The 110330-nt window shown below is 62.8% G+C and carries 119 protein-coding genes, 1 tRNA gene and 1 pseudogene (1 of these 121 only partly in view); 81 read left to right on the top strand and 40 right to left on the bottom strand.

Annotation, left to right across the window (positions count from 1 at the left end):
* From IVB18_RS46520 to IVB18_RS46480, 9 genes are all read left to right on the top strand, one after another.
* Nucleotides 1–508 carry the 3' end of a TonB-dependent siderophore receptor gene (locus IVB18_RS46520; protein WP_247986752.1) on the top strand. Its footprint begins 1817 nt before the window's first position, so the window shows 508 of its 2325 coding nt (coding positions 1818–2325); the start codon falls outside the window, past its left edge; it ends in the stop codon at nucleotides 506–508.
* Between the two features lie 63 nt (nucleotides 509–571).
* Nucleotides 572–1768: a PepSY-associated TM helix domain-containing protein gene (locus IVB18_RS46515; RefSeq protein ID WP_247986751.1), complete on the top strand. Its 1197-nt coding sequence runs from the start codon at nucleotides 572–574 to the stop codon at nucleotides 1766–1768.
* Nucleotides 1769–1905: 137 nt separating this feature from the next.
* Nucleotides 1906–3078 (top strand): DUF1963 domain-containing protein, encoded by a 1173-nt coding sequence (locus IVB18_RS46510; protein WP_247991894.1) that lies wholly within the window; start codon nucleotides 1906–1908, stop codon nucleotides 3076–3078.
* Nucleotides 3008–3196, top strand: a complete 189-nt coding sequence (locus IVB18_RS46505) for a DUF1963 domain-containing protein (RefSeq protein WP_346732603.1) — start codon at nucleotides 3008–3010, stop codon at nucleotides 3194–3196. Before IVB18_RS46510 ends, IVB18_RS46505 begins: the two co-directional genes overlap by 71 nt.
* 149 nt (nucleotides 3197–3345) lie before the next feature.
* Nucleotides 3346–4578 carry a rhodanese-like domain-containing protein gene (locus IVB18_RS46500; protein ID WP_247986749.1) on the top strand — a complete coding sequence of 411 codons (1233 nt, stop codon included), beginning with the start codon at nucleotides 3346–3348 and terminating at the stop codon, nucleotides 4576–4578.
* 317 nt (nucleotides 4579–4895) lie between these two features.
* Nucleotides 4896–6140 (top strand): phosphoglycerate dehydrogenase, encoded by a 1245-nt coding sequence (gene serA / locus IVB18_RS46495; RefSeq protein ID WP_247986748.1) that lies wholly within the window; start codon nucleotides 4896–4898, stop codon nucleotides 6138–6140.
* 123 nt (nucleotides 6141–6263) lie between these two features.
* Nucleotides 6264–7283: a patatin-like phospholipase family protein gene (locus IVB18_RS46490; RefSeq protein ID WP_247986747.1), complete on the top strand. Its 1020-nt coding sequence runs from the start codon at nucleotides 6264–6266 to the stop codon at nucleotides 7281–7283.
* 3 nt (nucleotides 7284–7286) lie between these two features.
* Complete coding sequence (locus tag IVB18_RS46485) at nucleotides 7287–8741, top strand: GntP family permease (protein ID WP_247986746.1); 1455 nt, start codon at nucleotides 7287–7289, stop codon at nucleotides 8739–8741.
* 98 nt (nucleotides 8742–8839) lie between these two features.
* Nucleotides 8840–10501: a tannase/feruloyl esterase family alpha/beta hydrolase gene (locus IVB18_RS46480; protein WP_247986745.1), complete on the top strand. Its 1662-nt coding sequence runs from the start codon at nucleotides 8840–8842 to the stop codon at nucleotides 10499–10501.
* Nucleotides 10502–10547: 46 nt separating this feature from the next.
* On the opposite strand, the gene IVB18_RS46475 is transcribed toward IVB18_RS46480, so the two are convergent.
* Complete coding sequence (locus tag IVB18_RS46475; RefSeq protein ID WP_256476666.1) at nucleotides 10548–12161, bottom strand: DHA2 family efflux MFS transporter permease subunit; 1614 nt, start codon at nucleotides 12159–12161, stop codon at nucleotides 10548–10550.
* Nucleotides 12109–13368 carry an HlyD family secretion protein gene (locus IVB18_RS46470; protein WP_247986744.1) on the bottom strand — a complete coding sequence of 420 codons (1260 nt, stop codon included), beginning with the start codon at nucleotides 13366–13368 and terminating at the stop codon, nucleotides 12109–12111. The genes IVB18_RS46475 and IVB18_RS46470 overlap by 53 nt, the downstream gene beginning before the upstream one ends.
* 141 nt (nucleotides 13369–13509) lie before the next feature.
* Between IVB18_RS46470 and IVB18_RS46465 the strand changes: the two genes are divergently transcribed.
* The 7 genes from IVB18_RS46465 to IVB18_RS46435 all read left to right on the top strand — a co-directional run bounded on the left by IVB18_RS46465 (nucleotide 13510) and on the right by IVB18_RS46435 (nucleotide 21027).
* Complete coding sequence (locus IVB18_RS46465; protein WP_346732602.1) at nucleotides 13510–14118, top strand: TetR/AcrR family transcriptional regulator; 609 nt, start codon at nucleotides 13510–13512, stop codon at nucleotides 14116–14118.
* Nucleotides 14119–14161: 43 nt separating this feature from the next.
* A complete protein-coding gene (locus IVB18_RS46460) occupies nucleotides 14162–14611 on the top strand; it encodes a MarR family winged helix-turn-helix transcriptional regulator (RefSeq protein WP_247986742.1) in 450 nt (149 codons plus the stop codon).
* A 13-nt stretch (nucleotides 14612–14624) separates the two neighbouring features.
* Entirely contained in the window at nucleotides 14625–15395 is a 771-nt protein-coding gene (locus tag IVB18_RS46455) for an enoyl-CoA hydratase (protein ID WP_247986741.1), read from the top strand.
* A 120-nt stretch (nucleotides 15396–15515) separates the two neighbouring features.
* Nucleotides 15516–17597: a methyl-accepting chemotaxis protein gene (locus IVB18_RS46450; protein ID WP_247986740.1), complete on the top strand. Its 2082-nt coding sequence runs from the start codon at nucleotides 15516–15518 to the stop codon at nucleotides 17595–17597.
* Nucleotides 17598–17724: 127 nt separating this feature from the next.
* Nucleotides 17725–18666 carry a dihydrodipicolinate synthase family protein gene (locus IVB18_RS46445; protein WP_247986739.1) on the top strand — a complete coding sequence of 314 codons (942 nt, stop codon included), beginning with the start codon at nucleotides 17725–17727 and terminating at the stop codon, nucleotides 18664–18666.
* 283 nt (nucleotides 18667–18949) lie between these two features.
* The gene (locus tag IVB18_RS46440) at nucleotides 18950–20350 is read left to right on the top strand and encodes a selenium-binding family protein (RefSeq protein WP_247986738.1); all 1401 of its coding nucleotides are present in this window, start codon (nucleotides 18950–18952) and stop codon (nucleotides 20348–20350) included.
* An 83-nt stretch (nucleotides 20351–20433) separates the two neighbouring features.
* Nucleotides 20434–21027 carry a hypothetical protein gene (locus IVB18_RS46435; RefSeq protein ID WP_247991892.1) on the top strand — a complete coding sequence of 198 codons (594 nt, stop codon included), beginning with the start codon at nucleotides 20434–20436 and terminating at the stop codon, nucleotides 21025–21027.
* A gap of 3 nt (nucleotides 21028–21030) precedes the next feature.
* Here IVB18_RS46435 and IVB18_RS46430 read toward each other — a convergent pair whose 3' ends face one another.
* From IVB18_RS46430 to IVB18_RS46420, 3 genes are read right to left on the bottom strand one after another with little or no spacing between them, the layout of a single operon-like run.
* Complete coding sequence (locus tag IVB18_RS46430; protein ID WP_247986737.1) at nucleotides 21031–21729, bottom strand: DUF1045 domain-containing protein; 699 nt, start codon at nucleotides 21727–21729, stop codon at nucleotides 21031–21033.
* A gap of 18 nt (nucleotides 21730–21747) precedes the next feature.
* A complete protein-coding gene (locus IVB18_RS46425) occupies nucleotides 21748–22944 on the bottom strand; it encodes an alpha-D-ribose 1-methylphosphonate 5-triphosphate diphosphatase (RefSeq protein WP_247986736.1) in 1197 nt (398 codons plus the stop codon).
* The gene (locus IVB18_RS46420) at nucleotides 22941–23624 is read right to left on the bottom strand and encodes a chloramphenicol acetyltransferase (RefSeq protein WP_247986735.1); all 684 of its coding nucleotides are present in this window, start codon (nucleotides 23622–23624) and stop codon (nucleotides 22941–22943) included. The genes IVB18_RS46425 and IVB18_RS46420 overlap by 4 nt, the downstream gene beginning before the upstream one ends.
* 174 nt (nucleotides 23625–23798) lie before the next feature.
* On the opposite strand from IVB18_RS46420, the gene phnC reads away from it, so the two are divergent.
* From phnC to phnE (IVB18_RS46400), 4 genes are all read left to right on the top strand, one after another.
* Entirely contained in the window at nucleotides 23799–24608 is an 810-nt protein-coding gene (phnC, locus tag IVB18_RS46415; RefSeq protein WP_247986734.1) for a phosphonate ABC transporter ATP-binding protein, read from the top strand.
* 62 nt (nucleotides 24609–24670) lie between these two features.
* Entirely contained in the window at nucleotides 24671–25606 is a 936-nt protein-coding gene (gene phnD / locus IVB18_RS46410; RefSeq protein ID WP_247986733.1) for a phosphonate ABC transporter substrate-binding protein, read from the top strand.
* Nucleotides 25607–25681: 75 nt separating this feature from the next.
* The gene (phnE, locus tag IVB18_RS46405) at nucleotides 25682–26566 is read left to right on the top strand and encodes a phosphonate ABC transporter, permease protein PhnE (protein WP_247986732.1); all 885 of its coding nucleotides are present in this window, start codon (nucleotides 25682–25684) and stop codon (nucleotides 26564–26566) included.
* Nucleotides 26563–27411, top strand: coding sequence for a phosphonate ABC transporter, permease protein PhnE (gene phnE / locus IVB18_RS46400; RefSeq protein ID WP_247986731.1), 849 nt, complete (start codon nucleotides 26563–26565; stop codon nucleotides 27409–27411). The genes phnE (IVB18_RS46405) and phnE (IVB18_RS46400) overlap by 4 nt, the downstream gene beginning before the upstream one ends.
* Before the next feature lie 198 nt (nucleotides 27412–27609).
* Here phnE (IVB18_RS46400) and phnF read toward each other — a convergent pair whose 3' ends face one another.
* Nucleotides 27610–28341, bottom strand: a complete 732-nt coding sequence (phnF, locus tag IVB18_RS46395) for a phosphonate metabolism transcriptional regulator PhnF (RefSeq protein WP_247986730.1) — start codon at nucleotides 28339–28341, stop codon at nucleotides 27610–27612.
* A 107-nt stretch (nucleotides 28342–28448) separates the two neighbouring features.
* Between phnF and phnG the strand changes: the two genes are divergently transcribed.
* From phnG to IVB18_RS46350, 9 genes are read left to right on the top strand one after another with little or no spacing between them, the layout of a single operon-like run.
* Nucleotides 28449–28913, top strand: coding sequence for a phosphonate C-P lyase system protein PhnG (gene phnG / locus IVB18_RS46390; RefSeq protein ID WP_247986729.1), 465 nt, complete (start codon nucleotides 28449–28451; stop codon nucleotides 28911–28913).
* Between the two features lie 4 nt (nucleotides 28914–28917).
* Nucleotides 28918–29526 (top strand): phosphonate C-P lyase system protein PhnH, encoded by a 609-nt coding sequence (phnH, locus tag IVB18_RS46385; RefSeq protein WP_247986728.1) that lies wholly within the window; start codon nucleotides 28918–28920, stop codon nucleotides 29524–29526.
* 4 nt (nucleotides 29527–29530) lie between these two features.
* Nucleotides 29531–30646 (top strand): carbon-phosphorus lyase complex subunit PhnI, encoded by a 1116-nt coding sequence (locus IVB18_RS46380; RefSeq protein ID WP_247986727.1) that lies wholly within the window; start codon nucleotides 29531–29533, stop codon nucleotides 30644–30646.
* A complete protein-coding gene (locus IVB18_RS46375; RefSeq protein ID WP_247986726.1) occupies nucleotides 30643–31539 on the top strand; it encodes an alpha-D-ribose 1-methylphosphonate 5-phosphate C-P-lyase PhnJ in 897 nt (298 codons plus the stop codon). The genes IVB18_RS46380 and IVB18_RS46375 overlap by 4 nt, the downstream gene beginning before the upstream one ends.
* Complete coding sequence (gene phnK / locus IVB18_RS46370) at nucleotides 31532–32344, top strand: phosphonate C-P lyase system protein PhnK (RefSeq protein ID WP_247986725.1); 813 nt, start codon at nucleotides 31532–31534, stop codon at nucleotides 32342–32344. Before IVB18_RS46375 ends, phnK begins: the two co-directional genes overlap by 8 nt.
* An 8-nt stretch (nucleotides 32345–32352) precedes the next feature.
* Nucleotides 32353–33051, top strand: a complete 699-nt coding sequence (gene phnL / locus IVB18_RS46365) for a phosphonate C-P lyase system protein PhnL (RefSeq protein ID WP_247986724.1) — start codon at nucleotides 32353–32355, stop codon at nucleotides 33049–33051.
* A 15-nt stretch (nucleotides 33052–33066) separates the two neighbouring features.
* Nucleotides 33067–34224: an alpha-D-ribose 1-methylphosphonate 5-triphosphate diphosphatase gene (locus tag IVB18_RS46360; RefSeq protein ID WP_247986723.1), complete on the top strand. Its 1158-nt coding sequence runs from the start codon at nucleotides 33067–33069 to the stop codon at nucleotides 34222–34224.
* Nucleotides 34221–34811, top strand: coding sequence for a phosphonate metabolism protein/1,5-bisphosphokinase (PRPP-forming) PhnN (gene phnN / locus IVB18_RS46355; RefSeq protein ID WP_247986722.1), 591 nt, complete (start codon nucleotides 34221–34223; stop codon nucleotides 34809–34811). Before IVB18_RS46360 ends, phnN begins: the two co-directional genes overlap by 4 nt.
* A gap of 28 nt (nucleotides 34812–34839) precedes the next feature.
* Complete coding sequence (locus IVB18_RS46350) at nucleotides 34840–35451, top strand: pyridoxamine 5'-phosphate oxidase family protein (protein WP_247986721.1); 612 nt, start codon at nucleotides 34840–34842, stop codon at nucleotides 35449–35451.
* Between the two features lie 182 nt (nucleotides 35452–35633).
* Here IVB18_RS46350 and IVB18_RS46345 read toward each other — a convergent pair whose 3' ends face one another.
* Nucleotides 35634–36365: a 3-oxoacyl-ACP reductase family protein gene (locus tag IVB18_RS46345; RefSeq protein WP_247986720.1), complete on the bottom strand. Its 732-nt coding sequence runs from the start codon at nucleotides 36363–36365 to the stop codon at nucleotides 35634–35636.
* 390 nt (nucleotides 36366–36755) lie between these two features.
* Between IVB18_RS46345 and IVB18_RS46340 the strand changes: the two genes are divergently transcribed.
* Nucleotides 36756–36959, top strand: coding sequence for a hypothetical protein (locus IVB18_RS46340; RefSeq protein ID WP_247991891.1), 204 nt, complete (start codon nucleotides 36756–36758; stop codon nucleotides 36957–36959).
* Between the two features lie 78 nt (nucleotides 36960–37037).
* Here the strand turns inward: IVB18_RS46340 and IVB18_RS46335 are convergent, their stop codons facing one another.
* The 4 genes from IVB18_RS46335 to IVB18_RS46320 form a co-directional block, all read right to left on the bottom strand.
* Nucleotides 37038–37541: a DUF6496 domain-containing protein gene (locus tag IVB18_RS46335; RefSeq protein WP_247986719.1), complete on the bottom strand. Its 504-nt coding sequence runs from the start codon at nucleotides 37539–37541 to the stop codon at nucleotides 37038–37040.
* A 64-nt stretch (nucleotides 37542–37605) separates the two neighbouring features.
* Nucleotides 37606–38391, bottom strand: coding sequence for an alpha/beta hydrolase (locus IVB18_RS46330; protein WP_247986718.1), 786 nt, complete (start codon nucleotides 38389–38391; stop codon nucleotides 37606–37608).
* Nucleotides 38392–38395: 4 nt separating this feature from the next.
* Nucleotides 38396–39691 carry an O-acetylhomoserine aminocarboxypropyltransferase gene (locus IVB18_RS46325; RefSeq protein WP_247986717.1) on the bottom strand — a complete coding sequence of 432 codons (1296 nt, stop codon included), beginning with the start codon at nucleotides 39689–39691 and terminating at the stop codon, nucleotides 38396–38398.
* A gap of 248 nt (nucleotides 39692–39939) precedes the next feature.
* Nucleotides 39940–40749: an IclR family transcriptional regulator gene (locus tag IVB18_RS46320; protein ID WP_247986716.1), complete on the bottom strand. Its 810-nt coding sequence runs from the start codon at nucleotides 40747–40749 to the stop codon at nucleotides 39940–39942.
* A gap of 129 nt (nucleotides 40750–40878) precedes the next feature.
* On the opposite strand from IVB18_RS46320, the gene IVB18_RS46315 reads away from it, so the two are divergent.
* Genes IVB18_RS46315 through IVB18_RS46290 form a run of 6 tightly spaced genes read left to right on the top strand, consistent with a single transcriptional unit; the run spans nucleotide 40879 to nucleotide 45489 of the window.
* Nucleotides 40879–41844 (top strand): tripartite tricarboxylate transporter substrate binding protein, encoded by a 966-nt coding sequence (locus IVB18_RS46315; RefSeq protein WP_247986715.1) that lies wholly within the window; start codon nucleotides 40879–40881, stop codon nucleotides 41842–41844.
* 3 nt (nucleotides 41845–41847) lie between these two features.
* On the top strand, nucleotides 41848–42465 hold the full coding sequence (locus IVB18_RS46310; RefSeq protein ID WP_247986714.1) for a flavin reductase family protein: 618 nt from the start codon (nucleotides 41848–41850) through the stop codon (nucleotides 42463–42465).
* Nucleotides 42466–42514: 49 nt separating this feature from the next.
* Nucleotides 42515–43375, top strand: coding sequence for a fumarylacetoacetate hydrolase family protein (locus IVB18_RS46305; protein ID WP_247986713.1), 861 nt, complete (start codon nucleotides 42515–42517; stop codon nucleotides 43373–43375).
* A 3-nt stretch (nucleotides 43376–43378) separates the two neighbouring features.
* The gene (gene hpaH, locus IVB18_RS46300; protein ID WP_247986712.1) at nucleotides 43379–44182 is read left to right on the top strand and encodes a 2-oxo-hept-4-ene-1,7-dioate hydratase; all 804 of its coding nucleotides are present in this window, start codon (nucleotides 43379–43381) and stop codon (nucleotides 44180–44182) included.
* 25 nt (nucleotides 44183–44207) lie between these two features.
* Nucleotides 44208–44600 carry a RidA family protein gene (locus tag IVB18_RS46295; RefSeq protein ID WP_247986711.1) on the top strand — a complete coding sequence of 131 codons (393 nt, stop codon included), beginning with the start codon at nucleotides 44208–44210 and terminating at the stop codon, nucleotides 44598–44600.
* Between the two features lie 13 nt (nucleotides 44601–44613).
* Nucleotides 44614–45489 carry an amidohydrolase family protein gene (locus IVB18_RS46290; protein ID WP_247986710.1) on the top strand — a complete coding sequence of 292 codons (876 nt, stop codon included), beginning with the start codon at nucleotides 44614–44616 and terminating at the stop codon, nucleotides 45487–45489.
* A gap of 224 nt (nucleotides 45490–45713) precedes the next feature.
* Here the strand turns inward: IVB18_RS46290 and IVB18_RS46285 are convergent, their stop codons facing one another.
* Entirely contained in the window at nucleotides 45714–46721 is a 1008-nt protein-coding gene (locus IVB18_RS46285; protein WP_247986709.1) for an LLM class flavin-dependent oxidoreductase, read from the bottom strand.
* A gap of 153 nt (nucleotides 46722–46874) precedes the next feature.
* Here IVB18_RS46285 and IVB18_RS46280 point away from each other — a divergent pair, with 153 nt between their 5' ends.
* Nucleotides 46875–47678 (top strand): dienelactone hydrolase family protein, encoded by an 804-nt coding sequence (locus tag IVB18_RS46280; protein WP_247986708.1) that lies wholly within the window; start codon nucleotides 46875–46877, stop codon nucleotides 47676–47678.
* Nucleotides 47679–47764: 86 nt separating this feature from the next.
* Here IVB18_RS46280 and IVB18_RS46275 read toward each other — a convergent pair.
* Nucleotides 47765–48034: pseudogene (locus tag IVB18_RS46275) on the bottom strand (LLM class flavin-dependent oxidoreductase); the annotation flags it as partial.
* 352 nt (nucleotides 48035–48386) lie between these two features.
* Between IVB18_RS46275 and IVB18_RS46270 the strand changes: the two are divergent.
* The 5 genes from IVB18_RS46270 (at nucleotide 48387) to IVB18_RS46250 (ending at nucleotide 53143) form a co-directional block, all read left to right on the top strand.
* On the top strand, nucleotides 48387–49049 hold the full coding sequence (locus IVB18_RS46270) for an HAD family hydrolase (protein ID WP_247986707.1): 663 nt from the start codon (nucleotides 48387–48389) through the stop codon (nucleotides 49047–49049).
* A gap of 166 nt (nucleotides 49050–49215) precedes the next feature.
* A protein-coding gene (locus IVB18_RS46265) for an IS3 family transposase (RefSeq protein ID WP_247986008.1) occupies nucleotides 49216–50348 on the top strand; the annotation gives its coding sequence in 2 pieces (ribosomal slippage) (nucleotides 49216–49471 and nucleotides 49471–50348; 1134 coding nt in all).
* A 1035-nt stretch (nucleotides 50349–51383) separates the two neighbouring features.
* Nucleotides 51384–52154, top strand: a complete 771-nt coding sequence (locus IVB18_RS46260) for an SDR family NAD(P)-dependent oxidoreductase (RefSeq protein ID WP_247986706.1) — start codon at nucleotides 51384–51386, stop codon at nucleotides 52152–52154.
* A 185-nt stretch (nucleotides 52155–52339) separates the two neighbouring features.
* A complete protein-coding gene (locus IVB18_RS46255) occupies nucleotides 52340–52582 on the top strand; it encodes a hypothetical protein (protein ID WP_247986705.1) in 243 nt (80 codons plus the stop codon).
* A 177-nt stretch (nucleotides 52583–52759) separates the two neighbouring features.
* Complete coding sequence (locus IVB18_RS46250) at nucleotides 52760–53143, top strand: hypothetical protein (protein ID WP_247986704.1); 384 nt, start codon at nucleotides 52760–52762, stop codon at nucleotides 53141–53143.
* 26 nt (nucleotides 53144–53169) lie between these two features.
* Here IVB18_RS46250 and IVB18_RS46245 read toward each other — a convergent pair whose 3' ends face one another.
* Nucleotides 53170–53361 carry a hypothetical protein gene (locus IVB18_RS46245; RefSeq protein WP_247986703.1) on the bottom strand — a complete coding sequence of 64 codons (192 nt, stop codon included), beginning with the start codon at nucleotides 53359–53361 and terminating at the stop codon, nucleotides 53170–53172.
* 291 nt (nucleotides 53362–53652) lie between these two features.
* Between IVB18_RS46245 and IVB18_RS46240 the strand changes: the two genes are divergently transcribed.
* Nucleotides 53653–54051: a hypothetical protein gene (locus IVB18_RS46240; RefSeq protein WP_247986702.1), complete on the top strand. Its 399-nt coding sequence runs from the start codon at nucleotides 53653–53655 to the stop codon at nucleotides 54049–54051.
* A gap of 132 nt (nucleotides 54052–54183) precedes the next feature.
* Entirely contained in the window at nucleotides 54184–55506 is a 1323-nt protein-coding gene (locus IVB18_RS46235; protein ID WP_247986701.1) for an adenylate/guanylate cyclase domain-containing protein, read from the top strand.
* A gap of 192 nt (nucleotides 55507–55698) precedes the next feature.
* Here IVB18_RS46235 and IVB18_RS46230 read toward each other — a convergent pair whose 3' ends face one another.
* The 4 genes from IVB18_RS46230 to IVB18_RS46215 all read right to left on the bottom strand — a co-directional run bounded on the left by IVB18_RS46230 (nucleotide 55699) and on the right by IVB18_RS46215 (nucleotide 62485).
* Nucleotides 55699–59052 (bottom strand): AAA family ATPase, encoded by a 3354-nt coding sequence (locus IVB18_RS46230; protein ID WP_247986700.1) that lies wholly within the window; start codon nucleotides 59050–59052, stop codon nucleotides 55699–55701.
* 271 nt (nucleotides 59053–59323) lie between these two features.
* Nucleotides 59324–59779, bottom strand: a complete 456-nt coding sequence (locus tag IVB18_RS46225) for a cupin domain-containing protein (RefSeq protein WP_247986699.1) — start codon at nucleotides 59777–59779, stop codon at nucleotides 59324–59326.
* Nucleotides 59780–60108: 329 nt separating this feature from the next.
* On the bottom strand, nucleotides 60109–61095 hold the full coding sequence (gene dapD / locus IVB18_RS46220) for a 2,3,4,5-tetrahydropyridine-2,6-dicarboxylate N-succinyltransferase (protein WP_247986698.1): 987 nt from the start codon (nucleotides 61093–61095) through the stop codon (nucleotides 60109–60111).
* A gap of 490 nt (nucleotides 61096–61585) precedes the next feature.
* A complete protein-coding gene (locus IVB18_RS46215; RefSeq protein ID WP_247986697.1) occupies nucleotides 61586–62485 on the bottom strand; it encodes a 3'-5' exonuclease in 900 nt (299 codons plus the stop codon).
* A 259-nt stretch (nucleotides 62486–62744) separates the two neighbouring features.
* Here IVB18_RS46215 and IVB18_RS46210 point away from each other — a divergent pair, with 259 nt between their 5' ends.
* The 3 genes from IVB18_RS46210 to IVB18_RS46200 all read left to right on the top strand — a co-directional run bounded on the left by IVB18_RS46210 (nucleotide 62745) and on the right by IVB18_RS46200 (nucleotide 66110).
* Entirely contained in the window at nucleotides 62745–63674 is a 930-nt protein-coding gene (locus IVB18_RS46210) for a Ku protein (RefSeq protein WP_247986696.1), read from the top strand.
* A gap of 251 nt (nucleotides 63675–63925) precedes the next feature.
* Entirely contained in the window at nucleotides 63926–64534 is a 609-nt protein-coding gene (locus IVB18_RS46205) for a cell envelope biogenesis protein TolA (protein WP_247986695.1), read from the top strand.
* Nucleotides 64535–64673: 139 nt separating this feature from the next.
* A complete protein-coding gene (locus tag IVB18_RS46200) occupies nucleotides 64674–66110 on the top strand; it encodes an IS1182 family transposase (protein ID WP_247986694.1) in 1437 nt (478 codons plus the stop codon).
* A 214-nt stretch (nucleotides 66111–66324) separates the two neighbouring features.
* On the opposite strand, the gene IVB18_RS46195 is transcribed toward IVB18_RS46200, so the two are convergent.
* A complete protein-coding gene (locus IVB18_RS46195) occupies nucleotides 66325–66672 on the bottom strand; it encodes a hypothetical protein (RefSeq protein ID WP_346732687.1) in 348 nt (115 codons plus the stop codon).
* A gap of 76 nt (nucleotides 66673–66748) precedes the next feature.
* On the opposite strand from IVB18_RS46195, the gene IVB18_RS46190 reads away from it, so the two are divergent.
* The 6 genes from IVB18_RS46190 to IVB18_RS46165 all read left to right on the top strand — a co-directional run bounded on the left by IVB18_RS46190 (nucleotide 66749) and on the right by IVB18_RS46165 (nucleotide 75106).
* Entirely contained in the window at nucleotides 66749–67300 is a 552-nt protein-coding gene (locus IVB18_RS46190) for a hypothetical protein (protein ID WP_247986692.1), read from the top strand.
* Nucleotides 67300–71121, top strand: a complete 3822-nt coding sequence (locus tag IVB18_RS46185) for a hypothetical protein (protein ID WP_247986691.1) — start codon at nucleotides 67300–67302, stop codon at nucleotides 71119–71121. The genes IVB18_RS46190 and IVB18_RS46185 overlap by 1 nt, the downstream gene beginning before the upstream one ends.
* A 96-nt stretch (nucleotides 71122–71217) precedes the next feature.
* Complete coding sequence (locus IVB18_RS46180; RefSeq protein ID WP_247986690.1) at nucleotides 71218–71526, top strand: hypothetical protein; 309 nt, start codon at nucleotides 71218–71220, stop codon at nucleotides 71524–71526.
* 140 nt (nucleotides 71527–71666) lie between these two features.
* Nucleotides 71667–72671, top strand: coding sequence for a hypothetical protein (locus tag IVB18_RS46175; protein ID WP_247986689.1), 1005 nt, complete (start codon nucleotides 71667–71669; stop codon nucleotides 72669–72671).
* A 1153-nt stretch (nucleotides 72672–73824) separates the two neighbouring features.
* On the top strand, nucleotides 73825–74628 hold the full coding sequence (locus tag IVB18_RS46170; protein WP_247986688.1) for a hypothetical protein: 804 nt from the start codon (nucleotides 73825–73827) through the stop codon (nucleotides 74626–74628).
* 313 nt (nucleotides 74629–74941) lie between these two features.
* Complete coding sequence (locus IVB18_RS46165) at nucleotides 74942–75106, top strand: hypothetical protein (RefSeq protein ID WP_247986687.1); 165 nt, start codon at nucleotides 74942–74944, stop codon at nucleotides 75104–75106.
* Between the two features lie 140 nt (nucleotides 75107–75246).
* Here IVB18_RS46165 and IVB18_RS46160 read toward each other — a convergent pair whose 3' ends face one another.
* Nucleotides 75247–76971 carry an IS1634 family transposase gene (locus IVB18_RS46160; protein ID WP_247983724.1) on the bottom strand — a complete coding sequence of 575 codons (1725 nt, stop codon included), beginning with the start codon at nucleotides 76969–76971 and terminating at the stop codon, nucleotides 75247–75249.
* Nucleotides 76972–77153: 182 nt separating this feature from the next.
* On the opposite strand from IVB18_RS46160, the gene IVB18_RS46155 reads away from it, so the two are divergent.
* Entirely contained in the window at nucleotides 77154–77597 is a 444-nt protein-coding gene (locus IVB18_RS46155; RefSeq protein ID WP_247986686.1) for a hypothetical protein, read from the top strand.
* 671 nt (nucleotides 77598–78268) lie between these two features.
* A complete protein-coding gene (locus IVB18_RS46150) occupies nucleotides 78269–78601 on the top strand; it encodes a hypothetical protein (RefSeq protein WP_247986685.1) in 333 nt (110 codons plus the stop codon).
* A 16-nt stretch (nucleotides 78602–78617) separates the two neighbouring features.
* Here the strand turns inward: IVB18_RS46150 and IVB18_RS46145 are convergent, their stop codons facing one another.
* From IVB18_RS46145 to IVB18_RS46135, 3 genes are read right to left on the bottom strand one after another with little or no spacing between them, the layout of a single operon-like run.
* On the bottom strand, nucleotides 78618–78887 hold the full coding sequence (locus tag IVB18_RS46145; protein WP_247986684.1) for a hypothetical protein: 270 nt from the start codon (nucleotides 78885–78887) through the stop codon (nucleotides 78618–78620).
* Entirely contained in the window at nucleotides 78884–79195 is a 312-nt protein-coding gene (locus IVB18_RS46140) for a hypothetical protein (RefSeq protein ID WP_247986683.1), read from the bottom strand. Before IVB18_RS46140 ends, IVB18_RS46145 begins: the two co-directional genes overlap by 4 nt.
* Before the next feature lie 42 nt (nucleotides 79196–79237).
* Nucleotides 79238–79540 carry a hypothetical protein gene (locus IVB18_RS46135; RefSeq protein WP_247986682.1) on the bottom strand — a complete coding sequence of 101 codons (303 nt, stop codon included), beginning with the start codon at nucleotides 79538–79540 and terminating at the stop codon, nucleotides 79238–79240.
* A 611-nt stretch (nucleotides 79541–80151) separates the two neighbouring features.
* Between IVB18_RS46135 and IVB18_RS46130 the strand changes: the two genes are divergently transcribed.
* From IVB18_RS46130 to IVB18_RS46115, 4 genes are all read left to right on the top strand, one after another.
* Nucleotides 80152–80595, top strand: a complete 444-nt coding sequence (locus tag IVB18_RS46130; protein WP_247986681.1) for an NUDIX domain-containing protein — start codon at nucleotides 80152–80154, stop codon at nucleotides 80593–80595.
* A gap of 131 nt (nucleotides 80596–80726) precedes the next feature.
* Entirely contained in the window at nucleotides 80727–80876 is a 150-nt protein-coding gene (locus tag IVB18_RS46125; RefSeq protein WP_247986680.1) for a hypothetical protein, read from the top strand.
* A 186-nt stretch (nucleotides 80877–81062) separates the two neighbouring features.
* The gene (locus IVB18_RS46120) at nucleotides 81063–81467 is read left to right on the top strand and encodes a hypothetical protein (protein WP_247986679.1); all 405 of its coding nucleotides are present in this window, start codon (nucleotides 81063–81065) and stop codon (nucleotides 81465–81467) included.
* Nucleotides 81468–81895: 428 nt separating this feature from the next.
* The gene (locus IVB18_RS46115; RefSeq protein ID WP_247986678.1) at nucleotides 81896–82648 is read left to right on the top strand and encodes a Rha family transcriptional regulator; all 753 of its coding nucleotides are present in this window, start codon (nucleotides 81896–81898) and stop codon (nucleotides 82646–82648) included.
* Between the two features lie 159 nt (nucleotides 82649–82807).
* On the opposite strand, the gene IVB18_RS46110 is transcribed toward IVB18_RS46115, so the two are convergent.
* Nucleotides 82808–83254 carry a hypothetical protein gene (locus IVB18_RS46110; RefSeq protein WP_247986677.1) on the bottom strand — a complete coding sequence of 149 codons (447 nt, stop codon included), beginning with the start codon at nucleotides 83252–83254 and terminating at the stop codon, nucleotides 82808–82810.
* On the bottom strand, nucleotides 83247–83462 hold the full coding sequence (locus IVB18_RS46105; protein ID WP_247986676.1) for a hypothetical protein: 216 nt from the start codon (nucleotides 83460–83462) through the stop codon (nucleotides 83247–83249). Before IVB18_RS46105 ends, IVB18_RS46110 begins: the two co-directional genes overlap by 8 nt.
* Nucleotides 83463–83519: 57 nt before the next feature.
* On the opposite strand from IVB18_RS46105, the gene IVB18_RS46100 reads away from it, so the two are divergent.
* From IVB18_RS46100 to IVB18_RS46090, 3 genes are read left to right on the top strand one after another with little or no spacing between them, the layout of a single operon-like run.
* Complete coding sequence (locus IVB18_RS46100; RefSeq protein ID WP_247986675.1) at nucleotides 83520–83756, top strand: hypothetical protein; 237 nt, start codon at nucleotides 83520–83522, stop codon at nucleotides 83754–83756.
* Nucleotides 83757–83787: 31 nt separating this feature from the next.
* A complete protein-coding gene (locus IVB18_RS46095) occupies nucleotides 83788–84042 on the top strand; it encodes a hypothetical protein (RefSeq protein WP_247986674.1) in 255 nt (84 codons plus the stop codon).
* A gap of 32 nt (nucleotides 84043–84074) precedes the next feature.
* Nucleotides 84075–84395, top strand: coding sequence for a hypothetical protein (locus tag IVB18_RS46090; RefSeq protein WP_346732601.1), 321 nt, complete (start codon nucleotides 84075–84077; stop codon nucleotides 84393–84395).
* A gap of 1400 nt (nucleotides 84396–85795) precedes the next feature.
* Here IVB18_RS46090 and IVB18_RS46080 read toward each other — a convergent pair.
* Nucleotides 85796–86011 (bottom strand): hypothetical protein, encoded by a 216-nt coding sequence (locus tag IVB18_RS46080; RefSeq protein ID WP_247986672.1) that lies wholly within the window; start codon nucleotides 86009–86011, stop codon nucleotides 85796–85798.
* Between the two features lie 230 nt (nucleotides 86012–86241).
* Here IVB18_RS46080 and IVB18_RS46075 point away from each other — a divergent pair, with 230 nt between their 5' ends.
* Nucleotides 86242–86664 carry a hypothetical protein gene (locus tag IVB18_RS46075; RefSeq protein ID WP_247986671.1) on the top strand — a complete coding sequence of 141 codons (423 nt, stop codon included), beginning with the start codon at nucleotides 86242–86244 and terminating at the stop codon, nucleotides 86662–86664.
* A gap of 33 nt (nucleotides 86665–86697) precedes the next feature.
* On the opposite strand, the gene IVB18_RS46070 is transcribed toward IVB18_RS46075, so the two are convergent.
* A complete protein-coding gene (locus IVB18_RS46070; RefSeq protein WP_247986670.1) occupies nucleotides 86698–86904 on the bottom strand; it encodes a cold-shock protein in 207 nt (68 codons plus the stop codon).
* 417 nt (nucleotides 86905–87321) lie between these two features.
* On the opposite strand from IVB18_RS46070, the gene IVB18_RS46065 reads away from it, so the two are divergent.
* The 10 genes from IVB18_RS46065 (at nucleotide 87322) to IVB18_RS46020 (ending at nucleotide 94028) form a co-directional block, all read left to right on the top strand.
* Complete coding sequence (locus IVB18_RS46065; RefSeq protein WP_247986669.1) at nucleotides 87322–87537, top strand: hypothetical protein; 216 nt, start codon at nucleotides 87322–87324, stop codon at nucleotides 87535–87537.
* A gap of 178 nt (nucleotides 87538–87715) precedes the next feature.
* A complete protein-coding gene (locus tag IVB18_RS46060) occupies nucleotides 87716–87928 on the top strand; it encodes a hypothetical protein (protein ID WP_247986668.1) in 213 nt (70 codons plus the stop codon).
* Nucleotides 87929–88011: 83 nt separating this feature from the next.
* A complete protein-coding gene (locus tag IVB18_RS46055; RefSeq protein WP_247986667.1) occupies nucleotides 88012–88200 on the top strand; it encodes a hypothetical protein in 189 nt (62 codons plus the stop codon).
* 388 nt (nucleotides 88201–88588) lie between these two features.
* The gene (locus IVB18_RS46050) at nucleotides 88589–89326 is read left to right on the top strand and encodes a hypothetical protein (RefSeq protein ID WP_247986666.1); all 738 of its coding nucleotides are present in this window, start codon (nucleotides 88589–88591) and stop codon (nucleotides 89324–89326) included.
* 146 nt (nucleotides 89327–89472) lie between these two features.
* On the top strand, nucleotides 89473–90366 hold the full coding sequence (locus IVB18_RS46045) for a 3'-5' exonuclease (protein WP_247986665.1): 894 nt from the start codon (nucleotides 89473–89475) through the stop codon (nucleotides 90364–90366).
* A gap of 258 nt (nucleotides 90367–90624) precedes the next feature.
* Nucleotides 90625–90825 (top strand): hypothetical protein, encoded by a 201-nt coding sequence (locus IVB18_RS46040; RefSeq protein ID WP_247986664.1) that lies wholly within the window; start codon nucleotides 90625–90627, stop codon nucleotides 90823–90825.
* A 12-nt stretch (nucleotides 90826–90837) separates the two neighbouring features.
* Complete coding sequence (locus IVB18_RS46035; protein WP_247986663.1) at nucleotides 90838–91107, top strand: hypothetical protein; 270 nt, start codon at nucleotides 90838–90840, stop codon at nucleotides 91105–91107.
* Between the two features lie 129 nt (nucleotides 91108–91236).
* Complete coding sequence (locus IVB18_RS46030) at nucleotides 91237–91509, top strand: hypothetical protein (protein ID WP_247986662.1); 273 nt, start codon at nucleotides 91237–91239, stop codon at nucleotides 91507–91509.
* Nucleotides 91466–92647: a DNA polymerase IV gene (dinB, locus tag IVB18_RS46025; protein WP_247986661.1), complete on the top strand. Its 1182-nt coding sequence runs from the start codon at nucleotides 91466–91468 to the stop codon at nucleotides 92645–92647. Before IVB18_RS46030 ends, dinB begins: the two co-directional genes overlap by 44 nt.
* Before the next feature lie 307 nt (nucleotides 92648–92954).
* Nucleotides 92955–94028, top strand: a complete 1074-nt coding sequence (locus IVB18_RS46020) for a DUF2235 domain-containing protein (RefSeq protein WP_247986660.1) — start codon at nucleotides 92955–92957, stop codon at nucleotides 94026–94028.
* Nucleotides 94029–94048: 20 nt separating this feature from the next.
* Here the strand turns inward: IVB18_RS46020 and IVB18_RS46015 are convergent, their stop codons facing one another.
* Nucleotides 94049–94678, bottom strand: a complete 630-nt coding sequence (locus tag IVB18_RS46015) for a TerC family protein (protein ID WP_247986659.1) — start codon at nucleotides 94676–94678, stop codon at nucleotides 94049–94051.
* A 253-nt stretch (nucleotides 94679–94931) separates the two neighbouring features.
* Here IVB18_RS46015 and IVB18_RS46010 point away from each other — a divergent pair.
* Nucleotides 94932–95871, top strand: a protein-coding gene (locus IVB18_RS46010) for an IS630 family transposase (protein ID WP_247991890.1) whose coding sequence is annotated in 2 segments (ribosomal slippage) — nucleotides 94932–95267 and nucleotides 95269–95871 — 939 coding nt in all. Because the reading frame shifts where the segments join, the coding sequence is not laid out codon by codon here.
* On the opposite strand, the gene IVB18_RS46005 is transcribed toward IVB18_RS46010, so the two are convergent.
* From IVB18_RS46005 to IVB18_RS45980, 7 genes are all read right to left on the bottom strand, one after another.
* Nucleotides 95846–96238, bottom strand: a complete 393-nt coding sequence (locus IVB18_RS46005; protein WP_247986658.1) for a hypothetical protein — start codon at nucleotides 96236–96238, stop codon at nucleotides 95846–95848. The two genes, IVB18_RS46010 and IVB18_RS46005, sit on opposite strands and share 26 nt — an antisense overlap.
* Nucleotides 96239–96326: 88 nt before the next feature.
* Nucleotides 96327–96461, bottom strand: coding sequence for a hypothetical protein (locus IVB18_RS51795; protein WP_256476663.1), 135 nt, complete (start codon nucleotides 96459–96461; stop codon nucleotides 96327–96329).
* 514 nt (nucleotides 96462–96975) lie between these two features.
* The gene (locus IVB18_RS46000) at nucleotides 96976–97188 is read right to left on the bottom strand and encodes a hypothetical protein (protein WP_247986657.1); all 213 of its coding nucleotides are present in this window, start codon (nucleotides 97186–97188) and stop codon (nucleotides 96976–96978) included.
* 180 nt (nucleotides 97189–97368) lie between these two features.
* Complete coding sequence (locus IVB18_RS45995; RefSeq protein ID WP_247986656.1) at nucleotides 97369–97581, bottom strand: DUF2934 domain-containing protein; 213 nt, start codon at nucleotides 97579–97581, stop codon at nucleotides 97369–97371.
* Nucleotides 97582–97664: 83 nt separating this feature from the next.
* Nucleotides 97665–98126: a hypothetical protein gene (locus IVB18_RS45990; protein ID WP_247986655.1), complete on the bottom strand. Its 462-nt coding sequence runs from the start codon at nucleotides 98124–98126 to the stop codon at nucleotides 97665–97667.
* An 18-nt stretch (nucleotides 98127–98144) separates the two neighbouring features.
* Nucleotides 98145–98576, bottom strand: coding sequence for a hypothetical protein (locus IVB18_RS45985; RefSeq protein WP_247986654.1), 432 nt, complete (start codon nucleotides 98574–98576; stop codon nucleotides 98145–98147).
* Between the two features lie 30 nt (nucleotides 98577–98606).
* Nucleotides 98607–100403, bottom strand: coding sequence for a hypothetical protein (locus IVB18_RS45980; protein ID WP_247986653.1), 1797 nt, complete (start codon nucleotides 100401–100403; stop codon nucleotides 98607–98609).
* 312 nt (nucleotides 100404–100715) lie between these two features.
* Here IVB18_RS45980 and IVB18_RS45975 point away from each other — a divergent pair, with 312 nt between their 5' ends.
* The gene (locus IVB18_RS45975) at nucleotides 100716–101090 is read left to right on the top strand and encodes a hypothetical protein (protein WP_247986652.1); all 375 of its coding nucleotides are present in this window, start codon (nucleotides 100716–100718) and stop codon (nucleotides 101088–101090) included.
* Nucleotides 101091–101162: 72 nt separating this feature from the next.
* Here IVB18_RS45975 and IVB18_RS45970 read toward each other — a convergent pair whose 3' ends face one another.
* The 3 genes from IVB18_RS45970 to IVB18_RS45960 form a co-directional block, all read right to left on the bottom strand.
* Nucleotides 101163–101942: a hypothetical protein gene (locus IVB18_RS45970; RefSeq protein WP_247986651.1), complete on the bottom strand. Its 780-nt coding sequence runs from the start codon at nucleotides 101940–101942 to the stop codon at nucleotides 101163–101165.
* Complete coding sequence (locus IVB18_RS45965) at nucleotides 101939–103195, bottom strand: hypothetical protein (protein ID WP_247991972.1); 1257 nt, start codon at nucleotides 103193–103195, stop codon at nucleotides 101939–101941. Before IVB18_RS45965 ends, IVB18_RS45970 begins: the two co-directional genes overlap by 4 nt.
* Nucleotides 103196–103821: 626 nt before the next feature.
* Nucleotides 103822–104085, bottom strand: coding sequence for a hypothetical protein (locus IVB18_RS45960; protein WP_247986650.1), 264 nt, complete (start codon nucleotides 104083–104085; stop codon nucleotides 103822–103824).
* Between the two features lie 434 nt (nucleotides 104086–104519).
* Between IVB18_RS45960 and IVB18_RS45955 the strand changes: the two genes are divergently transcribed.
* Complete coding sequence (locus IVB18_RS45955) at nucleotides 104520–104843, top strand: hypothetical protein (RefSeq protein WP_247986649.1); 324 nt, start codon at nucleotides 104520–104522, stop codon at nucleotides 104841–104843.
* A gap of 111 nt (nucleotides 104844–104954) precedes the next feature.
* Here IVB18_RS45955 and IVB18_RS45950 read toward each other — a convergent pair.
* Nucleotides 104955–105029, bottom strand: a tRNA-Thr gene (locus IVB18_RS45950).
* 322 nt (nucleotides 105030–105351) lie between these two features.
* On the opposite strand from IVB18_RS45950, the gene IVB18_RS45945 reads away from it, so the two are divergent.
* The 5 genes from IVB18_RS45945 (at nucleotide 105352) to IVB18_RS45925 (ending at nucleotide 109404) form a co-directional block, all read left to right on the top strand.
* Nucleotides 105352–105534, top strand: coding sequence for a hypothetical protein (locus IVB18_RS45945; RefSeq protein ID WP_247986648.1), 183 nt, complete (start codon nucleotides 105352–105354; stop codon nucleotides 105532–105534).
* Nucleotides 105535–105574: 40 nt separating this feature from the next.
* Nucleotides 105575–107281, top strand: coding sequence for an FAD-dependent oxidoreductase (locus IVB18_RS45940; RefSeq protein ID WP_247986647.1), 1707 nt, complete (start codon nucleotides 105575–105577; stop codon nucleotides 107279–107281).
* Between the two features lie 115 nt (nucleotides 107282–107396).
* Entirely contained in the window at nucleotides 107397–107705 is a 309-nt protein-coding gene (locus tag IVB18_RS45935; RefSeq protein ID WP_247986646.1) for an EthD family reductase, read from the top strand.
* Nucleotides 107706–107940: 235 nt separating this feature from the next.
* The gene (locus tag IVB18_RS45930) at nucleotides 107941–108456 is read left to right on the top strand and encodes a hypothetical protein (RefSeq protein ID WP_247986645.1); all 516 of its coding nucleotides are present in this window, start codon (nucleotides 107941–107943) and stop codon (nucleotides 108454–108456) included.
* Between the two features lie 123 nt (nucleotides 108457–108579).
* Nucleotides 108580–109404, top strand: coding sequence for an alpha/beta hydrolase (locus IVB18_RS45925; protein WP_247986644.1), 825 nt, complete (start codon nucleotides 108580–108582; stop codon nucleotides 109402–109404).
* 204 nt (nucleotides 109405–109608) lie between these two features.
* On the opposite strand, the gene IVB18_RS45920 is transcribed toward IVB18_RS45925, so the two are convergent.
* Nucleotides 109609–110250: a TetR/AcrR family transcriptional regulator gene (locus tag IVB18_RS45920; RefSeq protein ID WP_247986643.1), complete on the bottom strand. Its 642-nt coding sequence runs from the start codon at nucleotides 110248–110250 to the stop codon at nucleotides 109609–109611.
* Between the last annotated feature and the right edge of the window lie 80 nt (nucleotides 110251–110330).

Genomic DNA, 110330 nt, shown 5'->3' with positions numbered 1-110330 from the left:
AACAACGCAGACCAACAGCGCAAACGTCGTCGAGATTCACACCGTCGGCCGCGCCCATTCGCGGGGCGTCGAGGTGGACGTCACCGGAAGACTCACTGATAGCTGGAGCATGATCGGTAGCTATGGCTACACCGACGCGCGCGTGACAGCGTCCGAGGATCCGACCTTGTATGGCAAGAAGCTTCAAAACGTCGCCTTGAACACCGCCTCGCTCTATCTGGTCTACGACTTCGGAACCGCATTGCCGGGCCAGCTCCGCCTCGGCGGCGGCGCGCGCTATGTCGGGGACCGTCCCGGCGATTCCACCAACACCTTCGTGCTGCCGTCCTATGTCGTCGCGGACATTTTCGCGACCTATGAAACGAAGTACGGACAGTTCCCGGTAATCTACCAACTCAACGTCAAGAACCTGTTCGACACCGTCTACTATCCCTCCGCCGTCAACAATTTAAACGTCGCGATCGGTGACGCGCGGCGCGTGTCGCTGTCGGCAACCGTGAAGTTCTAGCGATGGGGATGCGGCGCAAAAATTCCGGTTTGCTGGTCGTGTCGATCGGGAGGGTTCGTGTCGATGCGTGAGCCGGGACGCGCAATCAAAGCCGTTCTGCTCCAGATCCATTCCATCGCGGGCCTGGTGCTCGCGCTGTTGCTTGCGCTGATCGCCCTGACGGGGGCGATCATGAGCTTCGAGGACGAGATCCTCGACCATTTGAATGCCGGGATCATGCAGGTCCCATCGCGCTCGGCGCCCGCGCTGACGCCGGACGAACTGATCGCACACCTGAAAGCGGCACAGGACTTTGGCCAGGTTTCCGCAGTCACGCTCGCGAGCGACCCGTCCGCGGCGGTGCGTCTCCGCTTCGCTCGCGACGAGCAGGGCGCGCGAGCGTCCTCGCTCTATGTCGATCCCTACGACGCCCGCGTGCTGGGCTCGCCGGGCGGCGAAGAGTTCTTCGCGACCGTTCGCAGGCTGCATCGCTGGCTGCTGATCCCTGGCGACGCCAAGGGTTGGGGACGCCAGATCACCGGCATCGCCGCGCTCGGCCTGATCGTCATGCTGATCTCGGGCCTCGTGCTGCGCTGGCCGCGCCGCGCAAGCAGGGTGAAGATGTGGCTGAAGCCGAACCTCGGACTCAGTGGCCGCGGACTGCATCGATCGCTGCACGCAGTCATCGGCACCTGGGTCTTGCCGATCTATCTGGTGATGGCGCTGACCGGACTCTGGTACTCGTTCGACTGGTACAAGGACGGTGTCGTCTGGCTGCTGTCGCGCCCGCAGCTGGCCGCGGCGAAGATGCAGCCGAAGGGGTCGCGCGCAGCCGGCGCCCGCGAGACGGTTCAGCCGATCGGCTTCGATCGGGCGTGGTCGACCTTCCTGCACGGGGAGGGCGACCGCTTCTCCAAGGCGCTGCTGACGCTGCCCGCCGGTCCCGGCACGGTGATACGGATCCGGTCGTTGGGGAAGGACTCCACGCTCGATACCACCCGCGACGAATTCCGCGTCGACGCGGTCACGGGGCAGTTGATTTCCGTGGAGCGCTATGCCGACAAGACGTTCGGCGAGAAGATCATCGCCAACGTGCTCGACATCCACCGCGGCGCAATTTTGGGCTGGCCTGGCAAGCTCGCGTTCTTGATTGCCGCGGCGCTGATGCCGCTGTTCGCAGTCACCGGCGTCCTGCTATATCTGTCGCGCCGCAAACTGCGGCGCCCGGTGCAGCAGCGGCTCGGGCGCTTGGTTCCTGGCGAGCGAGTACGAGGCGCCTAGCCGACCGCTCAGCGGTCCGCCAAATAGCTCTCACGTGGTCACAACGAAGCGCTCGCGCACGAGACAAGAAACACTTGCCCGAAGTTTCGCGAAATGGTTCGATCCCTGCGGTACACGCTAGAGTCGTTGTGGTCTTGATGGCGCTATCAGAACGAGACGAGGTCGAAGAGACGGCACTGCCTGCAGTGCTGGTCAGACGCAGTGATCTGCCCGTACCTCTTACCCACCCGGCGCGAAGCTTCTTCGGCGGTCTCCCCAAGCTGCCCCCGCAGCTCGAGTGGCCAACGGCGGAAGTCAGGGCGAACGAAACGCTAGAGACGGTTGCGCTCACTTTCGTCGCCCAGATCGACTTGGCCGAGGTGCCTGGCTCCGGTTGGTCGCCGCTTCCGAAACAAGGCACGCTCTATTTCTTCTGTAGCTCGGTGTTCGTTGGCGAAGGACATCCACCTTGCCGCGTACTCTATAGCCCTACCGCCGGTGGCGCGTATCCGGACCGCGCGCCACCGCCAGATCTGATGCCGCTGGCGGGCGCTGACGGTGACGCCCAGGTCAAATGGCTCGATCCGACCATCGATTTTCATTCCAAGGTCGAATTCAAATATCCGCTTTCCTTCCGGCTGTTCCGCGACTTCTATTTCCTGGAGGACGCTGTGGGAGGTGAACTCATGATCGAAGAATTATGTAAGGCGTTGGGCCCTGGCGAGCCCAATGAAAGGGATCTGCTGCAATTTAGAAGAGCGTCCGAATATGAGAAAGATGAGCATTGGCCCTTTAACTGGCTCCTGATCACCTATGTGGTTCGGTCGGTATTGTCGCGCGTACTGCGCGATCTGACATCTGGATCCTATTACAAGCCGCTCACCGATGAGGCCGCCGCGGAATTGAAGCGCCTTCGGGCCGGTGCAATCGGGTGGCTTGAGCGTTGTCGAGCGCTGACCCCAATGGATGACGTCGATGCGGACACAAAGGCGGCCTTCAGGTCTTGGTTGGTCGATGTCGTGCAGGCCTATGAGAAGATGGACGGACAGGTATCCACGTACACGACCCAGATCACGGCGGATCTAGGCAATGCCATCAGCCATACGATCCGTTGCATGGTGGCCCAGGATGTCGATGCTCGCGATGACGCCCCTCTCCGTTACGTTGCAAATCTTGCGCGGCAGAATCATTGGAAAACGCCGACTGTGGAAAACGGGAAATATCGCCATTTCAGCACAGCGCTCCATCAGATGCTGGGATATGGCAGCGGCCCCCAAGATGCGACGGAGGGTGCATTTGGAGGACATGTTATTGCTCCAGATACAAGGTGATCTCACGTTCTTCAATTGGCACTCCAACATTGGTTGTGTGCTTCATTTTTGGATCGACCGCGATGCTCTCGCGCAACTCGACTTTTCGCAGGTCGTCGCCACATACGAATGTGACTAGCGTGATGTCGGCGCGGTGAAATTGCGCTTGCGTCAAGCGGGTCCGCGCGTCGCATCTTCCTCCCCGAGTTTGGCCCGGCTCCGAATGGCTAGCCAAGCGCGCGACAATCGTTCAAAAGCTCGTGGCCTGTCCTCGTCAAGGTTCTCGCCATGAAGCTTCCGACCGTCACCCCCGCCGATATCCGCCGCGCGCTGCTGTTGCGCGAGGAGATCGCGTTGCTCGATCTCAGATACGAAGCTGCGTTCGCCACCGGCCATCCCCTGTTCGCTGCCAACATGGCCGCGGACCGGATCGCGATCGAGGCCGAGGTGCGGCTGCCGCGTAAAAACGTGCCGGTCGTGCTCTATGATGACGGGGAGGGGCTGGTCGCGGCCGGCGGCGAGCAGCTCGCGGCCCTCGGATACTCCAATGTCTGCGCGCTCGACGGTGGGCTGAAAGCCTGGCGCACGGCGGGCTACGAGGTGTTCGAGGACGTCAATTCCTATTCCAAGGCCTTTGGCGAGCTGGTCGAGGCGCGCCGCCACACGCCCTCGCTCAGCGCCGGCGAGGTCGCCAAGCTGATCGCGGACAAGGCCAACATCGCCATCCTCGACGTCCGCCGCTTCGATGAATACGCGACCATGAACATCCCGGGCTCGGTCAGCGTGCCCGGCGCCGAGCTGGTGCTGCGGGCGGGAACCGCCGTGCGTGATCGCGACACCACCATCATCGTCAATTGCGCTGGCCGCACGCGTTCGATCATCGGCACCCAGTCGCTGATCAATGCCGGCGTGCCGAACAAGGTGCGGGCGCTGCGCAACGGCACGATCGGCTGGACGCTGGCGCGGCAAGAACTCGATCACGGTGCCGACCGGCGCGGCGCCATCGGGCCGTTCGAAGGCGGCCCAGCCAATGCCCGCGATGTCGCCTACCGCGCCGGCGTCCGCCACATCGGCGCAAATGAGGCGGCGGCGCTTCTCGCGCAAACCGGTCGGACGCTCTATCGTTTCGACGTGCGCGACGCGGAGGAATATGCGGCAGGCCATCTCCCGGGCTTCCGCCACTATCCCGGCGGTCAGCTCGTCCAGGAGACCGACATGGCCGCGCCGGTGCGCGGCGCGCGCATTCTCCTGACCGACGACAAGGGCGTGCGCGCCGACATGACGGCGTCCTGGCTCGCGCAGATGGGCTGGGAGGTCTATGTGCGCGAGGGCGGCTATGACGGCGCGCTCGAGGTCGGCCCGCCGCGCGTCCTGCCGAAGCCCGATCCAGCCCACCGCTACCGCCGTCCCTACGAAGGCACCGATATCGCCGAACGCGCGATGCAGGCCTATCTCAACTGGGAATATGGCCTCGTCGAGCAGCTCCGCCGCGATGCGGCGCACGGGTTCTATGTGATTTGAGGCCGCCGCTGTGCATTCCCTCTGCGACTTGCGGCAACTCCCCTTCGTCGTCCTGGACAAGCGAGCGTAGCGAGCGCTGATCCAGGACCCATTACCACCACCTCGCGTTGTTTGAGGACGTCGTGGCCCCGGTTTGCCGGACAACCCCGCCTGGGGTAATGGGTCCTGGCTTTCGCCAGGACGACATCGAAGCTGGTAGCAGACGCTTCCCCACTTATCTACCGCCGCGCCATCTTCCGCCCATATCCAAACCCTATTGTGTTGCGCGTCGTCCGCGGTCTATGAGCTGCAGGCGAAGCCCACACGATGGAGACACCATGCCAGCCCCAAGCCAAAGCCCCGAGCGGCGCGCGAAGGCGCTGCTGCTTGAAGGCGTCAATGACAGCGCCGTCGACCTGTTCAGGAGCGCGGGCTTCACCAATGTCGAGCGGCTGACCAAGGCGCTGGACGGCGAGGCGCTGCGGCAGGCGCTGAAGGGGGTATCGCTGCTCGGCATCCGCTCCCGCACCCAGATCACCGATGACGTGCTGGAGGCTGCCGACCAGCTGCTCGCGGTCGGCTGCTTCAGCGTCGGCACCAACCAGGTCGATCTCCTGGCGGCGCGCAAGCGCGGCGTTCCCGTGTTCAATGCACCGTTCTCCAACACACGCAGCGTCGCCGAGCTCGTGATCGGCGAAATCGTGATGCTGCTGCGGCGGATTTTTCCGCGCTCGGTATCGGCCCATGACGGCGGTTGGGACAAGTCGGCGACCGGCAGCCGCGAGGTGCGGGGCCGCACCCTCGGCATCATCGGCTACGGCAATATCGGCTCGCAGCTCTCGACGCTGGCGGAGGCCATCGGCATGCGGGTGATCTACTTCGATCGCACCGACAAGCTCCGCCACGGCAACACCGAGCCGGTCGAGAAGCTGGAAGAGCTGTTGGCTCAAAGCGACGTCGTCAGCCTGCACGTGCCGGAGACGCCGGAGACCGCCGGCATGATCGGCGAAAAGGAGCTGCGGACGATGAAGCCCGGCTCGTTCCTGATCAACAACAGCCGCGGCACCGTGGTCGATCTCAACGCGCTCGCGGGCTGCTTGCGCGATGGCCACCTTGCGGGGGCCGCCATTGACGTCTTCCCGGTCGAGCCTTCCTCGAACTCGGATCGCTTCAAGAGCCCGGTGCAGGGTCTCGGCAACGTCATCCTCACCCCGCATATCGGCGGCTCGACCGAGGAGGCGCAGGAGCGGATCGGCGGCGAGGTGGCGCGCAAGCTGGTCGACTTTTTCATCACCGGCTCGACCATGGGCGCGGTGAATTTTCCGGAGGTGCAGCTGCATCTGCGCCCCGCCGGCGCGCGCTTCAGCCACGTCCATCGCAACGTGCCGGGCATGCTGCGTCGGCTGAACGAGGTCTTCCTCCAGCGCGACATCAACATCGCCGCGCAATATCTGGAGACCGCCGGCGACCTCGGCTATGTCGTGCTCGATGCCGACCTCGGCGGTCATGATTCGGGCGCGTTGCTTCAACAGATCCGCGGCCTCGAAGGCACGGTCGGCGCGCGGCTGGTGTTCGAGCACTAGACGGTGAGAGACCCCACGTTCCAGTTGCATCTTGCGGCCGAGTCTCTCTAGACTGCGCCATCGTCTTCGACGCCCGTGCGACAAATTGCGTCGAATTTGAACTTCAGTTGCGTGGGTGCCGCCATGGAACGGGACGCCGTGCTGATCGATCTCGCGCTTCAAGGCGGTGGTTCGCACGGCGCGTTCACCTGGGGTGTGCTCGATCGTCTGCTGGAAGAGAAGTGGCTCACCATCGCCGCGATCTCCGGAACATCTGCAGGCGCGATGAATGCGGCGGTGCTCGCAGACGGGTGGATCTCGGGTGGCGCCGAGGGTGCGCGTGATGCGCTTGAACGATACTGGCGGCGCGTTTCGAAGGCCGCAGCTTTCAGCCCGCTCCAGCGCTCGCCGCTCGACCGGTTGATGGGGCGCTGGACGCTCGACACGTCGCCCGCCTACATCCTCACCGACCTGATGTCGCGCGTGCTCTCGCCCTACGATCTTAATCCGACCGGCTACAACCCACTGCGCGCGGTGTTGGCCGAGAGCATCGATTTCGAACGGCTGGCGCGATCGCCGATAAAACTATTCGTCACCGCGACACGGGTGCGTACAGGGCGCGGGCGGATCTTCCGCAACGCCGAGATCACGGCCGACGTTTTGCTGGCATCGGCCTGCCTGCCGACCATGTTCCGCGCGGTCGAAATCGACGGTGAACCCTATTGGGACGGCGGCTTTGCCGGCAACCCGACGATCACGCCGCTCATTCGCGAAAGCGATGCGCACGACACCATCCTGGTGCAGATCAATCCGACTGAGACGCTCGAAGAGCCGCGGACTGCTGCGGAGATTCTCAATCGGCTGAACGAGATTTCGTTCAATTCGCCGCTGATGAAGGAGTTGCGCATGATCGCGCTACTGCGCCAGGCGGCCGACCCCGGCAGCGGCGAGGGCGCGCGCTGGGCCCAGATGCGGACTCACCGCGTCAAGAGCGACATGCTGGCGAAATTCGGCGCGTCGTCCAAGCTCAACGCGGAATGGGAGTTCGTCTCGATACTGCGCGCCGAAGGACGTCTGGCGGCGGAGACGTTTCTCGACGAACACGGCGCGGATATCGGCCAGCGCTCGACCGCCGATCTCGACGTCCTCCTGTCGGAGTGCTGAGACGTGGGTCTTCTCGGCATTCTCGTCGGGCTCGTACTGCTCATCCTGTTTGCCTTCCGCGGCTGGAGCGTCCTGCTGCTCGCTCCGTTCGCCGCCCTGGTGGCCGCACTGTTCGGCGGCGAGCCGCTGCTTGCGAACCTGACCCAGGTTTTCATGGTGAATGCGGCGGGATTCTTGGCGCAATTCTTTCCGATCTTCCTGCTCGGTGCGGTTTTTGGCAAGCTGATGGACGACAGCGGTGCGGTCACATCGGTTGCCGCCTTTATGGCGAAGGGCCTTGGTGAGCGTCGCGTGATCCTGGCGGTCGTTCTGGCCGGTGCGCTGGTCACATATGGCGGCGTCAGCCTGTTCGTCGCGTTCTTCGTCATCGTTCCGATGGCCCGCTCGCTGTTTCGTGCGGCCGCGATTCCGCGCCGTCTGATTCCGGCCGCGATCGTGCTGGGCACCTCAACCTTCACCATGTCGGCTTTGCCCGGCACGCCGTCGATCCAGAATGCGATTCCGATGCCGTTCTTCGGCACGACGCCCTTTGCCGCGCCGGGCCTTGGCATCATCGCCTCCCTCATCATGCTCGGCGCGGGATTGTGGTGGCTGCATCGCGCCGAAGCCGCGGCCCGCCGTGCCGGAGAAGGCTATGGCGACGACATCGAGGATGCGACTGAGCGCGCCGCCGCCGACGAACTCGTGCGGGAACGCGCGACGACGGCCCGGGAGTTCGATCCGGCGGAGATGCAACATGGCCGTCGTAGCGGCGTGCCTTCGCCGGTGCTGAACGCGGCCCTGCCGCTGATTGTCGTCGTGGCCGTCAATATCGTGATGTCGCTCGTGGTGCTGCCGCGGCTCGACGTCGCCTATCTCGCCGAGCAGCGCTTCGGCGGCACGTCGCTCGCCGCTGTCGCGGGCGTGTGGTCGGTTGCGGTTGCGCTGACCGCGGCCATCATCATGGCCATTGCGCTGAACTGGGCGCGCCTGCCCGCGCTGCGGCAGACCATGGACGCCGGCGCCAATGCCTCGGTCCTCCCGGCATTCAGCGTCGCCAGCCTCGTCGGGTTCGGCGCGGTCGTCGCCTCGCTGCCGGCGTTTGCGACGGTGCGAGACTGGGTGCTCGCGATCGAAGGCGGACCGTTGGTCTCGCTCGCGGTCGCGACCAACATCCTGGCTGCGCTGACCGGGTCAGCCTCCGGTGGCCTGACCATCGCGCTCGACGCCCTCGGCCAGACTTATGTGGAGCTCGCCGCGCGCACCGGCATCGACCCGGCGTTGATGCACCGTGTGGCGGTGATCGGCTCCGGGACGCTCGACATCCTGCCGCACAATGGTGCGGTCGTGAGCCTGCTCGCGATCTGCGGCTTGACGCATCGCGACAGCTATTTCGACATCGTGATGGTGGGTATCGTGACCTCGCTCCTGGCGCTCGCGGCCGTAATCGCCCTGGGTGGTGCGTTGGGATCGTTCTGAACCGAATGCGGGCGTGAGCGATTGACGGAAGGATGAAGGTCGCATTGAATGCGGCCAACTGTCAGATGCGACAAAATAGAGAAAGCCGGGTGGAAACGATGGCGCGAATGAGTGCAAAGCTGTGTGCGCTTCTTATGGGCTCGGCGTTGACACTGGGTGCGGGCGCCGCCTTCGCGGCGACGTTGCCGGAGGACGCAGACACGGTCTGCAAAGGCCTGGTCGGCGGTGTCGATGCCGTAAAGATCGATTCCGCGGCATTGCTGGCGCCGTCGCAACTCGCCGTCGCAGAACGCGGGCCGACGCCGTCAGGGCGCATCGCACCGGCCAATCCCGCCTTCTGCAAGGCGCTCGGCCATATCGACCCGGCAGACCCAAAGGCGCCGCCGATCAAGTTTCAAGTCAACCTTCCCGTCGAATGGAACGGGCGTTCCGTGCAATATGGCGGCGGTGGTTTCAACGGCGTGCTCATCACCGGTCTTGCGCTGCCGCCGGCCTATCCCTTCGACAAGCCGTCGCCGCTCGCACGCGGCTTCGTCACCTATGGCACCGATTCCGGTCACGAGACCAGGCAGGGCGAACCGCCGCAGGTGTTTGCGCTGAACGACGAGGCGTTCGAGAACTTTGCCCACCGCGCCTACAAGAAGGTGCGCGACGCCGCCGTCGCGCTGATGGAGCGTACTTACGGCAAGAAGCCGGAAAAAATGTACTTCATGGGCTCGTCCGAGGGCGGCCGCGAAGGCCTGACCATGGCGCAGCGCTATCCCGACGATTTCGACGGCATCTTTGCCCGTGTGCCCGTCATCAACTGGGTCGGCTTGCAGCATGCCGGCACCCGCTCGGGTCTCGCGACCATGGGCGACGGCTGGATCAATCCCGCGCAGGTGAAGCTCGTCGGCGACGCGGTGCGTCAGACTTGCGACAAGGCCGACGGCTCCGACGATGCGCTGGTACAGGATCCCGTCGCCTGCAAGGCGGCGTTCAAGGTCGAGGCACTGCGCTGTGCGAGCGGCCAGAGCGGCGATCAGTGCCTCACCGACGCGCAGATCAAGGCGGTCGACACGCTGCATGCGACGTACAAATTTCCGTTCGCGCTCGCCAATGGTCTCGACGACTATCCGGGCTGGGGCGTCTCCGGCGAGGACACGCCCGCGGTTGGCCCGACCGGTGGCTGGGTCGCGTGGTGGCTCGGCACGGCGCCGCCCGCGCAGCCGCCTGCGCCCAACAACGGCATCGCCTGGATCTACGGCGCCGGCGGCATTCAATATGTGTTCGCCCGCGATCCCAAGCTCGACGTCACCACCTACAAGGTCGAGGAGCACAAGGCGCGGCTGCTCGAAGTCTCGAAGCTGATGGATTCCACCGATCCTGATCTCAGCCGCTTCCGCGCCCGCGGCGGCCGGCTGATCGTGCTCGAGCACATGGCCGATTATGCGCAGAGCCCCTATGCCGGCATCCGCTATTTCGAGAGCGTCGAGCGCAAGCTCGGCAAGGCCGAGACGGCCGAGTTCGCCCGGCTCTACACCGCGCCCGGCGTCGACCATGTCGGCTCCGGGGCGCCGGCCAATGTCGACATGCTGAGCGCGCTGGTCGACTGGGTCGAGAAGGGCAAGGCGCCCGGCGACCTCGAAGTCACCGAGCAGAAGGTCGAGGCACCGTCGTTTGCCGCGTTGCGCGCGCTGCCGCTGTGCCGCTGGCCGGCCCGGCCGCACTACAAGTCGGGTGCCGTGACGGAGGCGTCGAGCTTTACCTGCGCGCCGTGAGGCGAGGCGTGGCCCTCGCTCCGCTTGCGGGGCGAGGGAGAAGAAGCTAGTGCGCCGGCCCGCCAGCGGCCTTCACGCGCCGCGTCAGCAGTACGGCGATTGCGGCGAGCACCAGCACCACGCCGATGACGGCAAACGTGTCGGAATAGCCCATCACCAGCGCCTGGCGCTTGACGGTCTTGCCGAGCGCGATGATCGCCTGCTCGCGCGCGGCATTGGGGTCAGGTAGGCCGTGCGCCATGAAGTAATCCGTCATCTGCACGATGCGGGTGCGGACTTCCTCGCGGCCGAGCGTCACCGATTGGCCGATGATGTTGGAGTGGAACTGCTCGCGCTTGGTGATGATGGTCGCGAGCGTCGCGGTGCCGATCGCGCCGCCGAGATTGCGGAACATGTTGCTGATGCCGGAGGCCGCCGCCGCGTCCTGCGGCGCAATACCGCCGGTCAAGACCGAGGTCAGCGGCGTCAGCACCATGGCCTGGCCGATGGCGCGCACGATGTTCGGGATCCAGAGCTGGTCGCCGGCATAGTCCGGTGACATCGCCGTGTTCATGAAGCAGCTATAGGCGAAGATCAAAAGGCCGGTGATCGCGATGTAGCGCGTGTCGAAGCGCTGCATCAGTTTCGGGATCAGCGGGATCAGCACCAGCTGCGGCAGGCCGGTCCAGGCCAGCACGTTACCGATCTGCCCGGCATTGTAGCCCTGCGCCTGGCCGAGATAGGCGGGCAGCATGTAAACGGAGCCGAACAGCGCGAAGCCGACCATGGTCATTGCGATGGTGCCAAAGCCGAAATTGCGCTGCGTCAGCAACCGCAGACGGATCAGCGGCTTCTCAATTCGGAGCTCGATCACAACGAACAGCGTGAGGCTGACGGTCGCAATCAGCGCCAGCTTGACGATGAAGGGTGAGGAAAACCAGTCGTCCTTGTTGCCTTCCTCGAGCACGGCCTGTAGGGCCGACAGCCCGATCGCCATCGTGAAGATGCCGGCCCAGTCGCCGTCCTTCAGGAGGCCAAGCTGCATCTTCTGCCGCTCCAGCGTCAGATAAAGCGCAGCCACCATGACGGCGGTCGGGATCACGTTGACGAAGAAGATCGTGCGCCAACCGTAATTCTCGGTGAGATAGCCGCCAATCGTCGGGCCGATTGCGGGTGCAAAGGTGACGGACAGCGCGAAGATCGCGAGCCCAACGGGCTGTTGCGGCTTCGGCAGCTTGGTCAAGACGAGCGTGAACGCCATCGGGATCAGCACGCCGCCGGCAAAGCCCTGCAAGCCACGCATCGCGATCATTGACGGCAGATCGTGCGTAAAGGCGCAGGCGACCGAGAAGGCGGCGAACAGCGCCGCGCTCGCCAGCATATAGCGGCGAAACGAGAACACGCGGCTGAGATAATCGGTCAGCGGGATCACGATGATCTCGCCGATCAGGTACGAGGTCGAGATCCAGGAGCCGTTGTCGGCGCCGGTACCGATGCCGCCCTCGATGTTGAGCAGCGAGGCGTTGGTGATCTGGATGTTCAGGATCGCCATGAACGAGCCGATCATGGCGGCGAGCACGGCAATCCAGGTCGCGGCACTGGCGCGGTTGGGATCGGCGACCGCGCGATCAGGCGTCGCGGCCGGTATTGCGGGCGTCGAAATTGAGAGGCTGTTTGACATGGCACGATCCTCCGGAAACGAGCTTTGCCTTGAGGTTTGTCTTGGGCGCTGCGGCCGCGTTCGCGGTCGGCGCGGTCGAACGCGTTGCGATGGTCGGGATCACGGACATGCCGGGACGGAGCGCGATCGCGGGTCCATGCCCGGCATCGAGCGCGATCTTGACGGGGATGCGCTGCACCACCTTGGTGAAATTGCCGGTGGCGTTGTCGGGCGGCAGCAGCGCGAACTCCTGGCCGCTCGCCGGCGCGATGGAATCGACGTGACCGTGCACCACCTGGCCCGGGAACATGTCGACCTCGATATCGACGGCCTGACCCGACTGGACGTTGGTGAGCTGCGTCTCCTTGAAGTTGGCAACGACATAGGCGCCCTCGGCCGGCACGATCGACATCAGCTGCGTGCCCGCCTGCACGAACTGGCCGACGCGCAAGCTGCGGTTGCCGACGACGCCGTCGATCGGCGAGACCACCGTGGTGTAGCCGAGGTTCAGCTCGGCCTGGTGCTGCACGGCTTCGGCGCGCGCGGCGGCTGCGTTGGCCTGCACGATCTCGGCCTTGAGTAGATCGACCTGCTTTAGCGCCGAGCTGAGATTGGCGGTGTCGCGCTCGAGCGTCGCCTGCGCCGACGCGATGCGTGATTGCGCCTGCTGCGCGTTCTGGAGGCTGCCGGATCCGGTGGCGGCGAGATCGGTGTAGCGCTTGTTGTCTTGCGCGGCGAAGGTGAGGTTGGCCTGGTCGACGTCGAGCGTGGCGCGCGCGGCCTTGATCACTGCCTGCTGTACGTCGAGCTGCGCCTCCTTGCTGGAGATGGTCGCGTTCGCGGCCTGAACATCGGCACGGGCCTGATCGAGCGCGACCCTGAAGTCGCGGTCGTCGATTTTGGCCAGCACCTGGCCGGCCTTCACATGCTCGTTATCGGCGACCAGGACCCGGTTGAGATAGCCGCTGACCCTCGGCGCGATGGTGGTGTTGTCGGCCTTCACATAGGCGTCGTCGGTCGACACGAGGTACTGCCCGACGGTCCAGTAGTCGTAACCGTACCAGCTTGCCCCGGCCAGCGCAGCAATCGCCGCACCGGCCAGCAACAGTTTGCGAAGATTGGGCTTTTGCCGCCGGATTTGGGTCGGCACGGCGGGCAGAACGCTCTCGGGCGCGGTCGCCGGGATGGCAGTCTGGGCGACGGTGGGTGGGCTGGTATGGACGGTCATGGCCGCTCCCCTGAATTAGGAAACTTGACGATTTCCAAAATAGGACTACCTTTGGAACTGTCAATGGAATGACAGGCGTCATTTAAAAGCATGGCTCAGGCAAAATCGTCAGGAGAATGCCGCCCCCGCGGGCGGCCGCAAATGCGCAGCGACGAGGAGACGAAGCAGATCGTCTTCGATGCCGCACGGCATGCCTTTGCCGTTGACGGCTATGCCGCGACCAGCACCGAGGAGCTGGCGCGCCGCGCCGGCATCTCCACCAAAACATTGTATCGGCTGTTTCCCGCCAAGGCCGCGTTGTTTGAAGCCATGTGTGCGGATCGGCTCGACCGGTTGCTATCTGACATCGATCTCAAAGCGAACGATCACGTCGATATAGAAACAGGCCTGCGCGCTGCGCTGCTCGCCTGTGCCGATCTCGCGCTCGATCCGGAGGTCGTGGCGTTGCAGCGCATGGTGCTGCAGGAATCGGCTGCGTTCCCCGAACTCGCCGCGAATTTCTATAGGAACGGCATTTCCCGCACCGCGACGGCGCTCGCGCGCTGGCTCCGGGTCCAGGTGAAGAAGAAGCTCATCGCGATCGATGACGTCGACGAGGCCGCAGGCATGCTGATCGGCATGGTCGCATCGGCGCCGCAGCGCGCGGCGATCTACGGCGGCCTAGCTTTGCCGTCGCGCAAGGATCTCGAGCGTCGCACACGAACCTGCGCGGCCCTGTTCCTGGACGGCTGTCGCACCACGACGACCTGACGGCCTCTTTGACAATCCTCTCCGCTTGAGGTATCTATTTCGCATGCGAAATAAAGCGGCGGCGGCAAGGCACCATCGGCTGATCTATCTCTTGAACGTCGCACAACGGCGGTTGCAGCGCTGGATGGCGGCCCAGCCGGAGAACGATGTGACGCCGGCGCAGGCGGGGCTGTTGTTTATCCTCGGCAAGCAGGACGGCATTCTGATGGGCGAGGCGGGCACTGCGCTCGATCTCGGTCCGGCCGGTATTTCGGGCCTCGTCGACCGCACGGCGGCGGCAAAGCTGGTCGAGCGGTGGGCCGACCGCGAAGACGGGCGCGCCTGGCGCATCTGGCTGACGCCGAAGGGCCGCACCGCGCTGGCGCAGGCGAAGGCTGGCGCGGGTGAGGTCAATGCGATGCTGACAGAAGGATTTACCAGCGCGGAGATCGACATCGTCGCGCGCTGGCTGACGAGCGTTCAGGACAAGTTTCCGAGAGATCCAGAGGAATAAGAGGAGCAGACCAATGACCGAGCATGTCCGGATCGAGAACAACGGTGGAATTCTCACTCTCACGCTGGCGCGCCCCGACAAGAAGAATGCGCTGACGGACGCGATGTACGGCAAGCTCGCCGATACCATCGAGTCCGCCGAATTTGATCCGTCCGCCCGGGTGCTGCTGATCCGCGGCGAAGGTGACATGTTCACCGCCGGCAATGATGTCGGCGAGTTCGCGGCAGTCGCAGCCGGAAAGTCAGAGGGCAGCCGCAATGTCGTGCGCTTTATCCAGGCGCTGGCGCGCTGCACCCGGCCGCTGGTTGCCGCCGTGCAGGGCCGCGCCGTCGGCGTCGGCACCACGATGCTCTTGCACTGCGATCTCGTCGTGCTTGCCGACAATGCGCAATTGTCGACGCCGTTCGTCAGCCTCGCGCTGGTGCCGGAGGCCGCCTCCAGCCTCTTGATGCCGGCGCGCATCGGCCACGCCCGTGCCTACGAGATGTTCGCGCTGGGCGAGACCGTGCCGGCCAAGGCCGCCCTGGAATGGGGGCTTGCCAACCGGGTGGTACCGCTCGACAAGCTCGATGCCGAGGCGCTCGCTCTCGCCCAGCGTCTTGCCCGCCAGCCGGCCGGCGCGCTCACCGCCACCAAGCGGCTGATGCGCAATGGCGAGGCTTTGGTCGCGCAGATGAATGCGGAAGGCGAACAATTCGCGCAGCGCCTGCGCACGGCCGAGGCGCGCGAGGCGTTCACAGCGTTTGCGGAACGCCGTCCGCCCGATTTCACGAAGGTTGCGTAATAAGGTGCGAGCCGTCTAAATGGAAAGGCCGCGGAAGCGGGCCAATTCGACTAAAACTTAACGGAACATTGGCATGTCGCGATGCAAGGTGGCCGCTCGTGAAGAGTAGGCCCCCGACCCATGGCAATGTTTAAGAAATCGGTAAGCACGCTGCTGCTGGCGTTGATGGCCCTGCTGGCCACTGGTGTGCTGGCCAGCACGGCGATCCAGATGGTCGGGGCCTTCGGCCGCCATCGCGACAGCCTCGAGACCGAGCGGCTTGCCGCCGCCGACAAGGCGATCTTCCAGGGCGTGCTGTCACTGCGCAACAATCGCGGCGACGCCCAAAGCGCGCTGCTCGGCGAGGACGATCCGCGCGCAAAGCTGGGTGAGGCCGAAAAGGCCGAGCAGGCCGGCTATGAAGCCGTCGCGGCCGCGCTCACCACCATCGACTTCGCCCGCCGTGACGAGCTCGCGGGCATGCTGAAGCAGCGCTGGAACGAAGCCGCGCCCCAGTTCCAGCTGTTCTACGATGAGGCCAAGCACCCGCGTGCCGAGCGCAAGATGGAGCGCACCGGCGCCTGGTACGACGCCGTCACCAAGGTCATCGACACGGCGAACCTTGCCTCTACGGCGGTGTCGAACCGCGCCTGGATGAACGATCCTTTCATCGCCCGCATGATTCAGGCTCGCCGCCTCGCCTGGCAGGTTCGCGACCGCTACGGCATCCAGTGCTCGACGCTGCGCCCGAACATCAACACCAGCAAGCCGCTCGACGAGACCCAGAAGCAGACTATCGCGAGCTGGAACGGCATCGTCACCGCGGGCTGGACTGGCATGGACGAAGTGCTGGCCGCGCCTGACGTGGCCGCAGAGATGGTCACCGCGGCGAAGGACGCGCGGGCCAAGACCGACGGCGTGCTCAAGCAGATCGGAGAGCTCACGAAGAATTTTGACGGCAGCGGCCGCCCGGCCATGCCAGCGGCAGAGTGGAACATGCTGTGCCAGTCGCCTTTCGCCCTCATCGTCGCGGTCGCGACCAAGGCGCTGGATCAGTCGATCGCGCGTGCCGAGGCCGTGCAGGCCAAGGCGCTCACCAACCTCATCGTGCAGTCGCTTGCGTTTCTGCTGGCGCTGGCCGTGACCCTGGCCGGCGTGTACGTGGTGCGCAATCGCCTCATGCGCCCGGTTCGCGCTATCCTGGATGCCATCGCACGCATCGGCGCGCGCGATTACGCCACGCCGGTGCCGCAGTCGAAATATCCCGACGAGTTCGGCACCATGGCCGCCGCGCTCGAGAGCCTGCGCGAGAGCGCGGCGACCGCCGAACGTCTGGGCCAGGAACGCGAATCGCAGCAGGCCTTGCAGCTCGCCCGCTCCGGCACCGTCGATGCGGCGTGCCGCAGTTTCGACGACACCGTGCAGGCCGTCATCCACAGCGTCGCGGCGTCGGCGAGGGAACTCGATGCGACAGCGACCGATGTGCGCTCGCTGGTTTCGGAATCGAGCAGCCAGACCGCGGCGGTCTCCTCGTCCGCCGAGCAGGCCACCAACAATCTCGAGACCATCGCGGCCGCGACCGAGGAGCTTTCTGCCTCCGTCGGCGAGATCTCCGCGCAGGTGCAGGCCAGCGCGCGCGAGGCGCGCGAAGCCGTGGCGCAGGCCGAGCAGACCAACGCAACGGTCGAGATTCTCGACCAGACGGCGAGCCGAATCGGCGAGGTCGTGAAGATGATCAATGCGATCGCCGGTCAGACCAACCTGCTGGCGCTGAACGCCACCATCGAAGCCGCGCGCGCCGGCGAAGCCGGCCGCGGCTTTGCCGTGGTTGCCGGCGAGGTCAAGAACCTCGCCGCACAGACCGCAAACGCAACCGAAGAGATATCGCGCCAGGTCGGGGAGATCCAGGGGGCGACGGGCCAGGCCGTCGCCGCCATCCGCTTGATCGGCGGCGCCATCGGCGGCATCGACGAGAAGATGACGGCGATTGCGGCGGCCGTCGAGGAGCAGCGCGCGGCCACCACTGAAATCTCGCGCAACTTCCAGCAGGCCGCGCAGGGAACCCGCGAGGTCACCGACACCATCGGCAGCGTCGCCAAGCTCAATCAGGAGACCGGCAACGCCGGCACGGTGCTGTCGGAGTCCGTGAAGAAGATGTCGGCCGACGCCGACCGTCTCCGCGTCGCGGTCGAAGGCTTCCTGGGCGCGGTGAAGACCGCATAACCTTAAAATCTCTCCATCTCAACGTCGCGCAAACAGCATTGCCGCCGGTCCGCGCGACGAGTACATCTGTGACGCCGCGCCGTGCGAGCGCCGCAGACGTAAGAGAGAATCAGGGATGGAGAGTTCGATGCCGGTCACGCCACAAACCAAGGTCCAGCGCCCCTATCGTGGCGTGTTCCCGGTCGTGCCCACCATCTTCGACGAGCGCGGCGAACTCGATCTTGACGGCCAGCGCCGCTGCGTCGATTTCATGATCGATGCCGGCTCGCACGGCCTCTGCATTCTCGCTAATTTCTCCGAGCAGTTCGTGCTCACCGATGCCGAGCGCGACACCGTGATGCATGCCGTGCTGGAGCATGTCGCGGGCCGGCTTCCCGTGATCGTCACCACCACCCATTTCAGCTCGGCGGTCTGCGCCGCGCGCAGCAAGCAGGCGGAAGCGGCGGGTGCAGCGATGGTGATGGTCATGCCGCCCTATCACGGTGCGACTTTCCGGGTGCCCGAGAAAGGCATCGTCGAATTCTTCCGCGTGCTTTCGGACGCGATCGATATTCCCATCATGATCCAGGATGCGCCGGTGGCGGGCACGCCGCTGTCGGTCGAGCTGCTCGCGCGGCTGTCGCGCGACTTCTCCAACATCCGTTATTTCAAGATCGAGGTACCTGGCGCAGCCGCAAAGCTGAGGAGCCTGATTGAGACGGGCGGCAAGGACATCGAGGGCCCCTGGGACGGCGAGGAAGCGATTACGCTCTTGGCCGATCTCGATGCCGGCGCGACCGGTGCGATGACCGGCGGTGGCTATCCCGATGGCATCCGCCAGATCATCGATCCCTATTTCGCCGGCAAGCGCGAGGAGGCGAAAGCCGCCTACGAGCGCTGGTTGCCGCTGATCAACTACGAGAACCGGCAATGCGGCCTGATCGCCTGCAAGGTCATGATGCAGGCCGGCGGCGTGATCAAGTCGGACGCCGTGCGTCATCCGCTTCAGCCGCTGCATCCTGCGACGCGGGCAGGGTTGCTGGAGTTGGCGAAGGAGCGCGATGCGCTGGCGCTGCGGTGGGGGAAGTAGGGCGGCATTCACTCGGTTGTCGCCAGATATCTCGGCGGTCCCCGCCTTCCCGGGGGCGACGCCGAGTGTGAGGTGCGCGCCCTAGCCTGATCCCGCCGTTTTCCATTTGGCTGAAGGCGTCGAATTGGCGCGGTTCGGGCGGTTTCCCGCAGGCCGGCGATGACGTATTGTACGCTCGCCAACCAGGCCCGCGGAGCATCTCAAGACATCGCGTAACAGCTCTTCATTATGCCGCTATCCCGAGCTAGGTTGGAGCGAACCGACGAAACAGGGAGGCAGTGCCATGACGATGAGGCCGGATCCCACCTTTCACGCATCGCCCAAGCTTGCGATGGAAGCACCTGCGGAGAACTTTGCCTACACGTTGCTGCTCAGTCCAGATTTCTCAAAACCGGATGCTCTCGCGGTCATCGACGTCAAGCCGGGATCGCCGACCTACAGCCAAATCGTCCACACCGTGACGATGCCCAACAAGGGCGACGAGTTTCATCACTTCGGCTGGAATGCCTGCTCCTCCGCCTTGTCGCCGCTCGCCGGACATGCCTTCATCGAGCGGCGCTATCTCATCATCCCCGGGCTGCGCTCGTCGCGGATTTACATCATCGATACCAAGCCAGATCCGACCAAAGCCAAAATCCACAAGATCATCGAGCCCGAGGAAGTCTTCAAAAAGACCGGCTACTCGCGGCCGCATACCATCCATTGCGGGCCGGACGGCATCTATGTGAGCACGCTGGGCGGCGGCGGCAAAGACGGCACCAACGGGCCTCCAGGCGTCTTCATCATGGATTGCGAGACGTTCGAGGTCCTTGGACGATGGGAGATCGACCGCGGTCCGCAGACGCTGCACTATGATTTCTGGTGGAACCTGCCGCGCGACTACATGGTGACGAGCGAATGGGCGTTGCCGCCGCAATTCGAGAGCGGGATCGTCCCGGAAGATCTGCTGGCGAACAAATATGGCCATCGTCTCCACTTCTGGGATCTCCGCGCCCGTCGCAACGTGCAGACCATCGACCTCGGTGCCAATCATCAGATGGCGCTGGAGGTGCGGCCCGCGCACGATCCGGTTCGCGAATACGGCTTCGTAGGCGTTGTGGTCGACACCACGAATCTCGAAGCATCGATCTGGACCTGGTGGCGCGAAGGCGGAAAATTCCATGCGGAGAAGACGGCGACGATCCCGCCCGAGCCCGCGCCTAAGGAGAAGCTCCCGCCGCTGCTCCAGGGCTTTGGCGCCGTGCCGCCGCTGGTGACCGACATCGACCTGTCGATCGATGACCGGTTTCTCTATGTCTCGTGCTGGGGCACGGGTGAAATGCGCCAGTACGATGTGAGCGATCCGCGAAAGCCGAAGCTTGCGGGCTCGGTTCACATCGGCGGCATCGCGCGCCGCACCCCCCATCCGAACGGCAAGGCATTTGCGGCCGGTCCCCAGATGGTCGAAGTCAGCCGCGATGGCAGCCGCGTATACTGGACCAATTCGCTCTATTCCACCTGGGATGACCAGTTCTATCCCGACGGGGTTCCGGGTGTGGAAGTTATGGCCAATGTCGGTCGCAACGGCGGCCTCAAGCTCGACAAGGACTACTTCGTGAGCTTCCCCGACGGATATCGTGCGCACCAGATCAGGCTGGAGGGCGGCGATTGTTCGACGGACTCCTTTTGCTACCCGTCGGCCTAGATTGGGGGCATGCGAGCCGGGCGCTTGGCTGGCTGTGGCTCGCTCTTGTTGCGAGCGGTCTCTATCACGGGGTCAATCCCGGAATGGGATGGCCGCTCGCCGTTTCGGCCGGGCTCATGGACAAGAGCCCGCGCGCGCTCTTCCGCGCGTTGGGGGCTCTGGCGGCCGGCCATCTCCTGGCAACACTTCTCGTGCTCCTGCCATTCGCGTTCCTGCTCGTGCTGGCCGAGTGGCAGCGTTCGATCCAGCTCGGCGCGAGCCTTCTCGTCATCGCCTTCGGCGTCTATCGGCTGATCGAGCGGCGGCATCCGCGTACGCTGGCACGAATTCCGCCAACGCAATTGGCGCTCTGGTCATTTGCCGTTGCCATTGCTCACGGCGCCGCCTTGATGCTCGTGCCGATCTATCTTGGGCTCTGCCAGGCCTTCGAACTCGATGCCGGCCATGAGGCTGCCGGCGTGCTGATGAAGGCAAGTCTCGGGATGGCGGTGCTGGTGTCTTTGGTGCACGTTGCCGCCATGATCAGCGCCGGCGGATGTCTGGCGTGGCTGGTCTATCGCTATCTGGGATTGAGGTTCGTCTCGCGAAGCTGGTTCAATCTGGATATAATCTGGGCGATCAGCCTCATTCTGGTTGGCGTCGTAGCGCTCGTCTTCAATCTCGCGAGCTGGCAGTAAAGCCTACCGCGTCAAAGCCCACTCGCCGATGATGTGGAAGCGAGCCTCGGTGTCATCCTGCTTGAACAGCACGATGCGATCGATCGTCAGCGTATCAAGCCCGAGCACCGCAAGCCTTCCCCGCAGCATCTCCAGAATCGGCCCGCGCCGTTCCGAATCCAGCCGGCCGGTGAGTGTCATGTGGAAGCGGAATTCTTCCATCGCATAGGGGTAACCCCAGCGATCGAGATAGTCGCGCTGCCGTTCGCTGAGCTTCCCGGGCTTCCTCCGGGCGCGCTCCTCCGCGGTCAAGGCCTCACGGAAGCCATCGAAATCGCGAACGCAATCAGCGGCGAGTTGCTGGAGCGCGTCGACCGGCTCTGCTGGAACGACGGCAATGAAGCCGCTGATGGAATCGACGATCGGGCGGATGACAGGAATCGGCCGCGTCTTGTCGGCAAATGTCGCGCAGGCCGCCATAAGTTCGGCCTCGGTTCTGCCGGGTGCGAGCGCCATCGGCGCTTTCAGTGTGGCATGGAAACCGTATTTGCGCGGGTCGGCGCTGATGTCGTGCCAGTCCGCCGCTGCGACGAGCGCTTCGTCCGGAAATGGCAACTCGCTCGCGGCGCGGGCATCGTAGCCGAGCAGCTCGGCGCCGAAGCGGGAGAGGGCGCTGTCGGCGCCGGCGGCAAAATAGATCGCGTAGCGGGGAAAACCTGTCATTGCCTGAAGATAACCGGTTTAAGCCGCAATGACAGGCTCGCGCGACATCGCCACCGTGATGCCGAGCAGCCGCGTCGCATCAGTCAGATGCGCGAGCTTTCCGGCGGCGATCACCGCGATGAGTCGCGGCCGCAGCGGCACGCTGTCGTCGACCAGGAGAATGTCGGCGCGGCGTCCTTCCGCGACGACGCCACGATCGGCAAGGCCGGTTGCGAGCGCGGGCCCGGCGGAGACCAGGTTCCAGGCCTCCGTCAGCGGCAGCACGCCGTCGGCGGCGAGGCGGAATGCCGCGAGCAGCGGCGCAGGATAGTAATAGTCCGATGCCAGCACCGAGCAGAGGCCCTTGGCGATCATGTCGGATGCCCTGGTCCAGCCGGTGTGGCTGCCGCCGCGAACGACGTTCGGCGCACCGTAGACGACGGCATCGCCGGCGGCCACGGCATCCCGTGCCGTCTCCTCGTTGACGGGAAACTCGGCAATCCTCGCGCCCATGGCGCGAAACGCCTGGCGCATCGCCGGCGTCGCATCGTCATGCGAGAGCATCTGCACTTCGGCCGCACGGGCCGCAGCGGCCAGTCGCGCTACTGAGGCCGGCACTTCACCGGCGCGCGAAAGCACGCGTTCGACAAGTCTGTCAAACTCCTCGCTGGAAAGTCCGGTGCGCTCCACCATGCGGTTACGCTTGCGCGGCTTCGCCATGTCGGCAACCGTGCCGTCCATGTGGTCGTTGAAGGCGAACACATCGACGCGGCCTTCGGCGAGCCACTGGCCGATCTCCTCTTCGGCGTCGAGATTGTAGGTCTCGTGCCGCAGATGGAAGCGGGTGTCGGCGGCGAATTGCGGACGCTGGCGCTCGATCGCTTCCATCAGGCACCGGGCATTGTCGGCGCTGCGCAGGCCCGGCTCCCACGAACAGGTCGTGGCGTGGAACACCGTCGTGATGCCGTTGCTGATCGCCTGGCGATCGCTGTCGGCAAGCGCGACGTCGATCGGGAAGTCGACGCCGGCGCGTGGCATCATCTGCCGCTCGAAGGAATCGCCGTGCAGATCGACGATGCCGGGAAGGACCAGCAGGTTGCGCGCATCGATCGCGAGCCGTGCGCGGCCGCGCGATGCATCGACCTGCGCAATGTCCGTTCCGGACACGGCAAGTGAAGTTTCAACAAGCTCCGAGCCGATCAGCGCCCGGCCACCCTCAAGAAAAATATCTGTCACGCGACCGCGTTTCGTTTGCTGGCAAGAGAACCAGTAAGAGAACCAGTGAGAGAATTCGCCCGTGCTTCGTATGTCGAGAGAAAATCTTCAATCCCGAGCTTGCGGAAATCGGGCAGTGCCTCACGCAATTTGTCGTGATCCCAATCCCACCAGGCCAGCCTGGCGAGCCGTCCGGCGATTTCTTCCGAGAACCGCCGCCGCACGATGCGCGCGGGATTGCCGGCGACGATGCTGTAGGCCGGCACGTCCTTGGTGACGATGGCACCGGCGGCGATGACCGCGCCGGTGCCGATGTTGCGGCCCGGCAGCACGATCGCGCCGTGGCCGATCCAGACGTCATGGCCGATATGGACGTAATGCTGGCGCCGCCAGTCGAAGAATTCTGTATCGTCGCTCTCGCCGGGAAAGTAGGCGCTCGAGCGATAGGTGAAATGCGCCTGGGTAGCGCGGTCCATCGGATGATTGCCGGGATTGATGCGGGTCATTGCCGCGATCGAGCAGAATTTTCCGATGGTGGTGTAGGTGATCTGCGCGTCGTTCACGACATAGGAGTAATCGCCCATCGTCACTTCATGCAGGATCGTGCGCGCGCCGACCTCGGTATAGGCGCCGAGCCTGGTCTCGAGCAGCTTCGCCGAGGGGTCGATGGTCGGTTGGACCGAGAGCGCCTTGGCGGCCATGTTGCATCCGAAAGATCGAGGGCGGGGCCTCGTCTTCGAGCGGCTTGATGACATTGTCATGACGAAGCAATGACAGGGGATGAGGTGTGTAGGATCGCCGCACCGCAGCGCGCGTGTCACACAAGTGTCAAGCGCCGGCGTTAGCGGTGGGTCCCAGCTACTCTGGAGTCCTGCATGCTGGTGGTGGAAGGTCTGACGTGCCGCTTCGGCGCAAAAGCCGCGGTGGACGATGCCTCATTTAAAGTTGCCCCCGGCGGCTTCGTCGGTGTGATCGGACGCTCCGGCGCCGGCAAGTCGACCCTGCTGCGGACCATCAACCGCCTCGCGACGCCGACACAGGGCCGCATCCTGTTCGATGGCATCGACGTCACCGCGCTGCGCGGCAAGGAGCTGCGGCAGTGGCGCGCGCGATCGGCGATGATTTTTCAGCAATTCAACCTGGTCGGCCGGCTCGACGTGCTCACCAACGTCCTGATGGGGCGTCTCGCGACGATGCCGGCCTGGCGTTCGCTCACACAGACCTGGCCCGAGGCTGACATGGCGCTGGCGATGTCGGCGCTCGAGCAGTTCGATATCGCCTCGCTCGCAGCCCAGCGCGCCGACCAGCTCTCCGGTGGCCAGCAGCAGCGCGTCGCGATCGCCCGCGCCCTGGTGCAGCAGCCCGATATCATCCTTGCCGACGAGCCGATCGCTTCGCTCGACCCGCGCAATACCAAGATCGTGATGGATGCGCTGCTGCGCATCAACAAGCACTTCGGCATCACCGTGCTCTGCAATTTGCATTCGCTCGATCTGGCGCGCAGCTATTGCGACCGCCTGATCGGCATGGCCGCGGGCCGCGTGGTATTCGACGGCGCGCCGTCCGCGCTCACCGATCATGTTGCGCGCGAACTCTACGACCTTGAAGCCGCCGACGTCATGGGCGGCACGCCGGTGCCGGCGCCCGAGGGTATTCCGGCGCTTGGAACGGCGGCCGCCGCCTGAGCGCGCCGCACCTGTAGTTGCCAATTTTTGCGTCAACCGACCCAACCGATGAAGAGGGTATCATGATCACTCGCAGACTCATTCTTGCCGGCGCCGCCGCGCTCGCGTTCACGACTTCAGCCTCCGCCGAGGACTGGAAAGCCAAATATCCCGAACTGACCTTCGCGGTCATTCCGGCGGAAAACGCCTCGGGCGTTACCGAGCGCTGGGCGCCGTTCATGAGCTATCTCTCCAAGGAATTGGGCGTGAAGGTCACGCTGCGCATCGCCAACGACTACGCTGCTGTGATCGAAGGCCAGCGCGCCGGCAACATTCATATCGCGAGCTATGGCTCGGCGTCGTTCGCCCGCGCCCGCCTGACCAGCGTCAAGACCGACGCCTTCGCCAACGACATCAACGCCGACGGCTCGACCGGTTATTACTCGGTGTTCTTCGTCAAGGCGAGCAGCCCCTACAAGAGCGTCGATCAGCTGAAGGGCAAGAACCTCGGCCTCGTCGACCCGAACTCGACCTCGGGCAACAACGTGCCGCGCTTCGAGCTCGACAAGATGGGCATCGCGGACGCCGACACCTATTTCAGCAAGGTCGTCTTCACCGGCAGCCATGAGAACGCGATCCTGGCGCTGGCGCAGGGCACGGTCGACGTCGCCGCCAACCAGTGGACCAGCGATGACGATTCCACGCTGGCGCAGATGCTGACCAAGAACATGTTGAAGAATGCCGACGGCTCGGCGATGAAGAAGGACGATTTCCGCATCATCCACAAGTCGGCGCCGATCATCAACGGCCCCTATGCCTACAATTCCGATCTGCCGGAAGAGGCCAAGGCCGCGATCGCGAAGGCGTTCTTCGACGCGCCGGCCAAGGACAAGGCGGCCTTCGATCGTCTCCAAGACGGCCAGAAGAAGGGTTTTCATCCCGCTACCACCAAGGATTGGGATGGCACGATCGAGCTGATCAAGTTCGTCGATGCACTGCGTAAGAAGAAGGCGTCCTGAATTTCGGGACGACGCACTGGAGCCGGGTCGATGGACCCGGCTCTTTCTCTTTGACCGACCACTTTTCCTGACCAGATGACCGTCGCGGTTTCGATCCTCCCCGAGCAGCAGCTCGCCGTGCTCAACGCCGCCTATCGCCAGGCGGTCGCGCGCAAGCGGCTCCGACTCCTGTTGGGAGTCGTGATCTTCGCCGCTGCACTCCTTCTTGCCGCGATCGGCGCAGAAGTGAATTTGCGCACGCTGTTCGCCTATTTCGGCAACTTCATCAGCTATTTCGACCGCATCCTTACGCTCGACAACGGTCAGCGCGTCTGGACCGATGTCGGCGAATGGCTGTGGGGCTGGCGCAAATGGCTGAAGATGCTGGGCGAGACCCTGTTGATCAGCTACGTCGGCACGCTGATCGGAGCGACCTTCGCCTTTGTTCTGAACTTCTTCGCGGCCGAGAACACTTCGCCCGCGCCCTGGCTGCGCTTCGTGGTGCAGCGCCTGCTCGAATTCGCCCGCACCGTCCCCGGCATCGTCTTCGCGCTGATCTTCGTCATCGCCTTCGGGCTCGGCCCGATGGCCGGCGTGCTGGCGATCGCGATCCATTGCACCGGCGCGCTCGGAAAACTGTTCTCGGAGATCGTCGAGAATGCCGACATGAAGCCGGTCGAGGGTATCCGTTCGACCGGCGCGAGCTGGCTCGCCTGCATGCGCTTCGCCATCCTGCCGCAGGTGACCGCAGGTTACGCCAGTTACGCGCTGCTGCGCTTCGAGATCAACGTCCGCGAAGCCTCCGTGATGGGTTTTGTCGGCGCTGGCGGCATCGGCCAGGAGCTCGTCGTCGCCATCCGCAAATTCTACTATTCGGACGTCAGCGCGATCCTGCTCACCATCATCGTCACGGTCTTCATCATTGACATCACCACCGGCTGGCTGCGCGGCCGCCTGTTCGGCAAGGAGGCTCGGACGTGACGAGGCCGCAGGAGGTCGACACCGCGCAGGTTCGCGCGCGCTATCCTGATGTGTTCGGCCGGCCGGCCTCGGCGCGGCTCGCAATGCCGGCGATGATCGTCGCGGCATTCGCGATCCTGGTGTACGGCTTGGTTGACCTCGAGTTCTCGCCGCAGCGCTTCCTCGCCGGCCTCGGCGAGCTCGGCTGGATCAGCATGATGATGATCCCGCCGGATCCCGGCTCGTCACTGCCAATCTATCTGAAGGCGCTGGGCGAGACCCTCTCGATCGCGCTGCTCGGCACGACGCTGGCCGCGCTGTTCGCGCTCCCGGTCAGCCTGCTTGCTGCCCGCAACGTGGTGCCGTCGAAGATCCTGCGCTTCCCGGTCCGGCGCTTCCTCGATTCGATCCGCGGCATCGACACGCTGATCTGGGCGCTGGTGTGGATCAACGTGGTCGGGCTCGGACCGTTCGCCGGCGTGCTCGCCATCGCCGTGTCGGATTTCGGTGCCTTCGGCAAGCTGTTCTCCGAGGCAATCGAGGGCGCCGACCAGAAACAGGTCGAGGGCATCCGCGCATCCGGCGGCAGCGCGCTGCACGAGATCCGCTTCGGTCTGCTGCCGCAGGTGCTGCCGGTGATTGCCGGCCAGGTGCTCTATTTCATCGAATCGAACACGCGCTCGGCCACCATCATCGGCATTGTCGGCGCCGGCGGCATCGGGCTCCAGCTTGCCGAGCAGATCCGCGTGTTGGAATGGCAGAGAGTGTCGTTCCTGATCCTGATGATTCTGGTCGCGGTCGCGGCGATCGACTTCATCTCGGGGAAGCTCCGTTTCGCCATCATCGGCCGGCGGGCGGTGGCGTAGCTCAGGAGCGAGTCGCGACTCTCTTCCTTCTCCCCTTGTGGGAGAAGGTGGCGCGAAGCACCGGATGAGGGGTCTCTGTCCGCGAACTCAAACAGGCGTTGGCGCTCGCGGAGAGAGACCCCTCACCCGGATCGCATCTCCGATGCGATCCGACCTCTCCCACAAGGGGAGAGGTGCACCGACTGCGTGGCCGCACGCTCACCCGTTCTCCACCAGAAACTCCACCCGCTCCGCGGCGAAGCGCGAGTGCTTGATCACCAGCGGCTTGCCTTCGAGATCGAGGTCGGTTGCGTCGACCACCAGGATCGGCCGGCCGAGCAGGAGATCGAGCCGGGCGGCATCGGTCGCGTCCACGATGCCGGCCGTGATGCGGGTTGCGCCTCGGCGGTAGTCGCGGACGCCGTAATGCTCGAGCAACTTCGTCATGGAGCGCGTCGTCGCGAATACAGCCCCCGCGCCCGGAAACAGTTCTGCTGACAGCCAGGTGGTGGAGACGCAGATCGGCGTGCGGTCGGCGAGGCGAATGGCCTCGATCCGGACCAGCGGTGCGCCGACCTTCAGGCCAAGCTCCCGCGCGAGCTCGCGGGTCGCGACGTCTTCGGAGGCCTCGATCAACTGGCCGCGCGGCTCGCGGCCGCCGGCGCCGACGATCTCGGAGAAGCGGGTACGCGAGCGCAGCGGGTAAGCGAGACGTTGGGCCTCGACATAGGTTCCGCTGCCGCGCTCGGCGCGCACCAGGCCGCGCTCGGCAAGCGCGGCCAGCGCGCGCCGCACCGTGTGGCGGTTCACGCGATAGGTTTCGGCGATCTCCATTTCGCCCGGCAACTTTTCGCCGGCGGCAAAGCGGCCGTCAGCGATGCCGCGCTCGATGCCGTCGGCAACCAGGCGCCACAGCGCGACGCCCGAAGAGGCAATGTCTTGCATGCTCATATCGCTGGTCAGCCTAGCCCGGAAATCACGCCTCTGTCACGAAACAGTCATGGCATTCTCGTATCAAGTTGTCTATTATCATAGACAACTTGAATTCGACAAGTTCGGTGGATTCGGTGACGCAGAACAACAACCAGCAAGCCCAGCGCAAGGCCTCAATGGCCGTGCTGGCGCACGCGGAGGCGGGCGAGATCGCCGCTCGCCTCCGCACTCTCTCTTTGCCCGACCATCAGGATCTGCGCGAGCCGGAAAATGGCCTCGTCATGCTGCGCGGTCGCGTCGGCGGCGACGGCGCGCCGTTCAATCTGGGCGAAGCAACGGTGTCGCGGGCCGCGGTGCGGCTTGCGAGCGGCGAGGTCGGCTTCGGCTACGCGCTCGGGCGCAACAGTGAGAAGGCGCGGCTGATCGCATTATGCGATGCACTGGTGCAGTCGCGGGATTTTAGCGTGGCCGTCGAGCGGGACGTTATCGCGCCGTTGCGCGAGCAGCTTAGGATGCGACGCAAGCAGGCGGCGGCCGAGACCGCCGCGACGAAGGTTGATTTTTACACCATGGTGCGCGGTGAGGGGTGAGGCCATGACCACGATTGCGGAACTGCCGCCGGGTTTCGTCGACAAGGTCTTGTCGGCGCAATCGACTTTTCGCTCGGTCATGGATGCGATGGCGCGACCGGGCTCGGTCCAGCGCATCGTGCCGATGGCGGGAGCGCCCGGACCGATGATGCGCGGCACGGCCGCGATTGCGCTGACGCTGTTCGATCACGATACGCCGCTCTGGCTCGACGCGCCGATGTCGGAAAGCTCCGACGTCGTGAAATGGCTAAAATTCCATACCGGCGCGCCGGTCATCCAGGATTCCTCGATCGCGAGCTTTGCGTTGATCAGCGACGGCGCCGCGCTGCCGGGGTTCGAGCGCCTCGCGCTCGGCACCAACGAATATCCGGACCGTTCGACCACCTTGATCCTCCAGGTTGACAGCCTGGACGCCGGGCGCAGCTTCGAGCTGCGTGGCCCGGGCATCGACGGCGCCGCAACGCTCCATGCGACGATCGGGCCGGCGGATCTGTTCGAACGGCTGCGCATCAACGAGGCGCTGTTTCCGCGCGGCATCGACGTGGTGCTGGTCGCCGATGATGCCGTGGTTGCGATCCCGCGTACCGCGCGTGTCGCGAACAAGGGAAGCTAGTCACATGTATGTCGCGGTCAAAGGCGGCGAACGCGCCATCGAGAACGCTCATCGCCTGCTCGCCAATGCGCGGCGCGGTGACCCGAGTGTGCCTGAAGTCACGCTCGACCAGATCTCGGAACAGCTTGGCCTGGCCGTAGACCGCGTCATGAGCGAAGGCTCGCTCTATGACCGCGAACTCGCGGCGCTCGCGATCAAGCAGGCGCGGGGCGACCTGATCGAGGCGATCTTCCTGGTCCGCGCGTTCCGCGCCACGCTGCCGCGCTTTGGCACGAGCGAGCCGGTCGACACCGGCGCGATGCGGGTGCAGCGGCGGGTGTCGTCGACCTTCAAGGACATTCCCGGCGGCCAGATTCTCGGGCCGACCTTTGACTATACGCACCGCCTGCTCGATCCGACGCTCGCTGAGGGATTTGTGCCCGAGGAGCCTGCGACGGCCGAAGCTTCGACGGCGCCGACGCCGCGCGTGACCGATATTTTGGGCCGTGACGGGTTGATCGAATCCTCGCCGCGCGCCGAAGAAGGCGCCAGTGTCGGCGATCTCACGCGTGAGCCGCTAAACTTCCCGGCGGACCGCGACCTGCGCTTGCAGAATCTCGCGCGCGGTGACGAAGGATTTCTGCTGGCGATGGGCTATTCCACCCAGCGCGGCTACGGCCGCAACCACCCCTTCGCCGGCGAGATCCGCTTCGGCGAGGTCGCGGTCGAATTCTTCGCCGAGGATGTCGGCTTCGCCGTGCCGCTCGGCTCGATCGAACTCACCGAGTGCCAGATGGTCAACCAGTTCAAGGGCTCAGTGACGGAAGCGCCGTGCTTCACCCGCGGCTATGGCCTCGCCTTCGGCCAGAGCGAGCGCAAGACAATGTCGATGGCGCTGGTGGATCGTGCGCTACGCGCCCGTGAATTGGGTGAAGAGGCCGTCGCGCCGGCGCAGGATGAGGAATTCGTGATGTCGCATTCGGACAACGTCCAGGCGACCGGCTTCGTCGAGCATCTGAAGCTGCCGCATTATGTCGACTTCCAGTCCGAGCTTGGTCTTTTGCGCAAGCTGCGCCAGGAATTTGCTGAAGGGGTTGCCCAGGCCAATGCCGCAGAGCCCATGAAGGAGGCCGCGGAATGAACGCGCCGGCCTACAATTTTGCCTATCTCGACGAACAGACCAAGCGGATGATCCGCCGCGCGATCCTGAAGGCGATCGCGATCCCCGGCTATCAGGTGCCGTTCGCCAGCCGCGAAATGCCGATGCCCTATGGTTGGGGCACCGGCGGCGTGCAGGTCACGGCCGCGATCCTTGGGCCCCAAGACGTGCTGAAGGTGATCGATCAGGGTTCTGACGACACGACGAATGCGATCTCGATCCGCAAATTCTTCGCCAAGACCGCCGGCGTCGCCACGACGACGGCGACGGAAGATGCAACGGTGATCCAGACCCGGCACCGCATCCCGGAGACGGCGCTGCACGAGAACCAGGTGCTGGTCTATCAGGTGCCGATCCCGGAACCGCTGCGCTTCCTCGAGCCGCGCGAGACCGAAACGCGGCGCATGCATGCGCTCGCCGAATACGGCCTGATGCATGTGAAGCTTTATGAGGACATTGCCCGCTTCGGCCACATCGCGACAGCCTATGCCTATCCGGTGAAGGTGAACGCGCGCTATGTGATGGATCCGTCGCCGACGCCGAAGTTCGACAATCCCAAGATGGATAATTGCCCGGCGCTGCAATTGTTCGGCGCGGGACGCGAGAAGCGCATCTATGCGATTCCGCCTTATACCCAGGTCGTATCGCTCGATTTCGAGGATCACCCGTTCGAGCCCTATCGCTTCAACGCGCCCTGTGCGCTGTGCGGCGCGGAAAATTCCTATCTCGACGAGATCGTGACCGACGACAAGGGCGGTCGCATGTTCGTCTGCTCGGACACCGACTATTGCGAGGGCCGCCAGGCCGCCGGCCATCACGGCAGCCTCAGCGCCGCGCCGTACAAGGAGAGGGCGCAGGGGGAATCAAATGGCTGATCGAGACATGCTCGAGCCAAACATGCTCGAAAATGACGAGCCGCTGCTCGTCGCCGAATCCCTCAGCAAGTCCTACGGCCGCATCGCTGCGTGCCGCGACGTGTCATTCTCGCTTTATCCCGGCGAGGTGCTGGCGATCGTCGGTGAATCCGGGTCGGGCAAGTCGACGCTGCTCCAGCTCCTGTCGGGCCAACTCGCGGCCAGCGGCGGGCATGTGTCCTACCGGATGCGCGACGGCGTCACGCGCGACCTCGCCACGCTCGGCGAGGCCGAGCGGCGCTTCCTGTTCCGCACCGATTGGGGTTTTGTGCACCAGGATCCCGCGCAGGGGCTGCGCATGGCGGTCTCGGCCGGTGCCAATGTCGGCGAGCGGCTGATGGCGGTGGGTTGGAACCACTATGGCCGCATCCGTGACACCGCGTCCGACTGGCTCACGCGCGTCGAGATCGACATCGCGCGCATCGACGATCCGCCGCGCACTTATTCCGGCGGCATGCGCCAGCGTCTCCAGATCGCGCGCAACCTCGTCACGGAGCCGCGGCTGGTGTTCATGGATGAGCCCACTGGCGGTCTTGACGTGTCTGTCCAGGCGCGCCTGCTCGACCTCCTGCGCAATCTCGTCGCCGAGCTGCATCTCGCCGTCGTCATCGTCACCCACGATCTCGCGGTCGCGCGACTGCTGTCGCATCGCGTGATGGTGATGAAGGGCGGCCGCGTCATCGAGACCGGTCTCACCGACCAGGTGCTCGACGATCCCCGCGAGCCCTACACCCAACTCCTCGTCTCCTCGATTCTGCCGCCATGAGCCCTCCGATGACTGCCATGATCGACATCGCCGATGCCAAAAAGACCTTCACGATGCACCTGCAAGGCGGCATCGAATTGCCGGTGGTGCGCGGCGTCACCTTCCACGTCGACCCCGGCGAATGTGTCGTGCTGTCCGGCCCGTCCGGCGCGGGCAAGTCGTCGATCCTGAAGATGATCTTCGGCAACTACCGCTGCGACTCCGGTCGCATCGGCATCCGTCATCGCGGCGCGCTGATCGATCTCGCCACCGCCGAACCGCGGCAGGTCATCAACGTCCGCCGTTCGACCATCGGCTATGTCAGCCAGTTCTTGCGCGCAGTCCCGCGCGTGGCCACGATCGACGTCGTCGCCGAGCCGCTGATCGCTGGCGGCACGAGCCGAACTGATGCGCAGGCGCGCGCGGGCAGCCTGCTGCATCGCCTCAACATTCCCGAGCGGCTCTGGCAGCTACCGCCCGCGACCTTCTCCGGCGGCGAGCAGCAGCGCGTCAACATCGCGCGCGGTTTCATCTCGGACCTGCCGATCCTGATCCTCGACGAGCCGACTGCTTCGCTCGACGCCGCTAACCGCGCTGTCGTGGTCGAGCTGATCGGCGAGAAGAAGCGCCAGGGCGTTGCCATGGTCGCGATCGTCCATGACGACGAGATTCGCCATCTGATTGCCGACCGTATCGTCGACGTCACCAGCTTTGCCGCCGCGGCCTGAAGGAAAATGAAGGACATGAACGCCAAGCCGAAGGAAACCGTGATCGCCAATGCCAGGATCGTGCTGGCCGACCGGGTGATCGAGCAGGGCTGGCTCGCTCTCGCAGATGGGCGCATCGCCGAAATCGGCGAGGGCAGGGCGCCCGCAGGTGCTGAGGATGCCGGCGGCGACCTGATCATGCCCGGCCTGATCGAGCTCCACACCGACCATCTCGAAGCGCACTACGTGCCGCGGCCAAAGGTGTTCTGGAACCCGGTCGCCGCCGTCGTCTCCTATGACGGCCAGCTCGCGACCTCAGGCATCACCACGGTGTTCGACTCGCTTCGGGTCTGGCGCGAGGATGGCGCGGAGGAAGTCGACGGCCGCGCCGGCACATTGGCCGCTGCGATCACGACCGCGCGCGAGGCCGATCTCCTGCGTGCCGACCACTTCCTGCATCTGCGCTGCGAGATCCCGATGCCGAGCGTGGTCGAGGAGGCCAAGGAGCTGGTCGGCCGCCCCGACGTGCGGCTGATGTCGCTGATGGACCACACGCCCGGCCAGCGCCAGTTCCGCGACGAAGTCAAGCTGCGCGACTATTACCGTGGCAAGGGCGCCGGCAAGACCGATGCCGAGCTCGATGAACTGTTCGCGCGGCGCTTCGCCTATCAGAAGGCCTATGCCGCGACCAACATGCGCGAGATCGTCGCGCTCGCACAGGGATACAGGATTACGCTCGCAAGCCATGACGACACCACCGAGGAGAACGTCGCGGACGCCGTGCGCGATGGCGTCGCGGTGGCGGAGTTCCCGACCACCATCGAGGCCGCGCGCGGCCTGCATCAGGCCGGCATCGACATTTTGATGGGCGCGCCGAACGTCGTACGCGGCGGCTCTCACTCCGGCAACATCGCCGCGGTCGATCTCGCCCGCGAAGGCCTGCTCGACATCCTGTCGTCCGATTACATCCCGTCGAGCCTCCTGATGGGCGCGCTGCAACTGCCCGAGCACGTGCCGACGATCGATCTGCCGTCGGCGATCCGCACCGTGACGAAATCGCCCGCCGACGCGGTCGGCCTGTCCGATCGCGGTGAGATTGCGATCGGCAAGCGCGCCGATCTGATCCGCGTGCATATCGCGGGCAGCGTTCCCGTCGTTCGCAGCGTCTGGCGCGAAGGAGGCCGTGTCGCATGAGCGAGACCGTGGCGCCGGAGCGGGCGGACGCGATCGGCCCCGGGCGTCTCGTGCTCGTGGTCGGCCCCAGCGGGGCCGGCAAGGATACGCTGCTGCGGCTCGCGCAGGCGGCCTGCATCGACGATCACGAAGTCGTCTTCCCGCGCCGTGTCGTGACGCGTGAGTCCTCCGCGGCCGAGGACAACATTGCGATGAATCCCGACGAATTCCGCCGCGCACGCGATCACGGCGATTTCGCGGTGCATTGGGTGGCGCATGGGCATTCCTACGCCCTGCCGCTCGAAATCAACGACGACATCCGCGCCGGTCGTGCCGTCGTTGTCAACGTCTCGCGCACTGTCATTGGCGTGCTCCGCCAAGCCTATGCCAATGTCGTGGTGGTTGCGATCACCGCGCCGCCGGACGTGCTGGCGCAGCGGCTTGCCGCACGGGCGCGGCACAGCGACGGCAATATCGCGGAGCGGCTTACCCGCAGCGTCGATGACAGCGTCGCGCAGGCTGACATTACCATCGTCAACGCCGGCAGCGCAGAGTACCACAGCCGCCAGCTCGCGCGCGTGATCAGGAACGAATGCTGGCACGAGTAGAGGCCGGCGCAGCAAGAAGAGTGGAAGAATGACGGTGATTGAGACGGTCGAGCAGCTCGAAGCCATCTATGGCGTCACCAATGACGCCTCGACCGTGAAAGTCGCCGACCATGTCACGCCGCTCTATCGTACCTTCATCGAGAAGGCGCCGTTCGCAGCGCTCGCCACCATCGGGCCGGAGGGCATCGACTGCTCGCCGCGCGGCGATCTGCCCGGCTTCGTCCGCATTCACGATCCCAGAACGCTGATGCTGCCGGATCGGCGCGGCAACAACCGGGTCGATTCCCTGCGCAACATCGTGCGCGACCCGCGCGTATCGCTGATGTTCCTGATCCCCGGCTCCGGCAATGCGGTCCGTGCCAACGGCCGCGCCCAACTCTCCGTCGATCCCGAGCTGCTGGCTTCTTTCAAGGTCGAAGGCAAGGCGCCGCGCAGCGTGATGGTGATGACGGTGGATGAAATCTACTTCCAGTGCGCCCGCGCCATCGTCCGCTCCGACCTCTGGAATCCCGACAAGCGCATCGATCCGAAGACGCTGCCGACGCCCGGCCAGATCCTCGCCGAGATGAGCCAGAACAAAATCGGCGGTGAGGAGTATGATCGCATCTGGCCGGAGCGTGCGGCAGCCACGATGTGGTGAGTTATTTCTTACCCCTCTCTCCGCTGCCTCTTCTCCCTCTCCCCGTTCTAACGGGGAGAGGGTTGGGGTGAGGGGCCTCTCTCGACACGTGAGATCGTCGTGGGGCCTGTAGCCCCTCACCCGGATCGCAAGAGCGATCCGACCTCTCCCCGCAAGCGGGGCGAGGTAAGATGCATCTCGCACTAATTAAATGCCATCCCGCCGCTCAGCGCGATCGTCTGTCCGGTCATGTAGGCGTTGTCGATCAGCAGCATCGCGGCCTTCGCCACCTCTTCCGCCGTGCCGAAGCGGCCGAGCGGAATGCGGCTGACGAGTTGCGGCTGGCCGCTCATCATGTCGGTCTCGATCAGCGACGGCGCCACCGCATTGACGGTGATGCCTTCCTTGACCAGCCGCGCCGCATAGCCGCGCGTGAGTCCCTCCATGCCGGCCTTGGACGCGTTGTAATGCGGCCCGATCGCGCCGGCGCCGCGCGCGGCACCGGAGGAGATGTTGACGATGCGCCCCCATTTCCGCGCGCGCATCCCAGGCAGAACTGCCTGCGTGCACAGGAATACGGATTTCAGATTGACCAGGATGGTGCGGTCGAAATCGTCCTCGGTGAGATCGTCGATCCCGCGCGTGATGGCGATACCGGCATTGTTGACGAGGATGTCGATCGGCCCGAGCTCGGCCGTGATGCGCTCGACCATTGCGGCCACGGGCTCGCGCTGCGATACGTCGGCGGCAACGGCCATGGCGCGGCCGCCGCGCTTGCTGATTTCTCCCGCCAACTGCTCGGCCTGCCCGATCCGCTCGCGGCAGTTGACCGCCACGGCCGCGCCGGCCTCGGCGAGCAGGCGGCAGACCGCGGCGCCGATCCCGCGCGAGCCGCCGGTGACGAGCGCCGTGCGCCCCTTGAGATCATTCGCCACGCCCGCGCCTCTCTGCCATTTGTTCCATTTTGACCCGACAGTACCACGCCGGCCGCGCGCTTGCGTTGAACTCATCGCGAGATGAATTCGTTTGCCTGCGCTCGCACCAGGAGAAGTGCCGATGCGCGCCCGTGGCAATTATGGACAGCCATTTCATTGACCAATCGGCCCAAACACTCGATATTTGCAGCACCGAAACTGCTCCTCGAGTTGAAGCCGCAAGATGAGAACCGTTTGCCAGCGTAGTCCTGATGACATGCACCGGTGCATGACGCGACGCTGTTTCTCGGCGGCCACCGGCGCCTGTTGTTGTTGCTGATCGCCACCTCGCAGCAATCTCACACCGCAAATTCCAGACAGGAGCGCCGAAATCCCGGCGAACGAGCAGTCATGTCCCAAGCCCAGTCAAACGCCTACATCATCGAAATCCACGACCGCGCGGCCGGCATCGTCACCCGGGATGAGCGCGGCTTCCGCTTCTTCTCCTCCGAGCGGTTGTTCGACAGCCTCGAAGGCCGTCAGTTCCGCTCGGCGCGCGAGGCCGAGCGCGCTGCCCGTGCGGTATTCTCCGAGCGGAGCCGGCGCGCGAACTAAAATTGCTTGCCAGCCTCAAGGGTCGCTTTCGGCGAGCGATGCGCATCATGAGGAGCGCAAGCCGAGGCCCCTTGTCGGTCAACTCCGGCGGCGCGCCCTGGTGCGTGCCGCCTTCTTCGCGGCGGCGGAGCGGACCTTGACGCCCTTGGTGCGGCTCGCCTCGCGCGCGGCGGCCGAACGCGATGCGGCGGTTCGCTGGCTCGCGGCACGTTTGCCTTGTTTCGACAATGCACTGCGCGACGCGGTCGAGCGCGGCTCCTTTTTCAAAACCTTTTCGACGGCCTGCGACACACGCGGCCGGCGCTTCGGAGTGCGTTTGCCTTGTCCCACCTCATAGGCATATTCGGCGCTGCGGCGCGTCGCCTTCTTGACGCGTCCTTTTCGCGGCGGCGGCAGATCGACGCCGGAGCGGCGCGCCTCCGACAGGCCGATCGCGATAGCCTGCCGCGTCGAGCGCGCACCATGCTTGCCCTTGCGAATCTTGTCGATCTCGTCCTTGACGAATTCGCCGGCCTGCGTGCTTGCCGATTTGCCGGCACGCTTGTCTTGTCTGGCTTTGCGAATGACTTCTTGTCTTGGCATAGGTAAGTTCCCTCTGGAATTCACAGGGATGTCTGACCGCAACGCGCAAGATGGACGTTTGATCCTATCGGTTCCCTAGCGCAGCCAGCAGTTCGTCCGGGCGCTCGGCCATGATCATGTGGCCGGCGCCCGGCACCACGACAGTCTTGGCATGCGGGATCGCGGCGGCTAGCGCCTTGCCCGCCTTCGCCGGTGTCATCATGTCCCGCTCGCCGAGGATGAGCGTGGTCGGCACCTTTACCGTCGCGGCAGCGGCAAGCGCATTCGCATAGGAATTACAGGCCGACAAATCCTTGAACAGCACGCCGCGTTCGCAGGCTTGAAGCACCACCTGCGCGCCGCCATGCATCCACAGGCCCGGCGCCAGGCTGCCGCCGAGCTCGGCGTTGAAACCGAGGCCCCAGATCGACACCATGTCGATCGCGTCCTGGTCGTTGGCCTCGGCCGCTTTCAGCAGATCCGGACCGACCGTCATGGTGGCAGCCGTGCCGATCAGGCTTAGCGCGGAAACCTTGTCGGGATGCCGCGCCGCGGTCTCCAGCGAGATCAGCGATCCCATGGAGTGCCCGATCAGATGCGCCTTCGCCACGCCGGCCGCCCCGAGCAGCGCAGCGGTCCAGTCGGCCATCTCCGCGATGCTCGACAGCGAAGGGCCGGCCGAACGGCCGTGGCCGGGCAGGTCCGGCGCCAGCACGCCAAAGCCGTGATGTGCGAACCAGCGCGTATGCAGCGCCCAGGTCGAATGGTCGAAGCCGGCGCCGTGGATGAAGGCGACCGCGGGCAGGGATTTGTCGAACTCGCGGCCGCCGGTTGCAACAAACACCTCGGCGCCGTTGACGGTGAGCTTCATGATGTCAGACCTTTTGCGAGATGCGCAGCGCTTGGGCGAGATCGTCGATGATATCGGACGCCGTCTCGATACCGACCGACAGCCGCACCAGCTCTTCGCCGATGCCGGCGGCCTTGAGCTGCTCGGCGTCCATCTGCTGGTGTGTGGTACTGGCAGGGTGGATCACCAGCGTCTTGGCATCGCCGACATTGGCGAGATGGCTGATCATGCGCAGCGCTTCGATGAACTTGCGGCCCGCGGGCCGTCCGCCCTTGATACCGAAGGAGACGATCGAGCCGGCGCCGCGCGGCAGCAGCTGCTTTGCGAGCTGATAGTCCGGGTGGGTTTCCAGCGAAGGATGCAGCACCCAGTCCACGGCCTTGTTGGCCTTCAGCGCCTCCAGCACGAGATGCGTGTTCTGCAAGTGGCGATCCATGCGCACGCCCAGCGTCTCCACGCCCTGGAGCAGCTGGAACGCGTTGGTGGGCGACAGGCAGGCGCCGAAATCGCGCAATCCTTCCGTGCGCGCCCGCATGATGAAAGCGGCACTGCCGAACTGTTCGTCGAAGACGATGCCGTGATAGCCGCCATACGGCTCCGTCAGCACGCCGAACTTGGCCGAAGCGCGCCAATTGAAACGGCCGCCGTCGACGATGGCGCCGCCGATCGCGATGCCGTGGCCGCCGATCCACTTCGTCGCCGAATGCATGACGATGTCGGCGCCGAGCTCGATCGGACGGCTGAGATAGGGGGTCGCAAAAGTGTTGTCGATCAGCAGCGGGATCTTCGCGTCATGCGCGATGGCCGCGACCTTCGGAATGTCCAGCACCTCCAGCCCGGGATTGCCGATGGTCTCGCCGATCACGAGCTTTGTGTTCGGCCTGATCGCCGCCCGGAACGCATCGAGATCGCGGGGCTTCACGAATGTCGTGGTGATGCCGAAACGCGGCAGCGTGTGTACAAGGAGGTTGATGGTGCCGCCATAGAGCGAGCTCGACGCCACGATGTGGTCGCCGGCGTTGAGCAGCGTCGCGATGGCGAGATGCAGTGCGGCCATGCCGCTTGCGGTGCAGATCGCGCCGACGCCGCCTTCCAGTGCCGCGAGCCGCTCTTCGAGCACGCCCGTGGTTGGATTGGAGATGCGCGTGTAGATGTGGCCGGCGCGCTCCAGATTGAACAGCGCGGCCGCGTGATCGGAGTCCTGAAAGACGTAGGACGTGGTCTGGTAGATCGGTACCGCGCGGGCGCCGGTCGCAGGGTCCGGATGCTGGCCCGCATGCAGGCTCAGGGTCTCGAAGGCAGGCGGCTTGGGCGCGGGCATGCTTGGCCTCGTTGGTCGGTCGGGGGATGGCGGCTCTTGTGCCACAAAAACCCGCGGCACGTCAGCCCATTGACAGCGCCGGTGCGCTCCCTCGCCCCGCTTGCGGGGAGAGGGTTGGGGTGAGGGGGAGTCTCCGCGGGGGCGGTGAAAGTTGGACTCGCGGAGAGCCCCCTCACCCGGATTGCATCTTCGATGCAATCCGGCCTCTCCCCGCACGCGGGGAGAGGCGAAGTGGCGCCGTCCGATCCTTAAGCAAGACTGCCGCGGATGGCTTGCTCGATGGTGCGGGCTTCGCGCAACAGGATTTCGGCAACCTCCTGCTCGCGGCGGGGGCCGAGGCGGGTTCGCACGGCGGAGACCGTCATCGCGGCGGCGGGGCGGCCGTCCGGGGTCTTGATCCAGGTCGAGATCGATTTCGTGCCCTGAATCAGGCCGATCTCTCTCATATTGTATCCCTGCCGTCTCGCCGCGGTGGTCTGGCTCAGCACTGTCGCGACATCGGTTCGGTAGGCCTCGAACCTCTTCTCGTTGGCTGCGACGATTTTTCGCGCGTCCTGCGTCGGCATGGCAGCAAGGATTGCGACGCCCGCGCTGCTGACGCCGAGCGGGCGGCGCGCGCCGACCTCGATCGACAGCACCTGGATCGGATAGGCGCCGATCCTGCGGTCGACGCAGAGCGTGTCGTTCCCGGTCCGCACCGTCAGAAACAGCGTGTCGCCGACCTCGGTCGATGCGCGCCGCAGCGAAGGAGCTGCGGCGACGAGCAGCGGCGAGGGCCGGGGACGCGCCAGCGCCAGCTCGGGCACCTGATTGCCGATGGCGTAGCGGCCGCTCCTGCCGTGCCGCTCGACGATGCCTTCCTCGATCAGCACGTGAACGATTCGATGCACGGTCGGACGGGTCAGGCCGGTGGCCTGCACGACCTCGGCCAGCGGCACGCCGGCCTCGCGGCCCGCGGCGAGAATGCGCAGCACCGCCAGCGCGCGCCGGATCGCCTGCGCGCCCTGTCGCGGTTCCGTCATGCTGCGGACGGACCTTGCGGAAGGCGTCTTGTCCATAATATGGACAAGAACGCCACAATTCTCTCGACAGGTAAAGCGCTCATCTGGAGATTGCGCTCTGATCGAGATGCCATGTGCGACGTCAGGGCAATCGAACTGAATTGGAAGCGCCGCCGGGAGGTTAACATGAGATTGATCTGGATTGCCATAGCTGCCGCAGTTGCGATGCTGGCGGGACCGGCGGCGGGCCAGCAATGGCCGGCGCGCAACGTCAAGCTGATCGTGCCCTATCCGGCCGGCGGCAATGTCGACAGCGCGGCGCGCATCATCGCCGACAAGCTCCAGGAACGCCTCGGCCAGCCCTTCATCATCGAGAACAAGGCCGGCGCCGGCGGCATGATCGCGGGCGAAGCTTTTGCGAAATCGCCGAACGACGGCTACACGCTGTTCGTCGGCGCCAACGGCCCGGTGCTGTTCGCGACCGAAATCAACAAGCGCGACGCCTACAGCTGGAAGCGAGATTTCCTCCCCATCTCGACCATCTCGATGACGCCGCTGGTGCTCGAGGTCCACCCGTCGGTCCAGGCCACGACCTTCAAGGAATTTATCGATCTCGCCAAGCGCGAGCCCGGCAAGCTGACCATGGCTTCGCCCGGCCCCGGCACCACCAACCATCTGCTCAGCGAGCTGATGCAGTCCAGCCTCGAGCTGCAATGGGTCACCGCGCACTACCGCGGCAATGCGCCGGCCGTCAACGATCTGCTCGGCGGGCAGGTGCAGTTCGCGTTCGACCAGTTGTCGGTCAGCCTGCAACACATCAAGGCCGGCCTGTTCCGGGCGCTCGCCGTCACCAGCCCGCACCGACTGAAGTCGCTGCCCGACGTGCCGACTTTCGCGGAGCTCGGCTACAAGGATTTCGACGGCCAGACCTTCACCGGCCTGTTCGCGCCCGCCGGTACGCCGGCGCCGATCGTCGACAAGCTGCATGAGACGCTGACCGCGATCCTGAAAGACCCCGCCGTGGCCGACAAGTTCGAGAAGCTCGGCGCCGAAGCCGTGGCGATGACGCCGGACGAGTTCAGGGCCTATCTGGAGCGTGAGGACGCGAAATGGATTCCGGTCGTGCGCAAGGCCAACATCAAGGCGGACTAATCGATGCGGATCGACCCAACCGAGCTCGGCGCCGAGCGCATCTACCGGCTGATGACCGGCATCGTGGTGCCGCGTCCGATCGCCTGGGTGACGAGCCTGTCGCGGAGCGGCGTGCTCAACCTCGCCCCCTTCAGCGCCTTCACCTTCGTCTCGCAGAAGCCGCCGATGCTCGCCATCAGCGTCGGCCGCAAGGGCGCCGATTACAAGGACACCGCGCACAACATCCTCGATACCGAGGAATATGTGATCCACATCGCCGATACCCCGCTGATGTCTGCGGTGCACGACAGCTCCGTCGAGCATCCGCCGGAGGTCAGCGAGGTCGCGGAGCTCGGCCTGGAGACGCTTGGCTGCAAGCGCATCAAGGTGCCACGGCTTTCGGCCGCGCCGGTCGCGATGGAATGCCGCTTCCGGCAGTGCCTCGAATTCGGCGATGCCCGCAGCCGGCTGATCGTCGGCGAGGTCGTGATGTTCCACATTCGCGACGGCCTCGTGAACGACGGCAAGGTCGAGACTGCGGCGCTCGACCCGATCGCCCGCATCGGCGGGCCGCGCTACGCCCGTCTTGGCGAGATCGTGACGCTCGGCGCCGTCTTCCAGACCCCGAAATCGACCGACTGAGCGCGCAGCGCGCCCACCATGGCGCCTGTAGACCATTGGAGAAACGACCATGCGACTGCTGAGCTATCTCTTGGACGGGGAACCTCGCTACGGCGCAGCCGTCGCGGGCGGGGTCGTCGACCTGACCAGGCGGATCGGCCGCGACTTCTCCGACGTCAAGGCGCTGATCGCGGCCAATGCGCTCGCGGATGCGCAGGAAGCGGTGGCGGGGCAAAAGCCGGACTATGCGCTCGAGGACCTTGTCTTGCTGCTGCCGGTGCTCGCGCCGGAAAAGCTCTGGTGCATCGGCGTCAACTACGCCGAGCGCAACGCGGAATACAAGGACAGCTCGGACCTGCCAAAATATCCGAGCCTATTCGTGCGCAGCATGTCGTCGATGACCGGCTCCGGCCAGCCGATCGAGAAGCCGAAAGTGTCGGAGCAGCTCGATTATGAGGGTGAACTCGTCATCGTGATCGGCCAGGGCGGCCGCCACATCCCGCGCGAAAAAGCCTGGTCGCACATCTTCGGCATGACGCTGTGCAATGAGGGCACGGTGCGGGACTGGCTGCGCCACGGCAAGTTCAACGTCACGCAGGGCAAGAATTTCGATCGCTCCGGCAGCATCGGTCCGTGGATCGTCACGGCGGACGAACTGGACCCGCGCGGTCCGCACGACATCGTCACGCGCGTGAACGGCGAAGTGCGGCAGCAGGACACGACCGAACGGCTGATGTTCCCGTTCGATTTCCTGATCTCTTATCTCTCCACCTTCGCGACGCTGAAGCCCGGCGACATGATCGTAACGGGCACGCCGACCGGGGCGGGCGCCCGCTTCGACCCGCCGCGCTGGCTTGGGGACGGCGACGTCGTCGAGGTCGAGTCCGCGCGCATTGGCGTGCTGCGCAACAAAGTCGCGGCGGAGCAGTAGATCATGCTCGACACCGCCACGATCGAGCGTCTCGCCACGCGCCTGGATGAGGCCGAGCGCACCAAGGCGCTGATCCCGATGTTTTCGAAGGAGTATCCCGGCTTCACCATCGAAGATGCCTACGCCGTCCAGCGCGCCTGGACCAAGCTCCAGCTCGGCCGCGGCCGCGTCATCAAGGGCCACAAGATCGGCCTGACCTCGAAAGCGATGCAAAACGCGGTCGGCATCGCTGAGCCCGATTACGGCGTGCTGTTCGCCGACATGTTCTATGCGGATGCCGGTCCCATTCCATTCGACCGCTTCCATGCGCCGCGGATCGAGGTCGAGCTCGCCTTCGTGCTGAAGGCACCGCTGCGTGGACCGGACTGCACCATCTTCGACGTGCTCAACGCCACCGACTACGTGACGCCGGCGCTGGAGATCCTGGAGACGCGCATGCATCGCGTCGATCCCGAAACCGGCAAGTCCCGCAAGGTCATGGACACGATCTCGGACAACGCGGCCAATGCCGCGCTGGTGCTGGGCGGTCGGCCGTTCCGGCCGATGGATGCGGATCTGCGCTGGATCGGTGCGCTCTTGTTCCGCAACGGCGAGATCGAGGAGACCGGGCTTGCCGCCGGCGTGCTCAATCATCCCGCCAACGGCATCGCCTGGCTCGCCAATCGGCTCGCGCCGCATGACGAATATCTTGCGGCCGGCGAGGTGGTGCTGGCGGGATCGTTCACGCGGCCGGTCGATATCCGCCGCGGCGACACCTTCCACGCCGACTATGGTGCCTTCGGCTCGGTGTCGTGCCAGTTCGCCTGAACCAACAAGGCAGAGGGAGCCAACCATGACGGGTCAAACGCGGCGCAAGAGCATTCACATCGGCGGCTTCAAGCATGCCAACCCGATTCCGAACGCCTGCCGTATCGGCAATCTCGTGATGTCCGGCGTGATCCTCGGCCGCGATCCCGCGACCGGCGCGATGCCGGAGAGCCTGGACGCCCAATGCGCCAACATGTTCGCGCATATGAAGGCGACCGTAGAGGCCGCCGGCGGCACCACCTCCGACATCATCAAGATGACGGTGTGGCTGAAGGATCGCGCGCAGCGCGGCCCTGTGAATGTCGAGTGGCTGAAGATGTTTCCGGACGAGCATTCGCGCCCGGCGCGCCATGCGCTGCCGATGGACATGGAAGGCGGTGCGCTGGTGCAGTGCGATTTCACCGCCGTGATCGACTGAGGGAGTTTTGGCCATGCCGACCTATCTGCCGTTCGACCCCAATCCGCGCCGTCCCGTCAAGGCACCGCCGCCGAAGACCGTCGACAGCCAGTTTCACGTGCTGGGTCCGCTCGACAAATATCCGATCCGCCCCGGCGCGGCCTATCAGATGCCGAGCGCGACGTGGGAAGCGGCACTGCGCGTGCACAAGACGCTCGGCATCGAGCGCGGCATCATTGTGCAGACCACGACTTATGGCGCCGACCACGCGGTGGTCCTCGACGGCCTCGCCGCCATGGGCCCGAACTATCGCGGCTGCGCCAACGCGCTGGTGTTTGCCGAGGCGAACGACGCCTATCTCGCAAAGCTGCACGATGCCGGCGTCCGCGGCGCGCGCTTCAGCTTCCGCCAGGAGCTCGGCGCCGTGCTATCGGATGCCGATTTCGCCCGCGCCATCGCGCGGATCCGCGAGCTCGGCTGGTACGTCAAGATCCAGCCCGAGAAAGACGGCATCGTCTCCAGCGTCGCGAAGTACGAGAATCTCAACGTGCCCGTGCTGATCGACCACATGGCGCGCCCCGATCCGGAGCGCGGCAACAACGATCCCAATTTGCGCAAGATGCTCGAGCTGCTCGCCAAGGGCAATTTCTGGGTGATGCTGTCGCTCGGCGAGAAGACCTCGAGGGCCGGTCCTCCCTACGACGACGTGATCCCGATTGCGCGCGCCTATATCGAGGCAGCAATCGATCGCTGCGTCTGGGCCAGCGACTGGCCGCATCCGGTCTCCGTGAAACAGCCGCCCAACGACGCCGATTTGCTCGAGCTGATGTATCGCTACGCCCCGGACCAGGCGACGCTGGAGAAGATCCTCGTGCACAATCCGGCGAAGCTGTTCGGGTTTCCGAACTAGAGCGGAAGGGCTTTGGGTGGCACGAATGCGGGCCACGGGCTCGTTCAACCTCTCCCGCTTGCGGGAGAGGTCGGCGCGAAGCGCCGGGTGAGGGCTCTCTCCACACGGGGATATCGATTGGGGAAACACCCCCACCCCAACCCTCCCCCGCAAGCGGGAGAGGGGGCGCACCTCCGTCGTTGCAGCAATCAAACCCAATCATCCCGCTCCAGGACGCACCGCGCTCACACCGCCGATTGTCCAGCCAGCCGGTCCCGCACCCCGGCCGCGGTCTCGAACGAGCGCAGCCGCGCGGCGTGATCGTAGATCTGCCCCGTCGTCATCAGCTCGTCCGCACCGGTGTCGGCGATCAGCGTCTTCAGCCCGCGCTCGACCAGTTCAGGAGAGCCGACCACGGAGCAGGCGAGTGACTGGCCGACGCCGGCTTTCTCCGCGGGCGACCACAGCGCGTCCATGTCGTCGACCGGCGGCGGCAGCGGACCCGGCGTGCCGCGGCGCAAATTGATGAACTGCTGCTGCAGCGATGAGAACATCCGCTGCGCCTCCGCGTCGCTGTCTGCCGCGAACACGTTGACGCCGACCATCGCGTAAGGCTTGTCGAGCTGCACTGAGGGCTCGAAGCGCGCCCGGTACTCGCGCAGCGCCGGCATCATCATGCCCGGTGCGAAGTGCGAGGCGAACGCAAACGGCAGCCCCAGCATCGCCGCGAGCTGCGCGCCAAAGGTGCTCGAGCCGAGAATCCAGAGCGGCACCTTGGTCCCCATGCCGGGAACGGCGCGGATCGCCTGGTTCGGCTGCACGTCGCCGAGCAGCGCCTGCAATTCCAGCACGTCATGCGGAAAATTCTCGGAAGTGGTGGCGAGATCGCGCCGCAGCGCCCGCGCGGTGAGCTGGTCGGTGCCCGGCGCCCGCCCGAGCCCGAGATCGATCCGCCCCGGATAGAGCGACTCCAGCGTGCCGAACTGCTCGGCGATGATCAGCGGCGAATGGTTCGGCAGCATGACGCCGCCGGAGCCGACGCGAATCGTCCTGGTGCCGCCCGCGATGTGGCCGATCACGACCGACGTCGCGGCACTCGCGATGCCCGTCATGTTGTGATGCTCGGCGAGCCAGAACCGTTTGAAGCCCCACGCCTCGGCATGCTGGGCGAGATCGAGCGAATTGCGAAACGCCTGCGCCGCATCGCCACCTTGGCGGATGGGCGCGAGATCGAGCATGGAGAAGGGGATCATGCGAGGGGTCCGGATGGAGAGCGACGTGCGCCGGGGCCTCACATATAGGGACCTAGGCCCAGCCTGCGAGGGCGCCGACACCGCTTTCAAAACCTAGCGCAGGCATCGCTGGTATGCCAATGTAGTGTTGTGCAAAACCTGCGGGAGGTCAGCATGCGAACCAACATAACGAGCATAGTGGGAGCACTTTGCGCCATCGCAATGGTCGCGAGCGCACACGCAGCGGTTAAGGAAGAGCCGGTCACCTACACGGACGGCGAGACCACAATGAAGGGCTTCGTTGTCTACGACGACGCGACCCAGGCCAAGCGGCCCGGCATCGTCATGGTGCACGAATGGTGGGGCATCACCCCGCATATCCACAATGAGGCGCGGAAGTTCGCGGAGCAGGGCTACACAGCCTTCATTGCGGATATGTACGGCGACGGCAAGAGCGCCGACAACCCGAAGGACGCCGACGCGCTCTCGGGATCAGTGATGAAGAACCCGAAGGTGATGGAGCAGCGCTTCAACGCCGCGCGGGAGCAACTCGCCAAGCAGGCCTCGGTCAATCCGCAGCGGATCGGCGCCGTTGGTTACTGTTTCGGCGGCGCGGTGGTGCTGAACATGGCGCGCACTGGGGCTGATCTCGCCGCCGTTGCGGGCTTTCACGCAACGCTTGATCTCAACACGCCCGCGCCGGCGCCGGGAACCGTCAAAGCGAAAATCCTCATTCTGAACGGCGCGGACGACCCCTTCGTGAAGCGCGAGCAGTACGATTCGCTCAAGAAGGATTTCGACGCAGCGAAGGCCGATTATCGGATTATCGAATATCCCGGCGCTGTGCACGCCTTCACGAACCCCGAAGCCACCGAGCTCGGCAAGAAGTTCAACTTGCCGCTCAGATACGACGAGAAGGCCGATCAGGAATCGAAGGCCGAAGCAGCCAAGCTCTTTGTCGCCACCCTTCAAAAATGAACAAGGCCACCGACATGGTGGCCTTTTCTATCTGGTGCTGATTCAGGCGCGAGATAGCTGGGCTTCAGCTTCGCTCCCTGGCATTCTGCGGCGGACGTACCGAACTGCTCGGCGATGATCAGCGGTGAATGGTTCGGCAACATGATTCCGCCGGAGCCGACGCGGATCGTCTTGGTGCCGCCCGCGGCAGGCTCGATCACGACAGACGTCGCCGCACTCGCGATGCCCGTCATGTTGTGATGCTCGGCCAGCCAGAGCCGCTTGAAGCCCCACGCCTCGGCATGTTGCGCGAGATCAAGCGAATTGCGAAACGCCTGCGCCGCATCGCCGCCCTGCCGGATGCAGGGGAATCGCATATGGCGCGAGGGCTTGGGGTACCGAAGCCTCCACGCCGTCATGGCCGGGCCTGTCCCGGCCATCCACGCCTTGCCGCGCGGTACGAAGAACGTGGATGCCCGGGACAAGCCCGGGCATGACGACCTCCAGTGAAGGAACATATGCGATAGCCCTGCCTTCGGATGGGAGCGAGGTCGAGCACGGAGAAGGGGATCATGGGTGGGCACCGGTGAGAACGCGGAACGTGCATGCCGTTACGTAGTGCCTACCATCAAAAACGCCAGCGCTGTAATCCTGCTAGTACGGCCTCCGTCCACCGTCCAAGATATAGCGGGAAGTTCTGATCAACTGCGCGCTTGGAGCATCGCAAGGATGACGTGTGCAAGTCCCGAACTCATTATCTTCGATGCGGACGGCGTTCTAGTCGATAGTGAGATCATTGCGCTGACCGTCTTGGCGCAAACAGCAACTGAGGAAGGCGTGGCGATCGGCGTGGAAGACGCTATGCGTTCTTTCCGAGGGCTGAAGATGGCGGATTGCGTGAGCGAAATTGAGCGCCGGTTGGGCCGCAATGTCCGAGACACCTTCGTCGCCGACGTTCGACGAGCAACCGCGCTCGCTTTTGATGCCGAACTGAAGCCTGTCGAAGGAATCCATGCAGCGTTGGCTGAAATTGCCGTCGCGGTTTGTGTGGCGTCTAACGGCCCCATGTCGAAGCTCACGCATACACTTGGTTTGACGAAACTGCTGGGGCGTTTCGAAGGACGCATCTTTAGTGCGTACGAGGTTGGTTCGTGGAAGCCAGACCCCGGCCTATTTCTGCATGCCGCGCAAACGTTGGGCGTGCACCCTTCACGTTGCGTCGTGGTTGAGGACTCGTTGTCCGGAGTTCACGCGGCAAAGGCCGCAGGAATGAGAGTCTTAGGTTTCACCGGAGGTGATCCGCGAGTTGGCCTAGAGTTGGCAGCCATCTGCGACGACGTCTTTCATCGGATGAGCGACCTTCCGGCTTTGTTGAAACTTCGCATGGAATGATTGCATGGCTCCCCAAGGCGCGACTTCCACAATGGGTCATGAAGAAAGAGCGCGCGTAGGACGGGTAGAGCGCAGCGAAGCCAGAGCCGGCTCCGCAAATTTGAACAGGTCGATAAGTGGAATTTCTGCCTGACAACGGCGATAATCGCCGCGAGCAGGAGAGACCATGAGCAAACGACCGCGCCGGAACCACACACCGGCTTTCAAGGCGAAGGTGGCGCTTGCCGCCGTCAAGGGCGACCGGACGATAGCCCAACTGGCCGAACACTTTGATGTCCACCCCAATCAGATTACGGCCTGGAAGGCCCAGTTGGAGGGCGGTGCTTCCGGAGTTTTCGGATCGGGGAACACGGCGCCGTCCGCGCCTGCGATCGACGTGAAGTCGCTGCACGCCAAGATCGGGGAGCTGACGCTGGAGAACGATTTTTTAGAAGGCGCGCTCACCAAGGCGGGATTGCTGAGCGCAAAGCGATGATCGACCGTAAGCACGATCTGTCGATCACCAAGCAAGCAGAGATTTTGAAGGTCAGCCGCGGCAGCGTCTACTATCTGCCGCGGCCGGTTTCTTCTGCCGACCTCGAGATCATGCGGCAGCTCGATCGGCTGCACCTGGAGTATCCCTTCGCCGGTTCGCGTATGTTGCGAGGCCTGTTGGCTTTGCAAGGGTGCAAGATCGGCCGCCGGCATGTGAAGACGCTCATGCGGCGGATGGGGATAGAAGCGCTCTATCGCCGTCCGCGCACCACGAAGCCCGAACCCGGCCACAAGATCTATCCGTATCTGCTGCGCGGCATCGAGATCACGCGGCCGAACCAGGTCTGGGCGATGGACATCACCTACATTCCAATGGCGCAGGGCTTCGTCTATCTCACCGTGGTGCTGGACTGGGCGACACGTCGTGTCCTGTCGTGGCGGCTGTCGATCACGATGGAGGCGGCCTTCTGCGTCGAGACGCTGGAGGATGCTCTCGCGCGTCACGGCAGGCCGGACATCTTCAACACCGACCAAGGCTCGCAGTTCACTGGTGCGGCCTTCACCGGCGTTCTCGCCGACAACGGCATCGCCATCAGCATGGATGGCAAAGGAGCCTGGCGCGACAACGTGTTCGTTGAGAGACTGTGGAAAAGCGTCAAATACGAGGAGGTCTATCTGCGAGCCTACGAAACCGTCAGTGAGGCGCGACATTCGATTGGCCGGTATCTCGACTTTTACAACGGACAACGACCACATTCGAGCCTTGACGACCGCACCCCGGATCAAGCCTACTTCGATCTTCCTCCGCTCCGCGCGGCGGCCTAACCCCGGCAGAAGCTCCACCTATCGACGCGGAGATTCTGTTCAGACAACCGGGGCCAGCTCTGCCTATCACTGCAGCTGTAGCCGACGCGTATCGTCGCGCTCTACCCATTCCGCAAATCGCCCATGCCGATTTTGACCCGTCGGACAAAACACTCGCCTCCCGCAAAAACCCGTCAACCCTCCGCCGCAAAAATATTCCACTTTACCGAAATTCGGAATTGCGGTACTCCTCCCCTATCCCGGTCCAGGAAGAGGGGCGATCGTACGTCGTAACGAACGTGGATCGGGGTGCGGTGGACGCGGCAGCGTCGGGCACGCGAATGCGGGACCAGGGCGAGATGAACCTCGTGAGGTCCTTCTGCGTGCGGACGAACGGCACTGATGCGTACGGCAAAACCATGTGGTCCTGGCCGTCGTTGCTACGGTCAAGCCTTGCGGAGATGGATCGGGGCTCAACCGGGTCTCGGGGCATCGCCAATTCGCAAGGCGACGGTGACAAAAGGGAATTCGTCGCCAGGGAGAGCGTGGCATAAGCCGTCGACCTACCGCGCAGGGAAGGCCGGGTGTTTTCCGGCCCACCTGTTTTCCCGTTGTGCATTTGCGTGTGCAAATCTTCGCACAGCGGACCATGGGTGCCAGCCGGCACCCGGTCTTCCCTGCGCCCTCTTCACTCAAAGAGGGTCAAGGAACGAGCAAAACTCGGGCGCCTTGTGCCGCGAGGATGCTGATGCACGTGTGCTGTGAAAATGAAATGGTGCTGCCAGACAGGATTGAACTGAGTGAACAATCCTGAGAAAGGCTGATTTTATTGAACTTTTCGGCCCGGCGAATAGTTGTTGTGTGGCACCATTGAGGGGCGCCGCGCGACGATGATTACCACATTCTCGCGACTTGGCCACGTCGAAGGTGCTGTTATTTAGATCCAACTCTAGGCGACCGGCGAGCCGTTCCAAGGCCCGCAAGGGTCTTAGTCTTGTCGTTTGAGAACTGAGGTTCGGGCGCTGTAGAGTGCTTCCGAAATAACCCGGAGGCCGCATGGCGATCATATTCATCACCGGCAGCACCGACGGTCTCGGCCGAGCGGCGGCGGAATCGCTCCTTGGTCAAGGTCACCGGGTAGTGCTGCACGCGCGATCGCCGGACCGCGTCGCTGCACTGGGCGAACTGAGATCGCGCTCATCCGGCGTCGTGGTCGGAGATCTGCGAAGCGCGGCAGAGACGGAGAAAATCGCAGATCAGGTTAACGCGATCGGTCGCATGGACGCCGTCATCCACAACGCTGGCGTCTACACGCAGCCTAGCCGTGGCTCTACTCCCGAAGGCCATGCCGTCACGTTCGCAATCAACACTCTCGCGCCGTACATCCTGACCGCACTGATTGAGCGACCCGACCGACTAGTTTACCTAAGCAGCGGCCTGCACCGGGGCGGCGAGGGCTCGCTGGACGACTTCGACTGGAAGACGAGGACTTGGGATGCGGCAAAGGCCTACGCCGAAAGCAAGCTGCATGTCGTCGCTCTCGCGTTCGCGCTGGCGCGCCGCTGGCCGCAGGTCTTGAGCAACGCGGTCGATCCAGGCTGGGCGCGCACGAAGATGGGTGGAGCGGGCGCCCCGGTCGATGTCGAAACGGGGCAAAAGACGCAAACCTGGCTGGCCGTGAGCCAGGATCCCGCCGCGCTCGTCAGTGGGCGCTACTGGCATCAGCTCCGGCAGCAGGAGCCGGCCAGCGAAGCAGCGGATCCCGGTTTTCAGGAGAAACTTATCGATCGATTGACGTCCCTGACCGGAGTGAGGCTTGCGACCTAAGTGAACCGCCTGTGCGGCCGGACCTGCTCCGCATCCCTGGCCGTTTGCAGGGACAGGGTGGCCTCCGAAAAGACACGACCCTGTTTTTTGGGGCCCCATCTCCGCGCGCATAATGCAAAAGGGCAATTGCAGCGAGCGCTCCGCGCTGATAGTGCAAATACCCCGCCGCCGACCTGGAGTGCCCCGTGAAGTCTGTCGCCTCGATCGCCCTGCTGGCCCTGTTACTCGCCGGCTGCGCGGCCCGCACGCCCTACGTGGAGCCACCGGTCGTCGACATGGGCGGTGTCGATCAGAACCGCTACAATGCCGACCTGTCGGCATGCACCAACGAGAAGATAGCGGCGACGGCGACCACGCTCTGGACCAACGACATGATCTCCATCTGCATGGAGAGGAAGGGATACCGGGTGCTCGCCCACAAGGGCTGATGGCCGGCGAGGGCTTCGCCTGGTGAGAACCATTTCCGCCACTGGCCGCCATCGGAATGCCGATCGCGGTGGGGATCTGCACCACGGTCGCCGTGGGTAGCGAGCGCTCCGCGCTAGACTTGAATTTTCCCAGCCACGCTGGCAGGAAAAGCCAGTTGCATTTCCTGAGGTGATAATTTGACCCTGCGCGTGCTTTTTCCGATTGCTATGACGCTCCTGCTCGCCGGCTGCGGTTCAGAAGAATTGTCCTGCTCATCCAGTACCGCTCTCGAAACCGTTGGCAACATCGCCCGCAAGGAGATGGCGAAGGACCCTATGGGAGCCATGATCGACCATAGCCGGACCTCATTTCGTGTGGAGGACATTCGCAAGCAGAGTGGCAACGGAAATTCCATCTCATGTGCCGCCAACCTCTACTACAGCGTGGTTCCGACCGAAGCCAACGCCCAACGGTTCACGAAGGACGCGCTGGAGAAGATTGCCAGCACGGCGCTCGACATCACCTACACCGTCGAGAAGCTAGACAAGGGCGGCATCTACGTGACCGTCCACGGATTGTAGCGAGCGCTACGCGCTGCCGGAAGGACTCAGTCCGAGCCGCGCCGCCCGGGGAAGGGGATCACATCGCCGTCCGCTGCGCGGATCACCGCCCTCGCCATCTGCATCGGGTCGAACCCGAGATCTGCCACCGCATCGGCCACGCGCTGTCGCTCCAGCTCGGCGACGATCGCCTCGACCACCTTCATCAGCCTGGCCATCTCGGCGGCTGTCTCGCTCATGATCATGCCCTCGGTAAAGCGGAGACCATGGTACCACGCTGGCCCGGGTAGCGAGCGCTCAGCGCTGATGATATCGAACCGGACCATGACACCGATGCAATGCGAGCACTGCCAGCGAGACTTCTACCGGTCCGGTCCGCAACGCTCTGAATCCCCAGGCCGGCAATACCGAGCTAGAATAGCGTTTTCCCTCTACCAGGGGCCAGGTCTCTCCCGAGGAGTTCAGGCAGCTTGGCTGCGACGCCCTCTCGCACGCGCCCACGATGTGGCGCTGATCGCGCGGGGGCGGGTGTGAATTTCCAGGTGACGGTCCTCAAGATCCTGGTGAGCTATCCGGATGGCTTCGCCGTCATGGAGGCGCTCTATGCAGATAAGGCGACCCTCGATTGCTGCGACGGAAAACGCTTTGTTGGCCGGTCCGGATTGCTTCGCTATTGGCCTGGCAAGCTGCGGTCCGCAACGGCGGCAGCGTTCGAACTCGACGAACTCCTGCCTGAGAAAGATTGCGTTCGCCTAGACTATCGCGATTACGACAGCGGCGAGGTGCGCACGAAATTCTGGTTCAATGGCCAGGGCAATACACCACAACGCTTTGCGTCCCTCGCGGGCGGGAGGGCACGAAATCGAAAGCGGCTTAGGGCGTGTACTCTAAACCCGAGCTGCTGTTCGAGAGGTCCGCTCTGTCTCTGATAGCAGCGCGTTGGCGCACCTCACCGTAGGTCCGAGTTGGGCCAACAGACGACATTGAGCCGTTCCCTGCAATCAAGATTGTTGCTATAATTCTGGGCCGGCCGGAAAGTCACGGCGAGCGTGGGGTCGTCAATGCAGCCAGACACCCAGTACGCCAAGAGCGGCGACGTTCACATCGCTTATCAAGTGTTCGGCGAGGGTCCGCTCAACGTCGTCTTCGCTCCGCCGGGCTTTACCAACGTCGAGCACTGGTGGGACGAACCGGAGGTGAGTCGTTGGCTGCTGCGCCTGGCAAACTACGCCCGGGTGGTGATGTTCGACAAGCGCGGCACGGGCCTGTCGGATCGGGTCGCTGACTTTCCGGGCCTAGACCAGCGCATGGACGACCTGCGGGCCGTCATGGACGCTGCCGGCATGGAACAGGCGGCGCTTCTCGGTATTTCTGAAGGCGGCACGATGTCGGGGCTGTTCGCCGCGACCTATCCCAGTCGCTGCCGGGCGCTGGTGCTCTGCAACGCCTATCCGGCATCGACATTCGTTCTATCGACGCCGGCGCAAATTTTCGACTATATTGAGCATGGCTGGGGCAGCGGCGGCAGCGTGGCAAGATTTGCGCCCTCGCGCATGAACGACTTGGCGTTCAAACGCTGGTGGGGCAAGAACGAGCGAGTGTCCAATAGCCCTGCTGGCGCCGCCGCGTTCGTGCGCATGAACCGTCTGCTTGACATCAGCGACATCGTCTCGACGATCCGGGTTCCTACCCTCGTCATCCACCGGACCGGTGACAGGAACGTCAGCGTCGAGGGCGGCCGGTTTCTCGCCGCGCATATTCCAGGCTCCCGCTATCTGGAGTTTGCAGGGGTCGACCACCTTCCCTTCGTCGGCGACAATGCCGACGACATTGCCGATGCGATCGAGGAGTTTCTGACCGGCTCGCGTGCGCCCGTCTCGGTCGACCGTCTGCTTGCCACGGTGCTTTTCACCGACATCGTGGGCTCGACCGAGAAGGCCGCCGCGCTCGGCGACCATCGCTGGCACGACCTCCTTGACACTCATCACACGGCGGTGCGGCGCACCCTCTCACGCTTCCGCGGTCACGAAATAAAGACGACCGGCGACGGCGTTCTTGCCACTTTCGACGGTCCGGCACGCGGCGTGCGCTGCGCTTGCGCCATCGCCGACGAGCTCAGGCCGCTGGGCATTGAAGTCCGCGCCGGGCTTCATACCGGCGAGTGCGAAGTAATTGGCGATGATATTGGCGGCATTGCCGTTCACATCGGAGCGCGCGTGGCGGCGCTCGCCGGGGCGAGCGAGGTGTTGGTGTCGAGCACCGTCAAGGACCTGGTGGCAGGTTCCGGCTTGCGTTTTTGTGACCGTGGCAATCATTTGCTCAAGGGTGTTCCCGGAGATTGGCGCATCTTTGCAGTCGAACGCTCATGCGCCGCTCCAGTCTGACCAATTGGGACTGACGCTCCTCCGATCACTTCGCACTCGCCAAATGTCTCTTCCGGGTCAAAGGCGGCGGTCCGCACCGGAGGCGATGACTTCTGCTCTGCCCCTGACTCCAGACCTGCCGCTGCACTGCGCCAACCAACGCGATGGGCCAAAATGCGGACGTTCCTTACAAACTTCGTGACATGAGCGGCATCATCGCGCCAGCGCGTCGAGTAAGATTTTGGCCTCCTTCAAGTCGGGCGTGCCGAAACCCTCGGTGAACCAGCCGTAGATCGGGGCGAGGAGATCCCGGGCTTCGGCGTTCCTGCCTCGGTCGCTCCAGAGCCGCGAGAGGCTTGTGGCAGCACGCAGTTCCAGCGTCCTCGCACTCTGTCCGCGGCTGACCTCGATTGCGCATCGAAAACAGGCTTCGCTCTCATCGTGTTGCCCGCGCGCCGCAAGCAGCCGACCCCTAAGGCTGTGCATTTCGGCCTGCCACCAACGCTCACCGCTCACCGCTGTCGAGGCGAGCGCATCCTTCAACAATTCGAGCCCTTCGTCCGGCGTGCCGAGGTCCGCTTTAGCGCTTGCCAAAACGGCCAGCATGTAAGGTCTGGTGACTTGGCGGACAGCCGAAAAGAGCGCGAGACCCTGTTCCATCAAAGAGATTCCCTGCTCGAGTTCGCCGCCATCCGCCGTCGCCCACCCCAAGAAGAACATTCCAGCGCCGCGCATCATGGGAAAGTCGTGCTCCTGCGACAGTTCGATCAGCTCAGTCGCGAGATCACAGCAGCTTTGCCTCTGGCGGCCGACCTGAAGGACGATCGCATATTGCCACATGGCGAAGGCGAGGCTGTAGGGATGGGACAAGCTCCGAGCCAACGTGACGGCCTCGGCACCGAACTTCATTGCCTTTTGAGGGAAGCCCAACAGCGCGATGTTGATCGCCCTGATGCCATGAGCACACACGCCAGGATCATGTCCACTGAACGTGAACGCCAGGGCATGATGCCGGGTGCAGTCGTATCGTGAAATGCCTGTTTGAGAATGCTCGTCTGCAGCGGCCAATTCGCCGCACCAAAGTGACGTGGCCCACTTCGCGTGATGCCCCTCAAGGACGAGATCATCGGCGCCCAAGCGCTGCGCGAGCTTGAGAAGCTCGTCGGCGTGAGCCGCCGCTTCGCTCAAGCGTCCCGAGGTCATCGAATAGTAGTAGAGGCCCCATAGCGCCCTGAACTGCGCCGCGCTGTCTTTTCCCGCCTCAAGAGCCACGGCGCGGCGGTAGATCGCTTCAACCTCCGGTGACCCGGGGCCCTTCACTATCACAAGGGCCGGCCCGAGCTTGACGCATAACTCCAGCTCTTTCGGTGCACGATCGGGTTTTTCACCAAGCTTGCTCAAGAGGTCCAGCGCAACGGAAAAGTGATGAATAGCCTCGGCGTGGCCCGAGCGCACCATCGCCAAATCCCCCGCCCGTTGCCAATACTCGACCGCGGCATCACTGCGCCCGGCCTCTGTGAAGTGATGTGCCAATAGTTCCGGCTCGGCCGCAGCGGTGGCGGCAAAATCATCGCGCAACACTTCGCCGACGCGGCGGTGCAAAACCTGGCGCCGGCTCTTAAGCAAATTCTCATAAGCTGCATCCTGGATCAGCACGTGCTTGAAGCGATAATCGGCATCGGGCGGTAGGCCCTGCACCAGCAGAATGTCCGCCTCGGCGAGCCGTTCCAGCGCAATCTGTAGCGGCCTGTCTTCCATAGCGGTTACGGCGCGAAGGAGTGTGTAGGAAAAGTCGCGCCCCATAACGGCACCGATCTGGGCCACCTCGCGCGCCGGGCCAAGCCGGTCGAGCCGCGCCGTCAACGATTGCTGCAGGGTCGGCGGAATCGCCTGGATGCCCTCATGCCCGCCGCTCTCCAGCAAGAGCCGTGTCACCTCCTCGACAAACAGCGGCACGCCGCCGGTGCGCTCGGTCACGCCGTCAACCACTTCCCTTGACAGCGCATTGCGAGAGGCAAGCTCGCCGACCATCTGCCGCACCTGCAAGCGATCGAGCGGAGCCAGGGAGATTGTGCTGTGATGCGAGCGCATGCCCCATGGCGGCCGGAACTCCGGCCTGGCGGTGATGAGAACGAGCAAGGGCGCCAGCGCACCGCGTTCGGCGATGCCGCGCAACAGCTCGAGCGTGGTCGGATCAGCCCAGTGCACATCTTCAAGTGCCAGCACCACCGGCTGAGTTCGCGCGCCGGCCATGACCCAATTGGTGAGCGCTGTCAGCTGTCGGCGCCGCAATTCTTCCGGCTCTAAAGTCGGCGCACGGTCCTGCGGCAAGGGGATGTCCAATAATGGCGCAAGCAAGGTGACATTCGCCGCCGGGTCGAGCTTGACCAGCGCCAGCGTATTCTCCAGGTCCGCGAGACGCCGCTCGGTGGGTATGTCGGCGCCGCCGAAGCGCTGCCGGCCCCAATCGGCGATCGGGTGCAGCGGCGTGTTCTGCAGAAGCTGCGAGCAACTCCATTCGACCCAAGTGTGCGGCACCTCGCGCAGCCGGGGATGGAATTCCTCGATCAGGCGGGATTTTCCCAATCCCGGCTCGCCCACAATTATCACCAACTGACCGTCGCCCCGCCGCGCCCGCTCCCAGCGCCGCATCAACATCGCGATCTCTTCTTCGCGACCCACCAGCGGCGTGAGATGGCGCTGTCCCGCACGGCGTCCGCCCCCGCTCGCCCGCACAAGCCGGTACAGCGTCACTGGCTCTGGCACGCCCTTAAGTTCATGGCTGCCGCGGGCCTCAACGACGAACAGACCGGCAACGTGATGCTGCACCCGCGCCGTCACCACGACCGTACCTGGCTCCGCTAACGCCTGCACCCGCGCCGCAACGTTCGGCGCGTCACCGTAAATCTCGCCCGCCGCATCGATCACGACCGGCCCGGTTTCAATCCCGATGCGCACGTTAAGTGCTGGCTTGCCAGCCTCAGTATTCTTGCGGTTCACCTCGGCGAGCGCCCGTTGGATTGAGAGCGCCGCTCGTGCCGCGCGTTCGGCGTCGTTCTCCTGCGCCACCGGATAGCCGAACAGCACCATGACCCCGTCGCCCAACTTCTTGGCGACATGGCCGCCCATCTCGGTCACGGCGGCGCAGGCGGCATCGAGATAAGCCCTGACGAGGTCGCGCCACTCTTCGGCATCGAGCTGCGCGGAAATGCCGGTCGAGTCGACGAGATCGCAGAACATCACCGTGACATAGCGGCGCTCGCCGCCGACCTCCGCCGCGGCCAAGGCCGGCGGTGGTACTGCGGTCGGGATTGGCTTTGACGCGATGGGTGTGCGAGGCGGCGCTGAAGTTGCCCTGGCGGGCGCGGCTGGTGCGTTCTTCTCGATAGCGTCGATGTCGGCAATCGCGCGCAACATTTTTCGGCGATCACCGAGGACAACACCGAGATCTTTCAGGTCCTGATCGGTCAGTTCACGAAGGACCGAGAAATCAATGCGGTTTTCAGCAAAACGCTGGGCGTACTCGGACATGCCGAGCTTTTCGAGCCAGTCGGCAATTTGCTGCATCGCGGCCCCCTACGGATTTTGCGCTATCCGGTCCGGACCAACAGAAAGTCTACCACGCGCGCCGACTTATTGCAGCCCCACAGAGGGGGCATGTCGGCTCAGGGTCAACTGCGAAGAACTCAACGCGAGCAAGTCTGGTCTGCTGTGCCTCGGCGAGCGGACCTCCCGGAGGCGTGCCGCTAATTCGCTGATGGGCCACTAACGGGCGTGATCCCGCTGTGTGCGCATCCTCTAGTCAGAAACGCCGAGTCGCAAGAGACGCTAGGTCTGATTATTTCTTGCGCGGATCGTCCGCTGGGTTGATGTAATCGATGCCTCCAGGACCGACGAACTGAACTTGGAGAATCCCCTCCTCATTTCCGGTCCAAGCGAAGTGAGAGTGTTTTGCTGGATAGACCCATAAAGAGCCCGGCTTTAACAATTCGCCCTTTTTCTCAAATTTATCACCGTGGCTAGTCCCGATGGTGCCGCTGATGATAGTCACAACTTCGGAATAGGGATGAGTGTGCGGTGGCATTTGAAAGTTCGGAGGAAACTTTATCCGTAAGACGACCACATCCCCTGCTTTCGTCGGGTCGCCGACGAGAGTTGCAATTTGGACGCCCTTCGGAAAAGCTGGGTTCTCCGCCCACGCAAGTGCCTCCGGCGCGACTCGTGTCGGCGTGTCTTGTGCCGTCGCCGGGAGTGAGAATGCGAGCAAGCCTGCTATCACCAAGAGTTCTCTCATGTGAGTTCCTCCCATCGTGACGTGGAGCAAGACACATATTAGAGCTCTATGAGTTACCGGAGTCTAGTTAACACCTAGCGCGGCGAGACGACTATCAGGCAGTTGATTTCATTCGTGAACGGCAAGGTCAAAAGATAGGGCAGCGGTTCAGTCGCTCGCCACATGACAGCTCTAAGCCCGCAATGGGTCAAGGGTCGACATCGGCAGAGACAAACAATGGGACGGGACGCATGGTCCCGTCGAGATTGATCGCGTTATCGTCTTTGACGCATCGCGCGAGGCGTAGACGGAGCTACGACCGGACTCGTCCCTCTATATCTCTCGGATTCTTACTTAGTGGCGTGAAGGGCTGGATTGAGGCTGCCCCAGGGTTTATTGCGATGAATTGCCTCGACCGCCCCGGTCTGCGAGTGGCGCCGGAAGAGAATATTGGATTTACCGGATAGCTTGGCGGCCTTTACAACCTCTCCCGAAACTTGTCGGACGAGGGTGCCTGCTGTCACGTAGCAACCCGCCTCCACGATGCAATCATCGCCAAGTGCGATGCCGGTGCCGGAGTTGGCGCCGAGCAAACAGCGCTCGCCTATCGATACGACTTGTTTGCCGCCCCCGGAAAGGGTGCCCATGATCGATGCGCCGCCGCCGACATCCGTGCCATCGCCAACGATGACGCCTGCAGTAATCCGTCCTTCAACCATCGACGTGCCCAAGGTTCCGGCATTGAAGTTGCAGAACCCTTCGTGGAGCACAGTCGTTCCGCGTCCCAAATAGGCGCCCAATCGGACACGATTGGCGTCAGCGATGCGGATTCCTTCCGGCACCACATAGTCGGTCATGCGCGGCAACTTATCGATACTTCGTACTTCCAAGGTCACAGAAGATGTTCGAGCTACCCAGCGCAGCTCTTCGACCTGATCGGGTAAGCATGGTCCCAGAGACGTCCAGGCAACATTTGTAAGGATGCCAAATATTCCATCCAAATTGGCCCCGTGTGGCCGGATCAGACGGTGACTTAGAAGGTGAAGGCGCAAATAGACATCGTGAACATCTCGCGGAGGTTGCGCCAAGTCCTCGATGACAGTCTTGACCGGAATTATAGAGACAGAACGGCGGTAATCAGTCAGCAGACAAGTCGCTACTTTCGATCCGAGGGCAGCGCTGGCTTGCTCGGCGGTCAGAACCGTTGATCCGGATGGACCAAAAGAACTGCCAAGTGTGGGATTCGGGAACCAAGTATCGAGCACAGTTCCGTTATTCACAACGGTGGCCAGACCATATCCTTCTGCGCCTGATGTCTCGTGGGTTTCTATTCTCACGACAGACTGTCCTTCCATTCGTTATTCGCATATCGAACATGGCGGGCGTCGCGGCTCCTTCGTGGTGAGAGCCGAACGACAGGCGCGTCTCCCTACCGCATCTACCTTACAACTCTAGCGCGGTCGCGCTGACTGGTACAAGCGTGGACGGTGTTGCCGACTTAGCGAAAAGACGGGACGGCATACTTCGGGAATGGGTCACAAGCCGCCGATCACGCCCGAGGTGGAAGACTTCCGCTTTGCGTTGGTAAGCCGACGTTTATGAGTACACGTCATAGGCGACTTGACACATCCCATCAGGTGAAGCGGAGATGCGGCAGGTCCGTCATCACTTTGAGCGGCTTTTTTGGAGTCGCGTCGGGGATAGCAGCGATAGTTGCGGAACCCGCGAATCCCTACAGCGTTGGTAATTCCCGCAAGCGGGTCGAGAAGCGTCTCGGCAGCTGACGGCCGAGTTGGCTGGCGCGCCCCACCCTAGCCGCTGGTTTCGTCAAATCCTGCGGGAGAAACGGGTGAAGGCGGTCAGCGTCTGCAGGCGCGGTTCGATGTCGCGCAGGTAGATCTCCGCCTTCAGAAAGGCGATCTCGTCGTCGAGCGCGGTCTCGCACACGTCGATGTACCAGGATTTAGGTCGGCCGTCGCTTCCGTCGGACCAGCGGTATCCGCGCTTCTTCAAGGAATCCTTGAGGTCGAACGGCGACTGCTCCGCCCAGACCCTCAACGTTTTCCTCCTCGCCGTCTCCAGCAGGGCGGCGAGCGCGGACGACCCTGTGGTCGGCAATTCGAAAGCGAGGACTTCCAGAAGCGCGTGGCAGTCGTCGACGGCTCGGTGCGCCTGGTGGAAGAAGCCCGCGCCGTTCAGCAGGTAACCGAGTTGGGCACCCGCGAAGCCGTGCTTGCGCCAATCGACCTCCGTCGCCGAGCATCCCCAGGGCATACCCTCGAACTCGGGCCAGTATCTCTCGGCGAACTTCCTGTCGAAACCCGCGTTATGCGCGATGGCGATCACCGCGCCGTCGACGAAGGCCGTCACGGCAGCCTCCTCGATTGTGTGACCGGCTACCATCTCGTCGGTGATGCCGGTGAGCGCGGTTATGTCGGGCGGGATCGGCGCGGACGGCTCATTGAAGGCAGAGAACGTGTCGCGGACGCCGACGATGCGGCCATCCGGCGCGTAGTCGAATTTGACCATCCCGAGCTCGATGATCTCGTCTCTGGCGTGATCGAGGCCGGTCGTCTCGGTGTCGATCAGGATCGCGGTCTTGGTTTCCTGCCCGTTGGGCGGCGGCGGCGAGGGGCTCCGCGGCACCAGGCGCCGCAAGATCCGATAGTCGCCCGATCGGCTCAGCGCCTCGGCCGCCGCGGCCAAGTCCGTCGTGTCCTGAAACATCTTTGCTCGAGAGGGTCGAGGGCTCCGGCCAGGCCGTGTGCCGCACCATACCGCCCGCGCCGGCCACGAGGTATCGGAAAGACGAGCAATTCACGGTGTTTTCAGCTCATGTCGGGTCGATTGGGCCTTGTACCGGACGGCGGCGCAGCGGCGGCGGGACCGGTCCGCCGCCGCCAAATTCAGGCCCTTGGCATGTCGGAACCAAGCTGTCCCGATCGTCTTGAATCCAGCCCACCGGTTCTTCTGGAGTACCGCGTTCATGGCCCCCCGCGCCAACTGGAAAGGCTTCCTTCGCCTGTCGCTCGTCACCTGCCCGGTGGCGCTCTACCCGGCGACCTCGGAGAGCGAGAAGATCTCGTTCAATCAGTTGAACCGGGCGACCGGCCATCGAATCAAATACCTCAAGGTCGATGCCGACACCGGCGAGGAGGTCCCGAACGAGGACATCGTGAAGGGCTACAAGATCGACACCGATACGTTCATCGAGGTGACCAAGGAAGAGCTCGAGAACGTCGCCCTGGAATCCACCCGGACGATCGAGATCGACGAGTTCGTCGACCGCACCGACATCGACCCCCGCTACCTGATCCGCCCCTATTACCTGCGTCCGGACGGCAAGGTCGGGCACGACGCCTTCGCGGTGATCCGCGAGACCATCCGCGAGATGGACAAGGTCGCGATCGGGCGCCTGGTCTTGACCAACCGCGAACACATCATCGCTCTCGAGCCGCTGGACAAGGGGCTGATGGGGACGCTGCTGCGGTACCCTTACGAAGTTCGCGATCCGAAGGAGTATTTCGACGACATCCACGACGTCAAAATCGCCAAGGACATGCTCGATCTAGCCCGGCACATCGTCGACCAGAAATCCGGATCGTTCAAGCCCGACAAGTTCGAGGACCAGTACGAAACGGCGCTGGTCGACCTCATCAACCAGAAGCGCGCGGGGAAGCCGATCGTGCCGAAGGAGCGTCCTCGCGGCGAGAACGTCGTCGACCTGATGGACGCGCTGCGCAAGAGCGTCGGCGGCGCAGCAGCGGAGACCAAGGCTGCCAAAAAGCCGGCCAAGAAAGGGAAGAAGGCGGCGGCCGGCCAGAAGGAAATGCTGATGCCGATCGCGGGCAAGAAGCCGGCGAAGGATACGGCGGCGAAGAAGCCCTCGGCCAAGCCGCAGCGGAAGTCCGCCTGACGCCAAAGTAGGAGATCCAAGTGGATATCAACAAACCTCCGCAATGACCGAAGCCTCCGGGCTAGTGAACGAGCAGGAGCAGAGGGCAGATGGGCGCCGGCCGCAGTCGTCATTGCAAGATGTCGCCATCGCTTGGGCGGATCGACTCCGCAAGGTAGCCGTCCAGGCGCCGCTGCAATCGCTCGCCGTCGCCTTCGTGCTCGGAATGTGGTTCGCCCGCCGACGCTGACTAGCAGCGAGCGCGGGCCGACATGGTAAGGAAGCTCAAGACATTCCAGACCTCGCTGGGATTCTACGATCTCGTGATCGCCGCGCCGTCCATGAAGGCGGCGCTGGAGGCATGGGGCGCGGGTAGCAATCTCTTCCATCAGGGCTTCGCCAAGGAGACCGACGATCCCGACATAGTTGCCGTGACCATGTCTAAGCCCGGGCTAGTGCTCAGGCGTCCCGCGGGATCGAACGGCCCCTTCGCCGAGCACGCAGACTTGCCCGACCTCGACGGCGACGGGACCGCGAGCGTACGTAAGAAGAGCCGACCCGCGCCCAAAAAGCATCATGCTCCTAAGGTCGGCGAGGAGGCCGCTCGCAAGGCCGCCGCCGAGTTCGAGCGCGAGCGGAGGCGACGCGAAGCCGAGCGCCGCAAGGAAGAGGCGGCGAGGGAAAAGGAACGCGCCAGGCGCGACAAGCTGGTCGCTAAGGCGCAGGCGGCCTTGGACAAGGCGCAGCGGCAGCATGAAGAGCGTGCCGAAACTCTCGATGTTGAACGGGCCGCGATCGAGAAGCGAATCGAGGTGGAGGACAACCGGTGGGAGAAGGACAGAGAGAAGTTGATGGCCGCGCTGCGCCGCGCGCGCAACTAGGGTATGTACTCCTAAACGTCAGCCTAGCAACGCAAAGCGGAAGTCTCCTACCTTCAGCGGGATGATGGCTTGTGACCCTGGCTGTGTGAAAACGCGGCTGCTTTGCCATGATTCTCTCGTGATTCTGCGGGGGAAGCTGATGAGGCGCTTCGTTGAGCAGGCGGATCGTGGGCAGTCGACGTTATTGCCCGAATGCCTCGATGATTTCATTGACGATAGCAACCCTGTTCGCGTGATCGACGTGTTTGTCGATGCGCTCGATTTGGCTGAGATGCGCTTTGAGGGGGTGGAGCCGGCGGCGACGGGTCGGCCATCGTACCATCCCTCGGTTCTTCTCAAGCTTTACATTTACGGTTATCTGAACCGGGTGCAGTCGAGCCGGCGGCTCGAACGCGAGGCCGGACGCAATGTCGAAGTCATGTGGCTGCTGGGTCGGCTCGCACCAGATCACAAGACAATCGCGGACTTCCGCAAAGACAATGGCCTGGCTCTTCGCAAGGTATGTGCTCGCTTCGTCGAACTCTGCCGCGAGATGGGGCTCCTCGCGACGGTGAGCGTTGCCATCGATGGCAGCAAGTTCAAGGCCGTGAACAACCGGGACAAGAACTTCACACGGGCGAAGGTGGAACGGCGGCGCGCTCAGCTGGAGGAGAGCGTCGCGCGCTATCTGAGCCAACTTGACACGGCAGACCGACAAGAGCCGACCGAGGCATTGGCTGCGAAGGTGACGAGGCTTACCGAGAAACTGACGAAGCTGAAGGAGGAAATGGGCAAGCTTACCGTTTACGAGAAGCAGATGCTCGCTTCGCCTGATCAGCAAATCTCTCTGACCGATCCCGACAGCCGTTCGATGGCGACGAGCGGGCGTGGCTCCGGCGTCGTCAGCTATAACGTGCAGGTCGCCGTGGATACCGAGCATCATCTGATTGTGACGCATGAGGTCACGAACAGCGGCTCGGATCGGGCCCAACTGGCCAATATGGCCAAGCAGGCCAAGGTCGTTCTCAAGACCGAGACGCTCGAGGTCGTTGCCGATCGCGGCTACTTCAGCAGCCTGGAGATCCTCGCGTGCCACGAGGCCGGCGTCACGGTGACTCTGCCAAAGCCGCAGACGTCGGCCAAGTCAGATGGCCGCTTCGGCAAGCAGGACTTTGTCTATTTGCCAGAGGAGGACGCCTATCGCTGTCCGGCCGGGGAGCAACTGCCACATCGCTTTACGAGCGAGGAGGACAGCAAGCGGCTACGGCGCTACTGGACCACAGCCTGTCAAGATTGTTCGCTCAAATCGCAGTGCACGACAGGCCCAGAGCGGCGTATCCCGCGATGGGAGCATGAGCATCTGCTCGAAGCCGTGCAGCAGCGCCTTGATGCAAACCCACAAGCCATGCGCCAGCGTAGCGAGACGGTCGAGCATCCGTTCGGCACGATGAAGGCCCGCATGGGAGCGACACACTTCCCCACCAAAACGCTTCCAAAAGTAGCCGCCGAGATGGCTCTCTCGGTCCTGGCCTATAATCTAACACGGTTCATGAACATCGTCGGGACCAAGCCGCTGATGGCTGCAATCGCGGCCTGAGACCGAACCGGTCCTGGCTTCCCATCGACTTCCTTGGGAAGGGTGTTTTTACACGGCCAAGACCCAGAACAGACTCTCGGCCGCGCCTTCTCGTATCCTTCAGAGCAGCCTGTGTGCTCCGCGGAACGTAGAGCACCTGTGGTAGCCGCGCGGCTGGCGCCTCGTCGAGTACGCCATCCGCACCTGCAATCAGTCTCTTACGAAGAAGCGAGCCTTAAGCCTTCAGGTCCGTGATCCGCATGATCGCGACCACGCTCCCATCGTTGTATGCCTGCTCTTTTGTGTCCTTGTTGCAGGTCCAGACAAAATTCTTCTTGGCCGTGAAGGTCTTTCCCTCCTGGTCAAGCCGAAGCTCCCCTTCGGTAATATGGCAGATCATGGCATTCATCATCGGGGGACCCATTGTCTTCGAACCCGGTTGCATGATGACATCGCGCATCGAGACGGTCTTAAAACCGGGGATGAGGGATGGGGTCTCGCCATCATAAGCGCGTACCACGACACCTGGCCACGGCGTCTCATCCTTGTAGCCCGTGGTTTGAGCGGCAGCTGGCTTCAACATGGCCGCCGAGGCCGCTGCCAATCCGATTCCCGCACAGCGTGTCCAGCGCTGAACGAGGGCCGAAGGAAGTCTTTCAGTGAGAGTAGTCGATACCACGCTGGGCGCAGGTTTTCCAGAGCATGTCTGGTCAAGCGCCGAAGGAAACTATCACGCGCCTTACCGCGACCTGTGGCGCAACGCAGGGACCTTTCTGAAAGAGTATCTGCCTCCTCCCGGGCTGCAAGCGCGTCAGCTCGACGAGCACGTCGGAAGCGTCATTCTCTACGTCGTGCCAGGCTCCCGTGTCACGGCGCACACGCAGCGCCTCTACTCAAAGGTTCTTCACCGGTGTGCCGCCGGCTTTCGGCGCGCTGAAATCGAGTTCTCCGCGCCTTTCGGCCCCTCACTGCCCGATCAGTATCGGCGCGCCGCGATCCTGTGGGCCCTATCGGTCAGTGACGCCGTTCTAATTTGCGTCAATCGGCAGGTCGGGATTGCAGAAGGGGGGGCACATCAAGTCTTGGCCCCGAGGCAATGCGTGTTTCGCTGCCGAGAGTTGGACGTTGAGGCCTGGGTCCAATACCTCAGGCCGAAATTACTCTCGCGCCATAAATTCGCGGTCGTAAATCTCGCCGACGGGCGCGCCTAATGAGCGACACGGTGACGGTTCTCACGTCGCTTAGTCGCCCGTTGACGAAAACGATCGTCAAAAGCGAAGCTGGCGGTATCGAGACGCGCACTCGGCAGAACGTCAAATTCTATAAGGGCGAGGAATTTGGCGTTTCTGGTATCCGCGCCTTCGCCGACCTTCTCGAGAAGACTTCAGCCGATCCGCGCAGGTGCGTTGTTCGCGGGGCGATCGCTCCCGGCACGGATCGTGAGCGGATGTTGCGTCGCAAGTTTCCAAAGGAGGGTGAGCCGGCAACTTTGGTCGAAGAGCCCCGGCGATGGATCTTGTTCGACGTCGACGGCGCCGCACTGCCCCGGGCTTTCGATCCGCTGGCAAGCCCTGCCGACACCGTGAAGTGGGTGCGCGCCAAGCTGCCTCCGTGCTTTCACGATGTCGCCTGTTGGTATCAATACACTGGCAGCGCGGGCATCAAGCCTGGCCTGCATATCCGGCTCGGCTTTTGGCTTGATCGCCCGCTCGGTGAGGCGGAGCTTAAGCGGTGGCTTGGCCAAAAAGTCCCGGAGCCCGGGAAAGCGGCAAAAGCCTGGTTTCGTGAGTACCCGGTCGATCCGGCCGTATTCACGACAACGCAACCGATCTACGTTGCAACTCCGATCGTTGAGGTTGGCGCTCAAGACCCACTGGCCGGCCGATGCGCACGGTCTGGTCTGATCGGCGGCGCCTCGGACACTGTCGTCGTCCCGCGCCTCGACGACGCGCGCCCTGTCGAACGGAATGCGGCCTCCGCCGCGCCGGGAGGGCCTGTCGGTGCGACGTTCACGGAGTGCCTGGCGGCGATCGGAGACCACGAAGGGGGCGCCGGCTGTCACGGCGCGTTGAAGCATTGCGTTGCGGTCTACTGGCGGCGGCACGGTTCAAGCGCGAGCGCCGATAAGTTGAAGCGGATGCTGACGGAGCAAGTCGGCGCCGCGGAGTGGGACGCAAAAGCTCATCCGCCGACGTATCTCCGCTTAGAGCTCGAACGCATCGATACGCTGATCGACTCCGTGCGCGGCCAGCAGCGTGCGTCAGAGCAGGCCGAAGAGGAGCGCCGCGCGCGGGCGTCGTGTCCCTGGCCGGACCGCGGCATGTCGCTGACGGAAGCCGAGCCGGCCCTGCAAGCAGCCGTGGGGCGCTTCTTTGACGAGGCGGTACCGAAGGGGCTCGCCGACGGCGAAGCGTACGAAGACGCTCTTGAGGAGCACCGCGCCGCCCGGGGAGAGTTTTCGGCCGAAGTCGAATTTGACGAAATCGATCCCGACAGCTTTTTTGCCCCTGACATCGAACCGGCGGCGCCGGAATACGCGCAATGGGGCATCCGGATAACGCCTGGCGCCGGCAAGACGCACGCTGCGATCGAAAGCATCGTGCGCTACGTTAAGGAAACTGGCCGTGCCGTTGTTTATGCCGTGCCGACGCATTCCAAAGCCGAAGAGATTGAAGCCGACATCAACCGGCTCGCCGGCGAAACGCTAGCAGCCACATGGCGCGGCATTGATCGGGAGGATCCCTCGCGGCCTGGTGTGAAGCTCTGCCGCCGCGGCGAGCTGGTCAAAGCCGTCGTGAAGTCCTCAGGCTCGATAAACGACGTCTGCGGCTCTCCAAGCCGAGGCTTCTGCCCCTTCCGTAGCGGTTGCGGGTATCGAAGACAGGCTGACCTGGCGCCCCGCGTGTGGGTGACGACGCATGCCGCGCTTGCAACGAAACCCCAAGGCTCGATGAAAGATGCAGACGCCCTGATAGTCGACGAGGCTCTGACGCTGAGCGGCGCTCGTGAAGATGACTTGCCGCTCTCCGACTTCTCCGCACCTCGGAAGGAACATGCCCGCCTTGAACGGTGGTTGCGACGGGCTCAAGCCGCCGCGGAGCGAGTAGCGCCCGGCAGCTACTTGCCCCGGGGCCCGTTCGAGGCCGAAGGGCTCAGTGAAGCTGCTTGCGCGGCTCTCAGCGCCGGTGAAGCCTACGGCTATGCTCGCGTCGCCAAGACGTTCGACCCCCGCGCGGACGACGACGCGATCCAGGCGACAATCGAGCCTGTCGCCATCGCAAACGGACAGGTGCGCATCCGGCAGACGTTCTGGCGGAACCTCGCCGAGCTCCTTGGGGGCGAAGAGCCCACCTCAGCGCGCATGAAGCTTTTGGCGGGCGACGAGCAGGCGATCCGCATCGCGACGCCGGCGCGGCCGCATCCAGATTGGCTCAAGCGCCCGATTCTCCACCTGGACGCAACGCTCAATGAAACCGTCGTCTCGATTTGGCTGCCCCGTTTCGAATTGATGGCGGACATTCGGGTCGAACAGGGCGAAGGGGTATCCGTGCACCAGATCGTTGACCAGGCCGTGAGCTACGGGCGGGTGGTGCCTGGCGCCGGCGGCGACAAGAGCCCGGAGAAGCGATCTGCGCAAGAGAACAATGCCCGAAGAATCATGCGCGCGATCGAAGTGAAAGCCGCCGATGATCGCAGGACAGGCGGGAAAACTGGCGCCATCGCTCCGAAGAGCCTCGAGGAGTACATGGAAGAAACGTGGAGGGTCTGGAAGACGCGGCCCCCGAATTTGATCCTGAACCACTACGGAAACATTCGCGGCCTGAACAATCTCGAAGACTGCGCGCGTGAGATATTGATATCGCGCCCCGAACCGCAGGCGGGTGAGGTCGAGCGTGCGGTCAGGTTGGAGTTCGGGCGACACCCCTCCGCTTCTATGGGGGCGGGTTTCTATCCGGACCGCGTCGTCGCATTGCGAAGCCGTGGCAACGCGGTGGTCGCTGTCGAACAGCCATACCATCCCGACGAACGAGCCGACGCACTTCTGGGGCAGGTTCGGGACGCTGAGGTCACGCAAGCCGTGCACCGCGCGCGGCCGGTGCGGCGTGGGAAGGACCGCCCTTTGATCCTTGAGATCGTCGCGGGTGTCCATATCGACATCACGGTCGACAGCACAGGCACCTTTGAGGAGTGGATAGAGACCTCTCCGGCCCGCCTCCTCGTGGCTCGCGGTTTTTGGCCGACCAGTTGGGAAGGCAAACAGGCAGCTTTGGCGGACCTGTACCCCACCCCCACAGCTGTGCGCCGCTGGTTTGAGAAGAACCCGACCGAAATGGAGTTGCGCGAGGGGGTCGATCAGGTGTTGGCGGCGAAAGGTGCCCTTCGTCCTTATAGAGATATTCTTATAAGGCTGGAGGGCACGTTACAGCAGGTCGGACTTTGGTCGCTGTATCGGTACAAGATCGCGGGGTCGAGGCGTTCGCATTTGGTTGCGGTCGATTCGTCCCTTCATGCGGATTGTGCGGCGGCGTGGTCTGATCAGCTGGGCAAAACCCTGGACCTCTTCGAGCCGCTCGGCGACGCGGCCGAGCCGCCTGCCATGGAAAGCTGTCCTCCGCTCCTCTTGCACCTACCCAGGGCGCCGTCGATCGTGTCCGACATCTTCGGCACTGACCGCCGGGATCCCGATGCAGCGCCTTTCCCCGCAGCGCCGTTGCATGTCCGGACGGCCGCCGGGGACGTGCGCTTCTGGCCTGCGGAGAATGAAGGCCGCCCCATCCTCGCGCGCGAGCTTTCACCGCCCCGCCCGCTGGCTGCCGAACCTGTCCTGACCGTCGAGCTTATCTGCGACCACCTTGGGATTTCGCGCTTTTCGCTCAAGAACCACATGGGCAAATCCCGATTTCGAAAGTTACCCGGCGCGGACCGCGAGCGCGCGGCCATTCGTTGGATGACCGTCAAAGTCGGCCGCGAGCAATTCATTGCCGCGGTGAGGGGTCTTGCTGAGCAAATGCGTCAGGCAGAGCGCGCGTGAACACCGGGTCGGCAGCGAACAGAGAGCACTCCTTTCGTTGCGCTCTGACGGGCGCGCTGCAAGCTGGGGGCGGTTTCGAATGAGGAGGAGGGCGCGATGAAGATCAGAGCCGTATTGGCCGCTGTCGCTGTGGCGACGGCCTGGGCGCTGCATGCGCCACCGGCCGCGGCAAACGAGAAGCTCGGCGCCATCGTTCGCCGGCTTGCCGACGCCTGCGTGGGGACAATCATCCAGAATGGAGCGCTCGAAAAGGTGGTCCGATCTGGCGTGACTGCGACGGTTGTTTGCAGCTGCGCCGCCGAATTCGAGGTCGCGCGCGGAAGCTTCCCGAAAGAAGGCTTCGATGCCTGGTCAGTGCAACCTCAATTCAAAGAGGCGCTGGTGCGCTGTGCGGGCGCTCAGTGAGAAAGTTACGTCATCCAGCGACTCAAAATCCAAGTACCCCGCCACGCCTAACCCACCTTCGAGAAACGAGCCTCCCGCATCGAAGTCATATCGACAAAGCCGCGCAAATCGACAAAACCAAAACACGAGGACCGGTCTGAATGGCCCCCGATAGCTCCGCCGCCGTGATCTCGCTCCGGCAATCGGCTCCAAAAGCGATGACAGCAGCGCAGCGCGCGAAAGCCTACCGCGAGAGGAAGCGGAAGGCGAAGCTTGCGCCCACCGACGCCGAACCGCCGCCCGCCGCCGCGCCCAAGTCCTCCGAGCGGGCCGGAAGCTCCGGCACACCTCTTACCCCATCGCTCGCGGCGCCCCGTCACGCCGTCACGGCGCCTGTGACGGCTCCGCAGGCCGCCCCCGTCACGCCGGCGCCCGTGACGTCCGCTACCCACGAGCCTCACGTCACGCTGTCACGGCGCCAGGTCGTGCCGATCCTGCTCAACGCTGCCGCCTTTTGCCTCGCCGTCGTCGGCGTGACGATCAACGGATGGTTCGCGCGATCGCTCGGGGCCAGCGACGTGGCAGGATGGCTGTTTCTCGCCTTAGGCGTCGCCGCTGATTTGGTTGCCCTGGTAATGCCATCCTGCGCAGCTGGACTTTGGCACGCGCGGCGGCGGGTATCTTCGCTGGTCGGGTGGGTCCTCTGGCTAGTGACGTTCGTGTTTGCCGTCACAGCAGGCCTGGGCTTCGCTTCCACCAATATCAGTGACGCCACGCTTGCCCGTTCGTCACGCGTGACGCCGGCCGTCACCGCCGCGCAGGCGAGTTTGTCGGACGCCATCGCGGCTCGAGATCGTGAGTGCAGGGGTGGTGTGGGGAAGTTTTGCCGCGAGCGTGAAGCGGTAGTAGTGGACCGCCGGCGCGCGCTTGACGCAGCGATGGCAACCGTCGAGCAGATGGCCGATCCTCAAGCGGACGCCGCCATTAGGCTCGCGGCGTGGGTTTCCTTTGGCGCGCTCCGACCATCGTCCGAGGACTTCGCCATGGTCCGTTTGGTTTTGCTGGTGCTGTTGCCGCAAATGGGCGGCCTTTTGATCATGGTTAGCCGCCAAAGTGGGCATCAGCTAATTCGGCAAACAGAACTGCGCCGGTTTGAAGCGGTCTGACCGCAGGATGCCGCTCCCAATCGGAGGGAGCACGACGTCCGATCTGGAACAAACAATCCGCGAGAGGCGCATGCGCTTGGCAAGAGGGCAATTGCCGGGAGGGCAGCGACGAGGCGCACTTCCTGAGGATCAACGCGAGATCCTAGCAGCGTGCTTCGCGTTATGAAGGCGGAGAACGCAAACAGGAAGGTAGCAGCACCTCCGAACGGCAAGCGGCCCGGCGTCGCTAGACCATCGTTGAGGTGACTCGACTCCGGCGGAATTTCCAAAGAGTCCACTCGAAAAACACCGCGGGATTAGAAAAATCCCTGTTCGGCGGCCGACGAGGGTGCGCGAGTGGATGGCGCACCATGTTACAAATCAGTAAGCCGATTGAAAAAGAGTGCGTTAGAACTATCTCTGGCTCAGGCGGCAGCGTGACAAGCCGCTCTTCAACTGACCCGGCCCCGAAGCCGGGTCCCTTTGACATTCCCCGAGACTAGGTCCCGCCTCATTGGCCTCAGAGGCAATGAAGATGGCTGTCCGCACCTACAATCACCAGCGCTGGTCGGAAGACGATGACGAGCTGTTACGTACCATGACGGCGACCGGGAAGAGTCTTACGCTTATGATCGTGAAATTGAAGCGACCGATCGCCTCGATCAGGTCACGCGCGATCGAGCTGGGAATCTGCCTTCCCGGAACTCGCATCGGGCTAAGGCGCAAGCCCAAGCAAACGGCTTGATGCGCGTTCTACAACGAGGCGGGGGCCGCCCTTGGTGATATCGACCCTATCATTGTTGCCGGCCTCTTCATCCCTTGGCGGCCGCCTGGGGCATGTCGAGACCGTCCAGTGAAGCGCCGCCTCTATGCGTTTTTGCTTCTGCGGAACACGTTGCGAGCCTCGAAGTTATGAGACTCGCCAAGTAAGGTAGCTAGACTGTCCCGCCGTCGGCACTCAATACCGCCGGCGGGCTTCGCGGCCGGTCGGCGGGTAAGTTGACGTCGAATCAGGAAACAAGTGGCTCCCGCTGAACGGCTCAACAAACCAGACACCTGGCGGGCCGCCTCTGACTTAAACTCAGATTTTCTGCGCGAAGCTTCCACAACTCCCACAATTTGACAGACAGCGTCTGCCCGTGGCTGCTTCTCTCGATCGACGAGAGGGCGACCGATGTCCGAGCCACCGCTCTACCCGGAATATGAGGTGCTCAAGCGCCTGAAGCTGAGGACCTCCGAGCTCTTCGACCTCCTCAACGTCGGCATCATCGCGCCGGTCGCGCGCCGAAGTCGCGACCCAATGTACTGCGCGGCAACGATCGATGCTCTCGCGACCAGCTATCATCACACGCGGATGGGATGCGCGATCTGGTGGGACTTCGATTTGGGACGGCCCAGCTTTCTTCCCGCGCATGCCGAGTGGTCCCCGCCAGAGGTTCCCTTCTATCCGTTCGACAACGAGGAGCAGCAAGCTTGGGCTCGTCGGGTCTATAAGCTGAAGAAGGCGTGCGCACCTGGCCCGTACCCATATCCCGACCGCCTAGCGCGCTACCGATCGCGCATGGAGGACAAGGCCACCAAGGCGTTTGAGCGAAAGCACGGGATCAAGCGGCCGCGGAAGAGCAGGAAGCTCGTATTCCGTCCGGCCACCGGCCACGTCGAACTCACCAGAGCGGAGCTCCGCGACCTCTTGTGGAGCAAAACAATGACCCGGGCAGGCTCCGACCTCGGAATTTCGGAGTTTGCCCTCCGGCAGCTTTGCAAGCGTCTGCTGATCCCGCTACCGACCCGTGGGCACTTCAATCACAAGGATCCGAAGAAACGGCCGCGGAAGCCGGCGCTCCTGCCGCGGCCCGATGGCGAAGCCGACCGCCAGTGCCGGGATCAGCGCGAGCAGCACCCGCACCGCGAAGAACGCGACGCCGGCGACCACAGCCATGTGATAGCCGGAGATCGGTCAAGCAAAGATTTTATATAGGAAATACAGCGATTTAACGCGCCTCTGCTTCCCAAACCTTTGGCATGGGAAGCAGATGGGAAGCGGCTTTCTAGGCAACCGGCCTCGGCCCGGTAGCTTTTGGCCATGAACTCCAGCCCAGCCTGCTCCTCCAGCATGGTCGCGCCGGCCGCCAGATCCAGGCAGATGCGCTCCATGCGCGCGAGCTCGTCGATGATGCTCTGATGACGCCCCATGGCCGCGGATCAGACTCCCGCATGCACTAAGCCGTCAAGAGTCGCCACCCGGAAATCTCCCAATATCGACTCTGTCGGGCAGGCCGGATGATCTCAAAATGAAATCATCGAAGCCAAAGGAATGGACCGAGCCCGAGCGAAAGAGGCTTTCGGCGATGGCACGTCGGCGCCTCGGCGCGACGGAGATTGCGGCAGTCCTCGGCCGGCATACCGGGTCGGTGAAGCGGATGGCGCGGGAGATGGGATTGCTCCTGAAGAAATAGGTAGCGGCTTTCCCACACCCACGACGCGCAGTAGCTCGCCGACGTTTCGGAGCCCCTAGGCCGAACTTCCCCTTGAGTAGCGACGTAAGCATTTGAGCTGGCGTGTAATTCCAGCGGGCGTGACGGCGCGTCTGCCTACATTATGGGGCGATAGGAATGCCGAGCCGATTGAAGACGTCTTGTTGTAGTGGGGTTGGACTTGTGAGCATAGCGGCCGGGGCGTCCTGACCGATGCGAACGATGTTGCGTGTGAGCGTGGCGAGATCCTGCAACAGCGTTCGAAAGCTGTGCACGGGCCGGCCATCGTGGGTGTGCTTGCGATTAGCCTTGGTTCTGGCCGCGGCCGAGACTCTGGCCTTGGCGACGGGCGAGACGCGCGCGGCGTCGGCGGCCTCGCGGTCGTGATCGTCGAACAGGATCGGGGCCAGCGCGCGGCGCATGTGCCAGACGATGTAATAAGCGAGCATGCAGAGGAAGACGTGGGCGCGCACGCGGCCAGCGAGGCGATGGTGGATCGGGCGCACCTCCAGTTCGACGGTCTTGATGGTGCGGAAGGCGCGTTCGACCTGGGCCAGGCTCTTGTAGGCACGCACCGTGGCGGCGGTGTCGAGGTTCTCGGCCGGCACGTTGGTCCGTAGCACATAGAAGCCGTCGAGCGACGCTTCGTTGGCGATGGCATCCTCGATCCGACTGAAGTCGAACGAAGTGTCGGTGATGGCGAGGTGGAAGTGCTTGGCCATCTTACGCTTGCCCAGCACGGCGCCGACCTTCAGACCGATCTCATCCTCGCCGCGCAAGGGGTTGCGCTGACGCTGCACGGCGGCCTTGACGCGGGCGAGATCCTTCTCGGTCGCCGCCAGCAACTCGCCGCGCTTGCGCCGACGCTCGTCGGCCAGATCCGGGTTGCGGCACACGATCAGGCGCTCGCCGGGGAAGTCGGGGGACGTGATCTCGGCCATATCGCGATCGTCGAACAGCGACAATTGCAGCGGGCCGCCGTCCTCGGCGAGCTTGCGGATCGCCGGCGCCCGCAGAGCGGTGATCCAATCGAGCCCGGCCGGCATCAGATCGGCTTCGATACGGGCGCTGGTGATCATGCCGCGATCGCCGACCAGTACCACACGCGACAGCTTGAAGCGGGCCTTCAGTTTGTCGACTTGCGCGGCCAGCGTGCTCGGGTCGGCGGTGTTACCTTCGAACACCTCCACCGCCACCGGGCAGCCGTCGGCGGCGCACAGCAAGCCGAACACGATCTGCAGCTTGTCGGAACGACCGTCGCGGCTGTAACCATGCCGCGCCAATTCGCAATGTCGCCCCTCCAGATAGCTGGAGGTGAGATCGTAGAGCACCAGCGAGCCGTCATGCAGATGGCGCTTGGCGAGCGTCGCCTCGATCCCCGGTTGGGCCGTGCCGAGCAGGTCGAGCGCTTCGTAAAGCTCGTCCTCGTCGACGGCGCTGAGATCGAGCAGTTCGCCCAGCGAATGCGCCGCCGTCGCCTCGCTGAGCTGGCGCGCCGTGGCCAGCTTGGCGGCCGGTTCGATCACCCGTGCCACGATCAAGGCCAAAGCCAGCCTGGCCAACCGTCTGGGCTTGTCCGGGACAAGGCGATGCAGTCCGAGCTGGCGCGCCATGCCGAGCACCGCGGCCACGTGGCCGTGCGGCAGCGAGCGCTCGATCCGCAGTTGCTCGGCCGGCGAGACCAGCTCCTCGCCTTTCAGGACGCGGCGCAGCGCATCGATCTTCTCATCCGGCCAATGCGACAGGTTGGCCAGCGTGCGCGACTTGATCTTGTCGCCCTCGCGATAGCTCTCGCGCAACAGGATCGCGGGCGGTGAGTTGCGGTTGGGAATGCGGGCGACGAACATGCCGGAATCGAATCACGGAAACCTGCCATTCGCAAGCCAAAAATCATCATTTACATGCCTACAAAATCAGCCCGATCCAAACTTCTCAAATCCTCTCAACGCTCTAACAAAAATCCCGAGGGGAAGTTCGGCCTAGGAATCGATAATTTGCGAGCCGCTTCGGACGCCGCTTTGATGGCGGCATGCCCGCTCTCACCCGCCGCCGCAGCCTTGACGATCCGCACCGCGAGACGTGGCTGATCTACTTCGGCGATGTTCGGGTCGGCTCGATCGGCCGTCGCGCCGGCGTACCGAGGTCGGCGCCGCAGTGGGGTTGGTCGTGCGGTTTCTATCCGGGGACCGACCCCGGCGAGCAGCGCAGCGGTGTCGCCGACACGTTCGACGAGGCCAGGGCGGGCTTCCAAGCTGCATGGCAGGAGCTGGCACCGACGCGCACTGAAGCCCATTACGAGGCATGGCGCCGCCAGCGCGACTGGACGGCATGGAAGGACCGGATGCACGATCTGGCGCTGCCTCTGCCGACCCAGCGGCCGGACGGGATCGCCCGGTGCTTCTGCGGCGAGGTGTTCACCATTCGCACCCTGGACGGCCACGTCCGCGCAGCACACCATCGCACCAACGCCTGAAGCGCTGGCCAGCGCATCGCCTTCGGGTGGCCTTTTTTCGCTCGTATGCGGTGATACGCAAACGACCTCCGCGCGGGGGACGCAGAGGTCGCCAACCTTGGGCAAGGTTTGCTCCCGACGGGGGCTTTTGACTTGGGGTTGTCGGGAGCATTGATTCGACGCGGCATCGGGAAACTTGTTCCGCTTGCCGATCAATAAAACGGCCCCGGCGTTCATTCGCTGGGGCCGCTGCATTGACGACTGGGTTCAGAAGCAAAGCACGGCGGGACTGGGGCGGCGCAGCGAACGAAACGGGCTACGTCCCATGTGGTGCTCAGTTTTGCGTGGATCAGATCATGCCCACAACAATGAACAGCGCCATCTCGACCAGCATAATTGCTCCCGTCAGCGCAGAGATAAGAAAGAAGTCACCCGGGGACAGGAACTTCATGGCTCGCTCCCCATATGCCGAAGAGACGGCCCCTGGATCCGAGGGTAATCAGGGGGCAGGATGCTGGAGCCGTTTCTCGGAGAGCTTGACGCGTTCGTCCGGCGCCAAGGTACTTCCCAAATTAATCCATATTTAAATTTTGTCCACATTTAAATCTGTTTAATTTTTGATTTAATCTTTACTCCTCGCATTAAATAATAACATTATCGAGGGAATCGCTGGTTCTCGTGGAGTTTCTGGCATGCGCCGCTTCCCATCCATCGTGCCTCATGTGGCCGCGGACCAAGACGTCTACCTTGTGCTTGAGGACTTTGGCGACCGGCTCGGACGCGCTTGGTGCGAGACGGCGGAAGAGGACGGCAATCGTGCGACGCTGTTACGGCACCTGATCGAAGGCCGATACATGCATCCCGCTCGCATCGTGGCCTTCAACACGACACAGGGATGGTCGCGCGATGTGACCGCGGATATCGCGGACGAGTTGCGCCGTCGTTTCGTCGAGCTTGAGGAAGTGGCCCCCTCCATGCTGGAATTCCTGGAGAGAGCGGCAAGGCGCGCAGGGACAGGTTCGTAAAATCCAGCCGAAGTGCTTATCTCCGGCTTATGCGCATGAGGTACGAGGTTTGCTTGGCGACCGCCGGCGCCGGTTTGATCTCCTCGTCAGAGAGATCGCGCGAGGCGGCGATGTCCCTGATGCGCTGTCGCATGGCTAGCTTGAATTCTCGCCGGCGTGCCATGGCGTCGCTCTTGGTACGGCGCTGCTTCGGCAAGCCGCATGTCCAATCGGGTGTCAGGCAAACCTGCTGGACGTTCGGCTGATGCGCGCTGCGGCGCTCCGGGAAGGCTATGATGTTGCTCATGCCCGCCCCCCCATGCCGGGCGCCGCGATGGCTTCGGTAATTGTCTTGAGCCACACGTCGAGCCAACCGAACACGACGGTACCGTCGCCGCCCGCATAGCCCTCTTCGAATTCAAACTCGATATCGTACGGCATGTACGTGCCATCATCGCGCATCTGCCTTCGCAGGTATTGGAGCGCGGTAACGATGCCGGCAAAGCTGGTCGGGCCCGTGTTGATCAGTGCGACGCTAGCCTTGTCCAGAGCGTCACGGGCATCGGCGACGGCGTCATCGAGCGCGTCCCGCTGCCTCAACTGCTCTGCGGTCATATTCAGATCCTCGAAGTGAGAACGGACGTCTACCTCGCCGTCTCAGATCACCCTGGCCGCCCGGTGGCGTTCGATCGCAGCAAAAATGGGATCAGCAGTAGCGGTGGCGACGGTCGGCAGTGTGGCCGGCAGCACGGCCATGGCGCCGAGCATGTTGCGGCGGGACAGGCCCTCGGCGGGCTTGCGGGACTCGCTGGTGGGTTGGCCGTTTTCCCGCTGTCCGATAGCGTGTTGGGACGAAAACGAATCCCGGGGCTCCGCTAGGGCGTGCGGCGGGGGATTGATTGCCTGAATTGGGGACGAGTTTAGGGGTGGCGTGCTATGCACGCTGTCGGCCTTGGTCATCTTGAATACCCTTCTAGGATCGAGGTTAGGGCCGGAGAGGAAGCGCCACTTCCCTTCGGCCTGCTATTTTGTTATACAGAAAGTATGAAGAAAGCAAGCGCTGTTAAACAAAAAGTCATGGGGCGTCCCCGGACCGGCACTACCCCGCTTATGGGTTTTCGAGCCGACGCAACTACGCGCGCGGCCATCGTGGAATGGGCCGAAAGCCAGCCAGACAAGCCAACCCTATCCGAAGCCATCCGCCGGCTGGTCGAGCTCGGGCTGAAGACAAGAGGAAAATGTTGATGAGGACTCCGTTGATCCTCGCCGCCGCCATCATTGGCTTTTCGGCATCCGCCTTCGCTCAAACTGCGGTGCCCAAGGCGACCGCAGTGCCCAAGGCTGCCAGCAAACCACACAAGCAGCCCCCGGCCCCGACGGGCTGTAAGCTCGTAGGAACAGTCAAAGGTACCAAACTTTGGGCTGGCGATTGTGCGGCACCGTCAGAGTTCAGGGGCAGCCCACCCGACGCCGGACCCACAGCGCCAGCAGCAGCTCCCGAAGCGCCAAAACAGTAGCGACTGCTGGAGCATCTGCAGGCTGGTCGAGCTCGGGCTCAAGGCGAAGGGGAAATGAGCACTTCTCGTGCAGCGCTACGTCGGGAGACCGCTTCGGCCATACTCATCGACACTGCCGGTCGTTTGCTACTTCAGCAGCGCGACGATATTCTTGGTATTTTGTACCCGGGCATGGTGGGACTTTTCGGCGGTCATCGCGAAGGTAATGAAACCTTTCTGGAGTGCGTTGTCTGGGAGGTGCATGAGGAAGTCAGTTATTTCGTTCCGCCGGAGCAGTTCGAGTACCTCGCAGAAAGGCTTGGTGTTGATCCCGATGTTGAGGGCGGCATTATCCACGGCCAAGTCTTCGTTGCTCGCGACATTCCGTCGGACAAACTAGTGATCACCGAAGGATCCCTTCTGATCGTCAGTCCCGATCAGCTGAGCCGAATAGAGCCAAACCTCGCGCCATCCGCGCGATTGGCCCTCAAAGCACTCGGAAGTTTGGACGCTGCGTAACGAGTTTTGCAAGGTGGTCCGAGTTCCTACACCCACGGACATCATCAGCTAATTTGCGTTAAGAATCCTCCCTTCATGGAGTGGCACGCTCTTTGCCAATTGGACCTCCCCGAGCATGGAGGCGTGCACCGATGGGACAGCGTATTCGTATTCTTAGACGTCCAAGGCCCAGTTTGAAGCATATCGCGCGCGAGCTCGTCAGATTGCTGGACGCGATCGACGAGCTCGAAGACCTGAAAGATAGGGTTCAGGTCGCCGAGGCCACGCGGGTGCTGCATTAGGGCACAGGCCGATCTCGGGGCCTTAAAAATCCCTCCCGGCTGGGGAATCTGCCTTCGTACAGCGCGTGGTTGTTGCGTATGGCTTCCGGCTTCGTCGCTGCGGCGCAACTGCTCCGTACTTTTACCAGCCCGGCGAACGACCTATTGATCTCGCGCGCTGGTTGAGCTTGGATGGCGCTTTAAGAATTGGCCGGGGGGCTGCATTTCATGCGTAATTTGGGAATCGTGGCGCTAAGCGCCGCGCTGGCGGGCTGCGCCTCTTCGGCAGCCGACATCACGCCGGCCTATGTCTCACCGGTCCAATATCAGTCCTACACCTGCCAGCAGCTAGCGCTCGAGGCTCAATCGATCTCGACACGAGCGGCTGCATTGTCCGGAGCACAGGACAGTCAGCGCACGAAAGACGGCGTCGCCACCGCGGCAGCGATCGTCATCTTCTGGCCGGCAGCGTTCTTCGTCGGTGGCGACAAACAAACCGCCGCTGAGTTGGCTCAAATGAAGGGGCAGATGGTGGCCGTCGAGCAAGCCTCGATCGCGAAGAAATGCAACATCCAATTTCAAGGGAAGCCTGACGGCGCCACGCCAAAGTAGGCCCCTTGCGTTTGCCCTCCGGTTGCGGCGCTGCTGGATGGACTCATCCCGGTAACGCCCGGATGTAGCGGCGGGACGACAGTTGCTGGAGATTAGCAAGTACGGGTATAGATTCGCCCAAATAACAGGCAGGGGCCTGTTCGTAACTGACCCCATGCCTGCGTTGTGCGTTGCGTGGTGAAGGCGCTCGGGTGTCGAATGATCGTCATGTGCTCACGCTGATTCGAGAGCGGCACTAACGATTGATTCTGTTCTCGATCTCAGACTGAGCCATGAAAGCCGAAGGACGAATCGCTGCGAACGATCCGCCCTTCAAATTCAAATCTGGACCACGACGTACGTAGTACAGCCCCTTGAACAAATTTGTTGTACTATCCTTAGGAGAAATATCAAGCACGTCATGGTCGTACAGCACAGGACTTACGACTATGAGCAAGGACGACACTAAGCCCACGCAGATCACGATGTTCGATGCCATGAGCCTCTTGGAATTCTCCCAAGACCGGCTGTACGTCAGTTCTTTGGACGTTGCGTACCACTTCGATAAGCTGCACTACAACGTGCTTCGATCCATAGAAGCCCTTGAGTGTTCGGCGGAATTTAGAGCCCTCAATTTTGAGGTCTCCTCCTATCCGACGACCCAAAAAAAGCAAATGCCGATGTTTCGCATGACGCGGGACGGCTTCTCTCTGCTCGTTATGAGCTTCACGGGAGCCAAGGCAGCATATTGGCGTGAACGGTATATCCAGGCCTTCAATCTCATGGAGGCCGAACTACTCAAGCGGCATATCATCCACGCCGAGACCCGCGGACGATCCAAGACTATCCGGATTGCCGCCACCGATTCGTATAAGGAGCACGGGGCCACGGAATGGTTTCACTACACCAACAATACGGATGCGATTTACGAGATCATGTTCGGAGGTACGGCCGCCTATCTGCGGCGCAAGTGCGGACTGCCCCGCAAAGCCAATGTTCGCGACCATCTTACTACCGATCAACTGAACACGATTATCCAAATTGAAGGGGCGATCACGCTGCAGTTGGAAGCGCGCCAAATTACAAATCCGGCCGATCAGCTTCGGGTAGTCCGACACGTGGCGCTGAGCTATCGCAATATTCTTGAGGCCCCGCTTCCCTTGACGGGGAAGCCCATAGCCACACCATCTGTCCTAAATTGATGGGAATTGAGCCCGCCTTAACAGGCGGGCCTTTAGGCCTTCAGCGGCACCACATTGGCCTTCTTCGTCGCCGTCGGGCTGGCGCAGTAGGCCGCCCCCAATCGGCCATCATCCGACCGACTTCCCGCGCGCGGCGCGGTGGTGAGCGGCCGCGAGGGCTTATTCCTGCTCGATCTGGACCGGCTCATGCTCGATCTGCCGCACCGGCTCGGGGCCAATAGTGACCGGCGGCTGGCCGGCATGGTTCTCAACTACAATGACCAGGCCAGGGACCGGTGTGCCTTGGCGGCTGTCCTGCTCCGGGTCGGGCCGAATCCCGATCAGGCCCAGGACGAAGCTCGAGGCGCGGTCCCTGACCATCTCGTTGGGGCTGTCGAGCAAGGCCAGCTTGGTGGAAGCCGCGTGCGGTGCTCCGACAACCAGCCGGCGCATGGTCTTCTGGCGCATGAACTCGGTGACGTGGGGCTTTGAGAGCTCGCGCGACAAGTGCTCCCGGCTAATGCCCACGTGGTCCGCGGCGTCGGTGACGGTCTTCACCGTGTCCGCGAACATGGCGTCGATGGCAGCGCGCACCTTTGCTGAGATACGCTTTGGCTTGTCAGTCATGGGAAATGGTCCTGATGGGCGGCGGGTCGTCGCTCAGATCGATGACGTAGCCGGCGCGCATCTCGATGTTCAGACTGACGCTCGGCTGGGTGGCCGGCTGGATCCCGGCCAGCCCCAGAATGAAAGTCGAGGCCCCGGCGTGCCGAAGGATGCCGACCAATGGGGCTGGCATTTCGGCTTCTGTCCTGGACTCGAGCCAGGCCAGCAACGGTCCGGATCGGCCGAGAGCTTAGATGTAGCGCGCGCCGCGTTCGAGGCCGCGTGGTTGAAACTGCTGCCGGCAATCCGCGACGGCGCCTTCGACGAATGGCGCCGCGATCGCGACTGGCGCGCCGAGATGAGGGACAAGCGCGCCCGCGGCGAGAAGCTCGCCAGCGAGATTCCCAGCTCGATGATGCGCTGCGTTTGCGGCGTCGTGTTCGACAGCTGGAAGCCCGACGAGAGCTATCAGCACCGCATTCACATCTACGCGGCCCAGACCGCCGGCGGCGCTGTCCGATGAAGCACGTCGAACAGCGCCCTACGCCGACCCGGTGGCCGCCGCGCGCAAGCTCGTCGAGCTGGCGGCGAGCATCGAGGCAGTCCAGGACGGCCGTATCCACATCGAGAAGATCAACGCGCTGTTTTTGTTCACGCTCGGCGGCAAGGGCAGCGAGTTCGGCGCTGGTCTGCGGTTCGCGATTGAGCGCGGCTGGATCGAGCTGCACGAAAGCGGAACCTATGTGCGGCTGCTAACGCCAGGTGAGGATCTGCTGGCCCAAGAACCCGCCGGCACCGGCCGATTTTAGGAACGCATTCCCCTTTACGGGAATGCTGAGCGATGCCGCGCTATTATTTCGATCTGCATGAGGGGGATTGGACAGCCGTTGATGAAGAGGGACTCGAACTTTCGGGCATGCACGCAGTGCAAGCCGAAGCCGCCAAGTCTCTGGCGGATATGGCCCGAGAAGCGGTGCACCGCGCCGCGCGCACAGCTGGGCATTGCATGGCGATGACGGTCAGGGACGAAGCCGGCCCGCTGATGCAGGGGTCAAGTTCACCTTCGAAGTCGAGAAAGTTACACATTGAGGCCGCCTCACCTCAGCAAGATTGGCAACTAGGCCCAAGTTCACTTTTGTGCATAATCCGGCGCAATGCCTGAGACCGATGCCGATAGGTTCCGTAAGGAAGCCGAGGAATGTCGCGAGCTGGCCGCCCAGACCATGAGCGCGCTGGACAAGGAAACTTGGCTGCGCCTTTCCGAGGAATGGCTGAAACTTGCCCAGGCAGCGAACAACCGCGCTCGCGCTAGAAGCCCTTTGCGGGAGTAAGGCCGCCTCGGTTGGCGCCGTCCACTCGGCAGTGGGGCATCTGACAGGAACGACTCTTCAACCGAGCAGTTGAGAAAACTGGTCTGTGGCGCGATGCCTGGAGCCGTCTCGGTTCGCGCCATCTACCCGGGAACGGCCCATGGTCCGACGCGCGTTTGGCGATGGGCCGGTTCTCGCTCCAGCGGCTTACTTCGGGGGTTGCAGACCGGGCAGGTCAGCCAATCGCTCAGATGCGCGCCGGTCTCAGCTAAGCGCGCCTTCCTGAGAAGGCGCTCGCGCTCAGCACCAGCGGGGAGCTGCGCCGCTTGTTCTTTGAGCTGGGTGGCCTGCTCGCCCAATCGTTCTTCAAGGGACCGGTTCTGCTTCACCTGCGGCGTCGCTGAGACATGGAGTTATTCCTTGTGCCATTAACGACAACTCCAAAACCGAAAAAGGTAAGTTCAGTTCCCGCGTCGAAACGAAATTTGGCCTCTCGGGTGAGTGAGGAATCTGCTGGCGCGCCAGTAGGAACCGTGGCGCCGGGCGCCGCTTATTCCGCCGCCAGCACGCCGCCGAGCTGGCGGAGCGGCCCCGGTCTACCCCCAGCCTCCCTGAAGCCGGGGCCGTCTCTCCGCCATTGTGATTTCGGAATAAGCGTATGCCGGCACGAGCGCCTCCGCGCAGATGAGCGAGCACCTGCGCGCGGCTCACCGGCCCGTGCTCCTCATCTCCAATCGGTTAGTCGCGAGTGAATCCAGCGCAAAGCCAGCCGAGCATCCACAAGCTAAGGAATGCTGTCGCGGCAAGGCCGATACCTCATTTCTGAGGTGGTTCAGCAGCACCGCCATCTGGCGACGCTGCATCTCTAAACCACCCGGTGATCACGAAGCCTAAGGCTGCCAGCAAGACACGCCGTTATTCCGATCTAGCGCTCAAGTGAGAACAAGTCGTCACGAGCAGCATGGTTCGGCTACATTGCCAATCGGATCCCAGCATTGGTTCAAACACTTGGCGAGGATTGCCGATTGCCATAGTGGTACCAGCCGCCGCCAGAACAACGGCTGTCAGTGCGAGCATTCGAGAGGTCGTCCAACTAAACTTCATGGCGCTTCCCTCCAGTTAAAGCGCGGACACTAGACTTGGCGGTACCTGCCGCTTGTGAACTACTTCACACGGTCTTTCCCAACGTCATCACACGTGCGTGCCTCGGCCGGCCTCGGCGCCGCAAGGATAGGCCAGGCTGAGCCCGGCGTTAGATGTCGTCGATCGGAATGCGACAGACTTTCTTTCCCATCTCATCAACAACAGATATCGAACAGTTGCGCCCAACCAGATGGGGCCGCGAAGTGCGCAACGAGCGCGCTAGTTTGATCGCCTCGATCTGGGCAACGGTTTCGTCCAGCAGGTCGCGCTCGCCGTGATCAGAGACGATGCTGGTATCAATTAGGTTGAAATGGAATTTCGGCATTGGGAGAGTATCGCGGCAAAATTGTTGCGCGGAGGCTGTTTCGGCTGCCTAAAAAGGATGCGGTCAACCCGCTCGGCAAGGAAACCTGGCTCCGCCTTGCTGTCGAGTGGCAAAAGCTCGCAGACGAAGCTGAGAATCGCATGAGGTATAAAAGCCCCTTGCGTAAGTATGGTCGCCGGATTGCTTTGCGTCACCTCCTAAGGAATGATTGCCCGCTATAGGAGCAGGTCATGCCCGCGTACCTCGTCAGAACGATCGAAGAGCATGACTTGGTGGGCGTATTCTACGCTTCGAATCCACTTGAGCTCGCATTCCTGATCGACGAAGTCCTAGATCCAGATCGTTGCGAGTACCGAAAGCTGAGTCGAGGGGGCGTGATCTGGGAGGGGCCAGCCGTGCAAATCCCCTTGCCTTCCAGCAACGACGACGACGATGCTTCAAGCAACGATATCCCGTGGAAAGAGGCGCGGTTCACTGAACTTTGGGGTTACGACGCGCTGTACAAAAAAGCTCGCTGGAGAAAAATCGAATATACGGTGGAGGATCTCTACGGCATTGATCCCGAAACGCCCGACCCAGAGCGTCCACCCCGTCCGACTACAAGCCCATCGCGACTGCCAGGCAAAGTGCTACCCTTCAGGCGACGCCTGTAAATATGGGGTGGGTATCGGCGAACATGGCGAGGGTCAAACGCGCAGATTCTCCGCGCTGCTCTTGCCGCGCTTCCGATCCATTTGGACTTCAAAAGAGACCTTCTGGCCCTCAGCCAAGCCCGATAAGCCGGCGCGCTCCACTGCGCTAATATGCACGAAAACGTCCTGGCCTCCGTCATCGGGCTGGATGAAACCGAATCCTTTGGTCGCGTTGAACCACTTCACAATGCCTGTCGCCACGTCCGCCTCCCGCTTGAACAACGACAACAGCCTAGGTCGAGCGCGTTGGGGCTGACAAGCAAAAACCCCAGCGCGCGAACGCTGGGGTGTTTTCGAAGCAATTAGTTGGTCTAAGCAATGAGCGAACGATAACGGGCGATGTCCGATGGGTTTGTGAAGTAGTTCACAGATCGGAACAGAAAAGCCCACTACCGTGTCCGAGAGCGCTGGGCGTCGTCCCTTCGGGGATTTCTTGTTTTCGTCATTTGAGTCCCGCCAGAATTAGAAGGCCGGGATTTAACGCCCGGCCAGGGGAATGCCGACGTCGCGTAGCGATGATATTCCGCTCCAGCGACGTCTTGGAATGTTGCCTCGGGGGCCGCCTCACCCCATGAAGCAAAAAGAGAATTAATTAATATCCGTCACAGGAAGACGAGGATGATCGACGACCAGTTGGCGCGTGCACATCGCAACAATATTCAGCGCTATCGCCACCTATTGCAAACCAGCTTGACAGAGTTCGAGCGCCAGTTTGTCGAAAGGCGCTTGAACGAAGAGCGATCGAAGCTGGAGATGCTGGTCAGCTCGCTCTCAAACGAGGTGCACCGCGACCAATCAGGTGGCCCGGATAGCCACCTAAGCCAAATCGCCTGACGGGTGGCAGGGGTATGAGACATATGCCCGTCAGCGTGAACCGGCGGGCTATCCAGCGTGATGAGCGGAGCCTAGCCTGGGCACGGCACCTGTTCCAAGTGACATTGCCACATGATTCTCATTTTTTCGTCGGGATCAATTGAGCGACCTATTTTCATAGTTTGAGAGGAAAGTATTCATGGCAAAGGAAAATTGCTTGATTGTTCACGCCGCTGGGAAACAGTTGGATCTGCTGCGCGGCGAAGCCTCTCGCATTGCAAAAGGGAGCAAGGTCGACTGGTGGATCGATCGTGCAGACGTCGGCACGCGCTTTTGCTTTGAAGACGTGAAGGCAAAAGAGGCCTTCGCGATTACCTGCGACAGCTTCGGCATTCCGTGCCGAGACGGCTAGCCGGAGCACCGCGGGAAATCGCTCAACCACTTGCGCTCGCCCTTCGGTTGCGGTTGGATCATGGTTTTAGGACTATTGATCCAATGGCCATCCAATTGATTGTGGCGAAGGTTCTCAGAGACGAGCTTGCTTTGCGGGGCATTCGATCCTTAACCGCGGAAGAGTCGGAGGCGATTGCTGCTCGCATCTTTGAGCGGATCACTGAGCTCGAGTTGGAGCTTGCCGCCCGGGATTTCAACATCCCCACGAGCGGCGACGACAGACCAACGTGACGAGCCGGGTGTATGTCCGTTTACGATCCACTACGAAGGGAGCTGGAGAGCACGAGGGAGCGAACCATCCGGCTCACATTCTCGGAAATTGAAGACATTCTCGGAAGGCCACTGCCGGTTTCTGCCTACAAGTTCAGTGCGTGGTGGGGAAATGAGAGCTCGCGCAAAGCTGGTCACACACAAGCCATGGCGTGGTTGGACGCTGGGTTCGCGGCTAGGGTTTCGCTGAAGCAGCGATCGGTCGAATTTCACCGGCCCTAAGGGCTTACCGTACTCCGCGGCCGACTTAGACCTTTTGACGAAGGGTCGCGGCCGCCTGCGCGCAAACTGTTCTTGCCCTCGCGCAATGGTTGCGCTTGCATAGCGCCTTTCGATGGGGGGATTTAGCATGCGCATTTTTGTGATGGCGGCCGCCTGCGCCACACTGACTGGCTGCATGACAGCCGGCGAGACGGTTTCGTTCAAGGCGTCTAATCCGCAGCAACAAGCGCTCATGCGGGACGGGCAACCTGCCCTGGTATCCCGACAGAAAAGCTCTGTGGTGCTCGTTCGACCGGCATCCCGTCAGCTCCAAGCGAACGGCCGTCCTGTGTTCGTAGTCGGCATCAACAATCTTGGCCGACAGCCTGTGGAGTTTCGGGTCGGACAAGTAGAGGCGGTCCAACACGCCGCTGGGTCCGACTTTGAAATGAAGATCGTGACCTACGAGATGCTCGTTCAAGAGGAAAAGAACCGCCAGGTCGCGGCTGCACTTCTGACAGGCGTCGCCGCCGGCGCCAACGCTTACAGCGCGTCCCGGGCCGGCTACGGGAGCTATACGACTCCGAATGGCCGAACCAGTACATTCTACAGCCCGACCGCCGCGGCGATCGCGCAAGGTAACGCCGCAGCTCAGAACGAAGCGATGATTTCTGCGACGATCGAAACAGGTCAGCGCAACATGGCCGTGCTCGAGCAAGCGGTGATCAAAGACAACACGCTCTTGCCCGGCGAGTGGTACGGAGGCCAATTGCACCTCGCTCCGCCGACCGACCAGGGCGGAGCTCAAAAGAGCTATACGATCGTGATCACTGTAGGGCCCGACCGCCACGTAATCGATGTGGCTCAAGGGCCCCCTGGCGTGTAGCCGGCTCGGTTTAGCGATGCCTTTGCCCTCGAGTCAAATCGGGGGATGTTCCGGCGTCGCATCTGGTTTCGGATCTTTGATCCGGGTTAGCCTTTGCACTACCACCGCGGTGCGTGGGAGCCTTCGCCGAAGGATTGCAAAGTCCAATGCTTGAGAACGACCTGACCTTAGCCGCTATGGCCGAGGTATTGGCAAGATCGAACGACTATCGCGTCCTTCGACGTTTGGCGCGTAGAGAGATTTTTACTCCGTCCAATGGAGCGTCGACTAGAACCGGCATCCTTATCGACGTCGAAACTACAGGTCTGGATCAACAGAAGGACGAAGTCATCGAACTCGGGATGGTCAAGTTCGACTACTTGGCCGACGGTCGCATCGTTGGCGTCAGAGATGTATTCTCCTCGTTCAATGAGCCATCGGCACCAATACCGTCGGAAGTCACCGCCCTCACCGGCATCACGGACGGAATGGTCGCTGGTTCTCGGATCGACGGGAACGTCGTGTCATCGTTCGTCGAGGATGCCGTCATCGTTATCGCTCATAACGCTGGGTTTGACCGCAAATTCGCGGAACGCTACTGGCCAGTCTTCCAACGCAAGGCATGGGGATGCTCTGCAACAGAGATCGAGTGGCGGAAGCACGGCTTCGAAGGTTCGCGGCTGGGTTACCTGTTGAATGGCGCTGGCTTCTTTCACCAAGCCCATAGGGCGGTCGACGATTGTCATGCTCTGCTTGAGATACTAGACTTCCAACTATCGACTGGGTCCCCGGCACTAGCTGTGCTGCTCGAACAGGCTCGCAAGAAAAAGATGCGCGTTTGGGCGGAGCAATCGCCCTTTGATCTCAAGGACGCTCTCAAGCGGCGAGGCTATCGATGGAGCGATGGCAGCGATGGACGGCCGCGGTCCTGGTTCATCGACGTGGAGGAGAGCCAGCTTGACGCGGAAATCGCGTTTCTCAGGGCTGAAATCTATCTCCGCGATATCGAGCCTCGCCTGCAGGTTCTGACGGCATTCGACCGGTTTTCAATCAGATCGTAACAACATGGGCAGGTGCTCGCTTTGGCAAAGCCGGAGATCCCGCTAATGCGACTTGGGTTATTCGCGGCTGTCACTCTTGCCTTCTTAGCGCTCATTGTCCCCACCTTGGCCGCCATCGATCCGGCGACAGGACCTAGGTACATGGGTCACACGTCAGCAGGTCTCGACCAATGGCAGAGGATCGAATTCAGATCAGAACGGCTCTTCGTCCGAAAGGCGGCCCAAATCAAGGTTGCTATCCAGACTCGAGGCCCGAGCATGCAAGGCCTCATCCGTATCCCCGGCGCGCCAGCCTCCAACTTTGACACTGGCAAAGGGCTGACCGCGGTCGACCTCATCAATGTCGGCGACGAAACCAAGGGCTATGCGGAGATCGTCGCATTGGAGATCGCGTTCACGCATACGACGCCGGGCCAGTTCTACCAAGTCTTCGCAGTCGATTATGGCAGAGGAAACTAGGATCGCCGAGCGATGATTGTGACTCAGGTCCAAGACCAAGCGATTGCGGCGCGAATGGCACTCATGGTCGGTGCAGAGAGGTTTGATCGGCTCTTTCGTGCTGTTCGATTCGACGAAGTGGATGGCGATATCCTCTACGTCTATGCCCGAGACGAGGATGCCGCGGCAGAGATGGAAGACGAGTTCGCGTTACATATCTCGATTATCGCCTCGAAAATCCTGGCCCGACAAATCAACATAGTCTTGGTTCTGCCGCGCCAACTCATGAACTCTGATCGATAGCTGTCCACAGCGCCCTGCGGGAACAGGTGGACAAAGCCGACTCCCCGCATTTGCGAATCCCTGCCCTGTGTTAAGCGCCGGAACGATAAGCTTGGGCGGAGATTCATCCCGCGTCAGTGGAGTTCTGCGATGTTGATGTTCCGGGAGCGACGCCCCACCCACCGTACGATCGAAGGCTGGGCCCGGTCGGTATTGTTGGAAGCTGGGGCCATTCGCGAGTGCGAGCAGCACGGCTGGATGCAAGATCGTGCTGACCCCCATGCCCGCGACCGCGCGCTGGAAATTGCCCGCGAAGCGCCGCCGGCCGGCGTCTCTGCGGAGGCGGCGACCAGTGCGATTGCCGAGGTGCTCTACAGCATTGGCGATACCTGCCCCGAATGCCTGCCTCAAGACAGGTATTGATGCCGGCGACTGCTCGGTGCAGGACGTCTATAACATAAGAATGTCCTCGTCCGATCCCGATCAAGGCGGCGCACCAACGCGCAAGATCATCCATATCGACATGGATGCGTTCTATGCGTCCGTGGAGCAGCGCGACAATCCGGAGCTGCGCGGCAGGCCGGTCGCGGTCGGCGGTTCGGCAGAACGCGGCGTCGTCGCCGCTGCGAGCTACGAAGCCCGCAAATTCGGCGTCAGATCCGCCATGCCGTCGGTGACCGCGAAGCGGCAGTGTCCCGATCTGATCTTTCGTCAAACCGCGCTTCGAGGTCTACAAATCGATCAGCCGACAGATCCGCGAGATCTTCGCGAGCACACCGCCATCATCGAGCCGCTGTCGCTCGACGAGGCTTACCTCGACGTCACCGAGAACCTGCAGGGCATTCCGCTCGCCCGCGACGTCGCGCTACGGATCCGCGAAAAGATCAAAGCTGATACCGGCCTCAACGCTTCGGCCGGCATCAGCTACAACAAGTTTCTCGCGAAGCTCGCCTCGGATCATCGCAAGCCCAACGGCCAGTATGTGATCTCGCCGGAAATGGGACCGGCGTTCGTTGAGACACTGCCGGTGGGCAAGTTTCACGGCATCGGTCCCGCGACGGCCGCGAAGATGAACGCGCTCGGCATCTTCACCGGCCTCGACATGCGCAAGCAGACGATGGAGTTCATGGGCGTGAATTTCGGAAAGTCGGGCGCCTACTACTACTGGATCTCGCGCGGCATCGACGAACGCCCCGTCCGGCCCAACCGGATCCGGAAGTCGGTCGGGGCCGAGAGCACCTTTTCCAGTGACCTCACCGATTTTGATGCCTTGGTTGCAGAGCTCCGGCCACTCGTCGACAAGGTCTGGCGCCACTGCGAGGGCACGGGCAACCGAGGGCGGACGGTGACGCTGAAGGTCAAGTTCTTCGATTTTGAGATCATCACCCGTAGTAGGTCGGTCCTCACCCCGGTGCCAAGCCGGGACGATCTTGAGAGCCTGGCGGTCGGCTTGCTTCAGGCCGAGATTCCGCTGCCGAAATCCGTTCGTCTGCTGGGAGTCTCGCTGTCCTCGCTGCACGCCGGGGACCAGTCCGAGCCACAGCTGCATTTGCCGATCTGAAGCCGTCAGGGATGCGACATGAGTGCGACGAGCACGACTAGTTTAGGGCGTGTACTCAAAAATGCCGCTTCTCGGGGTGAAGCAGACCTACGCAAATAAGTCCGGCATTTTCGCCTTTCGACCCAAAGCCGACTTTGCGGGCCCAGCTGGCTATTCCCTTAAGTTGCCTCAAGTGAGTAAAATGCCAACGTTCCTTCCCGGCAGTTGCCAGTTTGATTTTTCTTAAGGGAATCGGCAGTCGCGGGTGCGGCTTGCGCGGGCACTTTACGAACCGACTTTTGGGGACATCGCCATGATACGACGGCTCATGTTCTTCTTCGACGGCAGCAGCAATCAGGCGGCAGCGGCGAAGGATATCATCCCAACTAACGTCTTTCGTCTCAATCGGGCAGTCACTTACGGCTTCTCGGGAGTACCGCAAATTGCATTCTACTTCGCCGGAGTGGGAACCAGGCGGGACTATGCATCCGCGGCAACGGGGCGAGGGTTCGACGAAATTGTCATCGAAGCGTACGTAAATTTAGCCTCGAATTATATGCCAGGCGACCAAATTTATCTGTTCGGCTTCTCACGGGGCGCTGCAGCTGCTCGCGCACTGAGTGAGCTCATCTCAAAACCTGGCCTGCTACCGGCAGACAACCTCGACGTCTTTCCCGAACTGTGGAAATGCTTTGTCGAATCAGATCTCGGTGACGCCAAACTTCAGTCGCTAACTTCGAAATTCAAGTCGCGCCTCCATAGCGATCAACCAAGGATTCGGTTCTTGGGAGCCTTTGACGCAGTCGCTGGATCGAGTTGGGACCGTTTCAACGTGTTCGGCAAAGTGAGATTCAGAAATTCGACGCTAGATCCCTCTGTTGACCATGCTGTGCACCTGCTTGCCATAGACGACAATCGTAACCCATCGTTTTCGCCTCTACTTTGGGAGGGAACCTCCGAGCGCACGCAAATTCTAGAGCAGATTTGGATGCCTGGCGTGCATGCCGATATTGGTGGATGTTCCGATGGCCGTTTTTTGGGCGATGTTGCTCTACTCACAATGATGGAGCGCATTCAACAATATTGTCCCGAGGTCGAAATCGACGAGGGGTATTTGCAAAAAGAGGTTGTCTCTAACGTCCGATCAGCCAGGCGCGTTGAAATATCAGATGAGCGCCCAGGTATTTTAAGAAAACTTCTGAGAGGCGGCCCAAGAGCTATCGGGCGGCAGGGCGGTGAGTACATCCACTCAATATTCGGCCAGCTGTTGAATCGGCAATTTGCCATCAGAGGCGAACAGAAGCGATATTGCCCCGAGAACTATCGCAAAGCGCTTTCAGTGGCGGCCACGGAGCTGGACGACGAATTACAGAATATCGTCAAGCGTCTAACTCGGCAGTAAGGCAGGAAACGACACGGCCGTCATATCGATGCTACCTTCCTGATATCCAATGTTCCGCGGAAAATCATCTCGACCGCAACGTAGAGAATGACGGCCAAACCGACGTAAGCAACCGATCGATGATTTTGCAGAAGGCGCGCAATGAAAGAAGCGGCCACACCCATCATCGCAATGGAAAGCCCCAAGCCGAAAATCATGACTAGTGGATGCTCGCGTGCCGCCCCCGCGACGGCCAGAACATTGTCGAGCGACATGGAAACGTCGGCCGCAATAATCTGCCAACTCGCTTGGACGAGTGTCTTGCGGGGCTTGTTCGCTGCGATTGCTCCAGCGGCCTCCTTCGCACCGATGGGCTTTGTGGAGGACGCGCGCAACTCTCGCCACATTTTCCAACATACCCACAACAACAGGACCCCACCAGCGAGCGCGAGGCCCGTGATCTGGAGGATTTGCGTCGCTAACCCGGCGAGCAGCATGCGCAGTATCGTCGCTGCGACGATCCCGATCAAAATCGCCTTGCCACGTTGCGCCTGGGGAAGGCCCGCGGCGGCAAGACCGATGACGATCGCGTTATCGCCCGCGAGCACGAGATCGATAAGAACGACCTGCAAGAGTACGTTCAGGACATCTGTATTGAGGTAATCAAACACGAGTCATGCTCCCCGGTGCCAGGGGAAACGGGCCACTCCCAAGCGAGGATTTTTGGCTATTCGTATGGGTCGACCGATACGTGCCGCCATCCCGTACTGCAGACCGAAACAAGGCCGCTCTAACCAAACTCTTGTTCGACGTCGCCGGCTGTCAGGGGGCTAAAGCGGGATGAGGTTAGGTTGAATCGATTTGGGATTCCCAAATCAGCTTGTTTCTGATTCACCATGCTGGCTGGGCAGGAGGCCAGCATGGATGGGCAAGCCTTACTCTCTCGATCTTCGGAAGCGTGTGGTGGCGGCGATTGAGGGCGGCATGTCCCGCAATCGGGCAGCCAAGCAGTTTGGGGTCGCGATCAGCACGGCCATTGGCTGGATGCAGCGGCTCGATGAGACCGGCAGCGTTGCTCCGGGGCAGATGGGCGGTCACAAGCCGAAGATGATTTCGGGTGAACACGCGATTTGGCTGTCGCAGCGGATCAAGAACGACGACTTCACCCTGCGTGGGCTCGTTGCCGAACTTGCCGGGCGCGGCCTGAAGGTCGACTATCACTCGGTGTGGGATTTCGTGCATGCCGAGAAGCTCAGCTTCAAAAAAAAGCGTGACGGCTGGCGAACGCGATCGTCCCGACGTGGCGCGGCGGCGGGTCCAATGGACAAAGTATCAAGACCGCGTCGAAGCTGAGCGGCTGGTCTTCATCGACGAGACCTGGACCAGGACAGACATGGCGCCCTTGCGGGGATGGGCGCCGCGCGGACACAGACTCCCCACCAAGGTGCCTCACGGCCGCTGGAAGACCATGACCTTCCTCGCGGCATTGCGCAGTGATCGGATCGATGCGCCGTGGTTCATCGAGGGACCAATCGACGGCGAGAGCTTTCGGACCTATGTGGCGAAGGTCCTTCTGCCAACACTTCGTCCCGGCGATATCGTCGTCATGGACAATCTCGGCAGCCACAAAAGCAAAGCCGTGCGCCAGCTCATCCGCTCCGCCGGAGCCAAGTTGTTCTTCCTCCCAAAATACTCACCCGACCTGAACCCGATAGAACAGGTCTTTGCCAAGCTCGAACATCTGCTCCGAAAGGCCGCCGCACCAACCGTCGATGCGGTCTGCGCCGCCATCGGCCAGCTCCTTGACGCCTTCACACCAGAAGAATGCGCGAACTATCTCAAAAACTCAGGCTATCGAAGCTAATTTCATCATGCTTTAGGTGACTATCTCCTACAGCCGCGTCCGAATGCTGCCCGAAAAGCAGTGCCACTTGATCTGGTTCGCCAAGAATCGCTGCGGCGCAACCCATCATGGTGAATGCACCGGCAATATCCCAAAGCGTTACATTTTCTAACGTTTCATTTTCTGAATTTGCCCGAGCCAAGAGCGCCGTGACGATCGCGTCCAAGAAAAGCAGAATGCTGAGCGCAGGCAAGACGAGTTGGATATCCAGGAAGTGCATCATCAAGAATGCGGGAGCTGCGACCAGGATGCTCAACAGCGCGAATATGCAGAATGTGTCCCGCCAAGGAGCATTCCTGTTTGTCCAACTTGCATGAGAAGCGATCATTTTGTCCTCCTGCATAGGAGCGTCTTCTAGCGCCGCAAATTACTGAACTACTCTGGTCTAGATGCACCGTTTTCCGACGTCTCCCCGATCAATGTTTTGTCCTATGCCGCCGAGTCTCGATCAGCGTAATAGCGCCGGCCGCCACCACGGCAATAACGACGACGGCTGCAAGCGCCTCGACCGACGCCAGGGTCCCGGACCATTTGTCCCAAAGCTCAATCATGTGCTTGCCTCTCGCGAGAGCGCACCCACGATCGACAAAAGCCACTCTCTAAAAAGACGAACCTTTACGATCAGAAAAACAATGCTACCCATCGCCGCGCGCTTTTTGACCGCGCGGCAAGGTGACTTATGCGGCACCGAGACGCAGGCCGCTTGGACACCCGTATATCGCCTGCGCTCCGGATCACGGCGACACGCCTCTGGATCGCAGAGGACTTCCGCCCGTCGTCGGTCAGCTGCGCCAGGTAGCGGGCATAAACGGCGAACGCGAGCTATCTGTCAGCCGCGGCACCGGGATGTCGGCTAGTGGCCCCTTAGCCGACTAGCTAGGACGAACTGGCCATGTCCGGTCTTGAAGACTGAACGGACACGGCCCTACCTCCGCGTGGGCTGTTCGGGTTCGATGCGAGCCCCATGAGGGCAACATGAGCAAAGACCCCCCGACGATTTTCCAATGATTGCCGGGGCTGTCCTAGAGCAGGACGTCGAGATCGTGCTCGTGCGCCGAAGGTTCTTCAGTAAAGTAGGCTGGAGATGATGCTCTGAAGCTGGCTGGATGTTGAAGCCACTAGCCCGTCGAGGGAGGTCTGACCCTGAGCAGCCGCCTGTAGGATATACTCGGCGACGGCGGCCTTGAGACCAAAGACGGATTGGTTGGCGGATACGTTCGCCATCACTGTCTCCAGCGCGTTGCGCATCGTTTGGATTAGTTCTGAACTGTATTTCATGACCGTCCTCTACGAGCTCACAATAGCCAGGCAGGTCGTCGTCGCTACTCACAAGGCTGCGATTCCGCCTTTCCGTTTCGTAATGAACCGCACCTTCTAGCGGTATACGATTTTCGCGCACACTTGGGCACACTTCGGCTTCGTAGGACGCGCTGCAGCCCAAGACGCCGCCTTTGAGCGCTAGGCTGCTCGGCGCTTTTTTCGAGGCGCGCCGACTTTCGTCTTCAACTTGCCGGAGCCAGCCTTCGACACTCGGCCAAGGTCAGCAAGAGAAGCGGCGAGAATCTCGCGCTGAGCGTCGATCCAATGCATCTCGGCTTTACCGTGCTCGCAGCCGCTTTCTATCCAGAGCTGGTAGGCGCGTTCGCGAATGATTTGTTCCAGATCAGACATCGTGCTCCCTCCAATACGGAGCGGCATCCTGCGGGCAGACGGTTAACAAGAATTCAAGCTGCGGGGCCGGAACCTGTCGGCACCTATCCAAGATACGAGACGTCCTTCGCGCGTGAGGCCAATTCGCCCTCCACCTTATCGATCTCGGCCTGATTGCGCTCTATGAACGCCGCAAGTTCGTCTCGGGACATCTCGGAGAGGGCTTTCTGCTGGGACGATGTATCCTTACGCGTGGGCGCAATGTGCCCTGCCCGGTCTAGGACTTTGATCGAAAGATCGGCTCGGACACGCGCACTAACACTAGTATCTTGCAGCAATGACTTCGCGACTCGATAGGCGAGCGGGGCACCCACCACGGCCAAATCGATCTGGATCGATTCCGATATTGCGGCCGCGACCGCCGGCAGTCGCATCGTCTTATAGACCGACTTGGGATGATAGCCGGCGAGCTCGGCAGCTTCCTCGGGCCGCTTGCCCTCGTTGACGATGAACCGCACGAGCGCACGTTGCTGTTCAGTGAGATCGTAGGGAGCTAGGGAAGGCATGTCCGGGCTTCTTCCTCTTCAGTCTTCGCGAGACGCGTTCGCAGCCGCGATCAGGCGGCGCAGATCGATGTTGTATTGCGGTACATTCGGATTCTTCACGGGCCGCTCCAAGAGGTGCGCTGCCACGTTCGGATCGAACCACGCCAGGTGAACTATGTCGTCCGCATTCTGCTTGTTCGATGGCAACATCTCGAGGAGCAGTTTAAACCGCTTGATTAGACCACCACCGGCAAGGTCACCCTTGAAGTGGCGCACCGCCAGTTGCGCCCAGCCAGGGATGTTGAGCTTCTCGGCTGTATCACTGCCGACTGTCGCACGCTTCTCGGCCTCCTTGAAGTACGACAAGATCTTGTGAGCCTGCCGGAGGTTGTTCATCTCTTCCGGCGTGAAGGTCTTCGCGAGCAGAGCTTCGTTCTCGTTGAACTCCTTGGCCAGTCTGGCGAACTGCACCTCGAGCGTCTCGCCAACTTGCCGGGTACCCTAGACCTTGTCGGTGAGGACCTCGGACATGGCTGCTTTCCAGCCCCGGCCCGCTTGAGGATCGTTCTTGATAAGCGCATTGATCTCGTCGAGCTTGGTCCCAGCGCCATACTTGTTGCCGAGGAGTTTCTGAGCGACGTCACGAGGATCCTCTCGGAGCAAGGTACCGACGGCCGATCGATCAACTTCCGCTTCGGTCGCTTTGCGCGCTGTACGCGCAGCCTCGAGGTCCGCACGCGTTTGCGCGGACATCTGTTCTCCACGACGCGCGGCCGCGGTGATGTCATCAAACTCACCGCGCACCGTGGGAAATTGCGCCAATACGTCGGCATTGTTTCGTGCCCATGCGTTCGCCCGGATCGAGTTGACTGTCCCGTCTGCGTTGAGGGCAGATTTGGCGAAGTCTGCACGGAGATAGTCGCGAAGCGCCGCATATCCGGCCGGCGCCGCCGGCGAACCCTCCAGCGCGCGCGTCAAGCTGGCCGCTTTCTCCGGCGACGCCAGGAAGCGATCCGCGGTGGCACTCGGAGGCGTAGCGCCGCGATTGAGCTCGCCGTCCGCGTTCTGCCCGCTGCGATCGAGCTCGCGAGTGAACCGTGCCGTCTCATCGTTTCGCTCCGGGCGGAAACGCTGCGCGAAGCGCTGATAGTTGGCATTGGCTTCTGAATAGCCGAGCGCGTCCTCGAGCGTGCGATTGATCGCAGTCCGCAATCGGCCGAGGTTGTCTGCAAGGTCGAAGTTCCCGGAGGCCTGCGCCCGTTCTTGGGCCGCACCAATGAACTTGCGGAGGTCCGCCAGGTCGCCACCGAGTGCGGTGCCGGGGCCGCCGACGTTGATCATCTGCCCGCTCTCCGGCAGATGTTCGACCATCTGGGGCCGAAGAGTATTGAGCCGGCGCATGAAGTCCTCGGGCAACACGCCGGGCGCCAAGTCGCTTGCGTTGCCGCGGATCCGATCGATCGACGAGAAGATGTTGTCCGCAGGAAGCTCGTCAGCACGACCTGGGGCGTTGTCGAACAGCCGGTTCTTTTCTGCACGCGCCGGGATGTAGGTCTGATCGACGAGAGCCTCGTCCAAGCGACGGGAGGCGTTCGCCTTTACCTCGCTGTTAGCGAGTGCTCCGAGCGGCTCTCCTTGGTCGGCTCGGATCCGATCGACGGCCCGGTTCGCGTCTTCCCTTTGCAGGATGTCGTTTTCCGCTGCGCCCATTCGCTGCTCACGCGCCTGCGCGGCGCGGCGCATCACGGCGCCAAGATCGGCCTCCGGATCTCTCATCGCTTCGACCCGCTCGGCCGCGGCGGCCTTCACATTCTGGTCGCGCTTGATGAAGTCCGGCGCTGACTTGAGGCGCGCCCCTTGCTCTGCGGCAATGAGACCCGGGTCGCCTGACAACAGGCCTGACGTCGGCATGGCCGCGCCCTGCAAGGGCGACGCGCCTTCCTCTGCCGGCCGCGCTAAGGCGGCCGCATTCTCGCGGATGTCTTGCGCTAGCGCGCGCGGCGCGCCGGAAGCGGCGACTTGCATTTTCCCGGCGGCGCGATTGACATCAGCGGTACTGTACGGCGCCCGCGTGTTCGGGTTGAGCGGGATCGGCGCTGATGCGGAGCCGAATGATTTTGCCGCGATGTTTCGGATCAACCCGGCAATGCCTTCCGCCGTGCCTTGGAGGCTGTTCGCACCGACGGCGCCGACGACGGGCGCAAGCGCGTTGGCGATTGCCTTAGGCCATGTGTCTCCGACGACAGCGTGCTCGGGGACGTAGTCGTCTGCGGCGTTCACCGCCACGCCGGAGCCCATGCCGCCGATCGTGTCGCCGACAAGCGTCCGCGCCGGCGCCTCGGTATACGGCCGCGACATGTGGTCCAGGACACGCCCGACGGCGGTGTCGGACCGTGTCGTGGCCGCTGCCACGATTGGCGCTCGAGCGGCAAGCATGGCGCCCGTGCCGAGCGCCTGGGTGCCGAAGCGGTTGACGTTGTAGCCGAGCTTCTCGCTGCGCGACATGGTCGCCGGATCGATGCCGGGCAGCACCGAAGTGGCCTTCTCGACCAGCTTGGATGCCGGCGTCGCGTAGGGCAACGTGTCCGAGCCAAACAGCGGTTGCGAAATGTGGCTGATGCCTGGGATTTTGTTCGCCGCCCAAATGCCTGCGTTAGTCGCCCCCGCCGCGAGGTCAAACGGACCGGTGACGATGTCGGTGAGGCCCTTGCCGACGCCTTGCGCGCCAACGGTGAAGTCGCGGACCGCGCCACCGACGCTGCTCGGGAGCAACGACGCGGGCCGCTCGATCGGCTGCGGCTGTTCAGGGGCGACGTAGAGCCGACCGCTTTGCGCGGCGTTCTGCGCGCCCAAGCCGGGCGTGGCGGGGGCAGCCATCGGTGCAGGCGCAGCCGCTTGCGCCGGGACGCTCGCGAGCGCGCGTTGAATGTCCGCCGGCGTGAAGTCGTCGGGAAATTCGTGCTGCTGACCTTCGAAATCGACTAGTTGGGGCATGCTCATTCCGATCGCAAATTAGATATGCTCTCCCGGCTATTTCCTGCGTGCCCCCCAGCGCCGCTACCCCAGGATTGCCGCACAGTAGTCGACGGCTTTAGCTTGCGACCAACTCCCGCTGCCATATCCGAGCTGGCTCCAGTTGTCGGAAGCGATTTGAGTGAGCGATGTCCTGGTCTTAATCGAGGGCGTAAGCCCGAATGACGCCAGCACGGTGCCAGCCCATTTCATTTGATCCCACACCCGCATATGAATGTTGTCTGGCTGAGGGAGCACGACGCCGTCGGCCGCAAGCACGCTGCCCCAATACGCTGTGATGATCGTGTTCATGTCGATAACCAAGACGCCTTGTGCCGCGGCCGCGGCCTGCGCCGCTTGGTTCATCGTCCCTTGCCCCAAGAAGGAGACGTCCCACTGGTAATCCGTCCCTACCGCGGGCGAATTGTCGGGTGTGGTGCACACGCGAAGATCGAGCGTCAGCCGCGCCGCCTTCACGGCCGAGAGAACGCCTTCGTATTGCGACCGATACAGGTTAGGGCTCGAATTGTGCTGCCCGGCATCTTCAAACACGACCATGTCTCGATCGCCGACATCGGAGGACGCGAAGAACGTCGCGAGATCTGACGCGAGATTGGCCTGCGAGATTGAACCGATAAGGTAGGTGTCCCCGCGAATGTTGACGCCATTCTCTTCGAAAACAAGGTTCTGCATTCGCCAAATCGATGAGAACCCGTACATCGGGTGTGTCGGCGCGATCAGGTCTGCGAGGTTTCCGAGAGCGTAGCCGCGGGCGAAACTATCGCCCACCATCCACAGCCGCCGCGTGCGCTGGTAGAAGGTCATCGGCCAAACACTACAACCGTGAACTGGATGGAGCCGCCGAGCCGGTTCTCAATATAGATGTTGTTCGCGTCGATCGAGATCGTAAGCTTTCCGTCGACTCCTGTCGTTCCTGTCAACGCGCCTGTTGTCGTGTTGACACTCGAGCCGGTCGGGGTGGAGACCAGACTGTTACCGCCGACGTTGTTCGCGAAAAATAGCGCGTAAGTGTTCGCGATGTTGGACGTCACCATACCGATGCCCGTGAAGGCCGATGGTGTCACCGGGATCAAGTAGACACTGTCATCGGCGATTGTGGGCTGGAAAGTACGCGCTGTTCTGGCGACGAGCTGAGGCGTTACGACGCGGGTCGAGTCCGTGTAGGCGTCGGCCTCCGATGTGTTTGCCAGTTCGACAATGCCTGGAGTCGTCGTGCTCGCCGTCGGTGTCGTTTGATCGGCAAAGGTGATCGCGGTGACGCCAAGCGTTCCACCCGTGTTAGGCGTGCCCAAGAAGATGCGATCGGCGTACAGTGTCCCCTGTTGAACGCTGACGATCGCGCCGCAATACGAGGCGAACGTGGAATATGCCGAGGCGCGCACGGCCCCGCCGGAGCTCGGAACTGTGTAAATGCCGTTCTCAGCGGGCGCGGTTTGCTGCCAGACCAGGACCAAATCTCCGGTCACCAACGTGACACCGTCAATGGTGTCTCCGTTTTCCAGCGCGTTGGTGAGGTTCACGTTTCCGGTCGTCGACACTCGGACGCTCACGCCCGTGCCGTTATTGCCAGCCGCCCCCGTCGGCCCGGTCGGGCCAGGATCGCCCTGCGGGCCTTGGGCACCGGTGGCGCCGGTCGCGCCAGTGGCGCCGGTGTCGCCCTTGGCGCCCTGGGGCAGATTGGCCATGAACGTCCACTTGCCGGCCGCGAGGTCGGTGTTGAAGTCGCCGGCGGTATGGGCCGTCTGTGCCTGGTAAAGCCCCACTCCGTGGACCACGACTTGCAGCACGCCGTACGCCGTCCCGCTCGCCCACGTGCTCACCGGCGCCAAGCCGGCGGTCTGAAGCGACGATGCAAGCTGATCGTAGCCCACAACACCGTTCATCAACGCGCCGTCGGCGCGGATGACGGTCTTCATGAAGTCGACGGTCTGCGCGTGGGTAATCGCGACCTGGTTCAGGTCCGCCTTGACCTTGTCCGCCGGCAGTGGCCGGTTCGGGTTGCTGTTCTGATACGAAACGTAATCGTACTGACGCGTGTATTTTGTGGGGTAGGACATGGACCGCCGACGGGGTGAGAGGAAGTGCGCGGTATTGCGCGGTGGGTGCCGTCGGCGAAGCGGCGTTGCGTCCGTAGGATGAAGTGTAACTCAGACGCGGTTATTGAGAAGTGAAAAGTTATAAGGGAGTCCCTTTGGCGATGGTCGAGGCTTTACTCTCGTCTCGCTGCAATTTTTTGGAATGCAGCAAAACGCTCAGCGTCGTCAGAATTAGGAAGAGCCCATTCTCCGCACCACTGCGTGTTCTTTGTCAGGGGCCAGCATTCCGTAGGCGCCCACGCATTTTCAGGAACGTACGGTCGAACTTCGCTCGGTTCTTTCCAGATCAGCTTTACTGGCTCGGTGCTCACCAAAGGCGTTGGTGGAAATCGCCGACACTGCGCGTACGACTCTGCTGTTGCGGCTGCGGGCATGCCTTGATCGGTGGTCCAGAAGCGACAATTCACACACCATTTTACAGACGGCTTCTTTGCGCGTTTGAACATGATTGCCTCTTTAAATGAGCGATGCTGAGTTCCCTGAACTTCTCAAGAATCAGAAAATTAGTAGAGCGGCTTTGCGAACTTTGGACACCAAGCCGGGGGCTCCCCCCGAGGGGTGGGTGCCGGGCTGGCGGTGGTGGGGGCCTACATCTGCCGGCGACGACGTCCGCTCTCGCGCGTCAAGCGCGCTAACCCTTCGTCAATCGTATCGGCCAAGCGCTGCATCATCACACGGCCCGCTGCTGTCAAGCGATCGCCTTGCTCTAGCGCCGCCTGGCGCGATCGCTCCAGATTACGTTTCGCGCGGACGCCTTGCGCGGTCAGCGCGGGGCAGGTCTCGAGCTCTGCTATCGCGGCGTCGTACTCTGCATCGTTGCGAGCGGACGCCACGCGATTGAGCGCGATCACCGCGGGGTCTCTTGCAGGCGCGGCTTTCTTTTTCATCGAAACGCACTCCTCTGCGTCGACCGAGTCTAGCTAAGTTGCTGGCGCTGCTCAAATGTTCGAGTCGTAAAAGCCCCTGCGGCACAGTGATTTCTTGTATGGTTATGCGCGGTATGAATTCGACAGACGAACACTCGGTCAAAGGGAAAGCTGAGCTTGTCCAAGCGCTAGCTTGTCGGGTTTTCGTATTAGACTTTTTCAGACAAAAATTCTGTTGCTGAATTCTCAAACGAGCGCATCCTAATCGCGGGTCGAAAGCCCAAACGTTAGCCGAACGCCATTTCCGGTTAGTCGGCATCACCAGATTGTCCAGGGGCCGCGCGCGTATGTCCAAGGCGCACGCCCAAAGGTGCGCGGGGCCGTTCTAACGTCGGTCATTTCGCCCCTGGACTTCCATCTTGCTCGAAAGGCAAAACGTTATGCGCTCATCTCATGCTCTGCGTTGCAACGCCGCCCCCTGGCAAACCGACATCGGCCGCGCGCTTGCGCGCACGAACACAGATCTCATCCTCATCTTTGATGAGGGGTACGCCATGATTCAGTGCCAGGTGAGCTCCGCAGTCGCCGCCGCGATGTTGGCGCCTCTCAAGGGCAACGCCGCCGGCCAATTTCGTCCCTTGGCGGGCAATCTAGTCGAGGTCGACGCCGCGGTGACGCTGCCCATGGCAATGCGAATGCTAAAGGCAAAAGACGAGATGGAAGCTTGCTTGCAGCTGCACTGATTGCCGCGCGAACGCATCGGTGAGCGGATCATCGCCGCTCACCGTGCTTCCGCGGTGCTTCCGGCAGTCAGTAAGCGCCGAGCACGAACGCTGCTAAGTGATTGAATTGAATGGTGCTGCCAGACAGGATTGAACTGTCGACCTCTCCATTACCAATGGAGTGCTCTACCACTGAGCTACGGCAGCAGGTGCTGGGATAAGAATCGGCCGCCGCGAGGGGCCTACCAAGCGGGGCGATATCTGCCACAAGCCCCCCCTCTGTGCAAGCTCACCGGTCCGGCCAAATCGATAAAATCGGGCCCGTTGCGCGCCGAAAGCGGCCGTTTTCCATCGAAATGACCAGTTTGGAGCGGATTTGGTTCCCGCAGCATCCCCAGCCAAATGGGCAATTGGCCGCGCCCGCGAATTCGACCAAATCTCGCGGCTTCGTTGTCGCGGCTGGCCCAATGCCCCTTGATCTCTGTTATTCGATGGCATCCTGCGGCCGGCCAACGTGATGGGTCCGAAAATGATCGACGAGAACGACAAGAGACCAACGGCTGACCGCCGGCAGGACCGGCTGAAATCGGCGCTGCGCGAAAACCTGAAGCGGCGGAAGGTGCAGGCGCGCGAACGCGCCGCAATCTCCGACCCCTCGCAGAATGACGATGATTCCCTAGATGAGGGGATCGCCGGCAAGACCGGCGGTTAGAATCCGGCGGCTAGACTTTTGGGAATGAGCGAGAGTGACGATGGGGCAGGACGAACCGGAACGAACCGATGCGGACGCGCGGATGCCGCGGTTCTCTCGCCCTGAACAGACATTTCCGACGCTGACGCCCGCCGAGATCGAGCGCATGCGGCATTTCGGCGAGCTCCGCACCTATTCGCATGGCGAGCTGCTGTTCGAGACCGGCAAGCCGGGGCCGGGCATGTTCGTGGTGTTGAAAGGCCACGTCGCCATCATCCAGCGCGACGGGCTCGGTCACGTCACCCCGGTGATCGACCAGGGGCCGGGCCAGTTTCTGGCCGAACTTAGCCAGCTCTCCGGCCGGCCCGCGCTGGTCGATGGCCGCGCCGAGGGCGATGTCGAGACGCTGCTGCTGCCGCCGGACCGCCTGCGCGCGCTGCTCGTCGCCGAGGCCGAACTCGGCGAGCGCATCATGCGTGCGCTGATCCTGCGCCGGGTCAGCCTGATCCAGGGCGGTGTCGGCGGTCCGGTGCTGATCGGGCCGTCGCATTCGGCCGGCGTGGTGCGGTTGCAGGGTTTTCTCACCCGCAACGGCCAGCCGCATCATCTGCTCGATCCCGACAGCGAGCACGACGCCGCCGAGGTGATCGCGCGCTATTCGCCCAAGCCTGAAGACTGGCCGCTGGTCGTCACCGCCGGTGGCACGGTGCTGCGCAACCCGGGCGAGACCGAGCTTGCGCGTGCGATCGGCATGATCGGTGGCCCGCGCAACGATCGCATCTACGACGTCGCGATCGTCGGCTGCGGACCGGCGGGGCTCGCGACGGCGGTTTATGCCGCCTCCGAAGGGCTTTCGGTTGCAGTGCTCGATACCCGCGCCTTTGGCGGCCAGGCCGGCGCCAGCGCGCGCATCGAAAACTACCTTGGCTTTCCGACCGGGATTTCAGGGCAGGCGCTGACGGCGCGCGCCTTCAATCAGGCGCAGAAGTTCGGCGCCGATATCATGATTCCCGTGACGGTGAGGTCGCTCGACTGCACGCGCGCCGACGGCGCATTTTCGGTGGCGCTCGACGGCGACGACCTGCTGCGCTCACGCGCCGTCGTGGTCGCGAGCGGCGCGCGCTATCGTCGGCCGGAGATCGAGAACCTCGACAAGTTCGAGGGCCGCGGCGTCTGGTACTGGGCCTCGCCGGTGGAGGCGCGGCTCTGCGCCGGAGAAGAGGTGGCGCTGGTCGGCGCCGGCAATTCGGCGGGCCAGGCGGCAGTTTTCCTGTCGGGCCACGCGAAGAAAGTGCTGATGATCATCCGCGGCGGCGGCCTCGGGGCCAGCATGTCGCGCTATCTCATCGAGCGCATCGAAGCGACGCCGAACATCGAGCTGCTCTTCAACACCGAGATCACGGCGCTCGAGGGTGACGAGGCCTCGCTGCTGCGGCGCATCCGCTGGAAGAGCCGACTGTCGACCGACGAGGATTCTGCCGACATCCGCAATCTCTTTTTGTTCGTCGGCGCCGATCCCGCCACCGGCTGGCTCGACGGCTGCGGCGTGACGCTCGATCGCGGCGGCTTCGTCGTCACCGGCGCGCAGTCCGAGCAGAATTTGGGCCGGCTCGTTGCCCCGCTCGAAACCTCCGTGCCCGGCGTCTATGCCGTCGGCGACGTCCGCTCCGGCTCGGTCAAGCGCGTCGGCGGCGCCATCGGCGAGGGCGCGCAGGTCGTGGCGTCCCTGCACGGCTATCTCGGCGACGCCGCAAAACCGGCGCTTTAGCCAAGCAGAAGACAAGCAGATGGCAAGACGAATCTGACTTGCCATTGTGCCGCGTCATGCAGACTATCTCCTCACCATCAGGGTCTAAACACAACAAGGTTCAAGGGAGGACTAAATGGCTGAAATCGTCGTGCTCTACAAGACGCCCAAGGATGCTGCGGCCTTCGACAAGTACTATGCCGAGACCCACATTCCGCTCGCCAAAAAACTTCCCGGGCTGAAGAAATATGCCGTCAGCAAGGGGCCGGTCGGCTCCCCCGCCGGACCTTCCGGAGTCCACCTCGTCGCCATTCTCACCTTCAACAGCGTGGCCGACATCCAGGCGGCATTCGGCAGCGCAGAAGGCAAGGCGACCGCCGCTGACGTGCCGAAATTCGCCAGCGGCGGCGCCGACCTGCTGATCTTCGACACCAAGGAAGTGTGAGACGCATGCGAGGGCGGCCCGTACATCGCGGGCCGCTCTTGCCGAATTGGATTCAACTTTCGTCGAAGGCCTGCCGTCGTTTGTGACAGCGATGCAAAGTATTCAAGCATGCGTTTGTCGATTCGCACGACGATGCATGGCTTCGCGCATGCGGGTGGCGACAACGCATATGGAAATCCGATGAGGGCCGTAATACCATTCACCTGATCTCAATGCAGAGAGTAGGAGAGATGCCATGGTCCTTGGGTTGAGCCTGCCCGCCTTCACGATGGTCCATGTCATCATCAGCCTGATCGCCATCGTTGCCGGCCTCGTCGTGATGTTCGGCCTGCTCGGCTCGAAGCCGATGCCGGGCCTCACCGGGATCTTCCTCCTGTTCACGATCCTCACCAGCGCCACCGGCTTCCTGTTTCCGTTCAAGGAGCTGCTGCCGTCGCATATCATCGGCATCATCTCGCTGGTGTTGCTCGCGATCGCCTGCATCGCGCTCTACGGCATGAAGCTCGCGGGCGTCTGGCGTCCGGTCTACATCGTGACCGCGATGATCTCGCTCTATTTCAACGTCTTCGTGCTGGTGATCCAGTCGTTCCTGAAGGTGCCGGCTCTCCAGGCGCTCGCACCGGCCGTGCCGCCGGCGCCGCCTGCGGGCCCGGTGTTCGCGGTGGTGCAGGGCATCGTGCTGATGTTCTTCGTGGTGCTGACCGTCGGCGCCTGGCGCCGCTTCAGGCCGATGGCGTTCGCCGATCGCTGACACCTCGTCATTCCGGGGCATCGCGCAGCGATGAACCCGGAATCTCATTCCACAACCTCTGGATTCCGGGTTCGCGCTGGTGCGCGCCCCGGAATGACGTCTCTAACTGAAGGAGTCTTTCCAATGCCCACCATCACCACCAAAGACGGTGTCGAGATCTTCTACAAGGATTGGGGAAGTGGCCAGCCGATCGTGTTCAGCCATGGCTGGCCGCTGTCGTCCGACGATTGGGACGCGCAGATGATGTTCTTCGTGACTCACGGCTACCGCGTCATCGCCCATGACCGCCGCGGCCATGGCCGCTCGTCGCAGGTCGCCGATGGCCACGACATGGATCACTATGCCGACGACCTCGCGGCCGTGACCGCGCATCTCGACCTGAAGAACGCGATTCACGTCGGTCACTCCACCGGCGGCGGCGAAGTCGTGCACTACATCGCCCGTCACGGCGAGAGCCGGGTGGCGAAGGCCGCGATCCTCTCGGCGGTGCCGCCGCTGATGGTGCAGACGGCAGCCAATCCCGGCGGCCTGCCGAAGAGCGTGTTCGACGATTTCCAGGTCCAACTCGCCGCCGGCCGATCCAGCTTCTACCGCGACATCGCCGCCGGCCCGTTCTACGGCTACAACCGCCCGGGCGCGAAGCCGTCGGAAGCGGTGATCCAGAACTGGTGGCGGCAAGGCATGATGGGTGGTGCGAAGGCGCATTACGACGGCATCGTCGCGTTCTCGCAAACCGACTTCACCGAAGACCTGAAGAAGATCAACGTGCCCGTGCTGGTGATGCACGGCGACGATGACCAGATCGTGCCCTACGCCGATTCCGCGCCGCTGTCGGCGAAGCTTCTGAAGAACGGCACGCTGAAAACCTACAAGGGCTTTCCGCACGGCATGCCGACGACGCATGCGGAGACGATCAACGCGGACCTGCTGGCGTTTTTCAAGGGGTGAGCTGCGAGGAGTTGATTGGAGCGTTCAATCGGCGACGCTCTCTTGCCCTCTCCCCTTGTGGGAGAGGGTGGCTCGCCGCTCAGCGGCGAGACGGGTGAAGGGTTGTTTCCGCAAACGAATCTCTCGCATTTGTGCTCGTGGATAGAACCCCTCATCCGGCGCTTCGCGCCACCTTCTCCCACAAGGGGAGAAGGAAGAAAACATTCACTTCAATATCTCCCTGATCGCGTCGAACGTTCGCTTCACGAAAGTCTCCGGCTTGTCGCGCGTGCCTTCGCCAAGCCAGCTCTCGCCGCCGACGCGGATTGCGCCGGTGGCGATCATGGCGACGAGCCGCGCCTTCAGCCGGTCCGACTTGCGCCCAGACCGTTGAGTCAGTCCTTCGACGAAGGCCCGCTCGAGCTTTTCGTATTTGAGCTGGTCGCGGGCCTGAAGCGCGGGATTGTCGCGCTTGAGCCGCGACATCGCTGCGGCCCCGGTCGGATCGACCCGCTTGACCGCCGCTGCGATCGCATTCTCCGCCGCCGTCAGCATGGGTTCGTCCGCAGGCCTTGCGACAATCTCGGCGACCAGTGCGCTCGCGGCGTCCTCCTGCCAGGCGGCAACCACGTCCTCCTTGGACGCGAAATAATGGAAGAAGCTGCGGCGCGACACGTCAGCCGCAGCCGCGATGTCGTCGATGGTCGTGGCCTCGAAGCCGCGCTCGAGAAACAGCGCCATCGCCGCGCGGGTCAGCCGCTCGCGGGTCTGCTGGCGCTTGCGCTGACGCAGGCCCGGCATTGCCGGCGGTTTCTCTCCCGAAGGCAATGGCTTGGCGCGTTTGGCGGTGTGCTTCGAAGCCTTCAAATTCCTTCACCTCTTGCAAAGTTGCACTAAGTGCACATTTAGACCGGTCGCGGGCCTTTTCCACCCCCTGATAGCCTGGA

It is taken from the genome of Bradyrhizobium sp. 186, assembly GCF_023101685.1.
GTDB lineage: Bacteria > Pseudomonadota > Alphaproteobacteria > Rhizobiales > Xanthobacteraceae > Bradyrhizobium.
The sequence above is the reverse complement of the archived record's forward strand: the minus strand, read 5'-3'. Positions and strand labels throughout refer to the sequence as shown.

Coding starts and splice junctions, on each gene's coding strand:
- IVB18_RS46505 (WP_346732603.1), top strand. CDS start 3,008: ATGGCAGCGGCCCCCAAGATGCGACGGAGGGTGCATTTGGAGGACATG.
- IVB18_RS46225 (WP_247986699.1), bottom strand. CDS start 59,779: ATGAGAGAACTCTTGGTGATAGCAGGCTTGCTCGCATTCTCACTCCCG.
- IVB18_RS45980 (WP_247986653.1), bottom strand. CDS start 100,403: ATGGGCTCCGGCGTGGCGGTGAACGCCGCAGACGACTACGTCCCCGAG.
- IVB18_RS46490 (WP_247986747.1), top strand. CDS start 6,264: ATGGAACGGGACGCCGTGCTGATCGATCTCGCGCTTCAAGGCGGTGGT.
- IVB18_RS46420 (WP_247986735.1), bottom strand. CDS start 23,624: ATGGCCGCCAAGGCGCTCTCGGTCCAACCGACCATCGACCCCTCGGCG.
- IVB18_RS46060 (WP_247986668.1), top strand. CDS start 87,716: ATGGCAAAGGAAAATTGCTTGATTGTTCACGCCGCTGGGAAACAGTTG.
- IVB18_RS46040 (WP_247986664.1), top strand. CDS start 90,625: ATGCAAGGCCTCATCCGTATCCCCGGCGCGCCAGCCTCCAACTTTGAC.
- IVB18_RS46155 (WP_247986686.1), top strand. CDS start 77,154: ATGCCCGCTCTCACCCGCCGCCGCAGCCTTGACGATCCGCACCGCGAG.
- phnL (WP_247986724.1), top strand. CDS start 32,353: ATGACTGCCATGATCGACATCGCCGATGCCAAAAAGACCTTCACGATG.
- IVB18_RS46235 (WP_247986701.1), top strand. CDS start 54,184: ATGCAGCCAGACACCCAGTACGCCAAGAGCGGCGACGTTCACATCGCT.
- IVB18_RS46160 (WP_247983724.1), bottom strand. CDS start 76,971: ATGTTCGTCGCCCGCATTCCCAACCGCAACTCACCGCCCGCGATCCTG.
- IVB18_RS46325 (WP_247986717.1), bottom strand. CDS start 39,691: ATGCCCGCGCCCAAGCCGCCTGCCTTCGAGACCCTGAGCCTGCATGCG.
- IVB18_RS46320 (WP_247986716.1), bottom strand. CDS start 40,749: ATGGACAAGACGCCTTCCGCAAGGTCCGTCCGCAGCATGACGGAACCG.
- IVB18_RS46035 (WP_247986663.1), top strand. CDS start 90,838: ATGATTGTGACTCAGGTCCAAGACCAAGCGATTGCGGCGCGAATGGCA.
- IVB18_RS46055 (WP_247986667.1), top strand. CDS start 88,012: ATGGCCATCCAATTGATTGTGGCGAAGGTTCTCAGAGACGAGCTTGCT.
- serA (WP_247986748.1), top strand. CDS start 4,896: ATGCCAGCCCCAAGCCAAAGCCCCGAGCGGCGCGCGAAGGCGCTGCTG.
- IVB18_RS46470 (WP_247986744.1), bottom strand. CDS start 13,368: ATGACCGTCCATACCAGCCCACCCACCGTCGCCCAGACTGCCATCCCG.
- phnE (WP_247986732.1), top strand. CDS start 25,682: ATGACCGTCGCGGTTTCGATCCTCCCCGAGCAGCAGCTCGCCGTGCTC.
- IVB18_RS46500 (WP_247986749.1), top strand. CDS start 3,346: ATGAAGCTTCCGACCGTCACCCCCGCCGATATCCGCCGCGCGCTGCTG.
- IVB18_RS51795 (WP_256476663.1), bottom strand. CDS start 96,461: ATGATTGAGCTTTGGGACAAATGGTCCGGGACCCTGGCGTCGGTCGAG.
- IVB18_RS46310 (WP_247986714.1), top strand. CDS start 41,848: ATGCGGATCGACCCAACCGAGCTCGGCGCCGAGCGCATCTACCGGCTG.
- IVB18_RS45965 (WP_247991972.1), bottom strand. CDS start 103,195: ATGTCCTACCCCACAAAATACACGCGTCAGTACGATTACGTTTCGTAT.
- IVB18_RS46080 (WP_247986672.1), bottom strand. CDS start 86,011: ATGCCGAAATTCCATTTCAACCTAATTGATACCAGCATCGTCTCTGAT.
- phnH (WP_247986728.1), top strand. CDS start 28,918: ATGACCACGATTGCGGAACTGCCGCCGGGTTTCGTCGACAAGGTCTTG.
- IVB18_RS46170 (WP_247986688.1), top strand. CDS start 73,825: ATGTCCGAGCCACCGCTCTACCCGGAATATGAGGTGCTCAAGCGCCTG.
- IVB18_RS46045 (WP_247986665.1), top strand. CDS start 89,473: ATGCTTGAGAACGACCTGACCTTAGCCGCTATGGCCGAGGTATTGGCA.
- IVB18_RS46440 (WP_247986738.1), top strand. CDS start 18,950: ATGACGATGAGGCCGGATCCCACCTTTCACGCATCGCCCAAGCTTGCG.
- IVB18_RS46115 (WP_247986678.1), top strand. CDS start 81,896: ATGAGCAAGGACGACACTAAGCCCACGCAGATCACGATGTTCGATGCC.
- IVB18_RS46445 (WP_247986739.1), top strand. CDS start 17,725: ATGCCGGTCACGCCACAAACCAAGGTCCAGCGCCCCTATCGTGGCGTG.
- IVB18_RS45925 (WP_247986644.1), top strand. CDS start 108,580: ATGCCCACCATCACCACCAAAGACGGTGTCGAGATCTTCTACAAGGAT.
- IVB18_RS45935 (WP_247986646.1), top strand. CDS start 107,397: ATGGCTGAAATCGTCGTGCTCTACAAGACGCCCAAGGATGCTGCGGCC.
- IVB18_RS46020 (WP_247986660.1), top strand. CDS start 92,955: ATGTTCTTCTTCGACGGCAGCAGCAATCAGGCGGCAGCGGCGAAGGAT.
- IVB18_RS46185 (WP_247986691.1), top strand. CDS start 67,300: ATGAGCGACACGGTGACGGTTCTCACGTCGCTTAGTCGCCCGTTGACG.
- IVB18_RS46230 (WP_247986700.1), bottom strand. CDS start 59,052: ATGCAGCAAATTGCCGACTGGCTCGAAAAGCTCGGCATGTCCGAGTAC.
- IVB18_RS45940 (WP_247986647.1), top strand. CDS start 105,575: ATGGGGCAGGACGAACCGGAACGAACCGATGCGGACGCGCGGATGCCG.
- phnD (WP_247986733.1), top strand. CDS start 24,671: ATGATCACTCGCAGACTCATTCTTGCCGGCGCCGCCGCGCTCGCGTTC.
- IVB18_RS46510 (WP_247991894.1), top strand. CDS start 1,906: ATGGCGCTATCAGAACGAGACGAGGTCGAAGAGACGGCACTGCCTGCA.
- IVB18_RS46150 (WP_247986685.1), top strand. CDS start 78,269: ATGCGCCGCTTCCCATCCATCGTGCCTCATGTGGCCGCGGACCAAGAC.
- IVB18_RS46295 (WP_247986711.1), top strand. CDS start 44,208: ATGACGGGTCAAACGCGGCGCAAGAGCATTCACATCGGCGGCTTCAAG.
- phnN (WP_247986722.1), top strand. CDS start 34,221: ATGAGCGAGACCGTGGCGCCGGAGCGGGCGGACGCGATCGGCCCCGGG.
- IVB18_RS45990 (WP_247986655.1), bottom strand. CDS start 98,126: ATGCCTTCCCTAGCTCCCTACGATCTCACTGAACAGCAACGTGCGCTC.
- IVB18_RS46050 (WP_247986666.1), top strand. CDS start 88,589: ATGCGCATTTTTGTGATGGCGGCCGCCTGCGCCACACTGACTGGCTGC.
- IVB18_RS46515 (WP_247986751.1), top strand. CDS start 572: ATGCGTGAGCCGGGACGCGCAATCAAAGCCGTTCTGCTCCAGATCCAT.
- IVB18_RS46335 (WP_247986719.1), bottom strand. CDS start 37,541: ATGCCAAGACAAGAAGTCATTCGCAAAGCCAGACAAGACAAGCGTGCC.
- IVB18_RS46455 (WP_247986741.1), top strand. CDS start 14,625: ATGACCGAGCATGTCCGGATCGAGAACAACGGTGGAATTCTCACTCTC.
- IVB18_RS46065 (WP_247986669.1), top strand. CDS start 87,322: ATGATCGACGACCAGTTGGCGCGTGCACATCGCAACAATATTCAGCGC.
- IVB18_RS46245 (WP_247986703.1), bottom strand. CDS start 53,361: ATGAGCGAGACAGCCGCCGAGATGGCCAGGCTGATGAAGGTGGTCGAG.
- IVB18_RS46430 (WP_247986737.1), bottom strand. CDS start 21,729: ATGACAGGTTTTCCCCGCTACGCGATCTATTTTGCCGCCGGCGCCGAC.
- IVB18_RS46330 (WP_247986718.1), bottom strand. CDS start 38,391: ATGAAGCTCACCGTCAACGGCGCCGAGGTGTTTGTTGCAACCGGCGGC.
- IVB18_RS46130 (WP_247986681.1), top strand. CDS start 80,152: ATGAGCACTTCTCGTGCAGCGCTACGTCGGGAGACCGCTTCGGCCATA.
- IVB18_RS46340 (WP_247991891.1), top strand. CDS start 36,756: ATGTCCCAAGCCCAGTCAAACGCCTACATCATCGAAATCCACGACCGC.
- IVB18_RS46005 (WP_247986658.1), bottom strand. CDS start 96,238: ATGATCGCTTCTCATGCAAGTTGGACAAACAGGAATGCTCCTTGGCGG.
- IVB18_RS45995 (WP_247986656.1), bottom strand. CDS start 97,581: ATGTCTGATCTGGAACAAATCATTCGCGAACGCGCCTACCAGCTCTGG.
- IVB18_RS46435 (WP_247991892.1), top strand. CDS start 20,434: ATGGGATGGCCGCTCGCCGTTTCGGCCGGGCTCATGGACAAGAGCCCG.
- IVB18_RS45930 (WP_247986645.1), top strand. CDS start 107,941: ATGGTCCTTGGGTTGAGCCTGCCCGCCTTCACGATGGTCCATGTCATC.
- IVB18_RS46195 (WP_346732687.1), bottom strand. CDS start 66,672: ATGTTGAAGCCAGCTGCCGCTCAAACCACGGGCTACAAGGATGAGACG.
- IVB18_RS46350 (WP_247986721.1), top strand. CDS start 34,840: ATGACGGTGATTGAGACGGTCGAGCAGCTCGAAGCCATCTATGGCGTC.
- IVB18_RS46205 (WP_247986695.1), top strand. CDS start 63,926: ATGGTAAGGAAGCTCAAGACATTCCAGACCTCGCTGGGATTCTACGAT.
- IVB18_RS46315 (WP_247986715.1), top strand. CDS start 40,879: ATGAGATTGATCTGGATTGCCATAGCTGCCGCAGTTGCGATGCTGGCG.
- IVB18_RS46450 (WP_247986740.1), top strand. CDS start 15,516: ATGGCAATGTTTAAGAAATCGGTAAGCACGCTGCTGCTGGCGTTGATG.
- IVB18_RS46200 (WP_247986694.1), top strand. CDS start 64,674: ATGAGGCGCTTCGTTGAGCAGGCGGATCGTGGGCAGTCGACGTTATTG.
- IVB18_RS46305 (WP_247986713.1), top strand. CDS start 42,515: ATGCGACTGCTGAGCTATCTCTTGGACGGGGAACCTCGCTACGGCGCA.
- IVB18_RS46125 (WP_247986680.1), top strand. CDS start 80,727: ATGGGACAGCGTATTCGTATTCTTAGACGTCCAAGGCCCAGTTTGAAG.
- IVB18_RS46375 (WP_247986726.1), top strand. CDS start 30,643: ATGAACGCGCCGGCCTACAATTTTGCCTATCTCGACGAACAGACCAAG.
- IVB18_RS46165 (WP_247986687.1), top strand. CDS start 74,942: ATGAAATCATCGAAGCCAAAGGAATGGACCGAGCCCGAGCGAAAGAGG.
- IVB18_RS46215 (WP_247986697.1), bottom strand. CDS start 62,485: ATGTTTCAGGACACGACGGACTTGGCCGCGGCGGCCGAGGCGCTGAGC.
- IVB18_RS46175 (WP_247986689.1), top strand. CDS start 71,667: ATGGCCCCCGATAGCTCCGCCGCCGTGATCTCGCTCCGGCAATCGGCT.
- IVB18_RS46475 (WP_256476666.1), bottom strand. CDS start 12,161: ATGTCAAACAGCCTCTCAATTTCGACGCCCGCAATACCGGCCGCGACG.
- IVB18_RS46135 (WP_247986682.1), bottom strand. CDS start 79,540: ATGACCAAGGCCGACAGCGTGCATAGCACGCCACCCCTAAACTCGTCC.
- IVB18_RS45945 (WP_247986648.1), top strand. CDS start 105,352: ATGATCGACGAGAACGACAAGAGACCAACGGCTGACCGCCGGCAGGAC.
- IVB18_RS46090 (WP_346732601.1), top strand. CDS start 84,075: ATGCCGCGCTATTATTTCGATCTGCATGAGGGGGATTGGACAGCCGTT.
- IVB18_RS46380 (WP_247986727.1), top strand. CDS start 29,531: ATGTATGTCGCGGTCAAAGGCGGCGAACGCGCCATCGAGAACGCTCAT.
- IVB18_RS46270 (WP_247986707.1), top strand. CDS start 48,387: ATGACGTGTGCAAGTCCCGAACTCATTATCTTCGATGCGGACGGCGTT.
- IVB18_RS46075 (WP_247986671.1), top strand. CDS start 86,242: ATGCCCGCGTACCTCGTCAGAACGATCGAAGAGCATGACTTGGTGGGC.
- IVB18_RS46110 (WP_247986677.1), bottom strand. CDS start 83,254: ATGACTGACAAGCCAAAGCGTATCTCAGCAAAGGTGCGCGCTGCCATC.
- IVB18_RS46140 (WP_247986683.1), bottom strand. CDS start 79,195: ATGACCGCAGAGCAGTTGAGGCAGCGGGACGCGCTCGATGACGCCGTC.
- IVB18_RS46465 (WP_346732602.1), top strand. CDS start 13,510: ATGCGCAGCGACGAGGAGACGAAGCAGATCGTCTTCGATGCCGCACGG.
- IVB18_RS46260 (WP_247986706.1), top strand. CDS start 51,384: ATGGCGATCATATTCATCACCGGCAGCACCGACGGTCTCGGCCGAGCG.
- IVB18_RS46285 (WP_247986709.1), bottom strand. CDS start 46,721: ATGATCCCCTTCTCCATGCTCGATCTCGCGCCCATCCGCCAAGGTGGC.
- IVB18_RS46280 (WP_247986708.1), top strand. CDS start 46,875: ATGCGAACCAACATAACGAGCATAGTGGGAGCACTTTGCGCCATCGCA.
- IVB18_RS46000 (WP_247986657.1), bottom strand. CDS start 97,188: ATGAAATACAGTTCAGAACTAATCCAAACGATGCGCAACGCGCTGGAG.
- IVB18_RS45970 (WP_247986651.1), bottom strand. CDS start 101,942: ATGACCTTCTACCAGCGCACGCGGCGGCTGTGGATGGTGGGCGATAGT.
- IVB18_RS46210 (WP_247986696.1), top strand. CDS start 62,745: ATGGCCCCCCGCGCCAACTGGAAAGGCTTCCTTCGCCTGTCGCTCGTC.
- IVB18_RS46290 (WP_247986710.1), top strand. CDS start 44,614: ATGCCGACCTATCTGCCGTTCGACCCCAATCCGCGCCGTCCCGTCAAG.
- phnC (WP_247986734.1), top strand. CDS start 23,799: ATGCTGGTGGTGGAAGGTCTGACGTGCCGCTTCGGCGCAAAAGCCGCG.
- hpaH (WP_247986712.1), top strand. CDS start 43,379: ATGCTCGACACCGCCACGATCGAGCGTCTCGCCACGCGCCTGGATGAG.
- IVB18_RS46360 (WP_247986723.1), top strand. CDS start 33,067: ATGAACGCCAAGCCGAAGGAAACCGTGATCGCCAATGCCAGGATCGTG.
- IVB18_RS46480 (WP_247986745.1), top strand. CDS start 8,840: ATGGCGCGAATGAGTGCAAAGCTGTGTGCGCTTCTTATGGGCTCGGCG.
- IVB18_RS46180 (WP_247986690.1), top strand. CDS start 71,218: ATGAAGATCAGAGCCGTATTGGCCGCTGTCGCTGTGGCGACGGCCTGG.
- IVB18_RS46145 (WP_247986684.1), bottom strand. CDS start 78,887: ATGAGCAACATCATAGCCTTCCCGGAGCGCCGCAGCGCGCATCAGCCG.
- IVB18_RS46460 (WP_247986742.1), top strand. CDS start 14,162: ATGCGAAATAAAGCGGCGGCGGCAAGGCACCATCGGCTGATCTATCTC.
- phnF (WP_247986730.1), bottom strand. CDS start 28,341: ATGAGCATGCAAGACATTGCCTCTTCGGGCGTCGCGCTGTGGCGCCTG.
- IVB18_RS46030 (WP_247986662.1), top strand. CDS start 91,237: ATGTTGATGTTCCGGGAGCGACGCCCCACCCACCGTACGATCGAAGGC.
- phnK (WP_247986725.1), top strand. CDS start 31,532: ATGGCTGATCGAGACATGCTCGAGCCAAACATGCTCGAAAATGACGAG.